Origin of the sequence: Pseudoalteromonas sp. CF6-2, from assembly GCF_021729425.1 — a bacterium.
Taxonomy (GTDB): domain Bacteria; phylum Pseudomonadota; class Gammaproteobacteria; order Enterobacterales; family Alteromonadaceae; genus Pseudoalteromonas; species Pseudoalteromonas arabiensis.
In genome coordinates this window covers 1557672-1673014 of record NZ_CP091442.1, presented here as the reverse complement: position 1 = coordinate 1673014, position 115343 = coordinate 1557672, and the positions used below count along the sequence as shown (strand labels likewise).

The following is a 115343-nucleotide window of genomic DNA, read 5'->3' as shown; positions in this document are numbered from 1 at the left end:
AAATATTGCAAACGAACTTTAGTCCCTTTAGGGCCTTTGATTAAGTCAACCACGTCATCAAGACGCCAACCAATCACATCAACAAACTCTTCGCCATCTTGAGCTACACCAATAATTCGGTCATCGGCTTTGATTTGTTCTGATTTATCCGCAGGGCCTCCTGGCACTAAACTACGAATAACCGTGTAATCTTCATCATAGCTAAGAACGGCACCTATACCTTCCAGTTCAAGGTCCATATCCATCTTAAACTGTTCAGCACGACGTGGAGATAAGTAAGAAGTATGTGCTTCGATGCTACGTGCAAATGAATTCATCACGATTTGGAAAGCATCTTCACTATTTGTTTGCACTAAGCGTTTTTGCGCATTGTGGTAACGCTTGGTAAGAACGTCTTTAATTCCTTGCCAATCTTTACCCGTCATTTTTAAACGTAACGCATCATATTTAACGCGTTGACGCCAAAGTTCATCAAGTTCAGCTTGGCTTGTAGCCCAATTAGCATCTTCACGGTCAAACACGTACTCATCTTCTTTATCAAACTTCATTTCCTTTTCTAGAAGCGATAAAGAATAGTCGTAACGTTCAAAACGACGTTTGAGGCTCAGGTTAAAAATATCAAATGCAAAACCAAGTTTGCCTGTCGACAATGCATTATCAAACTGATCTTTGTATTGCTCAAAAGAAGCAATATCTGAGGCTAAAAAGACACTCTTATTATAGTCAAGAGACTCAATATAACGTTCGAAAACTTTTTCAGATAAGCTATCGTTAAAACGTATTGGTTTATAGTGTGCACGAGTAAATAAGTTTGTCACCCGTTTGCTTGCTGTACTATGCTGACTTTCTTGCTTGAGTACTGGCAAATCATCTTCAGTTAAATTATCTGCAGCGGCCAATAATGAGCCTGAAAACAGGGCAGCGACTAACGGAATGAGCGTAAACTTTTTACTCATACACAACTCCTTTCTTTTTACAGCTATTAAATGATATACAGGCTGTCTGCTTTGGTCTTAACTTGCATCCCTGTTACTAACTCAACATGAACTTCATCTTTGTTCACTTCTGTTATAACAGCATTTACAAGGGCTTGGCCAAGTTTAACTTTCACTTTGCTATTAACCTTGACCTCAGAGGCAGGTAAAGGTTCAACTTTTCCTGAACGTTTAGCAGGTGCAGCTTTTGCAGGCTTATTACCTACTCTAGCGCCTTTATCAGCAGATTTGGCATTTTGAGCAGCGTTCTTTTTGTAAGATTTTGTGTCAGAATCTTTACGAGGGCGTTGCTGCTTTTTACGCTTAGCCATTTTGGCGCGGCTTTCTTCAAGTGCTTTTTGGGCGTGCTCAATGTGTTCTTGTTCCACTTTTTCATCTTGATTACCATCAAGATCGATACGAAACTCAGACTTAGTCACTGCCTCTAAATAGCGCCAATTTGAGGTATACTTTCTAAGTGCTTGACGAACCTGAGTTTTACTTACTTTCTCAGAACCTTCAATGCGCTCAGCGATATCTTTAAAGATACCGACTTTAAGCGGCTGAATGCCGTCTTTTTGTTTAAAACATTGCGGAAATTCTTGGTATAAGAAATCCAGTACTTCATTAATATCTTTTAGCTTGTTTGTGGTTTCCATGTTAGAACCTTTTATTACATCTTTTCATCAAGTGATGAATCGACATAGTGTGTTACCCAGTCGGTCAACTCTTCGAATTCGGCCTCTAAAAGTGCAAGCTCCCCTCGAAGGTGTTCCCAAATACCATTTATAATTTCATCAATCGATTCGCAGTCGAGGTCGTCAGGGAGACGATCCCAAGCAATATGAATCAACTCATTGAGCCTTTCGGCTACAACTTCTTCTTCTCCTTCCCAATCACCAACATCTTGAATGGAAAAAAGGTAATCTTGCACGTTTAGCAGATCTTTCATTACAGGTTTGCCTCAAAGCATTTTACAAGTGCTTCTAGGCCTGTGCGGTCTTCTATATCGAAACGCCCAACACTTGGACTATCAATATCAAGTACAGCAAAAACTTTACCATCTTTGAAAATGGGCACCACAATTTCAGAGTTAGATGCAGCATCACAAGCTATATGACCGGCAAATGCATGAACATCTTCCACTAATTGTGTTTCTTGTGTCTTAGCAGCCGTACCACATACCCCTTTGCCTACAGGAATACGAATACAGGCTGGATTGCCTTGAAACGGACCAAGTACTAACTCATCTGGCGAATCCATTAAATAGAAACCCGCCCAGTTTATATCCTCTAACGAGGTAAATAAAAGCGCACTAATATTTGCCATATTCGCTATAACATTTGACTCACCATTAATTAGCGATTCAGTTTGTTTAACTAACGACTGGTAAAATTTTTGCTTCGACATACCAAACTACTTCTTATTAAACATACAGTAGCTAAAGGTACTCTTTGTGGGCAATAAATGAAACCTTTTAAAGGCAAAAAAAAACATTTTGCCCTCAATTTCAGTCAGCTTGATTAAATATTCTGCTATTGATGGGGAGTTTGAACTGCTAAGCCCTGTCTTAATCCAAATAAGAATAAACCTGCAGCTAATGCAGACATAAGAGCATTCACAATAAATGCCGTGCCAGCGGTGGCACTAAGCAAGTAACTAAAAATAGCACCTCCCAATAAACCCAGAGTTAAAACACCTGAATAGTTCACTTTCGCGTACTTATACATAAGTAAGTAACCGGGTACGACAAAAGCCGCCATTGTTAAGCCAACAATGTGGGCATTGGAGATGGCGCTCACTAAAAGGTTCAGGAAAATACTCAAGCCATTTCCTTCTAAGGTAAACGCATAATACAGGCCTAAGATACAACCAATGATCACAGGCGATAATAAAGATAGTCCTACACTCTTTGCTATACGATGTTTCATTAAATTTCCTACTTTAACAAAGATAATACGAGAAGTAATAAGCATGGACTAACTAGAGAAAATCCGAAATATCGACAATAGTCGTACTAAAGATGAGAAAGGATTAGACACAAAAAAGCCGCTGAAATATTCAGCGGCTTTAATGATGGTGGAGAGATAGGGATTTGAACCCTAGAGGGGCTACAAACCCCTGCCGGTTTTCAAGACCGGTGCATTCGACCACTCTGCCATCTCTCCGAATGCGAAATAGCTACTCGCTAATGCAAGTAACTTAGTAATAATGGTGGAGAGATAGGGATTTGAACCCTAGAGGGGCTACAAACCCCTGCCGGTTTTCAAGACCGGTGCATTCGACCACTCTGCCATCTCTCCGACGGCGTGCATAATAGATAAGCCAATGCGCTTTGTGAAGCTTTTTTTCAAAAAAAATGCTCAAGTGATTAAAAAACAATTAATTTGCTCAGCATTAGTACAGCAACGTTTAGATTATGCACAACATTGAACTTTTCAATTATTTATCGTGTCTATTGAACTACAAAGGTTTGCCCAAATATATAACTCTTGGTAGTCTTAGTTTTAGTTTAATAATTGGAACTAACGAACTAAATAGTTCATTTAAAGGAGCTCTACAATGGCGTTTAATCACTCGTACAATACCGCTAAACCGGTTATGTCGACCATTGAAACTAACAAAGTACTTAAAAATACTTATTTCTTACTGGCCATGACATTAGCATTCAGTGCAGTGACAGCCGGTATTTCAATGGCGATGAATTTACCTTACTTCATGGGTCTGGTATTCAGCCTTATTGCATTTGGTGTACTTTTTGTAGTCAACAAAAAAGCTGACTCAGCCTCTGGTGTCGCTTGGGTATTCGTATTTACAGGGCTTATGGGCGCAGGCCTTGGTCCTATTTTAAATTACTATGCAGCAATGCCAAACGGCCCATTACTTATTATGCAGGCTCTTGGTTCAACCGCGTTGATTTTCTTTGGTCTATCAGCCTATGCACTGACGACTAAAAAAGACTTCTCATTCATGGGTGGCTTTTTAACAGTTGGTCTAATCGTTGTTATCATTGCCAGTTTAGTAAACCTATTCATCGGTAGCTCTGTTACCTTTATGGTTATCAATGCTGCTGTGGTATTAATTATGTCTGGCTTAATCCTCTTTGACACAAGCCGCATTATTAACGGTGGCGAAACTAACTACATTCGCGCAACTGTTGCCCTTTACTTGAATGTATATAACTTATTTACATCACTTCTACACCTACTTGGCGCAAGTGATGACTAAATAGATATTTATCTGATAAAATAGCCCCTTTCTAGGGGCTTTTTTATTGGATGCGTTTTGGCACAATTTGTACTATCTCTTCATACCGCACCGACTGATCATGATACAACACAGCGCTTAATTAAGTTTGCTGAAGCTTGTATTGCAGGCGGCCACACCATTTCAGCTATTTTCTTATATCAAGCAGGGATTTTCCATGCGAGCAATCATTTAGAGCTTGCCAGCGATGAACTACCTGTAAAGCAACTTTGGCAAGAGTTATCGGCAAAAGAAATTCCTCTATTGTTATGCGTTACAGCAGCCGAAAAACGCGGTTTAGACACACAAGACACGGGTGTTTTTACCGTTGCGGGGCTTGCTGAGTTTGCAATGCTAGCCAGTGAAGCAGATAAATGGGTGCAATTTAAATGAAAAATGTTTTAGTTATAAGTCAACATGCTCCATTTGACGACCAACACATTCGGGAATCGCTCGACATGGCACTTATCTTCGCTGCTATTGATCAGAATATCAGTTGGCTATTGAGTGCGGATGCTGTGCTGGCACTTAAAAAAAACCAACAACCTGAACTGTTAGGTATTAAAAATTATTTTAAAATGGTAAAAACGCTTGAATTATATGATGTTGAAAACATATATGTGTGCGAGAAGTCGCTTATGGATTTTAATTTAACTAAGGAAAATCTCATTATTGACGTTAAAGTTGCTAACTTTGAACAGCAGCGTGCTCTAATAACTCAACAGCATCAAGTGGTGACTCTATGAGTACCTTACATATTTTTTCAAAACCTTTATCGCATTACTGCATTAATACACTTGAGAATTTGATTGATAGCAACCACGCTGTACTTTTGGTTGGTGATGCTTGTTATAACATCAACCAATTTAAACAATTTTCTGCTACCCTGCACTTATTGGAAGAAGATGCCATTGCACGCGCCATCTCACTAAACGAAAGTGATATTCACATTAGCTATGCTGAATTTGTAGAACTCACATTATCAGCTCAAAACACGATTACTTGGTAAATCATGCTTGAATTTAATAACAAACAAATAGAAACGGATAAACAAGGTTATTTGCTTGATTCAAATGATTGGAGCGAAGAACTTGCGCCTATTATTGCCGAGCAAGAAAACATTACTTTAAGTGAACAGCACTGGGAAGTGGTGCATTTTGTGCGTGATTTTTATCTGGAATACAACACCAGCCCCGCTATTCGTATGCTGGTAAAAGCAATGGCTCAAAAGCTAGGTGAAGAAAAAGGTAACAGTATGTATTTATACAAACTGTTTCCAAAAGGCCCTGCAAAGCAAGCAACTAAAATTGCAGGTTTACCTAAACCGGCTAGGTGCATTTAATGGTAAATAAACCAAAAAATAAACCGCGTCGCAGCAGTGGCCGAACATACTCTAGATCTACACAAAAACGAGAAGTAAAAAAAGCAATTAGCCCAGAACAACGCAAAGTGGTGCTGTTTAACAAACCATTTGATGTACTTTGTCAATTTACTGATGACCAAAACCGCAAAACACTTGCCGACTTTATTAATATTAAAGACGTGTATGCAGCAGGACGCCTAGACAGAGACAGCGAAGGACTCTTACTTCTTACAAACTGCGGTAAGTTACAACACACACTTACTGAACCCAATAAAAAAACAGCTAAAACATATTGGGTGCAAGTAGAAGGTGATGTGAGTGATGAGGCACTCTTTGCCCTTAACAAAGGCGTAGAACTTAAAGATGGCATGACCAAGCCCGCCAAGGTCAAACGTATTGACGAGCCGTCAATTTGGCCGCGTACACCACCCGTTCGCGAGCGCAAAAATATTCCAACCAGTTGGTTAGAAATCTCTATCACTGAAGGACGTAATCGCCAAGTTCGCCGGATGACTGCGCATGTTGGCTTCCCCACTTTGCGATTAATTCGTTACAGCATAGGTAAATATACCCTTGATAATTTAGATACGGGCCAGTTTAAAGTAGTGAACAACCCTGATGCATAAACCAAATGTCACTGTTGCGGCTATCGTGACTTACCAAGACAAATTTTTACTTGTTAAAGAACGTGATAAATACACCGGCCAAATTTGTTATAACCAACCTGCTGGTCATTTAGAGGCTAATGAAACCCTAGCTGAAGCTGCTCGTCGTGAACTTATTGAAGAAACGGGCATTAACCTTAATGCCAACCATCTTGTTGGCATTTATAATTTGCATGCCGCTAATGGCGTTCACTATATGCGTTTTAGCTTTGCTTTTATTTGCCCAGAGCTATTTGTACCCTCCCCCCAAGATGATGACATCATCAGCGCAGATTGGTTTAGCATTGAACAAATTAAAAGCCTACCGCTTAGAAGCCCGCTTGTTTTAAAATGCATAGAAGATCATTTAGCTGGCAACGCCTACCCACTGAGTTTGATTTACCAATAACGACTGTGATTTTGGCTGGTTTGGGCGTCTAAAAGCATGCTATAATGCCGGCCTTTCCATAGCAGTTAAAAAATGACAGCGAATATTATGAGCGAAAATAGTCACATTAAAGTCATCGTGGGTATGTCCGGCGGTGTGGATTCTTCTGTATCAGCATATTTATTAAAGCAACAAGGCTATCAAGTTGAAGGCCTGTTCATGAAAAACTGGGAAGAAGACGATAATGATGAATATTGCGCTGCGGCTGAAGACCTTAAAGACGCACAAGCTGTGTGCGACAAGCTTGATATTGAGCTTCACACTGTAAATTTTGCAGCCGAATACTGGGACAATGTATTTGAGTACTTTTTAGCAGAGTATAAAGCAGGCCGTACGCCAAACCCAGACATCATGTGTAATAAAGAAATCAAATTCAAAGCTTTCTTAGAATTTGCAGCAGAGGCTTTGGGTGCTGATTACATTGCCACAGGTCACTATGTACGCCGCGAAAAACGTGACGATAAATATGTCATGTGTCGTGGTCTTGATGACAACAAAGATCAAAGTTATTTCTTATACACGTTAAGCCATGAACATATTGCGCAAACACTGTTCCCTGTTGGCGATATTGCCAAACCTGAAGTTCGCCGCATAGCTGAAGAACAAGATTTAATTACGCACGATAAAAAAGACAGTACCGGTATTTGTTTTATTGGTGAGCGTAAGTTTAAAGACTTCTTACAAAAATTCTTACCAGCACAGCCAGGTAAAATTGAAGATACCGATGGCAATGAAGTGGGTGATCACGAAGGCTTGATGTACCACACCCTTGGTCAACGTAAAGGTCTATTAATTGGCGGCATGAAAGAAGGTTCGGGTGAACCTTGGTACGTGGTTGATAAAGACGTTGATCGTAACGTATTAGTGGTTGGTCAAGGTAAAGACCACCCTCGCCTATACAGCAATGGCTTAAATGCAAATCAACTTCACTGGGTCGACCGCGAAGGCCCTAAAGGCACCACACGCTGTACTGTTAAAACCCGTTATCGCCAAGAAGACATCAACTGTACTTTACTCGTTGGTGAAGATGGTATGGCACGCGTATTATTTGATGAGCCACAAAAAGCAGTTACACCAGGTCAATCAGCCGTATTTTACGCTGACGAGGTCTGTTTAGGTGGTGGTATCATTGATTCGGTGATCAAATAATGACAGAACACCAAGTCATGGCTTTAGCCGCCATGTGCCAAGTTGCCAAACAAGTACAAAAAGTTGCGCAATATGGCCAAGGCAGTGATCACGAATTAGAAAAATTACTAAACTGTATTGTTGAGACATCACCTAATAGCCCTGAAGATGTATATCAGGGTAAACATAATTTACGTGACGGTTACCGTGTTTTAATCGCCCAGCTTTCAGCTGGCTCTGACAAAGACGTTGAAATCGTAAAATATGTAGGTGGCTTAATGCAGTTAGAGCGCGCATTAAGTTCAAAACAAAACAGTTTAAATGAATTAGGTCGTCGCATTGATGATGTTAAGCGTCGCCTCGACCATTTTGCTATCACAGATGATACTGTGGTCGCAGCGCTTGCCGATATTTACTCATCGGTGCTAAGCCCCCTTGGGCATCGTATTCAAGTGTACGGCAAGCCAGAGTTATTAAAGCAGCAACTCACGCAAAACAAAATCCGCGCTTTACTTTTAGCCGGAATTCGTAGTGCCGTGTTATGGCGACAAATGGGCGGTAAACGCCGTCACTTTTTCTTTTCGAAGAGAAAAATTCTCGCTATTGCTAAACAGTATATTTAATTATCGTTCAAACTAAACAATTTAGGAGTCATTATGGAGCTTTCAGCGTTAACCGCTATCTCTCCGGTAGATGGTCGCTACGGCAGCAAGACCACGGAACTACGCAGCATTTTCAGCGAATTTGGTTTAATCAAATACCGTGTAACTGTTGAAGTTCGTTGGTTACAAGCTTTATCTGCAGCTAGCGCAATCAAAGAAGTACCGGCATTTAGCGACGAGGCTAATGCTTTACTTAATGCCATTGTTGATAACTTTAGTGAAGCTGATGCAGCACGCGTTAAAGAGATCGAGCGCACAACGAACCATGACGTAAAAGCGGTTGAATACCTACTTAAAGAAAAAGTAGCAGACAACGCAGAGCTTAACGCAGTAAACGAATTCATTCACTTTGCATGTACTTCAGAAGATATCAATAACCTGTCTCACGGTTTAATGCTGACAGAAGCGCGTGACAAAGTATTACTTCCATACTGTGACCAACTTCTAAATGCACTAAAAGAAAAAGCGGTTGAATACAAGTCAGTTGCAATGATGACTCGCACACATGGTCAGCCAGCTACTCCTTCTACAATGGGTAAAGAGTTTGCAAACGTCTACATGCGCTTAAAGCGTCAACGTGACCAAATTGCTAATGTAGAAATGTTAGGTAAAATCAACGGTGCTGTAGGTAACTACAACGCTCACCTTAGCGCGTACCCAGATTACGATTGGCACAGCCACGCTGAGCAATTCGTAACAAGCCTAGGTTTAACATTTAACCCGTTCACAACACAAATCGAGCCACACGATTACATTGCAGAGTTATTCGATGCAGTTGCACGTTTTAATACTGTATTACTTGATTTTGACCGTGACGTTTGGGGCTATATTGCACTTAACCACTTCAAACAAAAAACAATCGCAGGTGAGATTGGTTCATCAACCATGCCTCACAAAGTAAACCCGATTGATTTTGAAAACTCTGAAGGTAACTTAGGTATTGCTAACGCTATCTTTACTCATCTTGCGCAAAAACTACCGGTATCTCGCTGGCAGCGTGACTTAACTGACTCAACAGTGTTACGTAACCTAGGTGTGGGTATGGGCTACACACTTATCGCTTACCAAGCGACATTAAAAGGTGTGAGCAAGCTTGAAGTAAACGAAGCGCGTTTACTAGAAGAGCTAGATCAAAACTGGGAATTACTCGCAGAGCCTATCCAAACGGTAATGCGTAAATATGGTATCGAAAAGCCATATGAAAAACTTAAAGACCTTACTCGTGGTAAACGCGTAAACCAAGAAATCATGGCTGATTTCATCGATGGTCTTGAGTTACCTGAAGAAGCAAAAGTAGAAATGAAAAAATTAACACCGGCTAATTACATTGGTCGTGCTGTTGAGTTCATCGACAACTTAGCTTAAATTCAAATTAAGAGTTAAAAAAGCGAAAGGCCTTCCTTTCGCTTTTTTTATATCAATTCGCTTAGGTCATGTTATGTATCAATTAACCATCAATTCATTAACCCAAGAGCAATTTTTAGCTGAGTATTGGCAAAAAAAACCATTACTTATTAAGCAAGGCTTCAAAGATTTTGCTGATCCTATAGAGCCCGAAGAATTGGCCGGTCTAGCCATGGAAGAAAGCATTGAATCACGTATTGTGACCAATCACTCAGATGATTGGCAAGCATATCATGGCCCATTCGAAGACTTTAGCTTGCTAACTGAAAAGCACTCAACATTACTCGTGCAAGCAGTTGACCATTGGCATAACGATGCTGCGCAGCTACTGGAACCATTTCGCTTTATTCCAAATTGGCGTATCGATGACTTGATGATCAGCTACTCAACCCCAGGTGGTGGTGTAGGCCCGCATTTAGATCAATACGATGTGTTTATTATACAGGGTGAAGGTAAACGCCACTGGCGAGTTGGTATGCCTGATGCGAATTTAAAACAATTTGCGCAAAATAAAAGTCTGTTGCAAGTTGAGCAATTTCCTGCGGTTATCGATTGCGTGTTAGAGCCCGGTGATATTCTGTATATCCCGCCGGGTTGCCCACATGAAGGCTATGCAGTTGAGAATGCACTTAATTACTCTGTTGGTTTTAGAGCACCTAATCAGCGTGATTTATTATCACAATTTGCTGATCACTTGATTGACACTGAACTTGGCAATCAACGATACAGTGATGCAGAGCTTAAATTACGCTCATCAAAAGGTGAACTTGACCAAACTGAAGCTGAAAAAGTAAAGCAATTAATGATTGCTGCGATTAATGATGACGCAGTATTTAAGACCTGGCTTGGCAACAGTATGAGCCAGCCAAAGCATGAAATGGATTTAGCACCATTAGAGGAGCCTTATACATTAGATGATGTACTTACGCTTCTAAGTGATGACGACGTTATTTTTGAGCGTTTAGGCGGCACTCGGGCAATTTACCAAATAATTGATGAACAAGTTCTATTAAGCATCAATGGTGTTAACTATATGCATGATATAGAAGAACTTGAACTTATCAAAAAGCTTACCGATCACACATGCTTGACAGCTACTGACATAAATAGTTCAAAAAATAATCACATTTTCTTGAAAACCTTTACTACACTTTTAAATGAGGGTATTTGGTTTTGTTAGGAGCGTGTGTTTATGGGCTATCATATCGATGAAGTTGAATGGAGTATCGACAAGGAACTCTTACAAAAAATCAGGGAACGTGTGTTTGTATATGAATTACACATTCCGAAACACATAGAGTTTGATCATCTTGATCAAACAGCACACCACGTATTGGTTACAAAAGATGGTAAATGCCCTGTTGCTACAGGGCGTTTATGTAACGATGGTCTCATAGGCCGTATTGCTGTCTTGCCTGAGCATCGTAATCGTTCTGTCTATAAATCACTATTAACTTATTTAGTTAAAATGGCTGAAAAACAAGGGTGCGACTGTGTCAGTATCAATTGCATTTTGAACGAAGTAGACAGGTTTAAACAAAATGGTTTTGCTGCAGATGGCTTAGTGTTCATGGAAGCTGGTATTCCAAGACAGCGAATGCTTTGCCCTATCAAACAATTTGATACGCGGCCATTCACCTTGGTGCATTAACGATACAAAATAAAAAGCTGAATAATTATATTCAGCTTTTTACAGTAAACTCAGTTTATGCTGGCTCATTTTGCCACATATCATCTTTTTCAAATAATTCATACAAACCGTGTGCACGATTTATCAACAGGTTTGCAAAATCAACTTTTGTTTTATCAACTGCGCCTGATTGCATAAGTTGGTCTGCTTTAAGCTGCCATTGCATCGAAAAAAAGCGTAAAGCTTCACGTGCATCTTTCGCTGCGCTCGCTTCGGCGTGATCCGTTGGTAAACGACCCGTCACCACCCAGTAGCTTTTACCATTTTGAGCTTTGAATTTCCAAACAGCAACTAGTGGCGCAATAAAGCGGCTTTCTTTTTCAATGACTGTTTGCGGGATCACACCTTTTTCAGCTAAATGCTTTTGCGCGTTCTGGAAACATTCTCGTTGCCACATAATACTTTGCTTGTGTGCTTGTGCTTGCTCTTCTTCTGTCAGTGGCTTAGCTTGTTTTTGTTCCATATTGGTTACTCTTTTACTACATTTAGGACACTTTAAGGCTTAATATACTAGGGTGCAAGTGTTTGCGAGCATTTAAGCTTTATTCACACTTTTAGTTACCTAACACCTTTGCAGGGTCAATTCTTGTTGCCTGCCATGCTGGGTAAAGTGTTGCTAGTATAGCCAAAATAAAAGTAACAAAAACTGTAACAACAATATCTTGCCAAACTAACTTACTCGGTAGAAACTCAACAAAATAAACACCTTGCAACGGGTTATCACCAGCTAGGTTGCTTAACCAAGTAAACAGCTCACTTATATTAAGTGCCACCATAACACCAATAACAGTACCTAACAGCACACCAATTAGGGCTTGAGTAAAGCCTTGCATAACAAAAGTTGCCAAAATTGTACTATCTTGTGCACCCATGGTTTTTAAGATAGCAATGTTTGCCTGTTTCTCGCGCACTTCCATCACCAAGGATGAAACAATATTAAAGCTGGCAACAGCAATAATTAAAAACACCACGATATAAACAATCGTGCGAACCATTTGAATATCCTGATACAAACTGCCTTGTGTTCTAAACCAACTAGACACATACACATAGTCGGGGATAACTTGCCCGACCCGCATCGCCGTTTGATGTGCTGCAAAAACATCATCCACTTTTAACCTAAGCCCTGTTACTTGGTTTTTAGTAAAACCCAGCACAGCTTGTGCTTTATCTAATCTTATATAAGCAGCTGTTTCATCAATAGGCCCGCCCATATTAACAATACCCACGAGCTTTAAACTCACCCGCTTTGGTGAGAGTAACTTACTCGTTTGTTGATTAATCTGTGGGATCAATAACGTAACAGGGTCGCCAATTTCTAGGCCAAGCTTATTGACGATTTGTTGACCTAAGATGACATCTTCTTGCTGTAGTTGGCTTACTAAACGGCCCTGAGTAAACTGATTAAGCGCAGAAACTTGGTTCTCTAAATCGGCTTCAACTCCGCGTACCTCAACCGCCTTCAGTTCATTTTTAAACTGTGCCATACCACTTACACTAATAAAAGGCGCTGCACCAGCAACGCCATTTTGCTCATGAAGTAATTTGACTTTATTTTGCCAATCATTTATCGGTTTATTAGGGGCTACATATTCAACTTGTGGCACAACAGACAATAATCTATGCACCAATTGCTGCTCAAAGCCATTAATAACCGATAGCGCAACAATAAGCACAGCAACACCTAATAGAATACCTATGGTCGAAGCCTTTGCTATAAAACTCACAAAACCATTTTGACCATCTTTATGACCACTGTGTGCGCGAAAACGTTTTGAAATAAAGGCACTAAGCAACATTTTGAGACTCTTTAATTGCAAGCTTACCATCATCTAAATAAGCAATTTTTCCCAGCTTATCTGCAAGCTCTAAATCATGCGTGACCACAACAAAGCTTGTTTTGAGACTGCTATTTAACTCTTTAATTAAGTCATAAATTTTTATTGCATTTTGTTTGTCTAAATTACCTGTTGGTTCGTCTGCAAGTACTAACGCAGGCTCAGTAACTAAGGCCCTTGCAATGGCAACACGTTGACGCTCACCGCCTGATAACGCTGAAGGTTTATGCTCACTGCGATGAGAAAGACCTACTTTATCAAGCATAATTAATGCTTTTTTGTTCGCTTCAATTGCACTTAAGCCTTTTATAAGCAATGGCATAGCAACATTTTCAATCGCAGTGAATTCCATTAACAAATGATGGAATTGGTAAATAAAACCAAGATTTTCGTTGCGAAAGTTAGCTTGTTGTTTGCGGTTTAGCTTTCCAACTTGCTTTCCTTTAATTTCGACTGTGCCGTTTGTTGCATTATCGAGGGTTCCTAAAATGTGCAATAAAGTACTTTTACCAGAGCCAGAGCTGCCAACAATGGCCAACATTTCACCCTGTTTAAGTGTCAGCTCAACCCCTTTTAATACCTCGACTTGGTTATCGCCATCTTGATAAACTTTGTTCAGCTGCTGACAATTGATGACTAAATCACTCATAACGTAATACCTCTGCTGGATTCACTTTTGCAGCTTTTCGGGCAGGATACAAAGTGGCTAAAAAGCTCATCGCAATACTCCCTGCGGCAATTAGGCTCAAACTCATAACATCAAATTTAACGGGTAAGCTTACACCTGCTAATAAATTGATGCCTAACATATTCAATAACTCATTGATATTGCTACTTAACAACACCCCAAGTAAAGCACCGATACTGGTACCGATAAAACCGTTATACAAGCCTTGTATCATAAATACATGTTGTACTTGCTTGGGCGTTAAACCGAGTGTTTGTAAAATTGCGACTTCACTTTGCTTTTCGCTCACCATCATGGTCAACGCTGAGACAATATTAAATACGGCAACTAAAACAATCAGTCCCAATAGCATTGACATGATTCTTTTTTCCATTGCAACAGCGGCAAAAAGGGTTCCTTGCGTGTCTCGCCAATCTGAATACTTAAACCCAGCTAACATCTGACTGTGTGATTGTAAAACATCCTCAACAGCAAAAGGCTCATACAAGGATACACTTAAATTAGGTGCTGCTGATGATGCTATTTTTAAAACTCGTTGTAATGAGTAACCACTGGTGAAGGCTAAAGAGGTATCTATTTCAGATTGCGTTTCGTATAAAGCTGCGACCGTAAATAAGCGTTGACTTGGCACCCTGCCCAAGGGGGTATACGCGCTTGCATTTGGCATAATAACTCGTACTTTATCACCAATGGAGATACCCAGCTTGCGACTTAAATAACGACTTATAGCAATATGGTACTGTTTATCCATAACCAATGACCAATCACCCACGACAATTTTATCTTTAATCTGATAAAGTGAGTTTCCATCATCATAAAGCCCTTGTAACAACACACCATGTAAGTCTTTATTTGTTTGTAAAATGGCTTCACCATGACGGTATAGGTTGACTTGTTTTACATCTTGAGAGTTTGTAAGCTGAGTTTTAAGGGTCGCCATTGCCTCTTTTGAATGAGAATCCCCTTCTACTTCAATATGAGGAATTAGCCCTAGCATATTGGTTTTTAGATTATTCTCGAAACCATTCATTACCGAGCTAACGGTAAAAAGAGCCATCAGGCCAATAGCGATGCCTGCAATAGAAAAAAATGAAATAAATGAGATAAAGGCATTACCCTTTGAAGAGCGACTATATCTCAGCCCTATAAAAAGGCTAACAGGTTGAAACATAATAATTTATGGGTAATCCAAGGGCTAAATATGCGCTCATGTTAGCATATATTTAGCCATGATGGGATGCGAGAAATTGTAAAAAATAATTATAAATCCGATACTTGAACACTCTCAACAAGATGATCAAGTAATGCTTTTACATTCGTTGCAATAAACTGTCTTGGTGGATACACCCCCCATACACCTTCAGGTGCAGGCGCAACATTCGATAACACAGCAACTAGGTTCCCCGTATTTAAGTGCTCATTTACATAATAGTCTGGCAGTTGCACAATACCTAACCCTTTAATTGCAGCATCGACCAATGCCCAACCACTGTTACATTGTAAGCGCCCTGCTACTTTTATGTGTTTATCTTGGTTTTGTTCTTTTACCCGCCAATAGCTGTTATTACCAATTAAACAATGATGATGATGTAACTCACTCACACTGTGTGGTTGCCCAAAATTGTTTATATATTCAGGGCTACAACAAATAACTAGCCTGCGCTGATTAATGCGCCTTGCTTTTAGTGATGAATCTTTTAAATGACCAAGCCGAATAGCGAGATCATACCCCTCTTCGAGTAGATTCACTTGCTCATTACTTAAATGGCTGATAACTTCAATCTCAGGGTGCTTTTGCATAAACGAATGCACCGCAGGCATAATATAGCTTTCTCCATACATTACAGGAGCAGTGAGCTTTATAGTGCCTTTAGGTGTCAATTGCTGCTCAGCAAGCAGTGCCGTCGCATCATCCATTGCATGCTGAAGTTGTTTTGTTTGGTGAGCAAATATTTCACCTTCTTTGGTTAACACAACTTTGCGGGTCGTTCTCGTCAACAGCTGTGTATTTAAACGCTCCTCTAATTGACTTACATACCGACTCACGTGTGCTACCGACATACCGAGCATTTTACTTGCCCTAGTAAAACTACCCGTTTCTGCTACCGCTAAAAACTCATCGATTCCATGCCAACGATTCATTATTACCATATTGTAAAAGTGTTTTAATAAAACTGAGATTATCATTCATTTAGAAATAAATAAAATAGACTAGGTTTATTACTTACTTCCAACAACTATAAGGGAACGTTATGACTGATTTTATTAAATCAAAAGCGGCTATCGCTTGGGGTCCAAATCAACCACTATCAATCGAAGAAGTGGATGTAATGATGCCAAAAAAAGGCGAAGTGCTTGTAAAGATTGTTGCTACTGGTGTTTGCCATACAGATGCATTTACTTTATCTGGTGAAGACCCTGAAGGTATTTTCCCAGCAATCCTTGGCCATGAAGGTGGCGGTATTGTTGAAGCTGTGGGTGAAGGTGTGACACATGTAGAAGTAGGCGATCACGTAATTCCTCTTTACACTGCCGAGTGTGGTGAATGTAAGATGTGTAAATCAGGTAAAACCAACCTATGCTCTGCAGTGCGTGAAACACAAGGTAAAGGTTTAATGCCAGACGGCACCACTCGTTTCTATAAAGATGGTCAACCGATTTATCATTATATGGGTTGTTCTACCTTCTCTGAGTACACAGTATTACCTGAGATTTCACTTGCTAAAGTAAGCAAAGAAGCGCCACTTGAAGAGATTTGTTTACTTGGCTGTGGTGTTACCACAGGCATGGGTGCTGTCACGAAAACAGCTAAAGTACAAAAAGGCGACACTGTGGCTATTTTTGGCCTAGGTGGTATTGGTTTATCAGCGATTATTGGTGCGAAAATGGCTGGCGCAAGCCGTATTATTGGTATCGATATCAATACTAGCAAATTTGATTTGGCAACAAAACTGGGGGCAACAGACCTAGTAAACCCGAAAGATTTCGACAAACCAATTCAAGAAGTCATTGTTGAAATGACTGACGGTGGTGTTGATTTCTCATTTGAGTGTATTGGTAACGTTGATGTTATGCGTTCTGCACTTGAATGTTGTCACAAAGGCTGGGGCGAATCAGTCATCATTGGTGTAGCTGGTGCTGGCCAAGAAATCTCAACGCGTCCATTCCAACTTGTAACAGGCCGTGTATGGCGTGGTAGCGCATTTGGGGGCGTTAAAGGCCGTTCTGAGTTACCTGAAATTGTTGAGCGTTATATGAATGGTGAGTTTGCGTTAAACGACTTCATCACTCACACCATGAAACTTGAAGATATCAATGAAGCCTTTGACTTAATGCACGAAGGTAAGAGCATCCGCTCAGTCATTCATTATTAATCTATAAACCTGACGCTTGGTTAACCTCAAGCGTCTTCGTTTCAAGGATGTGGTTATGCTAGAAAACATAAGCTCAACAAAAGTCAGCGGTGGCTGGCATAAACAATACACACACCAAGCAAGCAGTACCCATTGTGCTATGCGTTTTGCAATATTTTTACCGCCTGGTGCCAGTGAAACTAACAAAGTACCCGTCATGTATTGGTTATCAGGTTTAACCTGTACTGATGAAAACTTTATGCAAAAAGCAGGTGCCTTCAAAAAAGCGGCTGAGCTAGGTATTGCAATCGTTGCACCAGATACGAGCCCTCGTGGTGATAATGTGCCTGATGATGAAAACTACGACTTTGGCCAAGGCGCAGGTTTTTATGTGAACGCTACAGAGGCCCCTTATAACGTGCATTACAATATGTACGATTATGTTGTTTCTGAGTTACCAGCACTTATTGAGGCGCACTTCCCCGTCAGTGATAAAAAAGCCATTGCAGGTCACTCAATGGGTGGTCACGGCGCATTGATGATTGCCCTTAGAAACCCTGAGCAATATGTGAGTGCCAGTGCCTTTAGCCCTATTGTAAACCCTATTAACTGCCTATGGGGTGAAAAGGCGTTTACTAACTATTTAGGTAGTAACAAAAGCAGTTGGCTTAAATACGATACCTGTGAACTAATGAAGCAGGCAGAAGCTGATAATTACCTGCCAATACGCGTTGATCAAGGCGAAGCTGATAACTTTTTAACAGAGCAGCTTAAAACAGAAAACTTATTTGCAGTAGTAAATGAAAAAGATTACCCCGCTGAGATAAATATGCACGCAGGCTATGATCACAGTTACTTTTTTATTAGTAGCTTTATCGATGAGCACTTAGTGTTCCATAAGCAATATCTTTAATTGCTCTTTGGTGAGTGTGGGGATTCAATTTCCCCACACTCATAATGATGCTTTAAGTATATTGCTCTGCTTATATTTTACTGTAAAAAATGTTCGTATTATGCACACAAGTCACGAACAAACTCTTTTAAAAACCCTGCTAATTGCAAAATAAATACAGCTAAAAATGGCAAAGCCCCTAAAATCGCTATACTTCGATTTAAAGGCTCATCTTGTTGTAAAAGCAATGCAAAACTGCACATAAATAACGCCAAACACCATGCATATAGTGTGCTCTCATTTTTAAACTGATTTTGAACAAGCTGCCTAATCACTAAAATAGCGGAGTCCGCCGAGGTCGCAACAAACACCAAAAGCAATAACAAGCTACTCCATATCAAAACGCCGCCTTGCCAGCCTAACTGATTAAAAAAAACAAACAGCCCTTGAGTGTAGTCATACTTAATCGCTGATAAAATGCCGGCTTGGTTTAGTTTGTCCCACTCAATTGCAGCACCAGAGAATACAGAAAACCATATAATCGTGACACATGTAGGAATACCGACAACCGCCAAAATAAATTGCCATACCTTTCTACCTTGACTAATGTTGGCTAGAAATACGCCTACAAATGGCCCCCAAGCTAACCACCAAAAATAATAGTTATATGTCCAGTGCGTTGCCCAAGTGGATGTGTTTAATTGACTATCAAACTGCCATGTTCCTGTAGCTAGTAATTGTAAATAATAACCAGTTCCATCTAGTGCAATCTTCACAATAGGTGCAACAGGCACGATAAATAACAGCCAAATCAATAATGAAAATGCTAAAAGGACATTAAAGATACTTAACGATTGCACCCCTCTTCTGAGGCCTAGCCTCGCTGATAAAGTATAAATAACAAATAATACACTTACGATTACTGTGCCTATCAATAAAGGTGATGTAATACCCAGTTCAACCTCAACGCCCTTACTAATAAGTAACGTTGAGTTTGCTATTGTTCCAACAACGCCGAAGAACACAGCAAAAACAGCAATTAGTTTAATCGCAAAGGCCATTGCTCGTTTTTTATGCAGGCTAAGTTTATTTCCGAACGCACTCATAACAGGTGCACATATATCTCCAGAGTTACCACTGTATTGCGTCAACCCACCTAGCACTAAGCCAAAAACGGCATACAAGGCCCAAGCATGAGCTCCCCAATTAACAAGGGTTAATGCAAGGCTACTTGCTAACCTGTCAGGGTATAGACTTTGCTTTAAAGGAGGGTTCATAAAATGCATTGCAGGCTCTGCAACTCCCCAAAAGATCAGCCCTGACCCCATTCCGGCTGCGAATAACATGGCAAACCAGCCAAAGTTGGAATATTCAATTTTTGCATGCTCACCGCCTATTTTTCGGCCCCCCAAGGGGCTAAATGAAAGAATGATAACGGCAAATAATAAGAAGTTCACGAACAGGAAAAAGCCACTTCCTAGAACGCAGAGGACGTCTTGAACCATAGGCTGTATATGTAACGTCATCAGCTCAGGCTGTGCCGCAGCAATGAGTGCGATAAAAATACAAATAGTCAGTGCTGTTTTTTCTAGCATGGTGATTGAATGTTTCAAATTATAGCCTACATAGTGAACACTTTTAAAAAGTGCATGACGGTGTGCAAATAAACTCAGTCTGAAAATTTGACACGTTACTGGGTAAAATTCGCAAAATTATAGCAATTAAGATCCGCTAAAACTCGGCTAGATGTCCTAATTACCTTATTTTTCTATAAATATTGACTAGGTATTAAACTTGCTATGTAAACAGAGTGTATATTTAAGGAATTGATAAATGGACTTTAATTTAGACTGGCAAGAAGTCATTGATAATTTAATTCACCTAGGTATTGCCTATTTACTTGCCTTACCTATGGCCTTTGATCGAGAAAAGACCAGTAACGGAGCTGGCTTAAGAACTTTTCCACTGGTTGCAGTGGCATCCTGTGGCTATGCATTAGTTGGCATGTCAGTTTTAACAAGCTCAGAGGCTGAATCAAAAGTACTTGAAGGAATTATCACCGGTATAGGCTTTATTGGTGGTGGCGCAATTCTAAAGAATAAAAATTCAACCTATGGTACGGCTACTGCAGCCAGTATTTGGAACATGGGTTTAATTGGCATTGCCGTTGCGTTTAGCCGCTATGAAATAGCTTTTTTAATGGCGTTGATCAATTTTGTAACCTTACGATATGTTAAACGCTTTAAATAAGAAAAAAGGCGCTATAGAAGCGCCTTGCTGTCAAGAATGTGCTTAAACATGTCTTGATCTTAAAACATATCCTGATACGGGTTCGATTTTGATAACGCAATTGATTTATCAAAACCTGGGATTGTCATTGAGTCAGCACTCATTACAATCTCGTTTTCATCAATCAAACCATCACCAAAACGGTAAATTAGCTCATAATCACCTAAATCAGCTTGTTGTTGATAGTCAGCTTGTGCTTGTGCAACCTGAGTATGACGGTCTTGATATTGCGCCATGGCCGCAACACCATGACGCTTTGCTAACATCTTTAATGTAACCGCAGGTGAAAGCACTGTCGCTGTCGCATTATTACCACCAAACCCTTTTGAGTTAATAAAGGCGACATCCATTGCACCACACTGGTAATGCTCAGTGCGGATATCTAAATGATCGCTATACACATCATCAGCGACTTTATCAATTGTCGTGATACCTGGCATAATATTGTGACTAAACACGCCCAATGCCATAGCCAACTGGTCACCACTAGCAGGAGCAATCGTATGGCCAACATAGGCTTTAGGCGCAGCAACCTTCCAGTTATCTATTGCGAAAGTCTCTGCGACCTTATGATAGATAAGTGATTCTGTAACTCGGTTTTGTGGCGTACTTGAGCCATGCGCCAAAATAAAGCTACGTTTTTGCACCGCTTCTTGGCCAACAATACTACTAGCCAGCGCGACGGATTTAGCCATCGTAATATAATTACCAGGACCTGGTGCGGTGATTGATTTTTTAATACCATCTGCATTAACAAATACATCAGCAACGGAACCTTGAATGTCTGCACCGAGTTCTAAAGCAAGGGCATCATCCATCAAAATAACAACCTGTGCTCCCTCACCAATTGTGAAGCCACAGTTCTCACCAAATGGACGGCTTGTACGGCGATGATCAACCACCTCTGTGTTATCTAAACGCTTGAGCCCTTCTTCATTAGCAAGCGCACTCATATTGCCAAAACCTTCAACAATTTCAGGTGTAATTGCACACTCAACCGATGCCACAATCGCGACACGAGTACGACCCGCTTGAATATCATTTACCGCAGCACGTAGGTTATATAAAAATGTCGCACACGCACCTGATGTGGTAAACGTTGTACCGACATTACCCGTCACATACGCGTTAATGAAGTCAGTCGACATAGTATTTAAGCCAAGTGCTAATTGCTTAGTACTTACACGGTCGCCCTGCTGACGTGAGCGGATTAAACCACCTAACCCTTCGTCATCTACTTGTCCAACAACAGAGGCTGAATAAGTGCCAATTTGATCAGGTTCAACGCTATTCATAACATGCCGCCAATCAAGCCCTGTTGAGCGAATTGCATCTGTTGCGGCAAAAATAGTTGCTTGAAGGCCTCTAGGTTGATAACGACTGTTGTACATATTTGCAGGTTCAAAACCTGTTGGTAACTGACCAGCTGCTTTAATAGGATTATCACGAGTGCTGTCATGTTTAACTGCAATATCAGCACTAATAGTTACTTTTACTTTTTTATCGCTAAGGTCTTCAACTAACCAACTTTCAGGTACTGGCGTTGGTAAATCACGACGACGCGTTTCAAATACAATCTGTTGCTCATCTGATGCGGTTAGCGTCATTTTTTGTTGCCAAGGTGTGGCGTCAACGTCAAAATGATTTTTTTCAATTTTACGAATAAGCGTACCAGCTAAAACCTGCTCACCGAATCGAGCTTCAATATCAGCTTCATTAACAGTGTTTCCATCTACATCTTTTAAAACACCGTCAGTCAGCGTGACTAAATTCATGAGTGTCGCTAAACCTAAAAATGTTTCTTGGCGGGCTTTAGCGTCCAAGCTGTCTAACACGATACGACGATAACCTTGATGAAAAGAAGTGCGGCCAGCGGCATTAATACCACCCATACCAACAATAACGGGTAATGCTGTCATAATTAACCTTGAGAAAACGTGTTACGAGAATTAAGTCAAGTTTAAATGGATTAACCCGCACAGTTTATGCTTAAATAGCCAAATAACCTGCATAATGAGCCAAAATCAACTGGTCGGAGCAATTTGAGTGACGAGTCTTCAACAAGCAAAAGCGATAGAAATTAGTATATTGGTTTATCCTCACTTGCTAATAACCAGTTTAACTCTGCCTATCGAAATGCTCAGAGCGGGCGAAGCTTTTGCTAAAAGCCATTCGCAATCAGAAGAATTCAGGCCGTTAAACATTAACTTGGTAGCAAGTAACTTAAATGCCATCCCCAATCGTACAGGCCTTGCTATTGTGCCTGACTGCGAAGCTGTCACAGCCCCCACCAGTGACTTGATTATTGTGCCTGGTATTTGGCGTAACCCGCGTCCAGTAGTGAGCAAACAACAGAAATTAATACACTGGCTTAGTGATTCTTGGCAGCAAGGAAGCCATATTGTTGGTGTGGGGACCGGCAACTGCTTAGTTGCTGAGGCTGGGTTATTGGACGGTCATCCTGCGACGACTCATTGGCATTATGCAGAGCAATTTAAGCGGGATTACCCAAATGTGCAGCTTAAACCTGACTTTTTCATCACACAATCTGAGCGCATGTATACAGTTGCTAGTTTAAATGCCCTTGCAGACGTGATAGTTCATATTATCAGCCAATATTATGGCCGAGAAGCGGCACAACATGTTGAGCGCAACTTTTCCCATGAAATTCGTAAGCCCTATGAAGATCAACGTTATCTAGAAGGCGCAGTTGATAAACACCCTGATGAACTTATCGCGCAGATCCAGTTTTGGTTAAAAAACAATTTAACCTCTGAGCTAACTCTGCATGAAGTTGCGGCACAATTTAGCTTAAGTTATCGCACCTTCACTCGGCGATTTCGCCAAGCCACCAGCCAAACGCCCGTTGAGTATTGGCAGCAGCTACGCGTACAAGCAGCTAAAGAATTACTTGCTTCATCAAACTTATCGATTCAAGAAGTGGCACTGGAAGTTGGCTATAATGACCAAGGTCATTTAACCCGAGTTTTTAAAAAAGTGTTATCACAAACGCCCAGTGAGTACCGTACTGTGGTGAGACGAAAACTCTTTGGCTAAAGTGCCTGTGTTAATTAATTGAAAAATTAACACCAATACTGCCTTTTTAAGTTGCTGATTTAGAAATTATTACTAAGCTTTTAAATAGTTGTATCTCACTATTTTGAGCCAATAAATGTATCAACCTGATTATGATGAGTTAGTGCAGAGTTGGAATAAAACGCTTGAAGTTTTAGCCCTGTTTGCCAATGTTCCTGTTGCGTTAGTAATGAAAGTCGAAAACAACATTATTAGCGTATTTTCGAAAAATGACTATCAAGATAATCCCTATAAGATTGGTGACAGCGAAGAATTAGAAGATTCAGGCCTTTATTGCGAACATGTTATAAAGACCCAAACACTGCTTAATATTCCAAATGCACTGATTGATGATGACTGGAAGGAAAATCCTGACATAAAACTTAATATGATTTCGTATTTAGGCTTGCCAATTAGTGCTGGAGATACGACTCCATTTGGCACTATTTGTATTCTCGATAGCAAACCACACGAATATAACGAGTCTGTGATCAAGCTTCTTGAAACAATAAAGCAAAGTTTTGAAACACAGCTCAAGTTGCTGTATCAGCAAAAACAAGCGTTTGCACAACAGCAATTTGCAGAACTTGCTACCTTAATTAGAGGGATTGCTCATGAAGTTAATACCCCACTTGGTAATTGCATCACTGCAGTAGACGTAACAGAGCTGGCTGTAAGAGAGACTCAAACCAAACTGCTGCATAAAAGATTAAGTGAACTCGCATTACAAAACACATTAAGCACAATAATAAACACCAGTGAATTGTTAAATCGAAACTTATCAACGTGTGCGTACAAAATCCGCATTTTGCAGGACTTGCTTTACCCTAATCCACAATCAAACAAAGCGATTATGTCCTTAGCTGAACTTGCTGAATCACTCACTGAGCATTTAGAAGAAAAAATAAAGCATCAGAATATTAAACTTACAGTGAAATATCAGGATCCACATAGCGAATGTGAAGTAGCGACTGATTTACTTAAACAAATACTGTTTATATTGCTGCAAAACTCCATTGAACATGCATTTAGCACAATCGATAACCCAGCAATTGAGATTGATATTTTTGATTTTGATGAAGTATTAAAAATTCACTATATAGATAACGGCATCGGCATTAACAGCAGCGAAAAACACTCCATTTTTACCCCGTTTTATAAAGGCAAAAATAATCAATCGGGTATGGGACTTGGTCTGAGTATCGCGAAAAAAATAGTGAGCCAACAATTGCAAGGTGATATTTGTGTACAAGAAAGTGATGTAGGTGCACATTTTGTAATTAGCTTGCCAAAATAACTTAATTAGATGCAATCTCTTTGCTAAATAAAGTTTTACTAATGTGCGGGTTACCCTTCTGTTCATAACCCGCAATGATATAGCCGTTTTTTATCAGCATACTCAGCATTGCAGGAAAACGGTTCATTAATTTCACATTAATAGCATCATAATCATGTTCTTTACCTCACGCTTCTTGCGCTTTCAATAATGCCTGTGCAATCCCCTTCCCTAGCAATTTTGGCACCACTGCACCAAGCCAGCTATAGAAATTTTATTCTCTAATCTGTAACCAAGCTTATAGGCCTCAGGCTTATTATTTGTAGGCACCTAACTAAGGTGTTCACAATTAACTAACTGTGCTTGTAATTTATCGAAGCTATTCCGGCTATCAAACTCAGGAATTTGGTAATCAACCAGCAATAAACCTTGTAAACTTTATTGCGTAACAAGGTGCCATTAATTTTATTTCCCATTTAGTGTTGTTTTATGGCTAACTTTTGATCATTTTTCTTTACGATAATACAACTTTGAATAGCGTTTTACCTGTGCGTGCACGCCACGCCCTAAGCTTTTAAACTTGGCTTCAAGCACATCAACACCATATAAAATAACAACGACTAACACTGAGAGCTTTATCGCGGCGAGTAAGTTATCAGTGGCAATCACAACGCCAATAGATGCCAGTACCCAAATGGTCGCCGCAGACGTAACACCAACCACTGCGCCATCTTTCGCTAACATAACACCGGCACCTAGAAAGCCAATGCCGGTAATTATTTGCCCAACCACACGGGAATGATCAATCACATCACCATGTAACATAAAAGCCGTTGCTAAAAACAAATAAGTCCCTAATACAATTAATGCGGAGGTTCGAATACCCACCGGCTTACCGCGTAATTGACGCTCCATACCAATAATTGCGCCGCAAAATGCGGTACTACCAATTGCTGACCAAGAATAAGGGGCAATATCAAATAAACTACTCAGTGTCACTGTATTTCCAAATCAAATTAACAATTCAAATTATAAATAAAAGGCCATCGCAGTGCTGAGTCTTGATGAACCAAAGCTGGCCATTTTAATAAAATCAGCTTTCGCTATCGGTACATGCTGACAATCAATTGCCAATTGCTTTTCATTTTCACAAAACGGGTCGTGCACATATAAACAATGCTCATCAATATGGGTTACACACACCCAATGCGGTGACTTTTTACCATCAAATCGATAGGTGCTGATCAATAACACCACCGCTTTACCCTCAGCAAGCCAATCTTCAATAGATGCCAAGGTTAACTCTTGATACCGCACCGGCAGTTTTGCAGCTATTGCTTCAGCCACGAACTGATTGTGTACTGTATGCAAAATTGCTTTCTTCTTTTCGCTTCTTACGCCATCGATAAACAACGAATCTCGAGTATTTAAAACAACATCAGCTTTAAAACCACGTTTCATTGCCGCTAGTGCCAGACCTAATGGATGGCAGCCACCATGCCCTGATGTCATAAAAATAGTGGTCGCTTCCCGCCAAATATCCAGCTCTTTTAGTTGGCTCATAGGTGTGTCGTTTAATGACGACATCGCCATTAATAATGCCGCGGGGCCACAGGTAAACTCGGTTGTTTGCTGGTACCAAGGTGTGTGCTTATCGGCATTAAATTCGGTATTACGACGAATATTTTTTTGCATTCGATGTGCATCACTATGGTCGTCATAATAGTCACTGTAATGACCAAACACCTGGTAACCTTGCTTCTCATACAAGCGAATTGCCGATTGGTTATTCACCGCAACTTCTAATCGCATGTATAAACGGCCGCGTTTCGCCGTTTCATTTTCAAGCGCAAGCAGTAGCTTTGAAGCAATACCTTTGCCTTGCAGAGATTGCAAAACTGCCAGTGAATATAGCCGAGCAAGGCGTGTACCTTTGTGACACCACACTAAACCATAACCCACTAGTTGATTATCTACCTCAGCCACCATCAGTAAGCCGTGCGCTGCGCTGATCCAACGCTTTAAACTACGGCTACTTAACCTATCTTGGCTAAAGCTTTGCTCTTCAATGGCAACAAGGGCCGCCAAATCCGAGACCTTAGCAAAACGGATTTGACAAACAGATGCATTCATTAACCACGGCCTCGCGCTTCAAGGCGTTGTTTGAACTCATCCATAATGATCATATAAAGCTCATCACCTAAATAGGCATCTTCGACTTTATGGTCAATACTAGGGTTGTCATTCACTTCTAACACGTATGCCTTGCCTTGGTGTTCTTTAACATCAACACCATACAAACCTTTACCCACCGTCTTACAGGCTTTTAACGCGGCATCAAGTACCACTTTTGGTAGTTCAAATGTTGGCAAGGTTTCAAAGCCACCTGAGAAGAAACGTTTTGCATCATGGTTGTAAATTTGCCAGTGATTACGCGCCATTAAATAACGACACGCGTAAATTGCACGGCCATTCAACACCCCTACTCGCCAATCGTATTCGGTGTACATGTACTCTTGTGCAAGCACAAGCGCACTGAACTCAAACAGCTCAGTTAACTTAGCAACTAATTCATCTCGGTTAGCGACTTTAAATACGCCTTTCGAAAAAGACCCTTCTGGCATTTTTAATACCAGTGGGTAGCTGAAGTTTGCTTCTAAACTTTCAATTGTCTCTTCACTTGTATCAGCCACAACGTGAGTTTTTAAACTCGGCACTTTTTGATAATTAAAGGCATCGTGCAAATACACTTTATTACAACAGCGCAGTATTGATTCTGCATCATCAATTACCACTAAGCCTAAACTTTGTGCTTTACTTGCTAAGCGATAGGTTGGATGGTCGATAGCCGTTGTTTGGCGAATAAATAACGCATCAAACTGTGCGATGCTGGTAATTTCATCAAATGTCAGTGCTTGGGCATAAATACCATGTTTAGCAGCTGCTTTAATAAATTTAGCAATAGCATCTTTATCACTTGGCGGCACTTTTTCTTGGTGATCAACCAAAATAGCCATATCCCAACGATAACGACGTTTTTTATCGTTTATACGCCACACGGATTCTGTAAAGCTACTGAGTTGTTCCACAAACTCTGTAAAGGCGGTGTCGTTTAATGAGGCAATCGTACCTTGCTTTACAACCCCTTGCTCATCGCACACTAAAATAGGCGCAGGGTATTGCGAGAATAGCGCTTTGGTTGCTTTGCTTTGCTGCTCTTGATCTGTGTGACCAAAAAATACTGTGCCACCAGCAAGCTCTTTATGACGCGTGCTGTGCTCATCGCTACGCAGCGCATTAATTGTTTTTACACTCGGTAATACCTGATGCTTTCTTGCTTCAGCAAGTAAAGAGCAATAATAACCTTTACTTAAATACTGCCCTGTATCACACAAGTTTAAAATGCGTGTTTTTGGCTCATTATGTTTTGGGTAATCACGTAAGTAAGTGTCAAAGGTAATGACATTTTCGAAATTTTGAGCAATACGTTGCTCATTGTTATCAACCACAATCAAGGTTTTAAACACGACTTTTCCTAAATTAAGCCATAGATAAAATGAAAAACACCCAACCAATTAAGTGAACGCATGAGGCTAAACTTCACTTAACTAGATGGGTGCTTATAAGCATTATGCTTGAAGTGATTTATAGAGGTTTTTTTGCTTTGTTACCAACGAGATATTTTTTACCTTAAGATGAAATTTATTGATTAATAAATTTTCTACATCAAACTATTTCTGTAATGCTGTAACACTGTGTATTTCCTGCAATAGTCAGTGTTACTTCATCATCAATTTGTTTGCCAATCAGTTGTTTACCTAACGGCGCTTCTCGGGTTACAACATATATAGGTTGCTCTTTTATGGTCACAACTAAGCCACCTGCACTTGGGCCCATAAAAAACCACTTTGAATTATTTTGCTCATCGATAAGACACACTAATGCACCTTCACGAACCTTATTAAATTCGCTTTCTTTAAACACCGTATTGAATGCTTGAATATCACGGTAGCACTCGTTAACTCGCTCAGCTTGCCCTTGAGCTAAGTACGCTGCTTCTAAACCCAACGTATCGTATTGGGTTTCAGCAACACTCTCTTCGTGAGTTGCCGCATCATGGGCCGCTTTTGCCGCTTCTTTGGCATTTTGCAGTTGTGCCTCGAGCGCAAAGCGTAAATGTTCAATTACATGTGTTTTATTCATAGTTTAATAGCAGCAAGAAAAATATGCATTTTACCCTGATTTGCTATGTTTGTAACTGAACTGGCGATAGTGATTCATAGATTGTCCCTGCTGCTTCACAAAAGCTTTGCGAAGAGCGCTTTCATCTACAAATTGTAATTGACTACTTATTTCAATGATTGATAAATCTGTATGTACTAATAACCAACAAGCCTTTTCTATACGAACTAAATTAATATATTGCTTCGGTGAGAGGCCAAGTGAATGTTTGAACCGTCGATTAAGGGTTCTTTCAGTTACAGCGCACTCATCAGCCAATAACTTTACGGTAAAAACGGGATTTTTCTGCTGAGTAACTAACAATTTGGCTTTATCGACGACTCTATCTGGCTGAGAAATCATTTCTGAAGAGTGCATAAAGCGCCCTTGAGAGTTCTGTTGATAATCAACAGTCATACAACGAGCAATACGCGCAGCAAATTCATAACTAAATATGTTTTCAATAATTGTCAGTGCCACCAGCAGGCTTGAGTTTGTAGCAGCGCTAGTGATGAACTTACTTGACTGACATAACAGCCGATTTACTTGGACATTGACTTCCAGAAAGTGAGTTTTCATAAATCGGTTAAGCCACCAACTTGTGGTCGCAATATGGCCATCAAGTTGCCCCGTACTCGCTAGCAAACTGACGCCTGTACACTGCGCCCCCACATATTTGGCGTGGTTGCATAGTTCATTAAGTACATCATTTTGCTTATTTTTATTAAGTGTTACCAACAGTTTTTTATCATTTTGATAATGCTGTGCAGCAAAATATAAGCAATCGAGAGACTCCATTATTTGATTGAGTTTTTGAGTCTCAAAACTCACTCCTTGACTACTTACTTGTGGGCCGCCTTCCAATGACACAAGCTGCCAGTCAAAATGCAATGCTTCATCCACGCCTTGATAAGTCAAAAATTGGTTTGCTATAGCTAAAGTGTCTAAAAAGCCTGTAACACTACTTGCTAACGGATTCTCTGGAACGAAGACCATCACATGAATCATGTCTTGTTTTTACTCTTATTTGTCTTTTAAGACACTCTAACAAGCTCCTTAAATAAAATAAACTGCTTGTTATGCAAACAATATAACGAAGGATTACCATGACACCATTCATTTATAGCCTACCAAGTGCTGTACTTATTGTGCTGATCTTTATTTTGTTATTCAGTACATTTTATTGCCGTTTTAAGCTTGTTAGAACCCGTCAAATCACTATTGCACAGCTTGTGAATAAGGATTTTAGCAATGCTTCACATTATGTAACTTTACTTGGCTATAGCTACGATAACCAATTTCAACAACCTGTTTTGTTTATGCTTCTCAATGCATTGGTTTTAATGTTTGGTTTAGAAAGTTACGCTTCATTGATATTGAGTTGGATGTTTGTTGCTGCTCGTTATTGGCATAGCTATGAGCATGTAATCAACAAAAGTATATTACGGCGTACTATTGCGTTTGGCCTAGGCTCTATAACTCACTTGATGATTTGGGGATTGTTTTTTAATGAACTAGCTCAATTTTAGGCTGGTGCAGGGTTAAGCTTATTAACCCTGCACCATTCATTTACGGCATATCCATATAAGCTTTAGTTTTATCATCCAGTGTTTGGGTGTAATTTTCTGAACTTAACCCCAATAACTGCGGCAAGGTGGCGGCGATACAAATCGATGAGAAGGTTCCCACCACAATGCCAGCAAATAACGCGATGGCAAAGCCCGTTAATGCAGCCCCTGCAAGTAGCCAAATACAGGCAATAGTGGCAAGTGTTGTGCCCGAGGTGATCAATGTACGCGTTAAGGTAGAACCAATTGCATCGTTAATCACAACATGGGTGTTAATGCGTTGATTGTCTGGCTGAATACGTAAAAGCTCTCTGACTCTGTCGCCAACAATAATTGAGTCATTTAATGAATAACCAATAATCGCCAATAAACTTGCCAGCACGGTTAAATTAAATTCAAGCCCTAATAAAGAAAACAAGCCAAGCACTAAAATTAAATCATGTAATAGTGCAACCACTGAACCTACTGCGAGTCGCCATTCAAAGCGCACAGCTAAATAAACCATAATGGCAATCAGCGCCGAAAATAATGCTAAACAACCTTGTTCAAAAAGCTCATCACCCACTTGTGAGCCTAAAAATGAGCTCGAAAGTACTGTATATTCTACGCCTTGCTCATTCAGCTCTGCTTGCCAAGTACTGGCTTTGCTCACCTCTGGCGCTTCTCTTAAAACAAAGTGATATTCGCCCGCTTTACTGATGGTTAATTTGCTTGCAACCTCAGGGCTTAACTTTGCTTTTAAATCAGAGATTGCCGTGACTGACGTTGTGTTAATTTCAGTGATGTAGCCACCTGTAAAATCAAGGCCAAAGTTTAGCCCTTTGACAGATAAAACAGCTAAGCTTGCAATGACTAACACACAACTTAGCAATAACCCTAAAACGCGCGCTTTACTCGCCGCAGTTAATGTTGACCAACTCATGCTTTAGCCCCCGTTAGATTGGTTAGTTTAATGTAGAGTGTTTGGCTAAGCGCTTTTGAAATATAAACGCCAGTAAAGACACTGGTTAATAGCCCAAGCGCTAACGTGATTGCAAAGCCTTTCACCGGCCCATAACCAATGGCGTATAAAATAATTGCCGTGATCATCGTAGTCACATTAGCATCAAAAATGGTCGTAAATGCTTGGTTATAACCTTGTTCAATTGCTTGATAAGTAGGCCGTCCTTTACGCTTCTCTTCTTTTATTCGCTCAAAGATAATCACATTTGTATCAACGGCCATACCTATTGTCAGTACTAACCCTGCAATACCCGGTAAGGTCAGCACAACACCCGGTAATAGCGACATTAAACCAACTAAAGCCGTTAAATTAAGCAGTAAAGCAATATTGGCAATCAGTCCTACGCGACGATACCAAAGCGCCATAAAGGCAAGGGTAATACCGATACCCAGCATTAACGCAGCTAAGCCATGTTCAATATTTTCACTGCCTAAGCTTGGGCCTATGGTTTGTTCTTGAACGATTGTCACTGGCGCTGTGAGCGACCCTGCGCGCAGTAAAAGCGCTAAATCGTAGGCTGCTTGTGGGCTTTTCATATTAGTAATGCTAAAACGTGAGCTTAAGTGCTGTGCAATGTTTGCAACATTGATAACTTCGCTTTTTTTCACAACTTCGCCATTTGCATCCCGTGAGTATTCAGAATACACCGTGGCCATTGGCTTACCTATGTTGTGCTTCGAAAAAGCAGACATCGCATCACCACCTTGCGAATCTAAACTAAGCTGAACTAAAGGCTTGCCCCATTCATCTTTACCAACACTGGCGTTATTAATGTGATCACCTGAAAAAATCGCAACAGGGTTTAAATTAACAACGCCACCGCCTTGCACATTAAACGCTTTACCACCTACTTCGACAACTTGATAAAAATCGAGGGTCGCAGTTGCACCAATAATGCGTTTAGCTTCTGATGGGTCTTGCACACCAGGTAACTCGATGCGAATGCGCTGTTTACCTTGTCTTTGCGTTACCGCTTCTGTAATACCAAGCTCTTCAATACGACCGCGCAGGGTTGTTAAGCTTTGCGCCATGACTTGTTTATTGAATTCGCTTTGGCTTTGCTCATTAAAATGCAGTAATACCGTGGTTAGGTTATTAGTCGTTGATTTAGTTTGCATCAGGCCTTTGAATTGACCTTGTAACGTTGTGACGAGGCCTGCGAGTTGCCCTTCACCGCTTGGTAATATTTGTAGCTCAACCCCTTCTTTTACAACACTTACCCGAATACCACGAATTTTGTCTTTACGAAGCGTCAATTTAGTTTGTTGATACACACTGTTTAAGTGCTCTTGCATTGCTTTATCTAGGTCAACATCAAGCACAAATAGCACCCCACCATTTAAGTCGAGTCCCAACTTAATCGGTGAAAGCCCAAGCTGCTGAAGCCACTGCGGGCTTGTTGCATGCTCAACAATTTTAGCTTCCAGCTGTGGGTATTGAGTTTTTATAAAACTCAGTGCATTGGCACTTTGAGTCGGCTCAGTTAATAAAATAGCCAGTTGATCTTGGCTATCTTTGGCTTCAGTCACTTCAAAACCATGTTGATTTAGTGAAGTTGTTACACTTTGCAGCGTCACAGTTTGATCTGGCAAGCTAATGTGCAACCAAGACTTATTAGGGTAAAGGTTAGGTAGTGCGCTAACCGCTAATAAAATACACGCCGCTATCATAGCGACATAACTCATTTTTAGACGACGCCATAGCGCCGGCTTAGATTTATGTGACATACATGACTTCCTTCCGGCATTGTCAGCCGGTAAAAATTAATTCCAAATATAAAAAAGTAACGAAGGAAGTCGTTTAGCTATGGTAGGTCGTATTCGCTTTGTACAAGAGATTAGCGTCTTTCCAGCCACTAATGCGGGATTTACGTTGAGTGGCTAACGCAAACCATGGGATCTCACGCACAGCACCTGGCGGCGCTAAAAAGTGCTCTTTACCCCAATCTTCAGCAAAGAATTCAATTAATAGCTCGTAATCAGGATCAACCTGACTATGATAAAGAAACAATGATGAATTACTGGCAGTTAAACGCGGCACTAGGGTATCAAACCCCGATGGTTCTACCGGCTTAGGATGTTCGACTGCATGAGTTTGGGAAATAACTGGGGGTTTAGTCAACTCAACTTGGAACAATTTAGTCGCAGCAAAGTGTGACTGAGTGTCAGGCATAGCCATGCTCTGTGCACTAAAAAACACAGTAAATAGCAAGATAATGACTGAGAAAAACCGTAACAAAAACTGACCAATAAATTAAGCGGATAACATGACTATAATGAGGGTAAAAAAATAAAACACAAGGCATTACTTAAACAAATAGTGACAAAATAAAAGTAACTAAAATAAAGCGAGCCTAATTAGACCCGCTGATTAATTTAACTTTGTTAGACGAGTTAAACTTCTAATGATGACATGTCGATAACAAAGCGTGAGGCCATATCACCTTGCTTTAATTTATCGAAAGCGTCATTAATCTCTTCCATTTTGATCATTTCAACTTCAGGCAAAATATTATGTAACGCACAGAAATCGAGAATCTCTTGGGTTTGCGCAATACCGCCAATCAATGAGCCAGCAACACGGCGACGCCCCATTAATAACGGCACTGAGTTAGACTCAGCAAGCTCACCTACTTGACCAACTAATACTTGAGTTCCATCAATATCTAAAAGCGGAATATACGGCGTAAAGTCGTGTTTTACCGGAATAGTGTTAATGATCACATCAAATTGATTAGCATTCGCTTGCATGGCTGCTTCATCGCTCGATACCAATAAATCTTTTGCGCCATAAGATAAAACCTGCTGCTTTTTCTTATCACTACGGCTAATTGCCGTAACATGTGCGCCCATTGCAGCTGCGATTTTAATCGCCATATGACCTAAACCACCTAAACCAATCACACCAACACGGCTACCAGGCCCCACATTCCATGTCCGTAATGGCGAATATGTTGTGATACCCGCACATAGAATTGGCGCACATTTAGCAAGGTCTAAACCTTCTGGTACGCTTAATACAAACTCTTCACGCACCACAATGTGTTTTGAATAACCACCTTGAGTGAGTTCACCACTGATACGGTCTTGGCCTGAATAGGTCCCTACCATGCCTTCGCGACAAAACTGTTCTTCACCGTGATGACATTGGTCACAGCTTAAACAGCTATCAACCATACACCCTACTGCAACATTATCGCCCACTTTGTATTTAGTAACGCCGCTGCCGACTTCAAGAACGCGGCCGACAATTTCATGACCAGGCACCACTGGGTATTGAGTCCAGCCCCAATCGTTTTCTGCTGTGTGTAAGTCTGAATGGCACACACCGCAATAAAGAATTTCAATGGATACATCTTCATCACGAAGTGCACGGCGTTCAAAATGATACGGCTCTAATGGTTTTTCAGAATCATGTGCTGCATAACCGACAGTTTTCATGCTTACTCCTTAATTTTCTTCGTGTTTAACTCATGCATTAACTAATTTGCTAATGCATTGGTGTATAATGCATTCAGTATAGAGGTAAATCTGCAAACTACACTTGCCTAAAACACGAAAGCTTTTGCCTATTTTTATCAAATTGATTTTAAGAGACCCCCATGCGTGGAATGAGCCGCAAAGAACAGGTGACGAAGTCGCCTGATGCAATGAACCTATCACAAAGCATCAAAACACTCTGGCCCTATTTAATGACCTTTAAAGGCCGCGTTATTTTAGCCGTACTGGCGCTTATTGCAGCAAAAGGCGCCACATTGCTGATGCCTTGGGCATTAAAGGAAATAATTGACGCGGTTGATGCGAGTATCAACCCGCTATTAAGCGTTCCTATTGCCTTGCTCATCGCGTATGGTTTACTGCGCTTTGCCAGTGTGTTTTTTGGTGAAGTTCGCGATGCATTATTTGGCCGCGTCACAGAGCATGCGATGCGCCATATTGGCTTAAAAGTATTTAAACACTTACATAGTTTAGAACTTGCCTTTCACCTTGATAGGCAAACAGGTGGAATTAGTCGCGATATAGAGCGTGGTACAAGTGGTCTTAGTTTTTTAATGCGCTTTTTGATGTTTAACATCGTGCCAACTCTATTTGAAATAATCACAGTAGCTATTATTTTTGCGACCTTGTTTTCACCTTGGTTTGCACTCGTCACCGTTATCGCGGTCGCTATTTACATTGTTTTTACTGTAATTGTAACTCAGTGGCGTAACCGATTTATTCGTGAAGCAAATGCTGCCGATAACAACTCTAACACCCGTGCTATCGACAGCTTACTAAATTACGAAACCGTTAAATACTTTAATAATGAACACTATGAAGCGAGCACTTACGACGGCTTTTTAGCTAAGTGGGAACAAGCGAGGCTAAAAAACCGTTTATCATTACTGGCGCTTAATTCTGGGCAAGCACTTATTATCGCCGCGGCTATTACAGCACTAATGTGGCTAGGTGCCAGTTCCGTGGTCAATAAAGAGCTGACCATAGGTGAGCTTGTGATGATCAATGCTTACATGATCCAGCTATTTTTGCCGCTTAACTTTTTAGGCTTTGTTTATCGTGAGATACGCCGTGCACTGACTGATCTTGAAAATATGCTGGGGCTGTTAAATCGAAAAGCCGCCATTAGTGATGACAAAGATGCAAAACTATTAAATACAACAAAAGCAGCCATTCGATTTGGAAATGTGTCGTTTAGTTACGACAAACAAAGGCCAGTTATAAATAACTTAAGCTTTGAGGTTACTTCAGGCAGCAAAGTGGCGATTGTGGGTGCCAGTGGTGCAGGTAAAAGCACCCTTAGCCGCCTGCTCTACCGATTTTATGATGTCGATGCGGGTAAAATTTATATCGATGAGCAAGCAATCAACACTGTGACACTTGAAAGTTTGCGCCAAGCAATTGCCATCGTACCGCAAGATACCGTGCTATTTAATACCAGCATTCGCGAAAACATAGCCTACGGAAACCCAAATGCAAGCGAAGAGGAAATTGATAAAGCCATAAGCCTTGCCCACTTAGATGGATTTATTGCAAGCCTAGATAAAGGCGATAAAACCCTTGTTGGTGAGCGCGGTTTAAAAGTATCGGGTGGTGAAAAACAGCGCATTGCGATTGCCAGAGCCATTTTAAAAGATTCACCGATTTTATTATTTGATGAGGCAACGTCTGCGCTAGATTCGCATTCAGAGCAAGCTATTTTAAGTGCGATGCGTGAAGTCGCACAAAAGCACACCAGCATAGTCATTGCCCATCGTTTATCAACAATAACCGACGCAGACAAAATTATTGTTATGAAACAAGGCCGGGTTGTTGAACAAGGTCAGCACCATCAACTACTTGCAGCAAATGGTGAATACGCACGAATGTGGCAGTTACAGCAAAGCGATGAATAAACACTGTTAACTACTAGGTTAAATGATTAGAATAACCGCTTTATTTTTATCTATAACAAAAAGGCAACACGCAGATGGGCAGAGCTTATCAAAACAAAAAAGACTCAATGGCAAAAACTGCGGGTGCAAAAACCAAAGTTTATTCAAAGTACGGAAAAGAAATTTATATCTGCGCTAAGAATGGTGGTGTTGATCCCGATGGCAACTTAGCGCTTCGTCGCTTAATTGAGCGTGCTAAAAAAGACCAAGTACCTACGCACGTAATCGAGCGTGCAATCGATAAAGCCAAAGGCGGTGGCGGCGAAGATTACGTAGCAACACGCTACGAAGGTTACGGCCCGGGCAACTGTATGATTATTGTTGACTGCTTAACCGACAACAACAAACGTACCTTCGCTGACGTACGTGTTTGTTTTACTAAAGCAAATGCAAAAATTGGTGCGCAAAACTCAGTATCACACTTATTTGATCACCTCGCTATCTTTGTATTTGATGGTGATGATGACGAAGCTGTTTTAGAAGCACTAATGATGGCCGATGTTGATGTAACAGATGTAGAAGTTGAAGACGGTAAAGTCACCGTATTCGCGCCACACACAGAATACAACAACACCCGCACAGCACTTGAAGAAATGGGAATAACTGATTTCCACGAAGATCTAATTGCTTTTGTGCCGCAAGTAGAAGCACCGATTGAAGGTGAAGACGTTGAAGTCATGGAGCGCTTTTTAGCCATGCTAGAAGATTGTGACGACGTACAAAACGTTTATCACAACGCACAATTTTAATGTCATATTATTTAACGGCTAATAATTTAGCCGTTAAATAGCCTAGCGATTACTTTTGTTTTTTAAAAGGAAATAGCTGCTGCCTAAGCATGCCTTCAGGCATGTAGTCACCAACCACCCCGTATTTATCAGGCCATTCAGCTTGGCCTTTTACAGCGGTACCTAACAAATAATCTAAAAACGAAAAGTGCGCGGCATAGTTTCTGTCGATGGCTGCTTTATCTGAAGAATGGTGCCAATGATGAAATTGTGGTGTAACAATCACATACCTTAACCAGCCAAACTTCACTCTTACGTTAGCATGGTTAAACACAGCCTGAAAACCGACAATAATCACATAAAGGCTAATCACTTCAGATGGAAAACCTAACACAAAAATCGGTGTGAGCACTAAACTTCGGGTGACTAAAATTTCTAAAATATGCTGTCGAGAGCCTGCCAACCAATCCATTTCTTTTGCACTGTGATGTACAGCATGAAAACGCCAAAGCAGTGGTACTTCATGATAAGCACGATGCACAAAATACTGCATTAAATCGGCTACTAAAATAATCAAAAACAGTTGTAAAAGAAACGGCATTTGTACAATAAAGCCTTGCACAGTCTCTGATACCGCCCAACCAAATGCATGATGCACAAACTGGTTAGTAGCAAGCAGTACAAAACCGATAATTAAATGATTTACAAAGAAATGGTTCAAATCACCTTGCCACTCAGCGCGGAGGATCTTTTGCTCCTTACGATGCGGTAAAAGCTTTTCTATTAAGATAAAAATGAGTGTAGAGCCAAGTAAATCAAGAATAAACCAATCAAGCCCTAAATACGGCGTGTTATCTCTGAAGTCGCCCACTTCAACATTCGGCCCGCCAAACGCAATTGCCACAACTATAAAAAACCAAGCCGTTGCACCTAGCCGTTTATTAGTATTACGAACAAAATTCAAGAGCCCTAAACTGCCCGAAATAATTAATGCCACAAACATTAGCTGACGTAAAAACTCAACACTGTAATTTTGTCTGAGCTCTGGCGTCGTTAAGTACTCTGGAAAATGAAAGGCTAATACCCCCAAACAAGATAAAATAGCCAAAAAGCACGCAATATAGCCACTAATATTGCCTTCACCAATCTGAAATTGTTCGGCGCGAAACACTCGTTGCGAAAGACGAGACATAACACAAAAATCCATTTTAAAATTTATCGCAGCATAATAGCACAGAAGCTTTTAGGAAAAAAATATCAGCTAAGCAAGCGTAATTATGTGCATACAACTCATTGATATTAATATCATAAAGCCTAAAAAGTTGGCTTTTGAGTAAGACAATACTTAATCAATTAACCTAATTTAAAATCTAACTGCACTTGAAGATTTTTTTGCATTACTGCAACACCGTTTTCAACTTTAGGCGCATATTTCCAGTTAGATAGGGCCTTAATCGCAGCTTTGTCAAAGATGTGTTCAGGCACAGATTTTAAAACGTGAATATTAACTGGTTCACCATGTTCACTAATATCGAAACTCATTTGAACATAGCCTTCAATTCTATTGCGAACAGCATGAATTGGATAAGTTGGGTTTGCTGTTTCTTGCAGAACTGCATGAGGCCTTTCTGGCTGTGGTGTTGAAGAACACCCCATAAATAAAACGAATGATATTGACGTTAAAATTGAATATTTCATTAAAATCCTTTTATATAGCTGACGCCTGCGCTAATCAATAACCTTGATTTAATACTATCCCCCAGAGCAAACTTGATTTCAACTTAAAAGTGCCATAGCAGAATGACTTTTAAACAACTTTTTATGGTGAATCTTCACCTGACCTTTTTTCTTTTTAAAGCTGTTTGGTGAAAGGCCTTCTTTGCTTATTTTATCTAACTCAGCTCTTTTATTTGAGTCATCACCGTTCTCATGTAGATCCAACCTTCTTTCTTCAGCCTTCGCTAGGTTTTTTAGCGAAGGCTGAAACATTGACATTATTTCTATGCCCACAATATACCTCCATGTATTAATCGCAGTTGTAATTATTACTATAGATATAAGGGCAATGGGATAAATTCCAAGTTACTCAAACGTTAACCATTGCTAATCTGCTTGAGTTGTTTGTTATGTGCACTTGTTTATTTCAGCGAGCTCGAAAACAATATAACCATACTCTTTTTTAGATATATATTTGGATGGGAAATGTTGCTTTGCTAGCTCATGAGTCCAAGCCTCACCACAAGGCGCAGCAGGAATCGTAGTATCAATTTTTAAAAGGTGACTTTCCTTAATCCTGCCACCTTTTTTGACAATACTTTTAGCGCAAAGGCTTAAAGCATATTCAACGGCAAATTTATCGACACTTGGCATACCAATAAATTCAACGTCACAACCAAGCCTTTCATTACCCTCTGTATCAACATAATAAAGCTGACCAGACGTTGTACACGCTGAACAAATAACGATTAAACTGAACAAAAAGATATGCCTAATGTTCAACGGAACTCCCTGTAGACAAAACATTTTAATATTTATGCGACATAGCTTGTGTTGCATTATCGCTTATTGGACTGAGCCGCTACCTGCTCGGTTTGTCAGAGTTGATGCTCTGCTTGGGGTTTACTTATAAAAAGCTTTTTTCGATTCATCCCAAACCATATGTTATATGGCATTACTCAACGAACTCAATTGTTGCATTTGCCAATTTAAGGTCACTAAGCAAGCCAATTACGTTATTAGCATTACATAAGTCGAACTCAACAACTCCATTTTTTAAAAGCTCATCAGTAATTAACTTTGAGGCTTTTAAATCAAGTGAGGTGTTTAAGTTAAAGGCTCTGTCCATAGAAATTTTTTTAAGGTTTTCGAAGCCTGTAATTCTTATTTTTAACATATACACTTTCTCAATAACATACCAACGCCATAAAAAGAGAAGTATTAATGTTAGCTAAAATCGATTAGCAACGAACATCTATCCAACATTTAGACGCCCTTATCTTTTATCATCTTGATAGGTAAACATTAGCCGTGATGTCGGCGAATGTGTTTAATTAAGCCTAATTGATCAAACTCAAGTGAAACAATATTGGTTTTATTGTACTCGATAATTTTGTCTAAATGAGCAGGCTTAACTTTACCTGATTCAGTCATTTTTACAAAAACGACATTAGCGCCAACCATTACCTCATTTATTTCTATTGAATTAAAGATAACTTCATCATTTAACTTACTAATCATATCCTCTCGGAGTTTTGATTTATCTGTATAAACAAATTTGAATTTGACGTGTTCATCAATAAAATCATCGGCTAGCAACGAGATAAAGTAGTCTATTTCTTTAATTGTCGTGTTGGGCTGTTGACGCGCATTTTTTGCTGCTACAAATGTTTTAGCTTTCTCAATTAATTGCTCTGAGGTGAATTTATCTTTTGCACTACCAGAAAATGACAGAAGAAAACAAATTAACACCAATATAGATTTTTTCACGAAACTCTCCTTGTATGTTTAGACAAAATAGCTCTCAGATGGTGTTAGCCTCAGCTTTTTTATACATTAGCTTAGTACGAAGCCAGGCACAAAATTATCAAAATACGACTTTAAAAAATTAAATTACACATAACTAGAAGGAATCACAATTTTTTAGACTACACAAGAACTGAGAGTATATAAGTAGGAAGTATCGCCGCGGTAATGAGTAAAGCTACTCACAAGATATTCTTCATTGTATTTCCTTTGCCATTGAAATTAGCCATAAAATTCCACTTCAGTTTGTACACCGAATGGTAAGATAAATTCTCTAAATTCTGGGTCGCCTTTTTGTGCCTTTGGATATTTAAGCTGGTACATATTCTTTTTAAACATATTTAAGAATTGCTTGTTTTGTAATTTGTTATCCAACACGCTGACTTTCACAACATCACCCGCTTGATTAACCATCATCATGAATAAGATTTTATTATCTGACCGTCTAAATTCGTCTTTTGCTTGTGATATCACATCTTTGGGAATAGTAAAGTTTGGTAAGTTACTTTGTTCTGTTGATGAGCAGGCCACTAAAAATAAGCATACGAGTATTAAAAATTTATTCATTATCTGTCCCTAAAAAATTTAAGAGACAAGATACTGTGAATAAATGCTTTTATCCAGTAAAAACCAAAAAAGCCACGATGAACGTGGCTTTGTTGGATAAAGCTTAAACTTTTACTGATCTATATAAGAACCTAATCTTATAAGAACTGACCTAGCGCTTTAACTTGGTCTAACATGCGGTTTGAGAAACCCCACTCGTTATCGTACCAAGCCATCACTTTAACTAGCTTACCATCTACTTTAGTTTGTGTAGAATCGAAGATTGAAGACGCTGGGTTATGGTTAAAGTCGATAGAAACAAGCGGTAGTTCGTTGTATTCAAGAATACCTTGCATTGCACCTTCTGATGCTGCTTTAACGACTTCGTTGATTTCTGCTGCGGTTGTTTCACGCTTAGCAACGAACGTTAAGTCTACTAAAGAAACGTTGATTGTTGGTACACGTACTGCCATGCCGTCAAGTTTACCCGCAAGTTCAGGAAGCACTAGGCCAACTGCTTTAGCAGCACCTGTTTTGGTTGGGATCATTGACTGAGTTGCGCTACGTGCACGGTATAAGTCTGGGTGATAAACGTCAGATAAGTTTTGATCGTTTGTATAAGCATGAATTGTCGTCATGCTACCTTGCTCAATACCCACTGTGTCGTTGATTGCTTTTGCAATCGGCGCTAAACAGTTTGTTGTACACGATGCGTTTGAAATGATGTTGCTATCAGCGTTTAATACGTCGCTGTTAACACCATGAACAACGGTTGCATCCATGTCAGTACCAGGCGCAGAAACGATTACTTTTTTAGCACCTGCTTCAATGTGTTTAGCCGCTGCGTCACGTGAAGTGAATAAACCTGTACATTCTAAAACGATATCTACGTTTAGTGCTTTCCAAGGTAGGTTTGCAGGATCACGCTCTTGCGTAAGCGTAATTTCATCATTACCAATTAGCATGGTGTTTTCAGCAAGTGTTACTTTTTGAGAAAATTGACCGTGTACTGAGTCAAATTGAGTTAAATGCGCGTTAACATTTGCTGGTGCTAAATCGTTGATTGCAACGATTTTGATTTCGTTGTTTTGGGCTGACTCGTAAAGAGCACGTAATACGTTACGACCGATACGTCCATAGCCATTAATTGCAACATTAATCATTCTAATATCTCCCGTTAATTATTTTACTTCACTTGCTTGGCGAGCAAGCGCTTCAATGGCTTGCCAGTCTTTGTTTTCAATAAGTTGTTTATCTAGCATCCAAGTACCACCTACGCAGATAACGTTTTTAAGTGCGAGGTAGTTAGGTGCGGTTTCAAGGCTAATGCCACCTGTTGGGCAAAAAGTCACCTGTGGTAAAGGACCACCAATTGATTTAAGCATTGCCGTGCCACCTGCCGCTTCTGCAGGGAAGAACTTTAAGAACTTAAAGCCGTGGCTTGCTAATTTCATTACTTCACTTGGTGTAGCTGCACCTGGTAAAAATGGAATATCAGTGTCTTTAGCCAGTGCTAATAATTCGTCGTTTACACCTGGGCTAACCATGAAGTCAGCGCCGGCTTCAACAGATGCATTAAATGTCGCTTTATCAACAACGGTACCTGTGCCAACGTATGCTTCTGGTACGGCTTCTTTCATCAGCTTTACAGCTTCTGCCGCAATCGGCGTACGTAAAGTAATTTCTAATGCTTTTAAGCCACCGTTATAAAGCGCACGTGCAAGGGGTGCTGCATCTTCAAGTTTTTCGATAACAACAACCGGTACCACAGGTGCCGATGATAAAATTTTCTCAATGCTCATTGTATGTTCCTCATAGCCCAGTAACGGCGTATTATTATTCTAAACCAAAGGCGCTCGCGCCAAGGTCTGCACTACTTACTATATTTCTGAAACCTGCAAATAACTCTCGGCCTGTACCGTATGTTTGGCTTGGCTGGCTAAGTTGTAATTCACGTTTTGCTAATTCTTCATCGCTTACATGTACTTTTAATACACCCGCTGGTGCATCAAGGGTCACTAAATCACCTTCGTGGATTTTTGCGATTACACCACCTTCAACCGCTTCTGGTGCTAAGTGGATAGCAGCAGGCACTTTACCTGATGCGCCCGACATACGACCGTCTGTGACAATCGCCACTTTGTAGCCTTGGTCTTGCAGTGTTGCCATTACTGGCGTCAACTTATGAAGCTCAGGCATGCCTTTCGCTTTTGGACCTTGCTCTTTAATTACAGCAATAAAGTCTGTGTTTAATTCACCGCGGCTATACGCTTCTTGTAACTCACCTTGTGAGCTAAATACTTTAGCCGGTGCAGATACAATTTGATGTGACTCAGCCACTGCAGAAACTTTAATAACGGCTTTACCAAAGTTACCTGTTAGAAGCTGTAAACCACCCTGCTTGCTGAACGGGTTATCAATTGGGCGTAATACATCTTCGTCGTGAGACTTTTCAGGGCACGCCACCCATTTGACTTTGCTCGGGCCTGTGCTGTTTGTCATGATCACTGATGAATCTTTATCTAGCATTGGCTCTGTGGTGTATGCTTCTAGGCCATCACCCACAATGGTTTTCACATCGTTATGTAAATAACCTTTGCTAAGTAGTTGCTTCATTAAGAAGCCCATACCGCCGGCAGCTTGGAAGTGGTTCACATCTGCTGAGCCATTCGGGTAGATACGTGTAAGAAGTGGCACAACTTCTGATAAGTCAGCCATGTCTTTCCAAGTAAGGATTACACCCGCTGCTTTCGCGATTGCGACTAAGTGGATTGCGTGATTCGTTGAGCCGCCTGTTGATAACAAGCCAACTAAGCCATTAATAATTGTTTTCTCACTCACTACATCAGCAAGGCAATTAGCATCTTTTGTATCAATTAACTGCTTTAACATGGTTTCGACAGCATGACCTGTTAAACCATCACGTAGTTCTGTGTATGGGTTAATGAAAGAGCTACCTGGTAAATGTAGACCCATGATTTCCATTAACATTTGATTCGAGTTTGCCGTGCCGTAGAAAGTACAAGTACCAGCACTGTGGTAAGAGGCGCTTTCAGCTTCTAATAACTCTTCACGACTTACTAAGCCTTGTGCAAACTTTTGACGAACACGGGCTTTTTCTTTATTTGGGATACCCGATTGCATTGGACCTGCTGGTAAGAAATACGTTGGTAAATGACCAAATGATAAGGCACCAATTAACAGTCCAGGGACAATCTTGTCACACACACCTAAACAAAAAACACCGTCGAACACGTCGTGTGATAAAGAAACCGCAGTAGACATTGCAATCACATCTCGTGAGAACAACGAAAGCTCCATACCGTCACGGCCTTGAGTAACACCGTCACACATAGCTGGCACGCCACCAGCAACTTGTGCTGTTGCATCGTACTTGGTAGCAATAGTTTTTATTAAATCAGGATATTCTTTGTAAGGCACATGCGCAGAAAGCATGTCGTTATAAGCATTAATAATCGCTAAATTTGGTTGCTCATCTGCTTTTAAACGAGCTTTGTCATCGCTGCTACAAGCAGCCATAACGTGTGCAATATTACCGCAACCTAAGCCGGCACGTACTCTTGTTTGTTTTTTTGCGTGCGCGATACGATCTAAATAAGCTTGGCGGGTCTCTTTACTACGTTCAATAACGCGTTCGGTGACTTCTTGGATACGAGGATGCAACATATAAATTCGACTCATCTCTATAGTTAGAGGATAAAGGCTCAGTGACAATTACAGACTCCACGAAAATAATTGCACTGAGCATCTTTGATTTACCCGTTCAAAGGTACGCTGACAGGCTGTCTCTCACAACCAACCTGACACCGGTGTCACTGTATTAACTCATGACTGTGACACCGGTGTCAACCTTATCTGTTAAATTTAGTTTAATTTTTTTAAATGACCAAATAATGAACAACATTATTTTAGCTAACTATGAGTAAAATTCATGCTCAAGTTATGTTTAAAGTTCCACTTTAACTTTGAATACCAAGAATATAACTCTTTAAGTTCAGGTGGTTATATAAAAAAATCGAGGAAGGAATTTACATAAAAAAAGCCCGAGAAAGCGTCACTCAATCTCGGGCTACTGTGAAAAAAACAAATTGAATTTTATTTAATTGCAGCTGTTGACTCGCGAGTAATTAGTTTTGCTTCAAGCGTTACCTGATAAGGTGTTTCTTGTGGATCACTAATATGACTGATTAGTTGTGTAACCGCTTGGTGGGTCATTTCTTCAACTGGCTGCGCAATAGTTGTTAGTCCAGGCCAAATATGACGTGCAATGGGTGCGTTATCAAAACCGGCAATTGAGATATCATCAGGCACTTTTAGTTGCATTTGTGTTGCTAGTTTAAGTACTGCAGCCGCCATATAGTCGTTTGATGCAAAGACTGCCGTTGGGCGCGGCTCTAAATCAAGAATTGTACGAGCACTATCAACACCTGAGTGATAACTAAAGTTACCCTCTTCTACTAAACGTTCATTAAATTCAATACCATTAGAAGCAAGCGCACGGCGATAACCTTTAAAGCGCTGCTCTGTAGCACTGTGATCTGGGTGACCTTTAATGAAAGCGATTTCTTTGTGACCTAATTTAATTAAATGCTCTGTTATTTCAAACGCACCTTGCTCATCATTACTGCGAACAGAAATAGAATCATCTTCAAGAACTGCAGATGCAACGCGCGCATATGGGATTTTTTTCGATTTTAAGAAAGTGACAAGCTCTGGAAAATCAGAAAATGGCGGCGTTAATACAATGCCATCTAAGCGCGATGTTTGAAGAAGTTGTTCAATATTGTTAATTAGGTCTTGCCCACGAAGTTCACATGGGTGGATCAATAAATTGTAATTATGGTCATGGCATGCTGCCAGCGCACCAGTTTGTACGCGAGTGATATAGCTTTTACTTGGGTTATCATACAAACAACCAATAATAAAACTGCGGTTTTGCGCTAAGCCACGGGCGATTGGGTTTGGTGTGTAATCTAGCTCTTTAAATACTTTTAGTACTTTTTCTCGGGTAGCATCACTCACGTTAGGCTCATTGTTGAGCACGCGAGACACTGTTTTTTTAGATACACCGGCGTAGCTTGCGACGCTATTAATGGTTACTTTTTTCATACCATAATCATCCAGTCCGCTCCAATTAAGCTCGACTACTAACGTGTAAACACGCAGCAGCACCTACCAGCGGAATATTATCTTGTGTTACCAAGGTTACAGGTATCTGTGAAGTATATTGCGACATAATGCCTTTGTCTGCAAAGCGTTCAACAAATCGGCTAGATAGTAAACGTTGTTGCATACGAGGTAAAATACCACCGCCAATAAATACACCACCTAGAGCACCAAATGTTAGGGATAAATCACCAGCTACACTACCAATCCAATCACAAAATTGATTAAGGGTTGCATCGCAGATATCACATTGTCCTGTCGTTGCAAGCTCACTGATTTGTGCTGCATCAAGGTTTTTTGCTGCAACGCCTTTAACGGCTGCCATCGCTTTATATAAATGCGCTATACCTGGGCCAGAAAAAACAGTTTCTACTGACACATGATTTAATTGCTTTTTAAGCTCGGTGATTAACTGGCGATCTAACTCTGTAACCGCTGCAAGGGTAATATGCCCCGCTTCGCAGCTAAGCACTGCACTGCCTTGCGAAGTACGCACCAAGCATGCAGCACCAAAGCCTGTGCCAGGCCCCATCACGGCAATATTGGCATTGTTGTCTGCTTGCCCTGCTTTAACAGCTACGTTTTGTGAATCATCTAAATAAGGCGCTGCATAGGCAAATGCAGCAAAATCATTAATAACTTCTAGCTGTGTGAATGCAAATTTAGCTTTTAGATTTTCAACGCTAAAATGCCAACCTAAATTAGTTAAATGAACTTGGCCTGCTTTAATTGGGCCTGCAACAGCTAAACACGCTCTGTTTGGCTTTGCATATGATATTTGACTGAAATAGTGCTCAATGGCACTTTCTAGGGAACCAAAATCTGCACTTGGAAATTTAAGGTTATGCTCAATGACAAATTGATTTGTATGTTCGTTAAAATCAGTGATTAAAGCAAAGCGCGCATTTGTGCCGCCAATATCGGCAACAAGGATAGGATCAAAATCGGTGTTAGACTGTGTGTTCATTATGTTTTCTCTATGTGTCTAAGCTGTTTGCCGCTTATTTTTATAGTTTTCAATGGCAAAGCCACTGTTCAAGATAACCTTTGAGTTATTAACTCAAAGCAACTATCTTTAGTATTAAAAAAGTGCTGCCCAAATAAATGGGCAGCCAAATACGTTTTGACAACAAAATGATAAAACATCGACATTATGACACCGGTGTCAGCATTGAATCAATAAAAATTTTAAATATTTGCCTTTGCATACGTATTTTACGACGAAGTACTTGCTTATTGAGCCCGTTTAGGGTTGTGATGCTACATCAAAAATGACTCTGTAACTTTACCATTTATAGATAAAAACGACTTATCATAAATAGCTTGAAAAAAATATTAAATAGCCGAAAATGGCCGTTACAAATCATCACTATTGCTTTGGAATTAATACCCTATGAAAGGTAAAGCGACATCTTTTGACATCGCACATTATGCAGGTGTTTCTCAGTCAACTGTGTCACGAGCACTTCGAAATAGCCCTTTGGTTAATGAAGAAACGCGCCGACGTGTTCATGAAGTCGCCAAACAACTTAATTACAAAGTAGATAAAAACGCTAGTAACCTCAGAACACAGCAAAGTAGTACCCTCGCGCTTTTGTTATTTGAAGACCCCACATCAGACGAATCACAAATAAACCCATTCTTTTTAGCAATGCTTGGTAGTATTACCCGGGCCTGTGCAAAAGAAGGCTATGATTTGCTTGTATCTTTTCAATCAAGTAGCTCAGATTGGCAAGCTGACTACGAAGATAGCCACCGTGCAGATGGTCTGATCTTATTAGGCTATGGTGACTACTTAGATTACCAGCCTAAGTTCAGAACCCTTATTGAACAAAATACTAAGTTCGTATGCTGGGGTGCCAGTGTTGATAACCGCCCAGACTTAACTGTGAGCTGTGATAATTATGGTGGCGGTAAACTTGCCGCAGAGCATCTGCTTGCAACAGGCAGAACTGATTGTGCGTTTATCGGTGATGCCTCTGATCACAGCCCTGAATTTTTTGCTCGCTACCAAGGTTTCAAAGATGCTTTTATGGATAAAGGTATCAAGCTAAACGAACGAAAAATGGCGAATGCTATTTCTACAGAAGAATCTGGCTATCATGCTACCCGTTCACTTATAGCAAATAACATTCGCTTTAACTCACTATTTGCCGCCAGTGACCTGATTGCCATTGGTGCTATTCGCGCTTTAAAAGAAGCAAAAATTAAAGTGCCTGATGATGTTCACGTGGTTGGCTTTGATAACATTTCCATCGCTAATTTCGTCAATCCTCCGTTGACCACAATTCAGCAAGATACGACCTTAGCAGGGCAAATGTTAGTTGATAACTTGCTTAAATTAATTCGCGGAGAACAAGTGGAGAGTACCCTACTCCCACCAAGATTAATCATTCGTGGCTCGAGTGTATAAGTTAGTATGTAGCGATAGCTCCTCTGCATTTACACCCTAAATTGCAGCTTTTAAAAGCAATAAACTAATAAAATGGCTTTTTTTTCGATTTACCCAAGACTATTACTTCGAAAAAGCAGATAATTGCACCTATTATGATGAAAACGCAGTGCAAGGCCGTTTACGGCTTTTGCCTGCAACGCGCACAAAGGTGGAATTTTTTAATGGAAATTAAAGTTAATTTTCTCGACAACCTCAGACTTGAAGCCAAGTTTGATGACTTCTCTGTCATTGCAGACCAACCTATTCGCTACAAAGGTGATGGCTCAGCGCCAAGCCCATTTGATTATTTCTTAGCGTCTTCTGCGTTGTGTGCGGCTTACTTTATTAAAGTGTATTGTAATTCACGTGATATCCCGACTGATGGTATTCGCGTTGCACAAAATAACATTGTTGACCCTGAAGACCGCTATAACCAAATTTTTCAAATTCAGGTTGAATTACCAGAAAGCTTATCGGAGAAAGATCGTACGGGTATTTTACGCTCAGTAGAACGCTGTACAGTAAAACGCGTAATTCAAACAGGCCCTGAGTTTAAGATCGATACCGTTGAAAGCATTGAAGCTGACGCGCAAGCGATGCTGATGGCAAAACCAGATGATGAAAACAATACCTTTATTTTAGGTAAAGATTTACCACTTGAAAAAACCATCGCTAATATGACGGCTATCCTTGAAGAGTTAGGGATGAAAATCGAGATCTCTTCTTGGCGAAATATTGTACCAAATGTATGGTCATTACATATTCGTGATGCAGCGTCACCAATGTGTTTTACCAATGGTAAAGGTGCAACGAAAGAAAGCGCGCTATGTTCGGCTTTAGGCGAGTTTATTGAGCGCTTAAACTGTAACTTCTTCTATAACGACCAGTTCTTAGGCGAAGACATTGCTAAGAGCGAGTTTGTTCATTACCCAAATGAAAAATGGTTTGCACTCACCGACGATGACTCACTACCTGAGGGTATTTTAGATGACTATACCCGTGAAATTTACAATCCAGATGGTGAGCTTTGTGGCTCGCACCTAATCGATACCAACTCTGGTAATAAAGAGCGTGGTATTTGTTCGATTCCTTATGTACGCCAGTCAGACGGTGAAACGGTTTATTTCCCTTCAAACCTTATCGAAAACTTATTCTTAAGTAATGGGATGAGTGCAGGTAACAACTTTGCCGAGGCAAAAGTACAATGTTTATCTGAAATTTTTGAACGTGCCGTTAAGCGCCAAATTATCGAGCAAGAAATTGTTTTACCAGATGTACCTGAAGCGGTATTAAACAAGTACCCAAGCATTGTAGCGGGTATTAGAGGGCTTGAAGAGCAAGGCTTCCCTATTGTTGTAAAAGATGCCTCGCTAGGTGGTCAGTTCCCTGTGATGTGCGTAACACTCATGAACCCTAAAACAGGCGGTGTATTTGCCTCTTTTGGTGCGCACCCAAGTTTTGAAGTTGCCTTAGAGCGCAGCCTAACTGAACTGTTGCAAGGCAGAAGCTTTGAAGGTTTAAACGATGTACCTAAGCCAACGTTCAATAGCATGGCGGTCTCTGAGCCTGAAAACTTTGTAGAGCACTTTATTGATTCAACAGGTGTTATCTCATGGCGCTTTTTCAGCGCTAAACACGATTATGATTTTGTTGAATGGGATTTCTCTGGCAGCAATGAAGAAGAAACAGCTAGCTTATTCGGTATCTTAGAAAGCTTAGGCAAAGAAGCTTACATTGCTGAGTTCTCAGATCTTGGTACAGCGTGTCGCATTTTAGTGCCTGATTACTCAGAAGTGTACCCTGTAGAAGACTTAATCTGGGACAATACCAATAAAGCGCTAAACTTCCGCGAAGATATCTTAAATCTGCATCGCTTATCAGAAGATCAACTTGCTGATCTCGTTGAGCGTCTAGAACAAAGTGAGCTTGATAACTACATAGATATCATCACTTTAATCGGCATTGAGTTTGATGAAAACACAGTGTGGGGCCAATTAACAATCCTTGAGCTAAAACTGCTTATTTACTTAGCACTTGGTGATTTAGAAGCAGCGATGGAGCTAGTTGAAGCCTTCTTACAATACAACGACAACACCATTGTTGAACGTGGTTTATTCTATCAAGCAATGCACGCCACGTTAGAAGTAGCACTAAGCGATGATCTAGAGATTGAAGATTACATTCATAGCTTCACCCGTATGTTTAGTCAAGACACCATGGATGCTGTCGTTGGCTCAATCAACGGCGATGTAATGTTTTATGGTTTAACAGAAACCAGCATGAAGCTTGAAGGCTTGGATAGGCATCAGCGTTTAATTGATAGTTATAAAAAGCTACACGCTGCTCGCGCTAAAAAAGCGGGGCTGTAAGTAAATATCAAAGCCGCACGTTTTCGTAACCTGCGGCTTTTCTGCTTTACTTAAAAACGTTACTTAACGAAAATGCACACCTGTAATATCATACTCAGCAATAAAGCGACCACCATAAGTATCCACAAACATAAACTCCATCTCTATTTTTTCTCGTCGGCCTTTATGTTCAAGCAATTCAATAATAAAGTATTTATTCGAATTAAGATCAAAAGAACGGCCTTGTGTTTCTCGTGTAATATTAAACTTTGTAGGATTACCAATACTATCAAAGTACTCAAACAGCACGTTTAAACCACGCGCATAAATTCCCGAGTCTCGCTGTGAAGAATTAGGTCTTTGTTGAGCCAACAACCAGGTTTTGTCCTTTTGATTTACAGCTTTAATAAACTCAGTCATTAATTGTTGATGTTCAACCAAAGGCGGCATTTTTACTTCTTTGAGTGCTTGTGTGAGTTTATCTCCCGCTATACCTGTTCTTGCTATGTAATTATCAAAACCTGCCTCTATCGACATATAATTGAGATAGTCAGCAAGGCCACCTTTGTACACCTGTTCAAATGTGCCATATTCTTGCGACAGAATACGTTCAAGGCGATTATAAAAAGAAAAAGCATGCGCTGAGTCTAATTTTTTCAGTTTCGACGTATCTATCAATTGACCAAAAAGTAGTGCATTTAAGTCAATTACATTCGTTTTATCATCAAACGTAACGATTTCTTTAGCCCACTCTCTATCGGCTGTGGCAAGTTGCAAATAGTAACGTTGAAAAGGCGCACCATGCTCATCAGCGATTGTTATTTTATTTGTCGAAAAGTCATAAATTTTGGCGTTTTTTGTAGGGCCAGTTCTAACACTTACCTTAAAGCCGTTTGACAGTTCAGTAAATTTATCAGACTTCTCAATCACAACTCCCTGTGAAGCAAAAACAGTCGTCGTAAAAAGCACTAAAAAGCTGGCAATGAATATAGTAACAGTTTTCATATAAATCCCTTTGAAGTTAAAATTAGGCTTACCTATTACAGGTTCAAACAGTTACCTTAAATGTATATTAAAATTGTAAGTAATTGAAGCTCAGTGTAAATGTTAGGGTTTAAGATTTATTACGGTTAAGGTTTATAGCGATAATGCCCTGTTATTTTATAGCTAAATAACATATCTTCGAGTACAGGCCCTGCCCCTATGTTGTGCACAATCAGTGGCCTTTTTTTATCTCTTGATAGTTCATCAGTCACTATTCCAATATGAGGTAAGTTGCCAGGCAGCATCCAAGTGACAATATCTCCCCCCCCTATAATTGCTCGCGTCTTCACTTATATTCAAACTATGCCCATGTCGTTTAAAGAAATGCTGTAAGTTAGGAACACGACGGTGATCAATATTTGAATCAGGCTTTGTTAGACCCCATATTCTGTTTGATTGATATAAGGTAAAGTTATCACGCATATCCTCATGAACGAGTACTTGTAAATCGGTTCCGAGTGCCCTATAACTGCGAATTATGACATCAGTACACACACCAATAGTGGCAGGTACATCACCATTTGGATAAGCAATTCTTTTATAGCTTCCGTCATAAATAACGGAGTGATTTGTTCGCTCCTTAGCGGCTTGAACAAGTTGACTATAAAAGTCATCTGCTTTGACGTTAAATACAAGTAATGTAGATAATAACAATGCTGTTCTAATCATTTATTTAATCCCTTAAAAGTTCGAGCATAGTTAATTTGGGAGTTCTTTAGCTAAATCAATACTAGACAGAGTAGTAATAATCAAGTTACCAAGAATATATAATGCCCCCCTTAGAGGTTAACAATGTTAAAAAAAAAAGCCACGGCGAGTGCCGTGGCTTTTGTGTTACTGCGTTAGTAAAACTTACTTCAATGCGTCTTCAACAACTGGGTAATGATCCCATACTTGTTTGTCGCTCACTGAGCGAAGTAACTTGATGTATTCAGCATGAGTCCAAGCAAGCGGTGTGGCTGAGTTTGTACCCTCACCTAGCTGATAGCCTGCTTTATTGTTACCTACCCCATCCCAAACTTGTTCAGGTAACATCATCCCTTCATTAGCAAATGCTTCCATGCCTTTTACATAGGTGTCTTTAATTGCTTGTTGTTTCATTGCATCAAGGCTATTAGTTGCGTTTGCCGCAGCGATTTCATAGTGACCACGCTCACCTGTGAAAAACGGCCATACACGACCACGTTGACCAGGGGTGTTGTTACCACCTTCGGCATAGTTGTTACCTGTCACTTCATCTTCACCGTAACCATCGTTACCATAGCGGCGGTAGCCTGGGAATGAACCTGACCCATCAGCAAAATTAAAGGTGTAACGTACTTGCAGGTTATCAACTAAGGTTTCGTCATCATACTCTGGTAATGTTTTTACAATACTTGGCGCAAGTGCATCACGAACACCATAACGTACAAGCTCTAAGAAACCACCATCAAGGATTTGCTTTTTATCAAAGCCTTCACGACCATTATTAGCGTTAAGTGTAGTTGATGAGTTTGGATCTTTGTCTTGACCAATACGAATGAAATATTCGCCATCGCTGTTTTCAGACTTAAGGTTACCTTGAGTCGTAAACATCGTGCTTTCAATTTCACTGTTGTAGGTTTTAGCCGTTGCTAGGTAACGCTCTGCATTTTTGGTGTCGCCTGCTTTTTTAGCAATATCAGCAGCTGTCACTAAGCCTGCAACAACCGCAGCAGTTGTTGAAGGTGAGAAGCCATTTTGTTCTTCCCAACGCTCTTGTTGTGTTGCGGGTGGTGTAACTTGCGTGTCGTTCCAAAGAATTTTCGCAAGGCCACCATCAACCAAGAAATCAGCAGCTGGCTTTAACATTTTGCCATACCAATCTGTCAGCTCTTGATCGTTAAGTACGCCTGCTTGATGTAGTTTCCATGCAAGCATAATTGGCATTGCTGTTTGGTCAAGCTGTACACCTACCCACTCAAGCTCACCATCAACGTGCGTCTTTTGTAAGAACCACCCAGTGTCACCACCATTACCTGGTGTATTATCTGTTACTTGTACTTTTTCTAGATATTCAAACGCTGTCTTGGCGGTACGTGTATCACCCATGGCCATAAATGCCATTGCTACTTGATAGAAATCACGAACCCAAACCGCTTTATAACCGGTAGAACCTGTTTTAGCTGATACTGTTTCACCCCAAGGGTTAGAAAGTGACGCAATTAAAGCACCGGCATGGGTTTTATCTTCTTGCGCTTTTAACACCATGGCACTGGTGTAGAGCAACTTACCATTATCAGCGGTGCTATTAGATAATGTGCTCAAAGGCTCAAGGCTTGCTAAGTAGTCTTGCCAACCAATTGCAGCACCCTCACCGTTATAGGCAGCAAGCACTTTTTGGTAGCCTTGGTTTAAACTTGCTTGACCTTCTTTTAAACTTGCAGCTTCAGAGTTACCAAAACTTAAAGCTAAATCAAAAGTGGTGTTCTTTGATACTTCGCCAAGCTCTGCAAGTAAGCTTACATTGCCCGACTTATCACCCGTATTTTGGTAAGTCGTTGATAATGATTGCGATGCTTTTAACTCTTTTAAGCCATCACTTACACCCGTAAAGCCAACGCTTGCTTGCTTAAATGGTTGAGCTGCTTGTAAAGATAAAAAGTTATCATCCTGCCAAGCAACCAGACCCTTGTCGGTCACTTTTGCAAAGTCATCTAAGCCATTGTTATCAATATAAGGGTTTACATTAACGTAGGCTTTCACACCATCAAGATCTGTATTAAATACGCTACGAACAAACAATGTTTGACCGTTAGGATCAGTGAAGATATGTTTTTCTAGGGTGAAACGGCCTTGTTTATCTTTACTGACTACTTTATAAGCAAGCGATAATGGGCGACCCGCGTCGTCTTTGTATAAATAATCAATGCTTACATCCAGATCATCACTTTCTGTTACGGTAAAGTCTTTACCGACTACAACAAACTGCATATCTTTGATTTGTGCTTGGTGAATTAAACCAAACATGGTTTCTGTGATCATGCCTTTCGCGATTGAAAACCAAACTTTTGATACTTTGCCTGTAGCGGCAGAGTCGCTGTAATGGCCGTCTTGGTATTGCTCATACGATGTACCAATACCTGTTTTACCAGAGTATGCCCAAAAAGGCTCAACACCTGGCGCACCAGGCGCAGAAACCTGCTTTACTGCTGTATTAACTGATTGCTCTGAACTACAAGCTGTTAAACCTAACGCTAACAAGCTTGCTGTAATGAGATTAATTTTTTTCATTGTGTGTCCTTAGTATTGTTGCTTAACGCGCAGTACAGCAATTGCTGCTAGTACGAATGACACTGCACCTAGCACTAACGCATAAATCGGTTGATTATCAAAAAAGTGGCGTAAAATTAGGCCTAATACGCTTGCCGCCAAAAGCTGCGGGATAACAATAAAGAAGTTAAAGATACCCATGTACACACCCATTTTCTTACTCGGTACTGAGGTACTTAACATTGCGTACGGTAAAGAGAGAATTGATGCCCAAGCGAAACCGACACCAATCATCGGCCAGATAAGTAAACTCGGATCTTTGATAATAATAAAGCTCACCAGCCCTAATGCACCTAACACAAGATTGATAGCATGGGCCATTTTAAGCCCCACTTTTTTTACGATGATCGGGATACACATTGCAGCAATGGCAGCAAAACCATTGTAAGCGGCAAATAATACGCCAACCCAGTCCGCACCGTTATTGTAAGCAAGTGAGCTTGTATCACTGCTGCCGTAGTGGAAACTGGTTACCGCTGAGGTGGTATAAATCCACATTGCAAACAATGAGAACCAGCTAAAAAATTGCACCCAAGCCAATTGCTTCATTGCCTCAGGCATTGTGAATACATCATTCACAACTTGATAAAAGCCACCACTGGTTGCGTTTTTAGCTTTTAAAGCACCAGCAATAAATTGAATAACACCAAAGCTAATCAAACCACCAGCAAGCAAATAAAGCTCTTTTTCAAGCGATAGGCCTGTAACAATACCCAGAACGACAAGGCCAAGAACCGTAAAAATTGCAGCGCCTTTGTTAAAGTTTACATCACTTTGAACATCGTTTGAGTCATCGCTCTGCTCTTGTTCATGAAAGCTTTCAAGCTCTTGGGGTGAATATTCTTTGGTGGTGAATACGGTCCAAAAAACGGCGACGAGTAACACAACGGCACCAAAGTAAAACGAAAATTTCACAGAGTCAGGAATTTGCCCTGCAGGTGCTGTATTGGCAATATCGAACCAGTTAGTCATCATCCAAGGTAGTGCAGAGGCTACAACCGCGCCAACACCAATGAAGAAGCTTTGCATCGCATACCCTGTTGCACGTTGTTTTTTTGGCAGGTTATCGCTCACAAGGGCACGGAAAGGCTCCATAGTCACGTTAATTGACGCATCCATGATCCATAACATACCCGCTGCAATCCAGAGGCTTGGTGAGTTAGGCATAATGAATAACGATAACGTCGTTAAAATAGCCCCATAGAAAAAGAATGGACGGCGGCGACCTAACTTATTCCATGTTTTATCGCTCCAATAACCGATGATCGGCTGCACAATAAGGCCTGTTAGTGGCGCAGCAACCCAGAGGATTGGAATGTCGTCAACATTCGCACCTAGGGTTTGAAAAATACGGCTCACATTACCATTTTGTAATGCAAAGCCAAATTGGATGCCAAGGAACCCAAAGCACATATTCCATATTTGCCAAAAGCTTAGCGTTGGTTTGTTATTATTCATTGTCAGCCTTTAAGGTAAATACTGCACTGCTCAAGCCATTCAGTTGTAATTGAATTGGCGCATTCGTTGTTGCCTCAGAAATCACAATGTCAGCATGATTTTCGAGGTTATCAGTTAACGTTAAACCACTGTGGTTAAGCTTAGGTAACAACGCTTGGTTAAGAGTAAGCTCAACATTTTGTGGGTTTTCTGAAAAGTTACTTACCACAAGCACCAGCTGTTGACCTAGCTTGCGCGTAAAGGCAATGACTTGTTCTGAGCCGGTCAATTCAACCGCTTGCATGTCACCGCCGACAATGGCAGGAAGTGAGTTTAATGACATTAACTTCGTGTAGTAAGCGCGAAGGTTAGCTTGCTCTTTTGAAAGTGCACCGCCATCGAATTTACCATTATTCATCCACGCTTGATGCGCAGGTACACCCATATAATCGAAAATGCTGGTACGCGTTGGGTCGCCAAAACCACCGTCCTCAGAGCCATCTTCACCGACAGCTTGACCAAAATAGAGTAAGGTCGGCGAGCGCGACATTAAGGTAGACACCACCATCGCTGGCTTGCCTTTTTCACTGCTACCCGCGAAATCTGGGCTAGCAATGCGTTGCTCATCATGGTTTTCTAAAAAGTGCAGCATGTGCTCTTCAATATCAGCCACTTGGCTTTGAATATCGAAAATAGTATCCGCTGGTTGCTTACCTTGCATCACAGCTTTAACCGTGTCGTAAAAACCGACTTTGTCGTACAGATAATCCATCTTACCTTGCTCGATATAAGGACGGTAAAGCGTTGGGTTATAAACCTCGGCTAGAATAAAGGCATCGCTTTTTTGCATCTTGATTGATGAGTTTAAAAAGCTCCAGAACTCAACAGGCACCATTTCAGCCATATCATAACGAAAACCATCGACACCTTTATCTAACCAATATAGTGCGATATCGCGAAACTTATACCAGCTATTTGGCAGGTCTTTATCTTGCCAAAATGCGTAGTGCGCACGGTAATCTTTATCAGCGTAATCAGCAGGTAGCATCGGGAAATCATAACTACCATCTGGTTTCACACCGTAATTGATTTTAACTGTTTCGTACCAATCATTGATGTCAGGTTTAGCGGCACGTGCCCCATTGCCCGTCCATTTTGCTGGTGTTTCAGCAAACTGATTATCAGCAAGTGGATGCGGATTACCACCTAAGACTTGATAGCTATCACTGCTGGGAACTTGAAATGACTGCCCTGTTACATAATAAAAATTATTATCGCGCGCATACGTTTTTGTCGTGTCATCATCAGCGCCAAAATCTTTAATGCCTGCTGGTTTGGCAACCGATTCGTAGTTACGCGCTACGTGGTTTGGCACAATATCAATAACAACTTTCATACCGTGCTCATGAGTGCGATTGATTAGCTCTACAAACTCTTCTAAGCGACGCTCAGGGTTAATTGCTAAATCAGGATTAACATCGTAATAATCTTTCACCGCATACGGCGAGCCTGCACGCCCTTTTACAACATCAGGGTCATCTTGTGACAAACCGTATTCGGTATAATCAGTTACTAAAGCATGACGCGGCACACCTGTATACCAAACATGCGTTGTACCTAGCTCTTTAATGCCTTGTAATGCTGCATCATTAAAATCAGCGAATTTGCCTACCCCATTTTCTTCTAATGTGCCCCAAGGTTTATTGGTGGTGTTTGTATTACCAAATAATCGAGTGAATACTTGGTATACCACAGGCTTGGAGATAGCGGCTTGGCTAGATTCAGATTGCGTTTTTTGTGTGTTCTGCTCTGCTGGTGCATCGCGACCACAGGCAGTTAAACCTAGTACCGATGCCACGACTAACGCGGTTATTTTATATGTTGTCATCATTACTTCATTTTTCTGTAAATATCAGTTCATACTAATGTTAAGGGCTGCATACGGACAGTAAATGCATACGTATTCAGCCTATTAGTTGCAATTATTCAAGCTCGATTAAGCGTGCTTGCATCGCTTTTAAGCGGATTGGCGTAGCAAGATCAACGCGCTTTTCGCTGATTAAATCGCGCCCTTTGTTAGTGCCTTTTAGCACTTCTTGCATGTAGCTTAAGTCCCAATCAATGGCTTGTTGGTTTTTGTTTAAAATTACCAATACAGATTGGCCATTGTGCTCTCTCACATAGCTGTAAACGCCTTGCTTTGGTGAAAAATGCATTAAACGACCTTCACTTAGCGCTGGTTTTTCCTGGCGCAGCTTAAGCAGTTTTTTAATGGTACTTAACATCTCTTGCTGATCAGCTGAAAGCCCTTTGCCTGTGAAAGCATTTGCTTTTTGACCTTTAAAGCCACCTGGGAAGTCAATACGAATATCACCGTGATCATTACTTGGCGTGTTATCAAGCAACAGCTCAGTGCCGTAATAAATTTGTGGAATACCGCGAGTTGTTAACAGTAGCGTCATGGCCAATTTCGTTTTTGCTAAGTCTTGCCCAAGCTCAGTGTAAACACGACTCATGTCATGGTTATCTGCAAACACTAAAATGTTATCGGTATCTGCATATAAAAAGTCATTCGCTAGCGATTGATACACTTTTATCCAACCTGTATTCCAACTTTCCTCTTCATTAAGTGCTTGGATCAGTGCTTCTTGTAATGAAAAATCCATCACACTTGGTAAATCAGAGGTATAGCCATCTTGATTGACTTTGCCGCGCTGCCAATAAGAAGCAATTGCTGGGTTGGTTGTCCACTCTTCGCCAACAATATTAAAGTTCGGATACTCACTCATAATCGCGTGAGTCCAATCAGCTAAAAAAGCTTTATCTGAGTATGAATAGGTATCAACACGAATGCCGCTTAAATTGGCATATTCAATCCACCATATGGCATTTTGAATCAAATAAGTAGAGAGTAGCGGCTGGCGCTGATTTAAATCAGGCATCGACTCAACAAACCACCCATCATTAAATTGACGTTTATCGTATTGGCTGGCATGAGGGTCTTGAATTGTTTGTCTGGCGTGGCTTGTGGCATTTTTACCGTTTTCAAACTTGCCATCAAAGTTAACCCAATCTGCTGTTGGCATATCAACCATCCACTGATGCGATGAACCAAAGTGGTTAAGTACCATGTCCATCACTAAGCCGATGCCATGCTCTTTCGCTTCTGCGGATAAGGTTTTGTAAAGTGCATTACTGCCCATACGCGGATCAACCTTGTAGAAGTCAGTAATGGCATAACCATGATAAGAATAACTTGGCATGTCATTTTCAAGCACAGGTGTTAACCAAAGTTGCGTTACACCTAAGTCCTCAAGATAATCTAGGCTATTAATAACACCTTGAATATCACCGCCATGACGACCTCCTTTGAAGCTCGGATTTGCAGCCTCCTGCATACCTGCAACGCTGTCGTTACTTGGGTCACCATTTACAAAGCGATCAGGATTGATTAAATACAGCGTATCTTTGTTTGTAAAGCCATCGCGGTTGGCACTTTGCTTATCTCGAGCATTTAATGGGTAAGTAAACGTTGTGCCATCTTCAGCTTTAAAAGTCAGTTTTCCCGGCTTTGTATTATCGCTGATGTTTAAATCTAAAAAAGCGTAGTTAGGGTTATTTGTTGTTGTCACCCCTTTAAACTCAACGCCTTTATAAGGCATCATTTGCCAGGTTTTGTTAGCAATATTGTTATCGTAAAGCATGACTTGCAGTGAGTTGTTTTGCATCCCTACCCACCAATTTTCTGGTGATGCGGTAATTGCATAACTTGCAGTCGAGTTGAAAAGCGTGAATGCGGTGGTTAACGCTAAAAATATCTGTGTTTTTTTCATAATTAATTTTGTACTTTTTCTAAAAATTGACGGTGGCTCGGCAGTTGCTCAACGGCACTATTAATCAAGGTTTTTAAACTACTAAATAGCTCATTTAATTGCTCATCGGATAATGCATCAGCCAATGGGTGATGATCCTCTGCAATGAGTCCTTGCCCTATCATCACTTGCTGCCATGCCACTTCGGCAAATAATTCATCGTCTTCTCTTACGAGCTTGCCGCTGGTTTTAAATAGCTCAATTTTCTTTTTAAGACTGCTTGGAATATCCATATTTTTACAAAAACGCCAAAATGCAGTGTCATCACGCTCAGTTAGTTTGTAATGAAGAATGATAAAGTCACGAATTCGCTCAAATTCTGTTTTACTTTGTTGATTAAATTCATCCACAAGGCATTGCTTAATACCTTGATGAGGAAAAAATTTAATTAAACGAATCGCTGCACTTTGAATTAAATGAATACTGGTCGATTCTAATGGCTCTAAAAAACCGCTCGATAAGCCAATCGATACCACATTTTTATGCCACTGTTTTAAGCGCCGCCCTGTTTTAAATTTAATAAATCGCGGCTCTGTGAGTTGTTTTGCAGGTAAGTTGTCCAACAGCTGTTGTTTTGCCGCTTCGTCTGATAAGAAACGAGAAGAATATACAAGGCCGTTGCCTACACGATGCTGTAATGGAATTTGCCATTGCCAGCCTGAGTCTTTTGCAATCGAGCGTGTATAAGGAATTGCATCCGTTGCTGATTCACTTTGTACTGCAACAGCACTATCGCAAGGCAACCAGTGCGACCAATCTTCAAAACCAGTATTTAGTGTCTGTTCTATCAATAAAGCGCGAAGGCCTGTGCAATCAATAAATAAATCGCCATCTATTTGCTCGCCATTTTTAAGCTGCAAAGAGCGAATAAGTCCGCTTTCATGGCATTGATTAACCGATTCAATTTTGCCTTCAATGCGTTTAACGCCCTGTGATTGCGCTAATTCTTTTAAGAATTCGCCATATCGAGTGGCATCAAAATGGTAAGCATAGTGTAAGCCCGCTAACTGGGTGTTAGGAATATGTTTAAGGTGGGCAAATTTATGAGCTTTGGCAGCTTGATAATTAAGTGAAAAATCCCAAAAATCAGGTACATTATTAGCGTGATGTGCTTTTAACCAAAAATGATAAAACTCACAAAACGGAAAATCTTTACCTATCTCACCAAAGGCGTGCATATAGCCGTGACCTTGGCTGCGCCAATTCTCAAACTCGATACCGAGCTTAATCGTTGCGCCAGTGGCCTCTATAAATTCTTTTTCTGAAATGCCAAGTGCACCATTAAGATGTAAAATAGGCGGAATACTTGCTTCACCTACCCCAACGGTGCCAATTTCAGCTGACTCAACAAGTGTAATTTCGAGCACTTTACCCAGTACTTTATTGAGTAATGCGGCAGTGATCCATCCTGCAGTACCACCACCGGCAATTACAACCTTCGTTATCTTTTTTGAACCCATAGTACACCTAACACCAATTTCAATTTATTGAGTGTAGCTCACTGATACAAAAAAGCCCTTGTAAAACAAATCACAAGGGCAATTTCTATCACTACATTAGCTTATTACAGCTTGTAGCTGAAGCCTAACAGGAATGTACGACCGTAGTCTTGGTAATCACGCACTTGTAGTGAGTTATCACCTTGTAGTGATGTAAACGGCTCTTCAGTGATGTTCTGAACTTGGAATGTTACAGATAAACCGTCAAGGCTCTCTACGCCGCCTTCACTAAAGTCGTAACCAATTTGCGCATCCCAAATTGTTTCGCCTTTAATATCAACTTGTGTAGTCGCAAAACCTAAACCGTATACATCACCTTTAAAATCGCTGCGCTTACGCATGCTAGTACGCGCTTGGAAACCGTTACGCTCAAAGTACACTGTTAAGCTATCGATTTGGTCAGATAAACCAGGTAGCTCATACTCATTACCGTTTTGGTCTGTAATATCTTGCTCAACACCTGTGTGACTTGCGATTAAACCAAAGCCATCAAGTGAATCACTAAACATGGTGAACGGCAGTGTTAATGAAAGCTCATAACCCCAAAGGTCACCAGAGCCACCATTTACTTTACCAGAACCAGTACCTGTTGAAGTTGCTGGAATCTCACCTGTTGATGGGTCAGCAACACCGCTCATATCAATTTCGTAAGTACCATCAAAGATCCACTGCGTAATATCTTTATAGAAAAATGCAGCGGCAAAATAACCTTCTTCATGGAAGTAGTTTTCGTAGCTTAAGTCAAAGCCAGTTGCTTCTTTAGGCTCCAGCTCAGGGTTACCACCTGATACACTCCAGTAATTACCGTTTTCATCTGGTTGTTGATTATAAGATGCATTAACTGATGAGTTCATTTCGTCTAAGCGGGCACGAGAAATTGTTTTCGCTGCGCCGAAACGTACGGTTTGCTCTTCATCGATTGCAAATGATAAGTTTAAGCTTGGTAAGAAATGGCTGTAATCGTGACTTACATCTGTTGGAGATACAACGACTAGACCGTCAACTGTGTTAGCAGCGAAGCCTTGTGAAGACTGTTCAGTTTTAACATAGCGAACACCAATGTTACCTGTTACTGGGATTGAACCTAGCTCTGCATTAATGTCTGCTTGAGCAAAGAACGCTGTCACTTCTTCTTGTACTGTCCACGATTGTGTCTTGTGCTTTGAATCAGTTAAGCTTTCTTGAAGTAAGCTGTAGTAGCCATCATTCACTAAAGCATTGGTATCATAAGCAACCATATTGCCCATACCAATGAAATCAAGGCTCGCCGTACCTAAGCGGTATTGCTCTGGGATTGATAACATACCAGGGTTTGAAAGTGAGAAGTCTTTTAACGTCATGAAGTAACCTTCAGACAGTTTACTCTTCTCACGGTCACGATATGACACACCGAATGACACGCGGCTGATATAAGCGTTATCAAGGACTTTGCTTGCAGCAAGCTTCAATGTGCTTAGTTCATCATTGATTTCTGGCGCATTGATAAAGCCATCTTGTGCGGTATTCTCGTATTCAGTACCAGTTAAACCATATTTATCATTCAGAGCAGCACTTGCACCCCAGGATAATGGACCACCTAGTTGAATTAAATCATAATCACTGTAATCAAGGTTATGGCTGAATTGTGCCCCTGTGTTACCACCGTCAAATACATAACCAATATCATCTGCAATGCCATTTGCATCGCCACGACCTGTACCTGAGTAGCTTTCGATACTCCAGATTTGACGTTCAACTTCAGAGCGACTAGCGTCAAACTCTACTGACCAGTCATCACTGATATCGTACTTAGTGTTAAAACCAAATTGAGTTAGCTCTGCATTACGCTCTTCATAGTCATTACGCACTACAACACGTTGACCTTGTGTAACAGCACTGGTTATAAAACCTGAGTCTGCATCAACAACGGCTGAACTAGGGTCGATTGAACCTTGACCCCATGCAAATGGAACTTCGATACCACGTAGGATTTTTTCATCTGAAAAATCCACATACAAAGCATCGAATGTCATATTTAAACGGTCATTCGGTGCTGCTTCTAACACGAACATGGCTGTATCACGTTCAAGTGTCGATGAGCGTACAAACGGCTTAGCGCCACCTAAGATAGAATAGGTATTACCATCTTCGCCGGTAAATTCTGGGTAGCCCCATGAGTTCCAACGCTTCTCTTGATTTGGAGAGCTCATCGTATTGTAGGCAAATGCAACGCCGATGGTGTCATCAGCAAACTGATCGATATAAGAAATTGTGCCACGAAACCCTTTATCGTCGCCGTCTGGGTTTAATTTATCAAAGCCTGTTTGCTCATATTGACCATTGAACATGATAACTTGCTCACCTTTGCTTAAAGGTTTTACAGTTTGCATGTCAATTACGCCAGCAATACCTTCGGCTTCAATACCTGCACTCGGTGTTTTATATACAGTTACACCGCTCATGATTTCTGATGGGTAAAGGTCAAATTCAACGCCACGGTTGTCACCAATTGACACCTGTTCACGACCATTGAAAGTTGTGGCACTTTCGTTTTCGCTAAAACCACGAACACTAACCCGACTTGCACGTCCATCTAGACGCTGGGCTGTTAAACCAGGAAGACGCGCGATCGATTCAGCGATTGATGAATCAGGTAATTTACCGATATCTTCTGCTGAGATTGACTCAACGACTTCAGGTGTGAAGCGTTTCGTATTAATAGACTCTACAACACTGCCACGAAAACCTTTTACTTCGATAACCTCAACGTTATCATTTTTTGCTTTTTGGTCTTCTTCAGCAGCATACGCTACAAAACTATTTAAACCTGCGGCTGTAAGAGCCAGAGTTAATATACTTGGTTTGAACATAGACATAATGTTTTCCCATTACCCAAATTGTAATGCCAACGTGATGCAGTTATCTGTTTCAGAAAAGCTGTTATTCGCTGACTGATTTTGTTGTCGAGATGAATATTAACGCTCAGCTTATTTTCTTAACAAATTTATGCATACGTATTCAGCCTAGTTCATGCAATTTAAATTTAACAAATATTTTACAGGTGAAATAGTTAAGTTGCTGATTATTATTTATTTATTTTCAAAGCCAAGTAAGGAAATGTGAATGAAACAAAATTGTCTTACTTTAAGCACCCAAACTGGGACCTGACTGTAAAAGCTAATACTTACTAGTGATCAAAGAGGATAGAAAAATTATTACTTCTAATTCAACACAGCGAATGTTAATTGGTCATACCAAAAAACTTGTTGCACCACTTTGTGACAAGCCAGCTATTTTATGCACCACAGTGGATTTTTAGTTGTGTTTTTTAGGACAGTAAAAAATTGGTAAAGAATTTCACATTAAAAATTAATTCAACACACACGACTAGCGTTAATAAATTATGCTTAGTTAAAACGTTAATTTAACGTGCATACGTATGCAGAGTTTTTACAGCCTACCCCCCTTCACGTATGCTTTTGACATTCTGGTAATCCTTGTGAGGTTACCTCTCAGTTTACAGACACTGAATGTCACGATGGAGAAAAACATGACTCAAAAGCAGTGGTATAAAGGTGCGGTTATTTACCAAGTTTATCCGCGTAGCTTCCAAGACACTAATGGCGATGGCATTGGCGATATCAAAGGCATCATTGATCGTATCGATTACATTAAGAGCCTTGGCGTGGATGCAATTTGGGTCTCACCTTTTTTTAAATCACCAATGAAAGATTTTGGTTACGACATCAGTGACTACCGTGACATAGACCCTATCTTTGGTAACCTCGATGACTTTGATGAGTTAATTGCACAAGCACACCAACGTGATATTAAAATTATTATTGATCAAGTATTAAGCCATACATCAGATCAACATCAATGGTTTCTTGATAGCCGTGAAGATAAGACTAACGACAAATCTGATTGGTATGTTTGGGCGGATGCAAAGCCTGATGGTACACAACCAAATAACTGGTTATCAATCTTTGGTGGTCCTGCATGGCAGTGGGAGCCTCGCCGTGGCCAATATTACTTGCATAACTTTTTTGCTGAGCAGCCAGATCTAAACTTCCATAATCCTGAAGTACGCAAAGCGGTATTAGACAATGTTGAGTTTTGGCTGAAAAAAGGCGTTGATGGCTTCCGTTTAGATGCCATAAACTTCTGTTACCACGACGCTCAATTACGTGATAACCCTGCAAAGCCACCTGAAAAACGTCAAGGCCGTGGTTTTAGCGAAGACAACCCGTATGCGTTTCAGTATCACTATTACAACAATACGCAACCCGAAAACCTGAGCTTTATGCAAGACATTCGTGCCCTTTTGAATAAATACCCAGGTACTGTTGCATTAGGTGAGATTTCATCTGAAGACTCATTAGCAACCATGGCTGAATACACATCAGGCGGTGACAAGCTGCATATGGGCTATAGTTTTGAGCTACTAACTAATGACTACAGCGCAGAATATATTCGCACAACCGTTAACACGTTAGAGCAACGCATGACAGAAGGCTGGCCTTGTTGGGCATTTAGCAACCATGACGTAGAGCGTGTCGCTAGTCGCTGGAGTCAAGGTGAAAAAATTGAGCCACAGCAATGTAAAATGTTAACTGCCCTACTTGCTTCGTTACGTGGTAGCGTATGTATGTATCAAGGTGAAGAGCTAGGTTTGGGTGAAGCCGAAGTCGCGTTTGAAGACTTACAAGACCCATATGGCATTACATTCTGGCCAAACTTTAAAGGTCGCGATGGCTGTCGTACGCCTATGCCATGGGATGCAAGTGATGCAGAACAAGCAGGCTTTTCTACAACAAAACCATGGTTGCCAGTGGGCGATGCCCATAAGGTCGCAGCGGTAAGTACACAAGACCAAGATAAAGATTCGATTTTAAACGCTTACCGTGAATTTATGGCATGGCGTAAAGATAAAAACGTACTATTAGAAGGTGATATTGAATTTATTAATACAGAAGAACCTGTACTTGCTTTCTATCGTGCTTTGGACGGCGTTAAAATACTTTGTGCATTCAACTTAGGTGCACAAAGTAGCGAGCTTGTTATCGCAGATACTATATCTTCACAGCATACTGAGCTCTCTCATCACACAGCTGAATTAAACAATAATAAAGTCACTCTGCCCGGGTTCGGTTGCTTTTATGCAACCCTGAATTAAACATCAGTTGTTAAAGCCAAGCCCTGCAATTGCAGGGCTTTTTCATGATTGTAGCGCTATCAATGATTCATCGTCTTACTGTTAATATAATCCGTTAAAGCAAATAACACCCCAGAGACCACAAATGTGACGTGAATTAATACTTTCCAAAGTAGTTCATCAGTGGAGTGATTATTCGAGCTGATAAACACCTTTAAGAGCTCAACAGCGGATATGGCCACGATAGCACTAATCAATTTCATTTTCAGGCCAGAGAAACCAACTTTGCCCATCCACACAGGGCGGTCTTCATGGTTTTCGATATTCAACTTTGAAACAAAGTTTTCATAACCACTGAAGATGATAATAAGTAGCAACCCTGCTAATAAAGCAGTGTCTACTAAGGTTAAAATACCAACTAGCAACTCTTGATTTGAGGCAGTAAACGTATTTAAGGCCATGCTGTACAAATATTTAAAGAACTTCAGTAGTAACAAAACAACAGCGACTAATAAGCCAATAAAGAACGGCGCTAATAACCAACGCGACCGAAAAATAAAACTCTCAACAACTTGCTCTACCTTGGTCGGTACTTTCTTTACTTTTGAATTTGTCACTTGCTCAGACATAACTAGATTCACTTTCCTTTTAAAATTAGGAAGATAATACGTGGAATTAGGGGCGTATAGCTAGTATTGCAGCCAAAAATATTGGTTGTTTCTTGTTTATCTTTACGATAAAAAAATTTCGTTATCTTTTTTAGAAATTTAGTTTATAACTTCATTCAAGCAAAGTGGGTTACACATTGCGCACCATTACTGTGTGATAAGCCAGTAATAATTAATTTTGTTGATTAGGAATAATTAAATGAAAAAAGCATTGCTAGCACTGATTTTGGCGCCGGTATTGACTATGTCTGCATCAAATGCAATCGCTAACGAAGCACCTGAAGCATCAGCTGAAATGATCAAAGAATACACTGAAATGTGTTTAAACTGGGCTAAAGATGATGACATCAGCAATGACGAGCTTAAACCTTACGTTTTAAAATGCGTGAATGATGAGCTTGAAGCTGAAGGCTACAAAAAAGTAAACGACGTACAAATCTAGCGTTTATAATTCAGATTAAAAAAACCGGAGCTGACACAAAGAGGTGCACTCCGGTTTTTTATTTTACTAATATTAATTCACTTAATTAAGCGAATTAATATAAAAAGACACGTTACTTTTTAGCTTTGCTGGCCGCTTTTTTCTTCGCGGGAGCTTTCTTTTTGCACTCTTCTACCCATTTGCCATTTTGGTAGTGTGCTGTCCAGCCTGTGGCTTTACCGTCGACTTCACTCATAACATACTGCTCTTTGTTTTTACGACTGTAACGTACTACAGCAAGGTTACCATCAGGGTCTTGCGTCGGTGCTTCAGCTAAATAATAAAACTTCTCTGAAATACGATCTTTAAAACGCTTAAGCTCTTCAACTTTTGGCGCTCGCGTTTCCCGTGATTTCGGAAAAGTATTTGCAGCTAAGAAAATACCGGATGCGCCGTCCCTTAGGACAAAATAAGCTTCTGACTTTTCACATTCAAGCTCAGGTAAATGAACCGGATCTTCTTTTGGTGGCGCGGCTTCGCCATTTTTAAGTAACTTACGCGTATTCTTACACTCTTCGTTACTACAGCCGAAGTATTTACCAAAACGACCTGACTTTAACTGCATGTCTGAACCACATTTATCACATTCGATAATTGGGCCGTCGTAACCTTTAATTTTAAAGGTGCCTTGCTCAACAATATAACCCTTACACGCAGGGTTGTTACCACACACATGCAACTTGCGTGTTTCATCAATTAAGTATGAATCCATCGCCGTTTCACAAATAGGACAACGCTTCATTTGCATTAATGTTTCTGTTTCAACATCTTCTACATCAGCAGCAATCGCTTCATCGCCTGGCACCAAATTCATGGTTGTTGTACAACGTTCTTTCGGTGGTAGGTTGTAACCTGTACAGCCCAAGAACACACCCGTTGATGCAGTACGAATACCCATCTTACGGCCACATGTTGGGCAATCAATATCTGTTTCAACCATCTGGTTTTGGCGCATTCCGCCTTGCTCTTCATCTCCAGAGGCTATTTCTAACTGCTTAGAAAAGTCCGCGTAGAATTTATCAAGCACCTGTGTCCAAACACGTTCGCCTTCAGCAATATCATCTAATCGACCCTCCATTTTAGCGGTGAAGTCGAAATTCATGAGATCTTCAAAGTTCTCTACTAAGCGGTCAGTAACAATCTCTCCCATTTTCTCGGCAAAGAAACGACGGTTTTCAACACGTACGTAACCACGGTCTTGAATCGTTGAGATAATGGATGCGTATGTTGATGGGCGACCAATACCACGCTTTTCAAGTTCTTTAACTAAACTTGCTTCGCTAAAGCGAGCTGGTGGTTTAGTGAAATGCTGTTTAGGATCAAGCTCAACAAGAGTGAGAACTTCACCCTCTTTCACCGCAGGTAAGGATTGATCTTCTTCATTTTTCTTGCGCACAGCAGGCTGAACTTTTGTCCAACCGTCAAAGCGAAGTACACGACCTTTCGCTTTCAATTGATAATCACCAGCAGCCACTGTCAGAGTTGTTAAATCGTACTCTGCAGGCACCATTTGACATGCCACAAATTGACGCCAGATTAACTCGTACAGCTTTTTAGCGTCTGCTTCAACACCATCTAAATGTCCAGACAGCACCGTTACACTTGAAGGACGAATTGCTTCGTGCGCTTCTTGTGCATTGCCCTTTGAGCTATAACTGATAGGTGCCTTTGGTAAGTATTTATCACCAAATTGCTCTGAAACGTAATCACGACACATTTCAACTGCATCTTTTGACAAGTTAGTTGAATCGGTACGCATATAGGTAATGTGACCCGCTTCATAAAGACGCTGTGCCAACATCATGGTCTTCTTAACACCATAACCTAAGCGTGTACTGGCAGCCTGTTGCATGGTTGAAGTAATAAACGGTGCGCTCGGTTTACTCTTACTTGGCTTTTCTTCAACGCTAATGACTTTGTAGTCAGCTTTTTCAAGTTCACTAACAGCAGACATCGCCTGCTCTTCATTAACGGGCTTAAATGCTTTATCAGCGTGTTTTGTAACTTCTAATCGTAATGCTGATTCGGTATTTTTGACATCAGCATGAATATCCCAGAACTCTTCAGGTACGAAGGCTTTGATTTCGCGCTCACGTTCAACCAGTAATCGAACTGCAACAGATTGCACGCGACCAGCTGATAACCCTCGGGCTACTTTCGCCCAAAGTAGTGGCGAAACCATAAAACCAACAACACGGTCTAAGAAACGGCGAGCTTGTTGTGCATACACCATGTCAGTGTTAAGTTCACCCGGTGTTTCGAAAGCTTGTTGAATTGCATTCTTGGTAATTTCGTTAAAAACAACACGCTTGTATTTTTCTGGCTCACCACCAATAATTTGCTCGAGGTGCCACGCAATGGCTTCCCCCTCTCTATCCAAATCGGTTGCGAGATAAATTTGGTCAGCGTTCTCTGCCAGTTTTTTTAATTCTTGAACGACCTTTTCTTTGCCTGGTAGCACTTCGTAGTGTGGTTCCCAACCCTTTTCAGGGTCGATTCCCATGCGGGCAACCAAGTTCTTATAATCGCGTTGCTTTTTATAGGCAGCTTTGTCTTCTGGTGACATTTTGCGAACTTCAGCAGGTGTTTTTGTTGCTGCCGTTTTTGCTTTGCCTGAACCTGAAGTCGGTAGATCACGTACATGCCCAACACTGGACTTAACGATAAAATCATTACCTAAGTATTTATTAATTGTTTTAGCCTTTGCTGGAGACTCTACAATTACAAGTGATTTTCCCATAGCTGCCTATTTCTGACCAAGAATTTTAAAGTTTTTTGCTCCTATAAATGTATATCCATCACATTATCTAAATAAGTATGATTTATTAACATTAGAGCACGAATATTTATAGGTATATCTACAAACACCAATTGTTACAAGCTTTTAATCGAAACTTTTCGATATTGACTGAATAATTAAACAATTTTTGTTGCTATTTTAGACAAATTAGCATTTTGCGGTATTTTTATGGGGAATATATAGAACAGCAACAAAAATGCCAACCTTATGGCTGGCATTTTTTAAAAATTATCTTAAAACGAAAGATTATCTGTCATCAAAAATTGCAATTGATTTACTGACAGTTTTGCTTCCACCAAGCTGGTTTTCAAACTCAAACGTTATCGTTAGAACGCCATCTTGATCTTGGTTACCATCCGTTTCTCGCGCAATTCTGACATCCGAATACATAGTTGTATCGCGATTAGTGCTAGGAATCGACTCTTGATGCTGAATAATAGAAAAGTCACCATTATTAGCAGAAATCGAAACGCGTGTGCCTGCAGGTAACGGATTGCCAAATTCATCACTATAATAGATACGAATATTAATACCAGCTAAGCCAATATCGAGCGTTTCAGGATCAGTTTCATTAGGGTCGTTCGCATCAAAGTCTGGATTCGGACGCGCAGCAACAGATAAATCAAGCTCTGCAACATCACACCACTGTGGTGCATCAGAGACTTCAAACTGACCAGCCAAAGAATCTGAACAGTCAGCAGGGACTAAAACTTCAAAAGGCGGTGACACAACATCATCCGATTTTAAAACTGCAAAACGTACGTACGGTTCATCACCTGACATGACAAGTTCGATTTGTCGGCGAACCTCTATTAACTCGCGCGTACACTGCCCTGCGTTAAATGCAGCTTCGCTACATAGCAAACCATTGTACTTACCGTCCGCATTGTCGTAAACACCATTGTTGTTAAGATCGCGCCATGTTTCGTTATGCCCACCGCGCGAGTTTTTCTCTGAACATGGGTCTGAATCAGCGTCATAGTCTTCACGATTAGCATCGCTACAATTGGCCTTATCGAAGCTGTTGTTTTCGTTATGGTCGTTGAAAGCTTCTGGTAAATCATATAAAGCGTAATATTCACCAATATCAAACAAACCATTACGACGAGTTACATCAGCTGTCGTTTCTTCGTCCTCAAAGTTTTCTTGCCCTTTTGCGACAGCAAGAATACTTGTTCGGCCTCCGCGCACAACCCCTTCAGGATCATTTTTAGCTCGCAATAAAGTACCGATACATGGCGCTGCATTACCAAAGTAAGGGTCGCAGTTAATTTCGTTTGTTTTCGGGTTAAAACCCTCTCTCGTTGCAGAGTTGCCGTCGATTTCACCAATGCGATTGCCCCATTTATAATCATAAAAAGGTCTTTCACCTTGCGAGCGCCATGTAATTTCACACAAAGCATTATTGGTGCGACAAACAGCTTCACGATTTTGCGGACCGATAACACCTGACTCTGTGAGTACCGTTGCTTCAACTCCGTCACTATTAAACTGATTAAATTGGTCACCAAAATACACGGTTAATGGAATTGTTATACCATTATAGTTAAGTGCGTTAGGGTTAAATACAGTCGGGCTAAGGTCAAAGCTATTTTGATCAGTCACCCCTGAGTACAATGCGAGTTGTGATGAAACAGCATTAATTTGCTCAGCCAGTGGAACTAAATGAAGCGTTCCATCAGGGCAGATTTCGTTACTAGGCTCTGTGCTACAAAGTTCTACTTCATCAGTCCAACATGATAAATCATCGCCTTCTGGTAAAGCGGCAACATCCTCTTTTGATACAAAACATGCTTTAACAACAAGCGGCCCTGGCACAATACCCGATGTAATCGTAGTTTGTACTACACCATTATTATCTGTGTTAGCACTGCGCTGTGTAAGCTTTGCTAAGCCAACTGAGTCAGTTAATTTAAAATCAATACGCTGCTGCGGTGATACAATGCCATCGGCATCAAGTAAGCGAAAACGCACCACAGATTGAGTTGGTAAACCGCCTTCACCCGGAGGAAGTGCAATGACGGGTTCAGATACATCAATAAATTGAATCGATTGCACAGCAGATACCTCAACAGGAATCGTCGTTGAGGCCGTAAAGTTTTTACCGCCTGTTTCAACGGTGATATTTACCACATCATCAATTGAACAACCATTCGCTCTATAAGTAGAACTAGCAATACCCCCAGATGATTTTACTGAAGCATCTATCGTTGAGTCGTTGCTCGCAACGCACGTAGAACTAAACTCTACATCTGTTGGTGTGGTGTATAAGTTTCCTTCTTCATCACGAAGAGTTACTTCTATAACAGTACTCCCCCCTGCTTTTAACGGTATTACGTTACCATTGCCATCAAAGTTTAAGCCGTTATCTACATCCAAAGTAAGATCAGCAATACCAACAGCAAAGTTAATATTCGCTGATTCATCCAAAGACGACACTGAAATAGTTCCTGCTCCGCCAGTATTACCCGGTTGTAATTTAAGCAGTGCAATACCAAAGTTATCTGTTAATGCTCTGCCAGATGAAGGAAGAACTGAACCTAGATCAGTCGTTACATCAACAAGTGCATTCGCAACGCCATCACCACTTTGCTCGTCCGTGACTGCAACGAATAAATCACCTAGCTCAGCAGAAGAAATAGAATTAGAGACAGTACAACCAGATGCTTGTGAAGTTGGGTCTAACCTAACGTTGTTTCTATTTTCATCCCATGAAGGGTTACAGCCGGTTAGCAATGAAACCGAGACTGAATACTGAGCCAATTCAGTTGATGCATCATCACCATTTGATATAAAACCAGCAACTTGCGTGATTGTTTCACCATTGTCATCCATATAGCTGGCAAGCACTTGTCCAGCCCCTTTTGAATCACCACTGCTCAATGTAACAGACGCTTCACCACTACTGTTTGTTAGAGCTGTACCAAGAACAGGCGTTATTCTGCCTGTAAAATTCGTTGTAAATGAAATTAGTTGACCATTTAGAGGTGTACCTGAGTCAAGTAAGGTTGCCGTTACAGTCCCTTTGTTTTCTTTACTAACAGGGTTGTCGGCTGTGAATTCCAAACCGTTAACATCACGGATTGATAAGCTCAAGGTTACGTTTTCTACAACCCCTGGCTCTACCGTTTCTGAACCATCTAAAGACCCGCCGTCTTTTTCTAGTGAACCACCACCGCCACAAGCGGCTAATAATGAGCTAAAAACTATAATACTCAGCCATCGCATTAAAGGCATCGACCTCTCCCTAGTTAGCTATTTCTATACTTAATTTGTTGTTTACCTAATATTAACCTAAAACCTGAACGAATATCATAATTTTTTTATTCAATTCAGGACGAATTAATTTCAATATTTAGCGATTTTTTCTGTATAAAAATTTACATGCTGGTAGGCTATGGCAAAATTTATAAAAATATAGATTAGGTGTATGTCAAAAGTCCGTTCATTGAGTCTCACATCTCGCATCATGATTGGTATGGTGCTAGGTGTAGTAGTAGGTTTTATTTTTCAGGCAATTTTAGCGGGTGAAGACGATTTCCTTATCCCATTAGGGTTATTCTCTTTGCCTATTAAAGCATTTTTTGTCGATGGTATTTTTCACGTTGGTGGGCAAATATTCATTGCTAGTTTAAAGATGCTCGTTGTGCCTTTAGTATTTGTCTCACTTGTATGTGGTACATGTAGCTTAAGTGACCCTAAAAAGCTTGGCCGCTTAGGTGGAAAATCAATCTTGCTGTATTTATTTACCACTGCTATCGCTATTACTGTCGCAATTACACTGGCATTGATATTTAACCCAGGTGAAGGTATTAACCTACCATCGGATGCTAATTACAGTGCAAAAGAAGCGCCAACACTGGCTCAAGTGATCATTGGTATGTTTCCGACTAACCCTATTGATGCGATGGCCAGTGGCAACATGCTCCAAGTTATTGTATTTGCATTATTATTTGGTATTGCAATGGCTCTTAGTGGGAAAGCAGGAAAACGTGTCGCGAGCGTATTTGAAGACTTAAATACCGTTATCTTGAAACTAGTGACTTTATTAATGAATATTGCACCGTATGGTGTTTTCTTCTTAATGGCGAAACTATTTACCACTATTGATTTGAAACTAATTAAAAGCCTCGCTCTTTACTTTAGTATTGTTGTGTTAGCCTTATTTATCCATGGCTTAGTTAACTACAGTATCCTTCTCAAAGTATTAACGGGCCTTAGCCCTGTAACTTTCTTGAAGAAAATGAAAAATGCATGTTTATTTGCTTTCAGTACCTCAAGTTCAAGTGCGACAATGCCTATCACTTTAGAGACAGCGAATAAAAAACTAGGCGCACATAACTCAGTTGCATCTTTCACAATCCCATTAGGTGCAACCATCAACATGGATGGTACGGCTATCATGCAAGGTGTTGCGACTGTGTTCATCTCTCAAGTTTTCGCTGTCGACTTATCTATTTCTGATTACTTAATGGTTATTCTAACGGCAACACTTGCGTCAGTGGGCACTGCAGGTGTACCAGGCGTTGGTTTGATTATGTTAGCCATGGTATTAAACCAAGTTGGACTTCCTGTTGAAGGGATTGCAATCATTATTGGTGTGGACCGTTTACTTGATATGACACGCACCGCGGTTAACGTGACAGGTGACTGTATGGTGACATGTGTTGTTGCAAAGTCTGAAGGGCAATTAGACGAAGATGTATTTAATGACCCTGATGCGGCTAAAGACTTAGAAGATTATCATAAGTCTATAAACTAGATTCACCATTGAAAAACCCGCATATTAATGCGGGTTTTTTATCGTTTTTCGTTAAGGGTTCATTCCTTTAAAACGCGATACTAAATTAACTCCAGCCTTACTGATACTTGTACTCAAACCGATCGCCAGCTTATCACTTAAGTTCTTTTTGATTGTGTATTTCACTTTGTAAATCTGACGCTCACTCGCCTGACTTAAGAGGATATCATCACTGGTATCTATTCTATCAACAAGCCCTTTATCAAAGGCTTGAGTAGCAAACCAATGTTCGCCTGTTGCAACTGTATCTATGTCAAGTGAAGGTCGTTGCTCGCTAACAAAAGTTTTGAATAAGCCATGAGTTTGCTCTATTTCCTCTTTAAACTTTTCGCGCCCTTTGTCTGTGTTTTCGCCAAATAATGTTAGTGTGCGCTTATATTCACCCGCAGTAATTTGTTCGAACTCAACATCATTCTTTTTCAGTATTTTATTAAAGTTAGGTATTTGGGCTATCACTCCAATAGAGCCAACAATAGCAAAAGGAGCTGCAACAATTTCATTCGCCACACATGCCATCATATAACCACCACTGGCAGCAACTTTATCTATGGCTATCGTTAGGTGAATTCCTGCATTACGAAGGCGTTGTAATTGCGACGCAGCCAAGCCATAACCATGAACAACCCCACCACCGCTTTCTAAGCGAACGAGTACTTTATCTTTTTCTTTGTCAGCAATAGTAAGAATTGCTGTAATTTCTTCACGTAAGCTGTCTACCTCATGGGCATCAACACTGCCATTGAAGTCGATGACATACAGCCGAGCTTTTTTCTCATCACTTGAGGTTTTTTTGCTCTTCGCTTTTTGCTGTTTTAAATGCGCTTTGAGCTCCTTTTTTGAAAGAGTGTTCTCAATAAAGCTCTGTTTTAGATCTTCAAGCTGCTCACTCAAGTCATCTATTTGTATTTCGCCCTTTTTCGATTTTGGCTTTGCTGCTGCGCCAACTGCAATTGCGACAATGATTGCTATGGCAATAACAAAGGTGATGGTTTTGGCGAAAAACAGCCCATATTCGTATAAAAATTCCAAACAAATTCTCCACTTAATGTTAGTTCGCCACAATTTAACATGCTTTTTCATAAAAAAAAGCCACATGATGTGGCTTTTTACTTAATTGGTTAATTTAGTTTTTAGTCAGTGACTACATCGGTATTAGTGACTTGCAAGTACTGACCACGGCTCGCTAAGAAAGTGGCTATTTGCAATTGCATTTCAGACGTTGCAGCTGCACTTTCCTGTGCAGTAGCGCCTGAATCAGGCGTAGCCACAGGCGTTAATACCGAACTGTGATGACCCTTAGTAAATTTCACAACATAGCTCATAGGCTCCGCTGTTGGCCCCTGAGATTGAGCCACTGTTGCTAAGCCCATCAAGTTAGCAAGTGGTAAACTGCCTGCGATAGGGTTAGAAGCTACCATAGGTGGAATAACTTGGTCAGGCTTATTGTTAGCGCCATCACCAACAACGACACTCATATATGTTGGCGTGCCAAGTGCCGCAACTGATGCTGCGTAATTAGAAGGATCACCACTATCAAGGGCTGTCTGTGCCGCAAAAGCAAACTGTGTTACTACCCCTTGAATATTTGCTAGTTTTGCTGTTTCCCCTGCCATTGTTAACGAGCCAATGTACTCTTTGTAACCACAACTGACATAAGCGGTTTGATCTGCTGCTAGCGTGCCACAGTTAGACACAGCTTCATTTTGTAAGTACGAGCTAAATTCTGCAGACTCACTAATGCCAGCAGCAAGTAACACCGAACCTTGCACGAATGGGCCAAACGTTGCCGAATCAATTAAGAAACTTGCAATACCACCACCGCCACTGGCAAGTGCAACACTCTTCACATTGAAAAGTGGGTCAACCTGAGGATCAAGAGGATTATTCGTCACTGCAACAAAAGCAGGCGCAACAACTGAACCTAGTGAATGTCCTACGAATGACACATCTTGAGTGTTTAAATCAGTCGCACCAGAAAAGTTTAAACCTAAGCGTAAACCCAATAAATCAGCAACTGATTGACGTAAGCTGTCACGTGCTACAAGTAAAGACTGCAAATTCATGTAACTGAGTACGGAACCCGTTGATGCGTTGAAGTCGTCAACACCATCTCCATTTACATCAACACCACGCTCACCATGCATTGGGTGGTCGATAGCAGCCGTTGCAAAACCTTGGATAGAAAGCTGAGCAGTGATTGCTAACATATCTTCTTTCTTAGACGTAATACCGTGCTGAAGAATCACTACCGGCCAGCCACCTTCAGGCATTACCAAAGCATCTAGACCAATTTGGCTTCGAACAAAGTTAATGACGGGTAAAATAGGCTTAGTAATTTGCACCGGTACATTCGCAATGCTTTGCGTTTTAGGGATTGTATTGTATTTAGTTAAGTGCTTAGTTTGGTCAAGGCCTAGGTCACGTAACTTACCGCCACTGAGCGCCATACATAATGCATCATTTTCACTAATTGGATCTGTCGGGAACGATGCACCTGCTGAAGAGGCGTAGCCAAGTACCGCTACACCGCTGTCACACATACCTTGCCAGTATGTCGCAGCTAAATCACTTACCTCAGTGCCTGTTGGTGTTGCAAGGTACATAGGTAGCATTACACTGCCTTTTTGATACTGAACCCCAGCAAAAGCAGGTGATAAACCTGTTACCCCTTGTGATGCAAATACTTGTTCAACAGTAATCACTGGTTGCTCAGGAATTTGTACCGTTGGTCTTGGTAAAGCCGCTTGCGTTAAACTTGCTGCTAGTAATTGTTTGACTGTACCAAGTACTTGACCTGCCGACTGCATGGTCATAGCCGCACTAAAAATGATTTCATCTTTAGAAATTGCACCACCTGATGTTACAGCGTTTTCATAACTATTGATGACCGCTTGTAACGATTTTTGTGCGTCTGTAATAAGGGTTGTTTCTTCACTAACCAACGCATAAGTAGATGATGGCTCAATTGAGCGACCTTCTGAGTCCATTAGCGAGGTTGTTAAAACATTGATGTAGCTACTACCTGCTTTAAACGGTTTCAATGGTATAACAGCCACAGCATCACCAGAGCCTTGGGTAATAAAATCGACACCAAATGTGAGCTCTGACACTAATTTACAGGCAATACCTGCAGGTACTTGTGAGCATGCTTCATCCGTTTGGCTGGCTCCCATAACGACTTCAAAAATGCGCACTGCGCCAGGTGAGGCAGCAGATGTAGCATCTAAGCTAACACCCGCAGGAAAAGTAAGATCGATTTTAAACGGAGTTTGTGTAGACCAACCATCTAGTGCACCTAATGCTAACTGTGGATCGGCATAGGCAGCACGCTCTACGCTCACATTATTCTCATCAAGTTCACCAGGAATATTAAGCGTGCCATCAAGTGTGCCACTCATGAGTAAATCGTTGGGTACAGAGATAACACCATTAGCAGGGTCAAACTTAACTGTCGCGGTTGGCACAATGGGGGGATTGTCATTTTTTACATCTTCTAATGTTTCTCCTCCACCGCAACCTGTAATGGCTGTTGCAACGGCCAGTGAAAGTAGCATTTTTTTCATAATATCGCTCCGCGAAAATCTTATTGTTATTGTGTGTTCATATTTAAAAGTAGCTAAAAAGATACCTTTAGTTAAGTTAATTTAATGTAATTAGGTTATTAATAAGACATTAGACCAGTTAAAGTTAACGTAAAGTTTTAATTTTCGCCACCTTAATTTGCAATAAATTCGATAACTTGGCTTTTTGCTATGGTAAAATATGGAAAAATTTAACCGATGGTACTTTTATGCACAATTACAAAGCCGCAGAAAACGCGCTAAAAGACAAAGTTATTTTAATTACTGGTGCTGGTGATGGCATTGGTCGCGTAGCAGCCTTAACCTATGCAAAACATGGTGCTACGATCATTTTGCTTGGTAAAACAACCAGCAAACTAGAAGCTGTTTACGATGAAATCGTTAATGCAGGCGGCCCTCAGCCAGCGATTGTTCCAATGGATCTTAAAGGTGCTACAAAACAAAACTATCGTGACCTTGCTGCAACAATCGAACAGCAATTCGGCAAACTTGATGGCTTAGTAAACAATGCAGGTATTCTAGGTTCGCTTGGTCCGCTTGAGCACTTCTGCGTGTCAACATTTGAAAACATCATGAAGGTTAATGTTACCGCACAGGCACTTATCACTAAGTACATGTTCCCTATTTTAAGAAAATCACCTAGCGCATCGGTTATTTTTACCTCTTCAGGTGTAGGTCGCCAAGGTCGCGAATTTTGGGGTGCATATGCTATTTCAAAGTTTGCAGTAGAAGGCATGATGCAAACATGGGCTTGTGAAGTAGAAAAAACAAATATCCGCATTAACTGCATTAACCCAGGCGCGACGCGTACGTCTATGCGTGCATCAGCATATCCAGGAGAAGATAAAGATAAGTTAGCAACCCCTGAGGATCTTATGCCTACTTACCTTTATCTAATGAGTGATGACTCAAAAGATATCAATGGTCAATCTTTAGATGCGCAACAAAAATAACTTTTGTGCTGTTGACGAATGATTAACCAATAAAAAACCTTACTCTCGAGTAAGGTTTTTTATTTTCTAGTATCTAACGACGCTTAGGCTGCTTAACGCGTTGATTATGCTTTTTAACAGCTTTACGAATTTGGTTTATCTTGGCCCGTTTTTCTTTACGCTTTTCAGGTATAACTGATAATTTTGTTTGCGTTTCACGACCCAATTGAACAGTTTTACGCAAATAGTTAACTGTATCCAAATCAAGCTCTGCCCACCCACCTTGAGGCAAGCGTTTATCTAGCTCTAACTTACCGTAACGAATACGAATAAGACGAGATACTTCCACATCTTGTGATTGCCATAAACGACGAACTTCGCGGTTGCGTCCCTCGGTTAAGGTAACATTAAACCAACGATTTATTCCTTCACCACCTAATGGTTTAATATTTAAAAATTTCGCAGGTCCATCATCCAGTTCAACCCCTTTGGTTAAGTTACGTAAGGTCTCATTCGTTACTTCACCAAATACCCGTGCAGAATATTCGCGCTCTACTTCATAGCTGGGATGCATAAGGCGATTAGCAAGCTCACCATCATTGGTAAACAACATTAATCCAGCGGTATTAATATCCAGTCGACCTACAGCAATCCAACGCTCACCATCTACTTTAGGGAGACGATCGAACACAGTACGGCGACCTTCAGGATCTTTGCGAGTACATAACTCGCCTTCTGGCTTGTTATACATAAGCACACGACAAATCCGGTCAGCTTTATCTTCAACTTTTACTACATGTCCATCAACACGAATTACATCAGTTGCTTCAACACGATCGCCCAAACGAGCCACTTTGCCATTGACACTTACTCGATTTGCATCAATGTATTTTTCCATCTCACGACGTGAGCCCACACCAGCACGGGCCAATACTTTTTGTAACTTTTCAGTTTCTACATTACTCATTCAGATAGTTCTCTCACAGAAGGATCGCTCAAAAGCTGGTTAATTTTACTTTCCTGTAATTCAGGTAAGGGTGGTAATTCATCTAAACCAGCTAATGAAAAATAGTCTAAGAAAGCGGATGTTGTAGCATACAAAGCCGGACGTCCTGGTACCTCTTTGTGGCCTACAACCCTTATCCACTCTCTTTCTAATAAGGTTTTAATAATCCCTGAGCCGACAGTAACCCCTCGTACTTGTTCGATTTCACCACGCGTAATGGGTTGCCTGTAGGCAATCAAAGATAATGTTTCTAATAGTGCTCTTGAGTATTTAGGTGCGCGCTCTTGCCAAAGATTTGCAAGCCATGGTGCTAAGCTTGCGCAGGCCTGAAATCGATAACCGCTGCCAACTTCAACCAATTTTATGCCGCGTGTTTGATAATGGGTTTGAATGTTTTCAATTGCATTATTAATGCGTGCCATAGAAACGCTTAAATCAGCCAATACTGTCTCTTTTAAATGACGTTTAGATAAAGGTTTACCTGCTACAAAAATCGCGGCTTCTATGATTTCGACTAACTGTTCATCATTAATACGTTTTGCGGCCATGGGTTACTATAGGTCATTTAAATCACTAACGCTCTATTATGACAGAAGTCTTGCTAGGTTGGAAAAATTATTACAAAAAAAGCCAGTGTAATACACTGGCTCCAAACAATGTTTATATTTGAGCTAAATTACGAGCTTTTTTTAACCATGTCTAATGCGTCATCTTCAGCAACATCACTACCATGTTCAGTGATGTAGCTAATAAACTCATTACGGCTTACGCGCTTGTCCTTATTAGTATCCATATACCCAAAATGGTTGGCAATATCGTCATCATCAGCCTCTTCAACCGAGATATAACCATTTTTATCGTTATCTAAGGATTTAAAATCATTTTCGATAGGATCAAATTGAGCTATTTCAGCTTTAAACGCCGACTCAGAGACTTCGCTATCTTCCGCAACTTTACCCGTATTAAGCTGCATGTAAGCATTAAACTCACTTCGGCTGATTTGTTCATCCATATTAGTATCGATATTTGAAAAATGTGCCCAAATTGCATCATCATCTGCTTCTGTTTTAGAGATGTAACCATCGTTATCATTATCTAAACTGCCAAAATCGCTGTCTATTTTTGCTAAAGAGTTGCTTGCAGAGCATGCTGAAAGACTAAGAGCCGCTAAAATTGTTGATGCTAGAGTTAACTTGTTCATAAGACATTTCCTTGTAGTCGATTAGATTCGCTTGGACTAATACAAGTTGAATGCCAAAACACCTTACAGCCTAAAATCAAGCACTTAGAAAGCAGTTAAGTTGTGGTTAAGACTATGATTTAGCAAGCTTTTCATACTTACTGTAATTTTTTCATAAAAAAAGCGCTCCAAAGAGCGCTTTTTACAAATAAGTTTAACATACCGATTAAATAGCCGCGTTTTGGTAACGCTTAACGAACTCTGTTACTGCTTCACCGTTACATTTTAAGGTATTTAAGTTACCAATTTTTTCACGTACAGGTGTCAAACCTTGCTTAAGTGCTGTGATGCAAAGTTGCGTTTCTTTTTGCTCATTTTTAGCAAAAACTTCAACTGATACTTTCGAAGTCGCTTTTTGTGACTCTGCTTTTTTAGCAATGTCACGAATGTCGACACCATTACACTCAATACTTTTAGAAAAACGCGACATCGCAATACCATGCTTTGTCGCTTCTTTACGTGCAGCGGTAAACCCTTCGTTTGCACTCAGACTACATAACTTAGATTCAATACGATTATCAGCTGAGAAATATTGTGGATTGCTTGCCAATGAGCCAAATGAGATACATGCAAGTGAAAGCATCACTAATTGTTTTTTCATGGTTTACCTTTTAAGTGTACATAATTTGAACGGTTAATCTGCGCGCATTATATAAACAAAAAAGAACAAATCAATTAAATATATTATTTAATATTTTAATTAATATCGAGTTAACAATGCGTTTAACTAAACCCTCAATTGATCAACATTTAAACAGTGCATTTTTCTTTCTTTGCTCATGAATAGCGCCACATTTGATGGTAGAATTACGTTACTTCCTTTAAAGAAAAATAAACTAAGGTGCATGATGAAGGTTATCTCGTTCAACATAAATGGACTTCGCGCTCGCTTACATCAACTACAAGCGGTGATAGATAAACATCAACCAGATATCATTGGCTTACAAGAAATCAAAGTTCATGATGAAGCTTTCCCACTCGAAGACGTGCAAAAAATGGGTTATCACGTTTATTTTCACGGTCAAAAAGCCCATTACGGCGTGGCAATGTTATGTAAACAAGAACCTAAATCGGTAATGAAAGGCTTTGCAACTGATACAGACGAGTCGCAACGTCGTATGATCAGCGTGACTGTAACCCAACAGAATGGCCGTGACTTAACTGTTATGAATGGTTACTTTCCACAGGGCGATAATATTGCTCACGAAATTAAATTCCCTTACAAACGTCAGTTCTATAAAGATTTAATGACCCACTTAGAAGTCAATCACACGCCTGAGGAAGATGTTATTGTGATGGGCGACATTAATATTTCACCTACTGATCTCGACATTGGTATTGGTGAACCAAACCGCAAACGCTGGTTAAAGACTGGTAAGTGCTCTTTTCAACCAGAAGAGCGTGAATGGTTAAGTACATTATTAAACTGGGGCTTTAAAGATACCTTCCGTGAACTTTACCCTGAAAAAGTTGAACAATACTCGTGGTTTGATTACCGCTCAAAAGGTTTTGATGACAACCGAGGCCTACGTATCGATGTAATTTTAGCAACTCCAGCCCTTGCTGAGCGTTGTGTTGAGTCTGGTATCGATTACGAATTACGTGGTATCGAAAAACCTTCTGATCATGCGCCAATATGGTCAACATTTAACGCATGATAGACACTATGCAATGGCAGCTCCCTTTATGGAGCTGTGTGGCTTTAATACTTTGGCTAAGTTTTGATAAACAAAGCGCATCGCAATTATTGGCAACGCCAATAAGACAAGTTGGTGTGCTCGCCTGTGCTTTGGTACTTGCAGTACTGTGGCGCATTAAAGCGGGGATATTGCCAGGCCTTGAATTGCATATTTTAGGGGTTACTGCTGTGACCCTGATTTTAGGTTGGCGATTAGCCATTTTTGCAAGTGCCCTTGCAAGTTTACTGTTGGTACTAGTTGCTCAGTTGCCTATGGCTTTATTGCCCGTGCATTTACTGTTTACTGCTTTTTTACCAATTACGTTGAGCTATTTGTGTTTTGTGCTTTGTTATACCTACTTACCAAGACATTTTTTTATTTATATCTTTTTATGCGCGTTTTTAACCGCTGCTGTTATCGCCTGTATTAAAATACTCACCAGTGGAGTGCTTTATTACTTGCTTGGTGATTACAGTTTTATTGAGATTTCAGAAAACTACCTCATTCTATGTGCGATAATTTGGTTTCCTGAAGCAATGCTCAATGGCATGGCTATTACCTTAATGATTACCTATCGCCCTCATTGGGTTAAAACCTTTTATGATAAGGACTATTTAGACTCATGAGTCTTCACTATCACTGCCCGCTTTGCAAACTTGAGCTTACACTCAAGGATAAAACTTACCGCTGTAACAATAACCACAGCTTTGATATCGCCAAAGAGGGTTATGTCAATTTACTGCCCGTACAAAATAAAAAGTCGAAACAACCGGGCGATAACCTTGAAATGGTGCAAGCGCGACGCGAGTTTTTAAATGCGGGGCATTATGGTTTTTTACAGCAAGCTTTAGCTGAACTCGTGGCATCACTGACACCAAATTCAGTGATTGATTTAGGCTGTGGTGAAGGCTTCTATACCCAAGCAATTGCAGCGCAATCGAGTGCCGAAGTGTATGGTGTTGATATTTCGAAACCTGCGGTAAAATACGCCGCTAAGTGGTATGAAAGTGCGCATTTTAGTGTCGCGTCGATTAGCCAAGCCCCTTTTGCAGATGCCAAAGCAGACGTGCTGGTTAGTGTGTTTGCCCCTTTATTTGCACAAGAACTTGCCCGCCTTGCCAAACCGCAAGCAAGCTTAATTGTTGCAAGCCCTGGCCCTTGGCACCTTAAAGAATTAAAAGCATTTATTTATGCTGATGTAAAACCACATACAGAGATAGAACCACCAGCTGGCTTCAGCAAAGAATCGACAACATTATTAGAGCAACAGGTGCTGTTGTCTGTCGAAGAGATTAAACATTTAATTATGATGACGCCGTTTGCCTGGAAATTTCGCCCAGAGCATTGGCAGCAAATAGAGCAACAAGGCCCACAAAAAATAACGTTATCTTTTTATGTGAGCCAGTATATTCGCGATTAGAAATGTTCTTTTGTGAAGGCTTTATCCATTTTTTCGAACATATCTTTTAATAGTTGAGCTAAATCTGAATAGCGTGGTTTTTCAGTCGTTAATTGTGACTGATAACCATGTGCTTTCATTTTACTGTGCAGCTCGGTGTACCAACTTAGCATCGCTGGCTCTAATCGGGTTTCTGCACGGCGGCCTAGCCACAATAAACCTTGAAACGGTAGTGACAAAAAGAATAGCGCGATAGTAATTGCTTGCGGGAAATAATCACTACCTAAATAGTTAACTTGCATAAAAACAGTCAGCATAGCCAAAATTGGCATCACTGTAATTGCCAGATCTGTGGCTTTGATCACTCTAAATTCAGCAAACATGGGGGCGAGCTCTTGTCGCATTGGCCATTTTTTAGCGTATTGACGACCTGTTTGCACTTGTGACATGACACTCTTTTGCATCATCACTCCTAGGGTTTTCATCTTGTTTCACAACCGAGTGTAACACACTCCCGGATACAATCCCTGCAAAACCTGTCCTCGTTTTTATACCAAATTAATGTTAATCGGACTAACGTTTAAAGTCTAAATGAGATAAAATGTTATCGGCTTAAGTCAACCAGACTTTAGTATAATTACAGCCTAGCTTTGTTAAGTGTAGCAACAAAATACTTATTTACTATACTGGCAAAGAATTCTAATTATCAAGCCTTAATACACACTGACTGATATCGTACTTTTAGGACCTAGCTATGCCAACGCCCCTTTGCTCACCACAACATGTTTTAGTACTGAACTGTGGTAGTTCAAGTTTAAAATTTGCCATTTTAGATGCCACCACTTCTGACGAAGTTATTTCAGGTTTAGCTGAACGCCTTGGTTCTGACACGCCTTCAATCAAATATAAATATAAAGGTGAAAAACAACATGTTGAATTGGCAAAGGGTCAAGCCCATGATGCTGCAATAAATAAACTTGTTAACTTAGTCAAAAGCTTGGGCCTTGAAGATAACTTAGTTGCCGTGGGGCATCGGGTTGTGCATGGCGGTGAACATTTTACTGAGTCAGTATTAATTGATGATAACGTATTAACAGAGATTGAAAAAACAGCGACCCTCGCGCCACTTCATAATCCAGCTAATTTATTAGGTATTCGTACTGCAATGCAAGCCTTTTCATCGCTGCCGCAAATTGCCGTATTTGATACGGCGTTTCATCAAACCATGCCAAATATTGCTTACTTATACGCCCTACCTTACGCGCTTTATAAAGAGCATGGCGTAAGGCGCTATGGTTTTCATGGTACAAGCCATTATTATGTTGCCGGCGAAGCAGCAAAATTACTTGGCAAAGAACGCGAGCAAACCAATGTGATCAGTGCGCATTTAGGTAATGGTTGTTCAGTGTGTGCGATTAAAGATGGTAAAAGCGTTGATACCAGTATGGGCCTTACACCGCTTGAAGGCTTAGTGATGGGTACCCGAAGCGGTAGCATCGACCCTGGCTTATTCACCTTCTTAACTCAGCAACTTAATTATTCAGTGCAAGAAATTGATGACTTACTTAATAAGCAAAGTGGCTTGTTAGGCATTAGTGAATTATCAAATGACTGTCGCACTATCGAAGAAGCCGCTGTTGAAGGCCATCCACAGGCAAATCTTGCCCTCGATATTTTCTGCTACCGCTTAGCAAAACAAATTGCTGCATTCTTGGTGCCTCTACAACGCCTTGATGCGCTTATTTTTACTGGTGGCATCGGTGAAAACTCAGATATCATTCGCGACAAAGTAATCACTCATTTAGGCTTTTTAGGTCTTGAGTGTGATGAAACTGCGAACTTAGCTGCGCGCTTTGGTAAAGAAGGCTTAATCTCAAAAGGACAAGCGCATGCTAAAGCGTTTGTGATCCCTACTAACGAAGAATGGGTAATTGCCAATGATGCGGCCCGTATTGCGAAGGAGGCTTAAGTAATGGCACGTAGAATTATGTTGATCCCTATTTCAACTGGGGTTGGTTTAACATCTGTTTCTGTTGGTTTAGTGCGTGCGCTTGAGCAAAAAGCACTTAAAGTAAACTTTTTCAAACCTATTGCGCAGCCGCGCTCTGGCGATACAGGCCCCGAGAAATCAACGCAAATTGTCACCCATGGCTCGCCAATTAATCCACCTACACCATTCGATCTTGGCTATGCTGAACAAATGATTGGTGACGGTAAAGGCGACGACTTACTAGAAGAAATCGTAGAGCGCTTTGAAAACACCATCAAAGAAGACGAAATTGCTATTATCGAAGGTATGGTGCCAACACGTCGCCAGCCTTATGCGGGACGTGTAAACCGTGAGATCGCGCAAACACTCGGTGCTGATATTGTTTTTGTTCTAACACCAAGTAACGATAGCAATGACCAAATTGAAGACCGTTTAGAAATTGCTGCAGGTAATTATGGCGGTGTTAATCACCCTCGTGTGTTAGGTTGTATTTTCAATAAAGTGAATGCACCTCTCGATGACGAAGGTCGAGCCCGTGCTGACCTTGTTGAAGCCCATGAGCCTGAACAACTTGAAAACGAATTAAACCGTTTAGCATCACTGCCTATTTTCAGAAAGCACCCATTTAAGTTATTAGGGTCAATCCCATGGGATTTCGATCTCGTTGCACCGCGTGTCCGTGATTTGTGTGAATACTTAAAGGCCGAAGTTATTAACGAAGGCGACATGGCTCACCGTCGTTTGCGCCGCGTGACTTTCTGCGCCCGTACAGTATCCAATATTTTAAGTCACTTTACCCCAGGAGCCTTGCTAGTAACTCCAGGGGATCGTTCTGATGTTCTAGTTGCCGCTTGTTTATCTGCTATGAATGGTACAAAAATTGGGGCTATTTTATTAACCGGTGGCTTTAAGCCTGAAGATCGCATCATGAAATTATGCGAACAAGCTATGGATACGGGCCTGCCTATTCTTGCAACAAAAGAAGATACGTGGCGCACATCATTATTACTGCATAATTTCAATATGGAAGTACCCTGTGATGATGATCAACGTATCGATAAAGTAAAAGATCACAACGCCAGTCACATTGATTCAGACTGGTTAGATAGCCTTGCACAAAGTGTTGGCCGTACTCGTAAAATGTCACCACCCGCGTTCCGTTATTTACTAACCGATAAAGCCCGTCAAGCGAATAAAACTGTAGTATTACCCGAAGGAAATGAGCCGCGCACGATTAAAGCTGCGGCAATTTGTGGTCAACGTGGTATTGCAAAAACAATTCTACTTGGTGACAAAGAAGAAATTTTACGTATTGCTGAACAACAAGGTGTTGAGCTTAACGATAATGTAACCATTGTTGAGCCTAGTGATGTCATCAACGATTACGTCGCGCCTATGGTCGAAATCCGTAAAAACAAAGGCTTAACTGAAGTGGTTGCCCAAGAACAACTGCTTGATAACGTTGTACTCGGCACCATGATGCTAGAACAAGGTAAAGTAGATGGGTTGGTATCAGGTGCTGTTAACACTACAGCAAATACGATTCGCCCACCGCTACAGTTAATTAAAACGGCACCGGGCTCGTCGTTAGTATCGTCAGTCTTCTTTATGCTGTTACCTGACCAAGTTTTAGTTTATGGTGACTGTGCTATCAATCCAGACCCAACAGCAGAGCAACTGGCCGATATTGCAATTCAATCAGCTGATTCAGCCGCCGCATTTGGTATAGAGCCTCGCGTAGCGATGATCAGCTATAGTACGGGTACTTCGGGCTCAGGTGCGGATGTGGAAAAAGTGCGTGAAGCCACGAAACTTGCCCAGCAAAAACGCCCTGACTTAGTGATTGACGGCCCACTTCAATACGACGCCGCTATCATGGAAAACGTAGCAATCAAAAAAGCACCTGACAGCCCAGTTGCAGGTAAAGCAACAGTGTTTGTATTCCCTGATTTAAATACCGGTAATACAACTTATAAAGCCGTTCAACGTAGTGCCGATTTAATTAGTATTGGCCCAATGCTGCAAGGTATGCGTAAGCCGGTAAATGACTTGAGCCGTGGTGCATTAGTAGACGATATCGTTTACACCATTGCTCTTACTGCGATTCAAGCTAAGCAAGTTGAAAGCATAGAAAACTAACCCATCAAAAATTAGGCTGATTTATAAAATCGTTATAAATTAGCCTATTACCTTCTTTATACTGACCTATTCCCATATTTATCCACAGATTCTGTGGACAAGATTAATGGAAATCTAAATGGCGTAATCCCGTGCTTCCTAATTACATTTAATCTCTTGTTGATAGCTCGTATTTTTAAGTGATTTGGGTATACTATTAATTATCGGCTTCATAGATAGGATCACAGATGTCAAAGCAAACGCTGCAACTTCATAGTACAGAGCTCACCATTCATAGCCTTGATGTCGATGCCACTATCCCTCCTGCATTGCTTAAAGAAAGCATATTTTTTATTGCAAAGACCGCTGATGAATTATCTATTGTCTGCCCTAGCAGCTTTACAATTGATAGCCTAGATGCTGAAACCGACTGGCAAGCACTGGAAGTCATTGGCCCGCTGGGCTTTTCTCTAACAGGTATAATGGCTAATATTTCTGGCGTACTTGCTAAAGCATCTATCTCTATTTTCGCTCTTTCAACTTATGATACAGATTATGTTTTAGTTAAAAAGCACAGCATTGAAAAAGCAATTTCGGCACTGAAAAAAGATGGTTATCATGTGTTAGGAAATACTAAATAGTCTTATGAATAAAGAAGTAACCTATCAGAGTCAACGCGCCTTGCGTAAAAACCAAGTGATGGCTATAAAAAGCCCATTCACGGGCCGAGTTAAACCTATAAGCGAACACCCTGAGGCTTTTTTTAGATTTTCGACTCTAGGGCCAAGTATCAGCGTTGAATTAACCAGCCATAATATAGTCGCTCCCTTTGATGGCACCCTACTGCAAGTAAAAAATGCCGGAAAAGAATATATATTACAGGCAAAAAATGGGCTGAAAATATTAATCAATTTACATTTTTCATCGTTGAGCGAACATATCAACCACACAAGAATTGCCAAGCTTAATGACAGCAAGATAAGCCAAGGTCAACGGCTCGCTTATTTCGATTTACGTGAGCTTTCATCACCTATGATTGCCACCTTATGCGTACTTAACAGCCAGCAGCTTGGCCCTTTATATTACTCTCTATCTCAGGTTAGTGCTGGGGTAGATACATTACTCACTGTGACAAAAAAGTAGATTTTATGACTATCATGTACGGTATCAGCAATTGCGATACAATTAAAAAAGCGAAAAAATATTTATCTGATAACAATCAGGAGTTCACTTTCCATGACTACCGTAAAGACGGTATCACTGCTGAGCTTATTAATGAATTTGCACAGCATATTGATTGGCAGGATTTAGTAAATAAACGTGGTACAACATACCGTCAATTATCTGATGAACAAAAACAAAATTTAGATAAAGAATCTGCGTTAGCATTGCTTGTGGAACAACCTGCGATGATCAAGCGACCTGTACTGGTTCATAACGGCCAATACCATTTAGGTTTTAAAGCAGCTCAATATGATGAGATTTTTGCCTAATGACTCACCCTGTTATTGAACTTGCTCAAGCACTTATTCAGCGTGAATCAGTGACGCCTGAAGATGCCGGTTGCCAAGCGTTAATGAACGAGCGCCTTGAAAAGCTGGGCTTTAATATTGAGTCGCTGTTTTTCACTGACACATTAAATACATGGGCACGTAAAGGTAAAGAATCACCACACTTTTGTTTTGCAGGTCACACAGATGTTGTCCCCACAGGCCCTGCAAAAAATTGGCAGCACCCGCCTTTTTCAGCACTGGTAAAAGACGGCATACTACATGGTCGTGGTGCCGCCGACATGAAAGGCTCTTTAGCCGCTATGGTTATTGCTACTGAACGCTTTGTGGCTAAGCACCCAGACCATAAAGGCTCAATTTCGTTTTTAATTACCTCTGATGAAGAAGGCCCATTTATCAACGGCACGACGCGTGTGATCGACACCCTAGAAGCACGTGGAGAAAAAATTGATATGTGCCTTGTTGGCGAGCCATCGTCACGAGATGAGCTGGGTGATGTGGTTAAAAATGGTCGTCGTGGTTCTTTAACTGGCTTTTTAACCGTTAAAGGTGTGCAAGGCCATGTTGCTTACCCGCACCTAGCGCAAAACCCAATTCACCTAGCTGCCCCTGCTTTAACTGAGTTGAGTCAAACCGAGTGGGATCAGGGGAATGAGTTTTTCCCTGCAACAAGCTTTCAGGTTTCAAATATTAATGGCGGCACAGGTGCTGGTAATGTGATCCCTGGTGAGCTTGAAATTCAATTTAACTTCCGCTTTAGCACTGAAGTTACCCATCAGCAACTTCAGCAACGAGTAGTTGATATTGTTGAAAAGCATGACCTTAATTGCGAACTCAATTGGATAGTAAATGGACTACCGTTTTTAACCGATCATGGTCCACTGGTTGATGCAACAGTAAGCGCTATTAAGCAGGTAACTGGGCGCGACACAGCGCTTGAAACCACAGGTGGAACATCTGACGGCCGCTTTATCGCCCAAACAGGTGCCAAAGTCATTGAGCTTGGCCCGCGTAACGAAACGATTCATAAAGTAGATGAGTGTGTCAGTACAGATGATTTAATTCAACTTGCAGATATCTACGAAGCGATTTTAGAGCAACTACTAACATGAACCAGGCTGAATTAGCACTTTGCGCAACTGGGTTAAGTAGTTCGCATTTAGTCGAGCTACAAAAACATCGTTTGCATGTTGATATTGTTGATGATTTTTTGGCGCTACAACAGGCAGCTAAAAAAGCAGGTATTGAACTTGCGATTGCCTCAAGCTTTCGCGATTTTCAGCGTCAAAGCGCTATTTGGAATGCGAAATTTCAAGCTTTGCGTCCTGTTTATACTCTTGATCAAAAAATTTTGGACTTACAGAGTCTTAGTGATACACAAAAGTGCCATGCAATCATGCTTTATTCAGCTCTACCAGGAGCAAGCAGACACCATTTTGGCACCGATCTCGATATTTACGACGCAAATGCGATTAATGATGACTACCAGCTTCAGCTTACACCTGATGAATACGCGTGTGATGGCCCATTTGCTGAGCTTAACGACTGGCTTGAGCAGAATCTCGAGCGCTATGGTTTTTATCGCCCTTATCAAGAATATAAAGGAGGTGTTGCACCAGAACCTTGGCATATTAGTCATATTACACAATCCCAAGTGATGATGCAGTACTTATCCTTAAACACATTAAAAGACAGAATTACAAACAGCGAAATTGCAGGTAAACATGCGGTGCTAGAAAACCTCAGCAGCCTGTATGAGCGCTTCGTAACAAATATTAACCAACCTAAACGTGCTTTTTAGTAAGTAAAAACACCAATACAGCGCCTAAAATAAGGGCGCTTGCTACCATTAATTGCAATGTAATTTGTTCGTTTAAAAAAACCATTCCTGCAACAATGGCAAGTACAGGCACTGTCAATTGCACAACAGCAGCTTGACTACTTTTTAGCTTTGGTAGGGCCAAATACCAAATACTATAACCCACACCAGATGCAAACGCCCCAGACGCAACTGCAAGCGCGATACCGCTGAAAGAGATAGAAGGCCATTGAAAAAAAGCGGCAAAAATAAGCGCGGGTACAAAAATAAGGCTTCTTAAAAAGTTAAACGTTGTGGCTTGTAAAGGAGCGCGACATTGTTTACCGCGAATACTATATACTCCCCATGCCGCACCACTTAATGTCATAAGGATGGCAGGTAATAAAGAAGGGACAGCTGCTGAAGGTAACATTAAGTAAATGAATCCAGCGAATGCAACAATTAAAGCAACCCACTGCAATAACGATAAGCGCTCTTTATTGAAAATACTGTAGCCTATCATCGTCAACTGTACTGCCGAGAACAAAATTAGTGCCCCCGTTCCAGTATCAAGTTCTACGTAAGCGACTGAAAAACAAACGGCATAGATGAACAAACTTACAGCACTTATATTATTTCCTTTATCGACAGACTCGTCGCTTGCCACTCTTTTTACTTGCCAGCTAAAAAGTAAGAGTAGCATGATGGCACCACTAAATAGCCTAATTGCTGTAAAGCTCCAAGGGTCAATGTCCCCGCTGTGCAATGCCATTCGACATAATAGTGAGTTTGCAGCAAAGGCACTGAGCGCTAAAAATGTATATAAGATAGTGGCAAACAAAATTCAGTTATCCTTATTCTATTTATTCGTATAAGAGACCCGTTTTATCGTCAATAACTTACGATTTTTTACATAATTTATCATAGAAGGTTAAGGCGCATATGCTAATCTAATCAAAGTGTTTAAAAGGAGTGCTCAGTGCGTCGATGTTTGTTTATAGGAGCGGTTAGCTTTTTATCAGGTTGCAGCACCATAGGTATTACTGATCTATTCCAAGATTATGCAACGCAGCTTAAGCCTGTACGACAAGCTGTCAGGCAAAATAATATTAGCAATGCTAAGCAATTATTACCTAGTGCGAGTTCATCGCACAGCAATTACTTACTGAATCAGTTAGAAAGTGCGCGACTGGATTTTTTAGCCCAGCAAAACGACGCATCGAATGAAACATTCGAGACAATTTACAAACGTGTAGAAGATAAGCGCCAAGCTGCTAAATTACAACTTAGCGCAGGGTTAGAACAAAGCAACTCGCTTTTAACAAATGATACTGTTATAAGCTATCAGCCCGCAGCCTATGAGATGACTATGCTGCACAGCTATAAAGCACTCAGCTATGTGTTTAATTCGCAATTGGAATCGGCACTTGTAGAAGTAAGACGAGCAAATAAAGTACAAGAGGACGCACTAAAAGAAAACCAAGCCATTTTTGATGAACAAGCAAAAAAAGCAGCGCAAGGTTATCCAAGTATGGATGCATTAATTGGTAATGTAAAAAATGGTTTTCAAAATGCCTTTACTTTCTACTTATCAGCAGTGCTTTATGAGGCAAATAAACAATTTGATGATGCTTATATTGATTACAAAAAGGCATTAGAAATAAATCCAGATAATCAATATCTTCAACAAGATGTTTTGCGACTCGCTAAAAAGCAAGGGTTTGCCCAAGAGTATGAGCGTTTCAGCCAACAATATGGTGAGCTAAGTGTTACGGATAAGAATCACGGACAGGTCATTATTATTGCAGAGCAAGGCCTCATTGCCCAAAAACATGCTTTCAATTTAAGGCTGCCTATTTACACCTCCAGAGGTGATGCCCGATTTTATAGTTTAGCACTGCCTATTTATGCAGATACGCCCTTCTCGGTAACTGAAAACACAGTGCAACTAGAAGACAAAAGCTTGGAGCTGAAACCGATAGTTCGTCTTGAAGCGTTAGCAGCCAAAACACTTGAAGATCAAAGCGCTGGTCGTATATCACGCCAGGTATTGCGACTTATTGCGAAAGAAAAAATGCGCGCTGAACTTGCAAGAAGTGGCGGAGATGTGGGCAATATTTTAGCAAATATTTACAACCTTGCCTCCGAGCAAGCGGATACGCGCAGTTGGTCAACTCTTCCAAGCCAACTAAGTATCGCTCGAACACGTTTAGCTTCAGGTTCACATACTTTGAAAATCAAAGGACATAACGACCTTGATTTTACTGTTAGTAAGCAAGGGTTAACCTTTATCTTTCTAACGTCTATTAATAACTATTTTGACTCTCATATAGTCCAACTCTAGGAGCAATAATGAAACACATACTGCCACTTTTAATGATTTTGCTTGTTACGGCATGCTCCTCACGCCCAACCACATCTGGTATCGGTGTTGAGCAAACAGGTCAACAGTATAACCAGCAATTAATTATCGATAACCCTGAATTAGCTAAGAAACTTGCCATAACAGACGTTAAAACCAGACAAACCAACGGCCTAACTGATGTTGTGGTAACACTGGCTAGTCAGTACAAAAAGTCACAGTATCTGCAATACCAATTCACTTGGTACGACGCTGATGGGTTTATGATTAGAGGCAACCACTCCCCTTGGCAAGCTATCAAGCTATTTGGTTTTGCAAAAACTCAATTACCGGGCTTAGCCCCGACAGCAAATGCTGTTACCTTCTCGCTTGCTGTGCGTGAAGTGTCAACAGAAGCACAAGAATTTGAAGATTAAGGATACTACCATGAAATTAATTTCTGTTAAGTCGGCTGCGGCCATCGCAATAACAAGCACTCTGATGCTTTCTGGTTGTGCTAATAAAGCGGTCGTTAGCTATGGTGACGCTCAGGCGGTTGAAACAGTTGATGTCAACTTTGGTTCAACAGACTTACAAAAAGTGGCGAGCCAAATGACTAATTCATTGCTTGCCTCGCCTGTGGTTGGTACGCTTACAGCGAATAGCCGCCCTATCGTGTTTGTAGAACGTATTAAAAACAAAACCAGTGAACATATTGATACAGAATCCATTACCGATTCCATCTCTACACAATTACTTCGCAGTGGTAAGTTCCGTTTTGTTGATATGACCCGCGTTGAAGCTGTTCGTGAGCAACTCAACTTTCAGAACGTTGACCCGCTAGTCAACCCAAATACAGCAATCGCGTTTGGGCAGCAAGTGGGCGCACAATACATGCTATATGGCAACCTATCGAGCATCGTAAAATCAAATGCTGATAAGTCTGATGTCTATTACAAATTTACAATGCGCTTAATGGACTTAAAAAGCGGCCTAGTTGAATGGGCAGATGAAACTGAAATTCGTAAAACACGTGAGAAATCAACTTTTGGCTGGTAGTCAGGAGGACATATGAAATACCTGATTAGTTTATTGACTGCGTGTGTATTACTAAGCGCGCCAAGTTACGCCGACTATCAACGCAACAAAGCTGTTCCTGTGCAGCAAGTGTTGTTTGGTTCTGTAGAGTCAGTGAGAATGATAACAGAACAAGAACTGGTCAAAGACAAAACTAACGGCTGGGAAACCTTTGGCGGTGCGCTTATTGGCGGTGTCATTGGTAATCAATTTGGCGGCGGCAGTGGCCGTACAGTAGCGACTATTTTGGGCTCAATGATTGGAGGCTCTGTTGCTCACAACCGTCAGCAAACAAGTCGTGTTGTGCAATATCAGCTAGTTGAGTTAATGATCAAAGTCGAAAATGGCGAACAGTACATGGTTGTACAAGACAAAGACAACCAAATGCTCTTTAATCAAGGAGATAAGGTCCGCTTAGTCTACCTAACTGACAATACTGTACGTGTTGATAAAGCTTATTGATCTGTAATGAAATTAAAAAGCGAGCCGAAGCTCGCTTTTTTAACTTTGCCTGTAGTCAGCAAAAAAACGCTGCATTTTACTCATCGCTTCGGTTAAATCATCTTTGTTTGGTAAAAATACCAATCTGAAATGATCAGGATCTGGCCAATTAAAGGCGCGCCCATGCACAAGCAAGATTTTCTCAGCTTTGAGTAAATCTAAAATCATACGTTCATCGTTTTTGATATTAAAGTGCGCCGTATCCACTTTCGCAAATGCATAGAGTGCCCCTTTTGGTTTTTTACAGCTAATGCCATCAATAGCATTTAAACCACGCCATGCTATATCACGTTGCACATACAATCGCCCACCTGGGTTAATCAGATTATCAATCGACTGCACACCCCCTAACGCCTGTTGAATGGCATATTGTGCAGGCACGTTTGCACATAAGCGCATAGATGCCAACATATCAAGACCACGACTTAAATCTTCCATCATACTGGTGCGGCCACTTAATACCATCCAGCCCATACGAAGACCCGCAGCACGGTATGTTTTAGCCAAACCATTAAAAGTAATAATGGGTACATCATCACACAGTGCACCAATGGAGCTATGGGTAACCCCATCGTATAAAATTTTCTCGTAAATTTCGTCACTTAATAATAATAGCTTATGCTCACGGGCGATATTGATAAGCTCCATCAAAAGATCATCACTGTACACCGCCCCAGTAGGGTTATTCGGGTTAATAAGCACCAATGCCTTTGTTTTTGACGTAATCTTACTTTTTATATCCGCAATATCAGGAAACCAATCTTGCTCTTCATCACAAAGATAATGCACAGGGTTGCCCCCTGCTAACTTAACTGATGCCGTCCATAGCGGATAATCCGGTGCCGGAATAAGCACTTCGTCGTCATTATCAAGTAATGCTTGTGTGGTCATTTGAATTAATTCGCTGACCCCATTGCCGATATAGATATTATCGACATCAAGATTAAACAAACCGCGTTGCTGGTAGTGTTGATAAACAGCCACACGGGCTGAGTAGAGGCCTTTAGAGTCACAGTAGCCTTGGGCCGAATACAAGTTACGGATGATATCTTTATGCATATCTTCAGGCATATCAAAGCCAAAGGCAGCAGGGTTGCCAATGTTAAGTTTTAATACTTTTTGCCCTTCTTCTTCCATTTTTCGAGCTTGTGCAAGCACAGGCCCACGGATGTCATAACAGACACCGTTTAGTTTGTGACTCTTTTTTATTTGTGACATGGTTACCTCTACTAATTAATCTTTAGACTAACCTAGTAAAGGGCAACCACGCTAGTGGATTTTTGAGGTTATAACTGAAATAAATTCAAGTTTTTAGCGAGCAGCAAGCCATGCTTGCAATTTTTCTTGCGAGCCTTCAACTTGCGCTTGTAAGTTTTGTGAATTTGCTTTTGCTTTGCTCACTTGCCCTTCATTGAGATCCTGCTCTATTTCACGGGCAAGTTCTGATAAACTCATAGCGCCAAATTGAGCAGCATTAGATTTTAAGCTATGTGCATGACGTGCCGCTGATTCATTATCAACATCAATACAAGTGAGTGCCTCATTGCTCAGTCGTTGAAACTCACTGCAGCAAAAGGTCAAGGTGTCGGCAAATTGATCACCTAAAAGCGATTCCATACCTTCAAGTGCACTTTCGTCTATTGTGATCGTCGTCATCTTTTTCCCTTAATTAAAAACATAATCCCCTCTAGTCGCAACTTTAGTTGCTTACATCAAAAAAGCAAACTACTTCTTACTGATGTATACTAGGCAAAAATTAGTAATTTACCTAAGTTTATATGGCTAGAGAACTCTGCCCACATTGTGGCTTTTCGATAAGAACATGTCTATGCGATGCGATAAACATAATTAATAATAAACTAAAAATCATTATATTACGTCATCCAAGTGAAGAAAAAGTCGCTAAAAACACAGCAAGACTTTTACAACTAGGGCTGAAGAACTGTGAAATTATTCAAGGTGAGTCTGAGAATGATTTCTCTGTGCTAGCCAGTCTCCCTAAAACAACAACAGCCGTTTTATACCCAAGTGATGACTCTTTAAAGCTTGATGATTCAGGTCAAGCTATGCACGACTTTAAAAGCTCATTGACCCATTTAATCGTGATTGACGGGACATGGAAAAAAGCATTTAAAATATTAAAACTCACCCCAACCCTAGAGTCATTTAAGGCCGTCAGCTTCAACCACTTACCTGCTAACAAGTACACAATACGTAAAGCACCTCGTGCTGATAGCTTATCGACTTTAGAGGCCGTGGCACATAGCTTGGCCTTAATTGAAAACTGTGATGTATCTCCTCTATATCAATTACTTAACGCACTTATAGATAAACAAACTCAACATATGCCAGAACATGTAAAGGCACGTTACTTGTAATGCGAGTGTCTAAACGATTGAGTGCAGGGTTTAACCGTCAAGGCCCTAATTATCGATTTGATGATCAAGTCGACTTTGATGAAATTCGTGATACGTTTGGTTTTAGAACCATGATTGTGGGTAACTGGGTTAACAAACAAGAGCGATTGTTGGCAGCTAATCTCATCTATGACGCACTTGCAGACCTTGCGCAAATTCTGCAATTACCGCCTGAAGCGATTGGGCTGCGCAAAAAACTAAATTTTGCATTTGGTCATGGTGGCCAAAAAGGCGTACAAGCTCACTATAATGCGCATAGTCAAACTCTCGCTCTTGCTAAAAATGCAGGCGGTGGAGCACTTGCCCATGAGTGGTTTCATGCATTTGACCACCATATTTGTCAGCACATGTTTCCACAACGGCAAAGCATGCAGTTTTGCTCTGCTCTATGGTTGCAACAAACCCCCAACTTATCTCATCAGTTAAATCGCTACTTAGATCAATTTTTCCAGCATATTTTTTTAGATATTGATGGAAAAAATCCAAATGACTATGTAAACCAATCCATTAAATTTGATAAAGCGATGCAGCAACTGTATATGAGCATGCCTGAAGAGCTAGCAGCACGTTGTTTTGAAAAATGTATTTCAACACACACAACAATTACTAATACCTTCTTAGTCAGTGGCTTAAATGATAGTGGTTTAATATACCCAAGTGATACCCATGCATTACAATGTACTGAGATGATGCACTTGTACTTTAATCAACTAGGTGCGCTTTTACATCGAGGCTGATATCAATTGATTTGAAATTTTGGATCCAACTCACATAGTCATCTGCAGACATTGGCTTTGCAAAATAGTATCCCTGACCAACTTGGCAGCCATAGCTTTTTAAAATAGCCAAACTCTGCTCATCCTCAATCCCTTCGGCAACCACCTCCGCACCTAGTGTCGTTGCAATATCGCAGGTTGCTTTACAGATACTTTTATCGTTGTTAGAAAACTGCAAATTAAGTACAAACTGCTTATCTATTTTTACTTCATCAAAGCCCAGTTGGCTTAAATAAGCCAAAGAAGAATAACCAGTGCCAAAATCATCAATAGCCAATTTAACACCGATGAGTCTGTAGTCATTGAGTAATACTTTAATTTTTTTACTCTCTTCCAACGTAGCTGATTCAGTCAGCTCGAGCATCACACTGCTTGGCTCAACACCTTGCTCATTCAACTTAGTGATAAATAGCACTGGTAAATCTTTATTGAGTAAGTCTTTAGCTGATATATTAATAGAGATAACATGATTTGGGATGTGCTTAGTAAATATTGCTTGCCACTCAATTCCCCGCGTTACCACCCACTCTGTTAACTGATTAATAACGCCTGATGATTCAGCAATAGGAATAAACACTTCTGGACTAATCGCTCCTAAGGCGGGATGCTGCCAACGCAGCAAGGCTTCACAACCGACAACATTCCCTGTTTTTAAGCAAACTTGTGGTTGAAAATACAGTGCTAGTTGGTCTTCTTCAATTGCACTCTTTAGTGAGGCTGCAATAAGTAAACGCTGCTCAGACAAGCGCGCATTTTCTAAGTCAAACATTCGCCAGCGCTCACCTTGAACCTGCTTTTCACTCATAGCTTGAATAGCACATTGCAAAATTTGTTTCGCGGTATTGCCATGCATTGGGTAGTACGCTACACCAATATCAACGGAATCCACTAACTTGATATTATTATGCGAAATCCCCTCTTCAAACACCCCATGTATAACACAAGCAAACTGTTCAATATGACTAAGCTCAAGCTCCCCTAAAATGACACACGCGAAAATGCTGTCGTCAATTCGTGCAATCCACACCCCTTGCTCCGAACGCGTTTCTAACTTTAGGGCATTAATTGACTGAAGCTGTTGAGTGAGGGCATTAAGCGTCGTATTTATACACTGATTAGCATGGTCATAACCAAATGTTGCCCGTGCATTGGTTAACACATGCGGCCTAAACAGCATAATTGCAAAATGCTGCTTCTGTGAGACTTTTTTTACCATTTCATCGAGTAACAATTGCTTGTTAGGTAATTGAGTATCAGCATCATGGGTGAGGCTATAGTTAAATGACGCTATGCGATGCCTGTCTTTGAGCAATAAAACCGTACAAATTGCCAATGAACCTATCAATAGCACAATATCTTGTATTACATGCTTTCCAAAACCAAAACCATTCCAAATAAGCAAACTCGCAAACTGACATGAGAGAATTATCAGCATACATTGACGCAGCAAGCTTGGATGATTTTCCTGCTTGTTTAATATAACTGCCGTCGTAACCGACAACACAATAAAGCAGCTACAGCTGACGATATAAACCCAGCTTAAATTAAATGCAGGTAAGAATGATGTCATCAAGGCAATAGCAAAAAACATGACTATTGCCACTAACCATGTTTGATTTAAACCGCTTCGGCTATTTTTAATATTTAAAAACTCGTATAAAAAGTAACTTACAAAACCAAGGGAAAATTCATAAAAAGGCCATTTGGTCGACCAGCCAAGACCCGAAACTAAATAACCACTTAAGCCGTTATCAATTAAAAAGCTCATACCTACCAAAGCAAAGTACGTACTTAAAAATAAATACTTTACTCTTTTAGAAACAGCATAGTAGACAAGGCAAACAAATATACAAATAAGTAATACACCAATAATTGCACCGTAACTCAGTATTGTTTTATGTAAATTAATTTCAAACCGTTCGGAATTTACGACCCCTAATTGCAAGTTGATATCCCTGTCGTGCTGAAAATTAACCAATGCCCAACGGTTTTCAGACCTATGCTCAATAAGCCAGTGAGGCCTTACATTTGATAAACTTGGTAAGGGTATTAACCGCGCATCATTTTTCGCTGTTGAGGCACTGTCTAAAATATAAAACTTCTTCCACATTAAATTAGGTTCAGCTAGATAGGCGACATAAGTTTGCGCATGTGGCAGTTGATGTAAATCGATAACCATCCAATATGATTGGTTGGCTTTAATACGAAGAGTATCGGTATTGTTCGCGGGTAATTTTCTTTGTGTAATCAGTTTTTCATCAAGTTTATCTGCCAAAACACTCAGTGGCTCATTTGACTGAAACAACCAAATAGGCAGTTGAGAGGAAAAACTTGAGAAGGATAAAACACACAGCAAGATAGCACATATCGCACAAGCGAGTTGTTTATAAAACCTTACTACGCGCATGTTATATGAATGCATCTTAGCTCCGTGCCACCAAACATAGATAAAAGTATGGGATCTAAGCGCTTAAATTGCCAATTTTATAGGAACTAATTATATAAATAAGGAGGGATTTGCGGCGGTCAAATAAACCACCGCATTAGACTTTACTTGCTATCGTCACTAATACGACTTGCTACAGCGGAGTTTTGATCTTTATATTTTGCATCTTTACGTGTGTTATATGGGTTCTCAGAAGGACTCGTCATTGTTTCAAAACTCATTGCCCCTATCTTCATCATTGGACGCAGTGCAAGTGGCAATTTTCCAGAGTTATAAAACTCCAGTACAATGTTGCCAGACCAACCTGGGTCAATACGGTGTGCTGTTACGTGCACCATCAAGCCAAGTCGCGCCAGAGATGAACGCCCATCAAGCCAACCCACTATATCAGCTGGTAGAGTCACTTTTTCGTAAGTAATTGCGAGTGCTAGTTCACCTGGGTGTAGGAAAAAAGCCTCATCTTCATTTAACACGATTTCATCACTCATTATTGATTCCATCGCTTTATTTAGCTGATCTTTTGGTCCACTCAAATCGACATAGGCGGCGGTGTGATCCTGAAAAACACGAAACTTATTACCCAAGCGTAAATCGACTGTGACTCCTGAAATCATTGCCTTACTTGGCGAGGGCTCAATAACAATACGGCCATCATTAATGTATTGTTGAATATGGGTATCTGATAATCTCATTTATTAATCATCCGTTATAACAATCTCAACAGCGCTTTGCGCTTGTTGGTAATATAAACTGCTCGCAAGTACGCGTGCTGCTGTCTTGTATGTTTCACTAATACTTTCTGCGTTATTTTGCGCAATTAAGTGACCTTGTTCAGAACTTTCACGAATCTCTGTTGCTAGTGGAATTGTCGCAAGTACAGGCACACCATGACGATGAGCTAAAGTAACTGCACCATCTTTCCCAAACACATGGTTTGGTTCTCCACAGTGACCACACAAAAAGTAACTCATGTTTTCGATAAGACCCAATACAGGCACATTTACTTTATTAAACATTGCGATACCTTTTTGTGCATCTGCTAATGCTAAATCTTGAGGTGTTGTGATGATCACAGTGCCGCTGGCTGGCACTTTTTGGCTCATAGTCAATTGAATATCGCCAGTGCCTGGGGGCATATCGACAATCAAATAATCTAGCTCTCCCCAATCGGTTTCATTTAACAGCTGATTAAGCGCCCCCGAAGCCATGGGGCCACGCCACACAGTCGCATCATCACTCGGAACTAAAAAACCTATTGATTGCGCTTTGAGGTTATGTGCTTCAAAAGGCAGTAGATGTTTATTGTCTGCTGTTTTTGGCTCAGCGCCCTGCAAGCCAAGCAACTGTGGAATAGATGGGCCATATATATCAGCATCCAATATCCCCACTTTAGCGCCTTCTTGTTGAAGTGCCGCTGCTAAATTAACTGCCGTAGTCGATTTACCAACTCCACCTTTACCGGAAGCTACGAGTATAATATGTTTAATCTGCTTAAACTTACTAGCTTCTGACAGTTTCACCTGGGCTTCAATCGTTACTTTACAAGCCAACTTTTGGTTGATGAATGCTTCAATATCATGAATTTCACCCAGCCCTGCAAAAGGCAGAACAAGCTTAACATGCCAACTTTTGCCATCAGTTTGCTGAATATCTTTCACCCAGCTTTGTTCTATGCCTATCGCAAAAGCACTACTTCGATAAGCAGCCAATGCCTCAAGCATCGGTGCTTTTTCAGTCGATTTTCCAGAGAATATTTTTGACAGTCCAAACATAGCAATAAAATAGCGTTTCTTTGATGAAAAGTGCCACGGAATTATGTAACATTCAAAGCATTAAAACCAGACAATTAATAAATATCACCTGCTTGTTAAGCATAGACTGACAAATAGGTGGTTAAAATATGATAATCGCGTATTTTAAAGGCGGTTATCCTCAATTCGGAATGATTATGGCACAGCGAAAGATCCTCATAACTAGCGCATTACCTTATGCCAATGGCCCGACTCACTTAGGTCATTTATTAGAATATATACAAACTGATATTTGGGCACGTTTTCAGAAGCAACAAGGTCATGAGACCTACTATGTTTGTGCAGACGATGCTCACGGCACTCCAATTATGCTTAATGCGCAGAAGCAAGGGATCACGCCTGAAGAGATGGTTAAAAATGTCAGCATTGAACGTCAACGCGACTTTGCTGATTTTAATATCGAATTTGATAATTATCACAGTACCCACAGTGACGAGAATAAAGCGCTTAGTGAACTTATCTATAACCGCTTAAATGACGCTGGTCACATCAAAAAGCACACTATTTCGCAACTTTTTGACCAAGAGAAAGGTATTTTCTTACCTGACCGATTCGTAACAGGCACATGCCCTACGTGTAAATCTGAAGACCAAAATGGCGACAGCTGTGATGCATGTGGCGCAACCTATAGTCCGACTGAGCTTATTAATCCGCGTTCAGTGATGTCGGGCGCAGAGCCTGTATTAAAAGACTCTGAACACTACTTCTTTGACCTACCGGCATTTGAAGGCATGTTAAAAGAATGGTTGCATTCAGGTTCTATCCAACAAGAAATGGCCAATAAATTGGATGAATGGTTTGCTGATGGCCTTCAACAATGGGACATTAGCCGTGATGCGCCTTACTTCGGTTTTGAAATTCCGGGTGCGCCTGGCAAGTACTTTTATGTTTGGTTAGATGCACCAATCGGTTACATGGCGAGTTTCAAAAATCTATGTGATAAAAAAGGCATCGATTTTGATGCATTTTGGGCTGAAGATTCCGATGCTGAGCTTTACCACTTTATTGGCAAAGACATCATTTATTTCCATAGCTTATTCTGGCCTGCAATGCTTGATGGCGCAAAATTTAGAAAACCTACAAACGTTTTCGCCCATGGTTTTGTGACTGTAAATGGCGCCAAGATGTCAAAATCTAAAGGCACTTTTGTTAAAGCTCGCACTTACCTTGATAACCTAGATCCAGAGTACTTACGTTACTACTATGCTGCAAAGCTTAACGGTGGCATTACTGATCTTGATTTAAACCTTGAAGACTTCGCACTGCGTGTAAACTCAGATTTAGTAGGTAAAGTTGTTAATATCGCGAGCCGTTGTGCCAGCTTTATCACTAAAAAGTTTGACGGAAAATTAAGCGACACAGTTATGGACGAAGCATTACTAGGTGAATTCCAAAATGCCGCAGACAGTATCGCTAATCACTACGAAAATCGTGAATACAGCCGTGCTATTCGTGAGATTATGGCGCTTGCAGATAAAGCCAACCAGTTTATTGATGCTAAAGCTCCATGGGTGTTAATTAAAGACGAAACTAAACAACAAGAAGCGCATGATGTGTGCTCACTTGGTTTAAATATGTTCCGTGTACTTATCACTTACTTAAAACCTGTTCTGCCAGGCATGGCAGCTAATGTTGAAACCTTCTTAAATGACGATTTAGCATGGCAAGGCGCTAAAACGGCACTTAAAGGTCACGCAATCAATAAATTCAAACCGTTAATGCAACGTGTAGAAATGGATAAAGTAAACAAAATGATTGAAGAATCTAAAGAAAGCCTTGTGGCTGAAAAAGATAAAATCGACCCAAACAGCCCATTGGCAAAAGAGCCAATTAGCCCAGAGATTGAGTTTGATGACTTTGCGAAAGTTGATTTACGCGTAGCGAAAATTGCCAAAGCAGAACACGTTGAAGGCGCAGATAAGTTATTAAAACTGACGTTAGATTTAGGTGGCGAAACTCGCCAAGTATTCGCAGGTATTAAATCTGCGTATGCACCAGAAGACATTGAAGGAAAGCTAACGGTAATGGTAGCAAACCTTAAGCCTCGTAAGATGCGTTTTGGTATGTCTGAGGGCATGGTATTAGCAGCAGGCCCTGGCGGTAAAGAAATTTATATTCTTAACCCTGACGAAGGCTCAGAGCCTGGCATGCGCGTAATGTAATCTTATCGCTCTTAAAAGAACCGTTGTGTTTTTAGACACAACGGTTTTATTTTGTCTGAAAATTTTGGCTGAAATTAAGGAGCTGAGTACAAATCCTTTAAAACACGTTCTTTGCGTGGAAAATAATTATTATCATAATCAAGTGACACGATGACTTTATTCGCTTTACCAAGTAGCTCATCTCGAGGCACAAAACCTATTACTCTGGAATCTGCACTGTTGTCACGATTATCGCCCATTACTAAATACATATCCTTAGGAATAGTCACTTTAGAAAAGTGCTGTACCAAAGAAGGCGTTTTTGAAACCTGAATAACATGTGCCGCGCTAGGCAAGTTCTCTATTAAAGTTTGCTCAATATCATTCTCTTTTAACTTTGTGTAGCTGATTGCTTGGTCATTAATGATCAGCTCATTATTAATCATACTGACGGTATCACCCGGTAAACCAATTACTCGCTTAATTAGACGATTATTAGCTGCTTTAGAGTCAAAAACAATGATATCTCCCACTTCAGGTTCAGCTGTTCTCATTAAGGAAGTATGAGTAAAAGGAAGCCGCAAATCATAAGCCATTTTATTTGTTAGAATCCGATCACCTTCAACAATTGTTGGGTTCATTGAAGCAGTAGGTACTTCATACCAATCAGCCACAGCACTTCTGAATACGCTCATTAAACAAATAAAGATAATGAGCGAGCGGTTATTTTTCCAAAGTTTATATAATCTTCTCATCTTCCCTCCTAGAACCCGTTAATTTAAATTTGATTCGTCAATTAAGACGTCGCTGGCCAACTGCAAGTTCAGTATAAAATGTAACAAAATAATAAGTATTAAAGTCAAAAATTAATTTCATCATTTTGTAGTAGTGATTTTATGTTCCGAATAACAGATACTAAAGAAAATAATAATCACAAAATACCCGTAAATGGATGTTACAAAAGAAAAAACAGCACCTCAGTTAGCAAACAAGTCACCCTTTTTCTTAGACCTCTTGCCTGGCAAGCTAATTGATTTACAGTTTAGTAACCCTATTTCTATTCGATTTAAGTTAACACTTGTTGGCTATGAAACCGGAAAGTACTTAATTTTGAAGTGCCCTGCACAAGTTGGTAAAAATGATTTCAAAGATGTGCTAGTTGAAGGCAATGGTGCTATTGTGCGCTACATCGTTGAAGATCAACGCGGTGAGTGTGTTGCTTTCACAACCAATATCATTGCATTAACCGTTCGCCCTGAACGTTTGATGTATTTAGCTTACCCAAAAAATATTGAAAGTCGCCAACTACGTGAAGCAAGCAGGTTACAAACTCATATCCCTGCAAAAATTAGCGTAACCGAAAACCCATCAGATGATGATAAAACATTGTTGCATGGGCTGATTATTGATATTTCGCCGACAGGTTGTCGCTTTGCTATCCATGTCAAAACCGGCTTTTTAGCTCTAAAACGTCGCCAAGTCTTTGTACATATCCTTTCGCCGCAAGATAGCTCTACGCAAGTTATTAGGGCATACATTAGAAACAATCAAATGAAAGGCGATCGATTAAATGTTGGTATTGAGTTTGCCGAAGATGAGCAATATAAATTGCACAAGCTACTGGAAGCTTATGCAATTGATATAGATTAAACTAATTTATTGATTTTTAAACTGTTGCTTAGCCTGCTCAACTTGCTCAGCATTAATACCGAGTGACTCAGCCGCCTCTTTAATTAGATTCGGCTGTGTCATTACTAAAGCCATTAACTGCTGCAGTTTTTCTGGCGGGATACCTAGTTGTTGTATTTGCGCCATCGCCATCATTGGGTTTTCTAAGAAAGCACTGAATAAGGCATGCACTTGTTCGTCACTAACATTATGTTCTTTTAGAGTTTCTATAATCGGGTTCATACTAACCTTTACTTAGACTTTGAATGTAAAGAAATTATATGGGCGTTTTGGTGTTATTCAACTAATAACACTACTTTGCCTGCGTTTTCGTTGTTATCCAAAATTCGATGCGCTTCACTTGCCTGTGCCCAATTGAGCGTTTTATAAATATTATAATCAAAGCCACCAGCAGCTAATGTGTCATAAAAACGTGAAATAAACTGGTCGCGCAAAGTACGCTTAAATTCATTGCTGCGATTCCTTAGCGTAGAAGCATGAAAAGAAATTCGTTTACTAAGCAATCGAGCGAAATCAACCTCTGCAAAGCGGTTATCCAAAAATGCCAGCATAACTATTTGGCAATCCATGGCTGCAACATGGGCGTTTTTGTTCAAGTAGCTACCAGAGACTGGATCAACAATGGTATTCGCTGTGAGCTCATTGTTTTTCATATACTCGACAAAATCGGTTGTTTTATAATTGATAGCATGATCAGCCCCCATTGCTTTTGCATGATGACACTTTTCTTCACTTCCTGCTGTCACCACGACATTCGCACCGATGCTTTTCGCCATTTGAATTGCTGCACCGCCTACCCCACTGGCTCCTGCATGAATAAGTGCAGTGTGTCCTTCTTTAAGACCACCAAATTGAAACAAGGCAGAATAAGCCGTCAAATAGACCTCACTTATCGCAGCCCCTTGTGCCATGGTCATTGACTCAGCTAAGGGCATTATTTGAGCCGCATCTACCGCTACATATTCGCTATAAGCCCCCCCTGCACACAAAGTAAAAATCCGCTGATTTAGCCAATCTTTAGTCACTTTGCTACCTTGTTCAACAACCACTCCTGCACATTCAAGTCCTAATATAGGGCTATCTCCTGCAGGGGCAGGATACTTTCCCTGTCGCTGCATGCAGTCAGCACGATTAACCCCAATAGCGGCGACCTTAACTAACACCTCGTGTGGTTTTATCTCTGGAGGGTTGATGTGTGCAAAGTGTAAGTTTGAATCTTCGTGCTTAATGTAGCGCATAGCAGCCCCTATTTTGTAATGCGTCGCCATGTTTCGGCTTCAATCAATTTGCCATTTTCGTACAAAGTATGGTGCCAAACATCGCCTTCAACTTTGTAATCAAATGCCATCGTTTTTCCTAATAATGAAGGTACATTACCATAGGAAAATGTTTCGATAAATTGTTGCTCTTTAAGAATATATTCACCACCACCAGCATAGTGAAATTGGCCATTTTTTTGTGTTATGTAACTAAAATGAGAGTCAGTGATTAATTTTACCGAGCTCAATTCGGGGGCTTTCGCTGTCACATAACCATCTTCAACAGCATACTTTCCTTCAATAAACTGCCAGCTGCCAAGTAATGGATTGGCATTCACATTGATACTAAGTAGCAAACTTGCAATAAGCGTTATTTTTTTCATTATCTCTGTCCTTGTTTTATCAACTCCTTAGCTTACGTTAGTTCTTTGTTCCAATTAAGGATTTAAGGTTGAGATTTTCTCATCTGTGAAAAACGCCAAGACTGTTTATAAGGATATACATCAAATAGTTGACCATTATTTATTGCTCTTTGAATATCTTGCCACATGGTTGCGGTAAAAATATCATGGTGGTGATGATTAAAGAACGCAAATGCGGCTTCATTAGCACTAAAGAATACATTGAATTGACTAGGAAAAATGTCGTTATCAGCAATATCAAAATAACTATCACTATTGAGCTCGTCTAACGCATCATCTGTTTGCGGTAATTCTCTAAAGTTGCAATCAGTCAATGGGCAAATTTCGTCATAATCATAAAACACCACTCTCCCCCATCGCGTCACACCAAAGTTCTTCATTAACATATCTCCTGGGAAGATATTCGCACCGGCAAGCTCCTTAATTGCTTTTCCGTAATCGTTCATCACCTGTTCGAGCTTTCGTTCATCGCATTGCTTAATATACAAATTTAGTGGTGTCATTTTGCGCTCTACGTAAACATGACGAAGGATGAGTGCATTGCCAGATATGACTAAACTATCACCGATTTGCTGCTGCATCGTTTGTAATAACTCATCACTAAAACGGCTCAAGTCAAAAGCAAGATAACGAAATTCATGTGTATCAACCAAGCGGCCCACACGATCTGCTTGTTTTACATAATCGTATTTCGCCATGACTTGCTTTTTAGTGGCTGTTTTTGGTGCGTTGAACCTATCTTTTATTACTTTGTAAACATAATCTGAGCAAGGTGTTGTGAACACTAACATCACCATCCCCGGTGTACCAGGGGCAATTACATATTTATCATCACTAGGACTGCTGCGAGTCGTATCTACTTTGTAACGATAGAACTCTGTTTTTGCGTGTTTAATAAATCCTATCGCATTGAATAGTTCAAAACGTTGCTTATGAGGCATTAACACACTTAAGTAATCAATGTAACGAGCTGGCTGGTCCGTATCCACCATAAAATAAGTGCGTGCAAAACCGAAAAGTAAGCTCAGTTGGTCAGCTCCCATCATCACAGCATCAATCTCGAGGCCTCGCTCTGTATTTAATAATGCAATGGCAAATGGCATGTTATCGCCATTTTTTGCAATGCATCGACCTATTATGTAGCACGCTTTATTTCTAAAAAATAAGGAGTTGGCATACTCAATGTAACCATCGTTAAGTGTAAGTAATTGATATACTTGTGGGCATTGATGTTTGGCACCTGCAATCAGTGTGCGCTGCAAAAGCACTACATCATCGTCAAAGTTTGCATAACCGACCCGAAATACATGGCGCTTAATTAATGACGAGACTGCCTCATCGAAACCATCTTTGAGTGAGATGCGACTCACTAAAGAATCAAATGGTCTAGGCCCTAATCGATAACGTGCCTTTAAAACAAATAAATGAACATTACGGATCTTTCGAGAGTCCCAAATAGCGCCAAATGTCGAATTAAAAAATGTGTGAGCAATAGGCTGATTTTCATGGTTTTGTACCATCTCACCATAAATCTGTTTCGCTAAAAGCCAAAGTGCAGGGTCATCCACTTCACTATATGCAATGATTTTTACAGCGTTGCTAACTTTACTCACTTGCCCTTCGTAGACTTGTAAGCGTAACTTCATCATCTGTTGAACTTGCTGCCATTGGCACTGCTCAAAACGACTTTGTGCACCTAAAGTAATATTTAAAAACTCCGCAAACATAGCTTCAAAGCCTGCGAAGACTGCACGTGCAAGCTTAGTGGCTATAACCTGTGTTAATTGCTCTGATTGCGTTTTTTGTTGTATAACTTCATTTGGCATTATTAATGTCGCTTATACTGATTATTTTAATGGTGCTGTTTACACACCATAGCAAGCACGCTTAAATTTAGATAATTAATAGCAAGAATAAATAAGATTGATCAGATGAATATTAGGCATGTTGACCTCAACCTTTTAGTGTATCTAAATGTGCTCATCGACGAGCAAAGTGTGTCTAAGGCTGCAAATAAACTTGCCCTAACACAACCGGCGATGAGTAACGCACTGAAGCGACTGCGTGATTTATTTGATGACCCACTCTTAGTAAGAGCCGCGGGCGCAATGACTCCTACAGCGAAAGCCTTAAGTCTTAAGCCTGAAATAGAATCGCTGTTAAAAATGGCAGAAGAAATTACTCAGCCAAGTGAACTATTCGACCCTAGCACGGCTAGTGTTACTTTTCGGATCATGGCAAACGACTACCTTGAATCAACACTTATTGCGCCATTTATCACACAGCAGCTAGAAAAAAATCCTGGTCTTAATTTTGATATTTTGAGCCCCAGTGACGTAACCCTACAAGACATGGAAAAAGGTACGATCGATTTGGCGATTAACCGCTTCAACGGCCTTCCTCGCTCTTTTCATCAGGCCAGTGTTTGGCGTGATAATTATTGCTGCTTAAGCCATCCCGACAACCCTTATCTACAAGCACAATCACTTGAGAGCTACCTAAAACAAGAGCATATATGGGTAAACCGTGCAGGCTGGGGTGCAGAAACGGCGCTAACAAATAAATCTGGCAGTCAAAAGTTAGGTTGGGTTGATGAAGCGTTATGGCAATTAGAACAAACTCGCAATATTCGTGTGTTTACCCGCCATTACATGGTTGCAAGTTTACTGTGCCAATCAAAAAATCTCATCGCAACCCTGCCTCGCCGACAAGCCATGTTATTAGTAAAGCATACTGATTTAGTCATAAGCCCTGTGCCATTTCAAATCGTACCGATTGAAGTGAAAATGCTGTGGAGTCCGTTATTGCATCATTCAAACCCACATCAATGGCTGCGCAGAGAACTTATTGCTTTTGCAAGCACAGTGGCAGATCGGTAAAACCACCACAATATTGATAAAATCAATATCAGTTATTGAAAACAACAATTTCATAAATAATGATTGAGGCGCTAGAGTGAAGTTAAGCACATAAACAAAGAGAAGATAATTATGGAAACTTCAGCGCAATTCACTCAACAGGACGGCCTTTACATTAATGGTCAATTACACGCATTCATCGAGCAGCAGCTTTGTAAAAAAAGTGACCTCGCTTGTGAAGATATTTATCAAACACTTGCCACTATGGTTGATGAGTTTGGTTGTCAATGCCGTAAAACTAAACATCAAGAAGATGATGTTTTACAAGCAGACACATTATTAACAGCGTATAGCACAGTGCGTACACATCCACATTGCCATGTTGATGCACAAACAACGACGGCGGTTCTTGACGAATATTGCTGCCAAGTGCCTGCTATTTTAGTTGTTGCTTTAATGGATACACTAACAGGCATAACAAGCAATGAGCCAGGTGCTGAGCGTATTTATCAACGTGCAGCTGAACTCACAGGAAAGCCTTGTGTCTACGCAGTTAAAAGCGCCAATGCAGCTTAATATGTCTATTTACTTGAATTCCTTATTCGAGCGATGATGCTTTTTGCAAAGTCACTGCAACTAAGCATCGTCGCACCGGCCGAATGAGTCGCCAAATCAAAAGTCATTTCATTCGCAGCCAAAGTTGATTCTAATGCCAGCTCTATTTTATCTGCCGCTTCATGCCATTTCATAAACCGTAGCATCATCACTGCACTTAAAATGCTACTTGTTGGGTTTGCAGTATTCTCGCCAGCAATACGATTAAAGGTACCATGAGTAGGTTCAAAAAATGCCACGTCGTTGTTTAAATTTGCCGCAGGCATAATGCCAACTCCACCTACTTGCGCTGTTAACATATCTGCTAAGTAATCGCCGTTTTGATTCGTTGTAACAACCACATCAAATTGCTCTGGGGTCAGTAGGGCTTGTTGCAACATATTATCAGCAATCACTTCTTTAATAGTTAAATCACTTAAGCCGTCGCGTTTGATAACTAACCAACGACCATTTTCGTGAGGAAGCGCATTAAATTCTTGCTCTGCAAGGGCAAACGCCCATCGTTTAAAGGCACCATCGGTAAATTTAAGCACATTACCTTTGTGCACCACCGTCAGTGAGTCGCTTTTTTGTTGAAGTGCATAATTAACAGCATAACGCATCAAACGCTCAGCCCCGTCTTTTGAACTATTCTTGATACCAATGCCACACTGTGTGTCAAACCTCAGTCGGGTTACTCCCATTTCTTGACACAAAAAATCAAGCATGCGTTCGTTATCAACGCTTCCTGCCTGCCATTCAATTCCCGAAT

General features: G+C 40.6%; 109 protein-coding genes, 2 tRNA genes and 1 pseudogene (2 of these 112 cut by a window edge). 46 read left to right on the top strand and 66 right to left on the bottom strand.

The genetic code is table 11. The annotated features are described in order from the left end of the window. The 7 genes from prc to L3Q70_RS07755 all read right to left on the bottom strand — a co-directional run. Positions 1-956, bottom strand: partial view of a carboxy terminal-processing peptidase gene (prc, locus tag L3Q70_RS07785; RefSeq protein WP_062568981.1) — the 5' portion only. Its footprint begins 1069 nt before the window's first position; 956 of the gene's 2025 nt are visible here — the first part of the coding sequence; it begins with the start codon at positions 954-956; its stop codon lies off the left edge, out of view. Between the two features lie 26 nt (positions 957-982). Then, on the bottom strand, positions 983-1633 hold the full coding sequence (gene proQ / locus L3Q70_RS07780; protein WP_062568980.1) for an RNA chaperone ProQ: 651 nt from the start codon (positions 1631-1633) through the stop codon (positions 983-985). A 14-nt stretch (positions 1634-1647) separates the two neighbouring features. Then, positions 1648-1926 carry a hypothetical protein gene (locus L3Q70_RS07775; RefSeq protein WP_062568979.1) on the bottom strand — a complete coding sequence of 93 codons (279 nt, stop codon included), beginning with the start codon at positions 1924-1926 and terminating at the stop codon, positions 1648-1650. Beyond that, on the bottom strand, positions 1926-2384 hold the full coding sequence (locus L3Q70_RS07770) for a GAF domain-containing protein (RefSeq protein WP_062568978.1): 459 nt from the start codon (positions 2382-2384) through the stop codon (positions 1926-1928). Before L3Q70_RS07770 ends, L3Q70_RS07775 begins: the two co-directional genes overlap by 1 nt. 125 nt (positions 2385-2509) lie before the next feature. Then, the gene (locus L3Q70_RS07765; RefSeq protein ID WP_062568977.1) at positions 2510-2905 is read right to left on the bottom strand and encodes a hypothetical protein; all 396 of its coding nucleotides are present in this window, start codon (positions 2903-2905) and stop codon (positions 2510-2512) included. Between the two features lie 146 nt (positions 2906-3051). Next, positions 3052-3142 (bottom strand) — tRNA-Ser (locus tag L3Q70_RS07760). Between the two features lie 44 nt (positions 3143-3186). Continuing rightward, positions 3187-3277, bottom strand: a tRNA-Ser gene (locus tag L3Q70_RS07755). 259 nt (positions 3278-3536) lie between these two features. Here L3Q70_RS07755 and L3Q70_RS07750 point away from each other — a divergent pair. The 12 genes from L3Q70_RS07750 to L3Q70_RS07695 all read left to right on the top strand — a co-directional run bounded on the left by L3Q70_RS07750 (position 3537) and on the right by L3Q70_RS07695 (position 11520). Further along, positions 3537-4202 carry a Bax inhibitor-1/YccA family protein gene (locus L3Q70_RS07750; RefSeq protein ID WP_062568976.1) on the top strand — a complete coding sequence of 222 codons (666 nt, stop codon included), beginning with the start codon at positions 3537-3539 and terminating at the stop codon, positions 4200-4202. A 57-nt stretch (positions 4203-4259) separates the two neighbouring features. Beyond that, positions 4260-4613 (top strand): sulfurtransferase complex subunit TusD, encoded by a 354-nt coding sequence (gene tusD, locus L3Q70_RS07745; RefSeq protein WP_062568975.1) that lies wholly within the window; start codon positions 4260-4262, stop codon positions 4611-4613. After that, a complete protein-coding gene (tusC, locus tag L3Q70_RS07740) occupies positions 4610-4966 on the top strand; it encodes a sulfurtransferase complex subunit TusC (RefSeq protein ID WP_237115182.1) in 357 nt (118 codons plus the stop codon). The genes tusD and tusC overlap by 4 nt, the downstream gene beginning before the upstream one ends. Continuing rightward, entirely contained in the window at positions 4963-5229 is a 267-nt protein-coding gene (locus L3Q70_RS07735) for a DsrH/TusB family sulfur metabolism protein (RefSeq protein ID WP_193988756.1), read from the top strand. Before tusC ends, L3Q70_RS07735 begins: the two co-directional genes overlap by 4 nt. A gap of 3 nt (positions 5230-5232) precedes the next feature. Next, a complete protein-coding gene (gene tusE / locus L3Q70_RS07730) occupies positions 5233-5562 on the top strand; it encodes a sulfurtransferase TusE (RefSeq protein WP_237115181.1) in 330 nt (109 codons plus the stop codon). Continuing rightward, on the top strand, positions 5562-6209 hold the full coding sequence (locus tag L3Q70_RS07725) for an rRNA large subunit pseudouridine synthase E (protein ID WP_193988754.1): 648 nt from the start codon (positions 5562-5564) through the stop codon (positions 6207-6209). The genes tusE and L3Q70_RS07725 overlap by 1 nt, the downstream gene beginning before the upstream one ends. Continuing rightward, on the top strand, positions 6202-6636 hold the full coding sequence (locus L3Q70_RS07720) for an NUDIX hydrolase (RefSeq protein ID WP_237115180.1): 435 nt from the start codon (positions 6202-6204) through the stop codon (positions 6634-6636). Before L3Q70_RS07725 ends, L3Q70_RS07720 begins: the two co-directional genes overlap by 8 nt. An 87-nt stretch (positions 6637-6723) precedes the next feature. After that, complete coding sequence (mnmA, locus tag L3Q70_RS07715; protein WP_062569399.1) at positions 6724-7824, top strand: tRNA 2-thiouridine(34) synthase MnmA; 1101 nt, start codon at positions 6724-6726, stop codon at positions 7822-7824. Next, positions 7824-8426 (top strand): high frequency lysogenization protein HflD, encoded by a 603-nt coding sequence (gene hflD / locus L3Q70_RS07710; RefSeq protein WP_062568969.1) that lies wholly within the window; start codon positions 7824-7826, stop codon positions 8424-8426. The genes mnmA and hflD overlap by 1 nt, the downstream gene beginning before the upstream one ends. A gap of 33 nt (positions 8427-8459) precedes the next feature. Next, positions 8460-9830: an adenylosuccinate lyase gene (purB, locus tag L3Q70_RS07705; protein ID WP_193988751.1), complete on the top strand. Its 1371-nt coding sequence runs from the start codon at positions 8460-8462 to the stop codon at positions 9828-9830. 73 nt (positions 9831-9903) lie between these two features. Then, a complete protein-coding gene (locus tag L3Q70_RS07700; RefSeq protein ID WP_237115179.1) occupies positions 9904-11049 on the top strand; it encodes a cupin domain-containing protein in 1146 nt (381 codons plus the stop codon). 12 nt (positions 11050-11061) lie between these two features. After that, complete coding sequence (locus tag L3Q70_RS07695; RefSeq protein WP_237115178.1) at positions 11062-11520, top strand: GNAT family N-acetyltransferase; 459 nt, start codon at positions 11062-11064, stop codon at positions 11518-11520. 55 nt (positions 11521-11575) lie between these two features. Here the strand turns inward: L3Q70_RS07695 and L3Q70_RS07690 are convergent, their stop codons facing one another. From L3Q70_RS07690 to L3Q70_RS07670, 5 genes are all read right to left on the bottom strand, one after another. Continuing rightward, positions 11576-12022 carry a DUF4826 family protein gene (locus L3Q70_RS07690; protein ID WP_062568965.1) on the bottom strand — a complete coding sequence of 149 codons (447 nt, stop codon included), beginning with the start codon at positions 12020-12022 and terminating at the stop codon, positions 11576-11578. 91 nt (positions 12023-12113) lie between these two features. Then, positions 12114-13358 carry a lipoprotein-releasing ABC transporter permease subunit gene (locus L3Q70_RS07685; RefSeq protein WP_237115177.1) on the bottom strand — a complete coding sequence of 415 codons (1245 nt, stop codon included), beginning with the start codon at positions 13356-13358 and terminating at the stop codon, positions 12114-12116. Next, positions 13348-14046 (bottom strand): lipoprotein-releasing ABC transporter ATP-binding protein LolD, encoded by a 699-nt coding sequence (gene lolD / locus L3Q70_RS07680; protein ID WP_237115176.1) that lies wholly within the window; start codon positions 14044-14046, stop codon positions 13348-13350. The genes L3Q70_RS07685 and lolD overlap by 11 nt, the downstream gene beginning before the upstream one ends. After that, a complete protein-coding gene (locus tag L3Q70_RS07675) occupies positions 14039-15256 on the bottom strand; it encodes a lipoprotein-releasing ABC transporter permease subunit (RefSeq protein ID WP_237115175.1) in 1218 nt (405 codons plus the stop codon). Before L3Q70_RS07675 ends, lolD begins: the two co-directional genes overlap by 8 nt. Before the next feature lie 89 nt (positions 15257-15345). Next, complete coding sequence (locus tag L3Q70_RS07670) at positions 15346-16227, bottom strand: LysR family transcriptional regulator (protein WP_237115174.1); 882 nt, start codon at positions 16225-16227, stop codon at positions 15346-15348. Positions 16228-16337: 110 nt separating this feature from the next. On the opposite strand from L3Q70_RS07670, the gene L3Q70_RS07665 reads away from it, so the two are divergent. Together L3Q70_RS07665 and fghA are read left to right on the top strand one after the other, a co-directional pair. Next, positions 16338-17459, top strand: a complete 1122-nt coding sequence (locus L3Q70_RS07665) for an S-(hydroxymethyl)glutathione dehydrogenase/class III alcohol dehydrogenase (RefSeq protein WP_062568960.1) — start codon at positions 16338-16340, stop codon at positions 17457-17459. 55 nt (positions 17460-17514) lie between these two features. Then, positions 17515-18351, top strand: a complete 837-nt coding sequence (gene fghA / locus L3Q70_RS07660; protein ID WP_237115173.1) for an S-formylglutathione hydrolase — start codon at positions 17515-17517, stop codon at positions 18349-18351. 98 nt (positions 18352-18449) lie between these two features. On the opposite strand, the gene L3Q70_RS07655 is transcribed toward fghA, so the two are convergent. After that, positions 18450-19943 (bottom strand): BCCT family transporter, encoded by a 1494-nt coding sequence (locus L3Q70_RS07655; protein ID WP_237115172.1) that lies wholly within the window; start codon positions 19941-19943, stop codon positions 18450-18452. Positions 19944-20163: 220 nt separating this feature from the next. Here L3Q70_RS07655 and L3Q70_RS07650 point away from each other — a divergent pair, with 220 nt between their 5' ends. Then, positions 20164-20580 (top strand): MgtC/SapB family protein, encoded by a 417-nt coding sequence (locus tag L3Q70_RS07650; protein ID WP_062568955.1) that lies wholly within the window; start codon positions 20164-20166, stop codon positions 20578-20580. Between the two features lie 59 nt (positions 20581-20639). Here the strand turns inward: L3Q70_RS07650 and L3Q70_RS07645 are convergent, their stop codons facing one another. Then, entirely contained in the window at positions 20640-22538 is a 1899-nt protein-coding gene (locus L3Q70_RS07645) for a beta-ketoacyl synthase (protein WP_237115171.1), read from the bottom strand. Between the two features lie 127 nt (positions 22539-22665). Between L3Q70_RS07645 and L3Q70_RS07640 the strand changes: the two genes are divergently transcribed. Both L3Q70_RS07640 and L3Q70_RS07635 read left to right on the top strand, forming a co-directional pair. Continuing rightward, a complete protein-coding gene (locus L3Q70_RS07640) occupies positions 22666-23676 on the top strand; it encodes a helix-turn-helix domain-containing protein (protein WP_062568953.1) in 1011 nt (336 codons plus the stop codon). 115 nt (positions 23677-23791) lie between these two features. Continuing rightward, entirely contained in the window at positions 23792-24991 is a 1200-nt protein-coding gene (locus tag L3Q70_RS07635; protein WP_237115170.1) for an ATP-binding protein, read from the top strand. A 1-nt stretch (position 24992) separates the two neighbouring features. Here L3Q70_RS07635 and L3Q70_RS20335 read toward each other — a convergent pair whose 3' ends face one another. The 6 genes from L3Q70_RS20335 to L3Q70_RS07610 all read right to left on the bottom strand — a co-directional run bounded on the left by L3Q70_RS20335 (position 24993) and on the right by L3Q70_RS07610 (position 30199). Continuing rightward, the gene (locus L3Q70_RS20335) at positions 24993-25118 is read right to left on the bottom strand and encodes a hypothetical protein (protein WP_267135624.1); all 126 of its coding nucleotides are present in this window, start codon (positions 25116-25118) and stop codon (positions 24993-24995) included. Positions 25119-25474: 356 nt separating this feature from the next. After that, positions 25475-25969 carry an MgtC/SapB family protein gene (locus L3Q70_RS07630; RefSeq protein ID WP_237115169.1) on the bottom strand — a complete coding sequence of 165 codons (495 nt, stop codon included), beginning with the start codon at positions 25967-25969 and terminating at the stop codon, positions 25475-25477. Positions 25970-25999: 30 nt separating this feature from the next. Continuing rightward, positions 26000-27103 carry a GNAT family N-acetyltransferase/peptidase C39 family protein gene (locus L3Q70_RS07625; RefSeq protein ID WP_237115168.1) on the bottom strand — a complete coding sequence of 368 codons (1104 nt, stop codon included), beginning with the start codon at positions 27101-27103 and terminating at the stop codon, positions 26000-26002. Next, positions 27103-28497: a RimK family protein gene (locus tag L3Q70_RS07620; RefSeq protein WP_062568949.1), complete on the bottom strand. Its 1395-nt coding sequence runs from the start codon at positions 28495-28497 to the stop codon at positions 27103-27105. The genes L3Q70_RS07625 and L3Q70_RS07620 overlap by 1 nt, the downstream gene beginning before the upstream one ends. Positions 28498-28696: 199 nt before the next feature. Further along, complete coding sequence (locus tag L3Q70_RS07615; protein ID WP_237115167.1) at positions 28697-29173, bottom strand: GreA/GreB family elongation factor; 477 nt, start codon at positions 29171-29173, stop codon at positions 28697-28699. A 30-nt stretch (positions 29174-29203) separates the two neighbouring features. Continuing rightward, positions 29204-30199, bottom strand: coding sequence for a helix-turn-helix domain-containing protein (locus tag L3Q70_RS07610; RefSeq protein WP_062568947.1), 996 nt, complete (start codon positions 30197-30199; stop codon positions 29204-29206). Between the two features lie 98 nt (positions 30200-30297). Here L3Q70_RS07610 and L3Q70_RS07605 point away from each other — a divergent pair, with 98 nt between their 5' ends. Then, a complete protein-coding gene (locus tag L3Q70_RS07605; protein ID WP_062568946.1) occupies positions 30298-30720 on the top strand; it encodes an MAPEG family protein in 423 nt (140 codons plus the stop codon). A 40-nt stretch (positions 30721-30760) separates the two neighbouring features. Here the strand turns inward: L3Q70_RS07605 and secF are convergent, their stop codons facing one another. The 4 genes from secF to L3Q70_RS07585 all read right to left on the bottom strand — a co-directional run bounded on the left by secF (position 30761) and on the right by L3Q70_RS07585 (position 35202). Then, the gene (gene secF / locus L3Q70_RS07600) at positions 30761-31681 is read right to left on the bottom strand and encodes a protein translocase subunit SecF (protein ID WP_237115166.1); all 921 of its coding nucleotides are present in this window, start codon (positions 31679-31681) and stop codon (positions 30761-30763) included. After that, complete coding sequence (secD, locus tag L3Q70_RS07595; protein WP_237115165.1) at positions 31678-33489, bottom strand: protein translocase subunit SecD; 1812 nt, start codon at positions 33487-33489, stop codon at positions 31678-31680. Before secD ends, secF begins: the two co-directional genes overlap by 4 nt. Before the next feature lie 73 nt (positions 33490-33562). Next, on the bottom strand, positions 33563-33940 hold the full coding sequence (locus L3Q70_RS07590; RefSeq protein ID WP_237115164.1) for a hypothetical protein: 378 nt from the start codon (positions 33938-33940) through the stop codon (positions 33563-33565). Positions 33941-34155: 215 nt separating this feature from the next. Further along, positions 34156-35202, bottom strand: a complete 1047-nt coding sequence (locus L3Q70_RS07585; RefSeq protein WP_237115163.1) for an NAD(P)-dependent alcohol dehydrogenase — start codon at positions 35200-35202, stop codon at positions 34156-34158. A 170-nt stretch (positions 35203-35372) separates the two neighbouring features. Here L3Q70_RS07585 and L3Q70_RS07580 point away from each other — a divergent pair, with 170 nt between their 5' ends. Beyond that, a complete protein-coding gene (locus L3Q70_RS07580) occupies positions 35373-37154 on the top strand; it encodes an ABC transporter ATP-binding protein/permease (protein WP_237115251.1) in 1782 nt (593 codons plus the stop codon). A 74-nt stretch (positions 37155-37228) separates the two neighbouring features. Further along, entirely contained in the window at positions 37229-37942 is a 714-nt protein-coding gene (locus L3Q70_RS07575) for a YebC/PmpR family DNA-binding transcriptional regulator (protein ID WP_054561631.1), read from the top strand. A gap of 49 nt (positions 37943-37991) precedes the next feature. Here the strand turns inward: L3Q70_RS07575 and L3Q70_RS07570 are convergent, their stop codons facing one another. The 12 genes from L3Q70_RS07570 to glk all read right to left on the bottom strand — a co-directional run bounded on the left by L3Q70_RS07570 (position 37992) and on the right by glk (position 48143). Then, positions 37992-39113, bottom strand: a complete 1122-nt coding sequence (locus L3Q70_RS07570; RefSeq protein WP_237115162.1) for a sterol desaturase family protein — start codon at positions 39111-39113, stop codon at positions 37992-37994. 161 nt (positions 39114-39274) lie between these two features. After that, positions 39275-39619 (bottom strand): energy transducer TonB, encoded by a 345-nt coding sequence (locus L3Q70_RS07565; RefSeq protein ID WP_237115161.1) that lies wholly within the window; start codon positions 39617-39619, stop codon positions 39275-39277. A gap of 78 nt (positions 39620-39697) precedes the next feature. Then, positions 39698-39931, bottom strand: coding sequence for a hypothetical protein (locus L3Q70_RS07560; RefSeq protein WP_237115160.1), 234 nt, complete (start codon positions 39929-39931; stop codon positions 39698-39700). A gap of 114 nt (positions 39932-40045) precedes the next feature. Then, positions 40046-40420, bottom strand: a complete 375-nt coding sequence (locus L3Q70_RS07555) for a hypothetical protein (protein ID WP_237115250.1) — start codon at positions 40418-40420, stop codon at positions 40046-40048. 172 nt (positions 40421-40592) lie between these two features. Further along, positions 40593-40814, bottom strand: coding sequence for a hypothetical protein (locus L3Q70_RS07550; protein WP_062568939.1), 222 nt, complete (start codon positions 40812-40814; stop codon positions 40593-40595). 128 nt (positions 40815-40942) lie between these two features. Continuing rightward, on the bottom strand, positions 40943-41407 hold the full coding sequence (locus tag L3Q70_RS07545) for a nuclear transport factor 2 family protein (protein ID WP_237115159.1): 465 nt from the start codon (positions 41405-41407) through the stop codon (positions 40943-40945). A gap of 258 nt (positions 41408-41665) precedes the next feature. Then, complete coding sequence (locus L3Q70_RS07540) at positions 41666-42010, bottom strand: hypothetical protein (RefSeq protein WP_062568937.1); 345 nt, start codon at positions 42008-42010, stop codon at positions 41666-41668. A 137-nt stretch (positions 42011-42147) separates the two neighbouring features. After that, positions 42148-43152, bottom strand: a complete 1005-nt coding sequence (gap, locus tag L3Q70_RS07535) for a type I glyceraldehyde-3-phosphate dehydrogenase (RefSeq protein WP_062568934.1) — start codon at positions 43150-43152, stop codon at positions 42148-42150. A gap of 18 nt (positions 43153-43170) precedes the next feature. Next, positions 43171-43791, bottom strand: a complete 621-nt coding sequence (locus L3Q70_RS07530) for a bifunctional 4-hydroxy-2-oxoglutarate aldolase/2-dehydro-3-deoxy-phosphogluconate aldolase (RefSeq protein ID WP_054551439.1) — start codon at positions 43789-43791, stop codon at positions 43171-43173. Positions 43792-43825: 34 nt separating this feature from the next. Beyond that, on the bottom strand, positions 43826-45676 hold the full coding sequence (gene edd / locus L3Q70_RS07525; protein WP_237115158.1) for a phosphogluconate dehydratase: 1851 nt from the start codon (positions 45674-45676) through the stop codon (positions 43826-43828). Positions 45677-46105: 429 nt separating this feature from the next. After that, positions 46106-47119, bottom strand: a complete 1014-nt coding sequence (locus L3Q70_RS07520) for a LacI family DNA-binding transcriptional regulator (RefSeq protein WP_193988727.1) — start codon at positions 47117-47119, stop codon at positions 46106-46108. 25 nt (positions 47120-47144) lie between these two features. Beyond that, positions 47145-48143 carry a glucokinase gene (gene glk, locus L3Q70_RS07515; protein ID WP_193988726.1) on the bottom strand — a complete coding sequence of 333 codons (999 nt, stop codon included), beginning with the start codon at positions 48141-48143 and terminating at the stop codon, positions 47145-47147. 426 nt (positions 48144-48569) lie between these two features. On the opposite strand from glk, the gene L3Q70_RS07510 reads away from it, so the two are divergent. Next, entirely contained in the window at positions 48570-49589 is a 1020-nt protein-coding gene (locus L3Q70_RS07510; RefSeq protein WP_062568930.1) for a LacI family DNA-binding transcriptional regulator, read from the top strand. 203 nt (positions 49590-49792) lie between these two features. Continuing rightward, entirely contained in the window at positions 49793-51979 is a 2187-nt protein-coding gene (locus L3Q70_RS07505) for an OsmC domain/YcaO domain-containing protein (RefSeq protein WP_193988725.1), read from the top strand. Between the two features lie 63 nt (positions 51980-52042). Here the strand turns inward: L3Q70_RS07505 and L3Q70_RS07500 are convergent, their stop codons facing one another. The 8 genes and pseudogenes from L3Q70_RS07500 to L3Q70_RS07465 form a co-directional block, all read right to left on the bottom strand. Then, entirely contained in the window at positions 52043-52963 is a 921-nt protein-coding gene (locus L3Q70_RS07500) for a hypothetical protein (RefSeq protein ID WP_237115157.1), read from the bottom strand. A gap of 125 nt (positions 52964-53088) precedes the next feature. Continuing rightward, positions 53089-53671: pseudogene (locus L3Q70_RS07495) on the bottom strand (DUF1287 domain-containing protein). Between the two features lie 183 nt (positions 53672-53854). After that, complete coding sequence (locus L3Q70_RS07490; protein ID WP_237115156.1) at positions 53855-56254, bottom strand: glucan 1,4-alpha-glucosidase; 2400 nt, start codon at positions 56252-56254, stop codon at positions 53855-53857. 9 nt (positions 56255-56263) lie between these two features. After that, positions 56264-57751 (bottom strand): MFS transporter, encoded by a 1488-nt coding sequence (locus L3Q70_RS07485; protein WP_237115155.1) that lies wholly within the window; start codon positions 57749-57751, stop codon positions 56264-56266. Beyond that, positions 57744-59621 carry an alpha-amylase family glycosyl hydrolase gene (locus L3Q70_RS07480; RefSeq protein WP_237115154.1) on the bottom strand — a complete coding sequence of 626 codons (1878 nt, stop codon included), beginning with the start codon at positions 59619-59621 and terminating at the stop codon, positions 57744-57746. Before L3Q70_RS07480 ends, L3Q70_RS07485 begins: the two co-directional genes overlap by 8 nt. Positions 59622-59712: 91 nt before the next feature. Then, positions 59713-61563: a glycoside hydrolase family 13 protein gene (locus L3Q70_RS07475; RefSeq protein ID WP_237115153.1), complete on the bottom strand. Its 1851-nt coding sequence runs from the start codon at positions 61561-61563 to the stop codon at positions 59713-59715. Between the two features lie 2 nt (positions 61564-61565). Next, positions 61566-63062 (bottom strand): tryptophan halogenase family protein, encoded by a 1497-nt coding sequence (locus tag L3Q70_RS07470; RefSeq protein ID WP_237115152.1) that lies wholly within the window; start codon positions 63060-63062, stop codon positions 61566-61568. Between the two features lie 104 nt (positions 63063-63166). After that, positions 63167-65956, bottom strand: coding sequence for a TonB-dependent receptor (locus L3Q70_RS07465; protein ID WP_062568921.1), 2790 nt, complete (start codon positions 65954-65956; stop codon positions 63167-63169). A gap of 674 nt (positions 65957-66630) precedes the next feature. Between L3Q70_RS07465 and L3Q70_RS07460 the strand changes: the two genes are divergently transcribed. Next, positions 66631-68256, top strand: a complete 1626-nt coding sequence (locus L3Q70_RS07460; protein WP_237115151.1) for an alpha-glucosidase — start codon at positions 66631-66633, stop codon at positions 68254-68256. A 59-nt stretch (positions 68257-68315) separates the two neighbouring features. Here L3Q70_RS07460 and L3Q70_RS07455 read toward each other — a convergent pair whose 3' ends face one another. Then, the gene (locus tag L3Q70_RS07455) at positions 68316-68864 is read right to left on the bottom strand and encodes a TIGR00645 family protein (protein WP_062568919.1); all 549 of its coding nucleotides are present in this window, start codon (positions 68862-68864) and stop codon (positions 68316-68318) included. A 238-nt stretch (positions 68865-69102) separates the two neighbouring features. On the opposite strand from L3Q70_RS07455, the gene L3Q70_RS07450 reads away from it, so the two are divergent. Then, complete coding sequence (locus L3Q70_RS07450) at positions 69103-69345, top strand: hypothetical protein (protein WP_062568918.1); 243 nt, start codon at positions 69103-69105, stop codon at positions 69343-69345. Between the two features lie 112 nt (positions 69346-69457). On the opposite strand, the gene topA is transcribed toward L3Q70_RS07450, so the two are convergent. Together topA and L3Q70_RS07440 are read right to left on the bottom strand one after the other, a co-directional pair. Then, positions 69458-72124 carry a type I DNA topoisomerase gene (topA, locus tag L3Q70_RS07445; protein WP_237115150.1) on the bottom strand — a complete coding sequence of 889 codons (2667 nt, stop codon included), beginning with the start codon at positions 72122-72124 and terminating at the stop codon, positions 69458-69460. 306 nt (positions 72125-72430) lie between these two features. Beyond that, entirely contained in the window at positions 72431-75421 is a 2991-nt protein-coding gene (locus L3Q70_RS07440; RefSeq protein ID WP_237115149.1) for a hypothetical protein, read from the bottom strand. 193 nt (positions 75422-75614) lie between these two features. On the opposite strand from L3Q70_RS07440, the gene L3Q70_RS07435 reads away from it, so the two are divergent. Next, positions 75615-76946 carry a dicarboxylate/amino acid:cation symporter gene (locus L3Q70_RS07435; RefSeq protein ID WP_062568915.1) on the top strand — a complete coding sequence of 444 codons (1332 nt, stop codon included), beginning with the start codon at positions 75615-75617 and terminating at the stop codon, positions 76944-76946. 51 nt (positions 76947-76997) lie between these two features. Here L3Q70_RS07435 and sohB read toward each other — a convergent pair whose 3' ends face one another. Together sohB and L3Q70_RS07425 are read right to left on the bottom strand one after the other, a co-directional pair. After that, on the bottom strand, positions 76998-78014 hold the full coding sequence (gene sohB / locus L3Q70_RS07430; RefSeq protein ID WP_062569396.1) for a protease SohB: 1017 nt from the start codon (positions 78012-78014) through the stop codon (positions 76998-77000). Positions 78015-78115: 101 nt separating this feature from the next. Beyond that, complete coding sequence (locus tag L3Q70_RS07425) at positions 78116-80548, bottom strand: VolA/Pla-1 family phospholipase (protein WP_237115148.1); 2433 nt, start codon at positions 80546-80548, stop codon at positions 78116-78118. Between the two features lie 227 nt (positions 80549-80775). On the opposite strand from L3Q70_RS07425, the gene L3Q70_RS07420 reads away from it, so the two are divergent. After that, positions 80776-81519 carry a YciK family oxidoreductase gene (locus L3Q70_RS07420; protein ID WP_062568913.1) on the top strand — a complete coding sequence of 248 codons (744 nt, stop codon included), beginning with the start codon at positions 80776-80778 and terminating at the stop codon, positions 81517-81519. A gap of 73 nt (positions 81520-81592) precedes the next feature. On the opposite strand, the gene rluB is transcribed toward L3Q70_RS07420, so the two are convergent. The 4 genes from rluB to L3Q70_RS07400 form a co-directional block, all read right to left on the bottom strand. Next, positions 81593-82465, bottom strand: a complete 873-nt coding sequence (gene rluB, locus L3Q70_RS07415) for a 23S rRNA pseudouridine(2605) synthase RluB (RefSeq protein ID WP_062568912.1) — start codon at positions 82463-82465, stop codon at positions 81593-81595. Then, positions 82462-83052 (bottom strand): SMC-Scp complex subunit ScpB, encoded by a 591-nt coding sequence (gene scpB, locus L3Q70_RS07410; RefSeq protein ID WP_237115147.1) that lies wholly within the window; start codon positions 83050-83052, stop codon positions 82462-82464. The genes rluB and scpB overlap by 4 nt, the downstream gene beginning before the upstream one ends. Positions 83053-83180: 128 nt before the next feature. After that, positions 83181-83705 carry an EF-hand domain-containing protein gene (locus L3Q70_RS07405; RefSeq protein ID WP_062568910.1) on the bottom strand — a complete coding sequence of 175 codons (525 nt, stop codon included), beginning with the start codon at positions 83703-83705 and terminating at the stop codon, positions 83181-83183. A 205-nt stretch (positions 83706-83910) separates the two neighbouring features. Next, on the bottom strand, positions 83911-84345 hold the full coding sequence (locus tag L3Q70_RS07400; RefSeq protein WP_193988711.1) for an exonuclease III: 435 nt from the start codon (positions 84343-84345) through the stop codon (positions 83911-83913). A 247-nt stretch (positions 84346-84592) separates the two neighbouring features. Here L3Q70_RS07400 and xthA point away from each other — a divergent pair, with 247 nt between their 5' ends. The 3 genes from xthA to L3Q70_RS07385 are packed head-to-tail and all read left to right on the top strand — an operon-like array spanning position 84593 to position 86843. Then, positions 84593-85402, top strand: a complete 810-nt coding sequence (gene xthA, locus L3Q70_RS07395; RefSeq protein WP_237115249.1) for an exodeoxyribonuclease III — start codon at positions 84593-84595, stop codon at positions 85400-85402. Continuing rightward, the gene (locus L3Q70_RS07390) at positions 85399-86049 is read left to right on the top strand and encodes an energy-coupling factor ABC transporter permease (RefSeq protein ID WP_193988710.1); all 651 of its coding nucleotides are present in this window, start codon (positions 85399-85401) and stop codon (positions 86047-86049) included. The genes xthA and L3Q70_RS07390 overlap by 4 nt, the downstream gene beginning before the upstream one ends. Continuing rightward, positions 86046-86843, top strand: coding sequence for a putative RNA methyltransferase (locus L3Q70_RS07385; RefSeq protein WP_237115146.1), 798 nt, complete (start codon positions 86046-86048; stop codon positions 86841-86843). The genes L3Q70_RS07390 and L3Q70_RS07385 overlap by 4 nt, the downstream gene beginning before the upstream one ends. Here L3Q70_RS07385 and yfbV read toward each other — a convergent pair. Next, the gene (yfbV, locus tag L3Q70_RS07380) at positions 86840-87286 is read right to left on the bottom strand and encodes a terminus macrodomain insulation protein YfbV (RefSeq protein WP_062568905.1); all 447 of its coding nucleotides are present in this window, start codon (positions 87284-87286) and stop codon (positions 86840-86842) included. The genes L3Q70_RS07385 and yfbV overlap by 4 nt on opposite strands. Before the next feature lie 290 nt (positions 87287-87576). Between yfbV and L3Q70_RS07375 the strand changes: the two genes are divergently transcribed. From L3Q70_RS07375 to L3Q70_RS07345, 7 genes are all read left to right on the top strand, one after another. Further along, positions 87577-88791 carry an acetate kinase gene (locus L3Q70_RS07375; protein WP_062568904.1) on the top strand — a complete coding sequence of 405 codons (1215 nt, stop codon included), beginning with the start codon at positions 87577-87579 and terminating at the stop codon, positions 88789-88791. A 3-nt stretch (positions 88792-88794) separates the two neighbouring features. Further along, positions 88795-90951, top strand: coding sequence for a phosphate acetyltransferase (pta, locus tag L3Q70_RS07370; RefSeq protein ID WP_062568903.1), 2157 nt, complete (start codon positions 88795-88797; stop codon positions 90949-90951). Positions 90952-91178: 227 nt separating this feature from the next. Beyond that, positions 91179-91571, top strand: coding sequence for an ACT domain-containing protein (locus L3Q70_RS07365; RefSeq protein WP_062568902.1), 393 nt, complete (start codon positions 91179-91181; stop codon positions 91569-91571). Between the two features lie 4 nt (positions 91572-91575). Next, positions 91576-92073 carry a PTS glucose transporter subunit IIA gene (locus L3Q70_RS07360; RefSeq protein WP_193988707.1) on the top strand — a complete coding sequence of 166 codons (498 nt, stop codon included), beginning with the start codon at positions 91576-91578 and terminating at the stop codon, positions 92071-92073. A 5-nt stretch (positions 92074-92078) separates the two neighbouring features. Beyond that, positions 92079-92423, top strand: coding sequence for an ArsC family reductase (locus tag L3Q70_RS07355; RefSeq protein ID WP_193988706.1), 345 nt, complete (start codon positions 92079-92081; stop codon positions 92421-92423). Further along, complete coding sequence (gene dapE, locus L3Q70_RS07350) at positions 92423-93553, top strand: succinyl-diaminopimelate desuccinylase (RefSeq protein WP_237115145.1); 1131 nt, start codon at positions 92423-92425, stop codon at positions 93551-93553. Before L3Q70_RS07355 ends, dapE begins: the two co-directional genes overlap by 1 nt. Continuing rightward, positions 93550-94242, top strand: a complete 693-nt coding sequence (locus L3Q70_RS07345) for a M15 family metallopeptidase (RefSeq protein WP_237115144.1) — start codon at positions 93550-93552, stop codon at positions 94240-94242. Before dapE ends, L3Q70_RS07345 begins: the two co-directional genes overlap by 4 nt. Here L3Q70_RS07345 and L3Q70_RS07340 read toward each other — a convergent pair. Further along, the gene (locus L3Q70_RS07340) at positions 94226-95080 is read right to left on the bottom strand and encodes a DMT family transporter (RefSeq protein WP_237115143.1); all 855 of its coding nucleotides are present in this window, start codon (positions 95078-95080) and stop codon (positions 94226-94228) included. The genes L3Q70_RS07345 and L3Q70_RS07340 overlap by 17 nt on opposite strands. Before the next feature lie 138 nt (positions 95081-95218). On the opposite strand from L3Q70_RS07340, the gene L3Q70_RS07335 reads away from it, so the two are divergent. Genes L3Q70_RS07335 through L3Q70_RS07320 form a run of 4 tightly spaced genes read left to right on the top strand, consistent with a single transcriptional unit; the run spans position 95219 to position 98119 of the window. Continuing rightward, positions 95219-96583 (top strand): adenine DNA methylase, encoded by a 1365-nt coding sequence (locus tag L3Q70_RS07335; RefSeq protein ID WP_237115142.1) that lies wholly within the window; start codon positions 95219-95221, stop codon positions 96581-96583. 8 nt (positions 96584-96591) lie between these two features. Continuing rightward, a complete protein-coding gene (locus L3Q70_RS07330; RefSeq protein WP_062568895.1) occupies positions 96592-97017 on the top strand; it encodes a YcfL family protein in 426 nt (141 codons plus the stop codon). 10 nt (positions 97018-97027) lie between these two features. Continuing rightward, positions 97028-97639 carry a penicillin-binding protein activator LpoB gene (gene lpoB / locus L3Q70_RS07325; protein WP_062568894.1) on the top strand — a complete coding sequence of 204 codons (612 nt, stop codon included), beginning with the start codon at positions 97028-97030 and terminating at the stop codon, positions 97637-97639. A 12-nt stretch (positions 97640-97651) separates the two neighbouring features. Further along, positions 97652-98119, top strand: a complete 468-nt coding sequence (locus tag L3Q70_RS07320) for a glycine zipper 2TM domain-containing protein (protein WP_062568893.1) — start codon at positions 97652-97654, stop codon at positions 98117-98119. Between the two features lie 39 nt (positions 98120-98158). On the opposite strand, the gene L3Q70_RS07315 is transcribed toward L3Q70_RS07320, so the two are convergent. Further along, on the bottom strand, positions 98159-99376 hold the full coding sequence (locus L3Q70_RS07315; protein ID WP_062568892.1) for a pyridoxal phosphate-dependent aminotransferase: 1218 nt from the start codon (positions 99374-99376) through the stop codon (positions 98159-98161). 93 nt (positions 99377-99469) lie between these two features. After that, on the bottom strand, positions 99470-99814 hold the full coding sequence (locus tag L3Q70_RS07310) for an Hpt domain-containing protein (RefSeq protein WP_062568891.1): 345 nt from the start codon (positions 99812-99814) through the stop codon (positions 99470-99472). A gap of 122 nt (positions 99815-99936) precedes the next feature. Between L3Q70_RS07310 and L3Q70_RS07305 the strand changes: the two genes are divergently transcribed. Both L3Q70_RS07305 and L3Q70_RS07300 read left to right on the top strand, forming a co-directional pair. After that, entirely contained in the window at positions 99937-100536 is a 600-nt protein-coding gene (locus tag L3Q70_RS07305) for a tRNA-uridine aminocarboxypropyltransferase (RefSeq protein ID WP_062568890.1), read from the top strand. Then, positions 100536-101312, top strand: a complete 777-nt coding sequence (locus L3Q70_RS07300; protein WP_062568889.1) for a CLCA_X family protein — start codon at positions 100536-100538, stop codon at positions 101310-101312. Before L3Q70_RS07305 ends, L3Q70_RS07300 begins: the two co-directional genes overlap by 1 nt. On the opposite strand, the gene L3Q70_RS07295 is transcribed toward L3Q70_RS07300, so the two are convergent. The 3 genes from L3Q70_RS07295 to apbC all read right to left on the bottom strand — a co-directional run bounded on the left by L3Q70_RS07295 (position 101278) and on the right by apbC (position 105569). After that, the gene (locus L3Q70_RS07295) at positions 101278-103773 is read right to left on the bottom strand and encodes an EAL domain-containing protein (RefSeq protein ID WP_237115141.1); all 2496 of its coding nucleotides are present in this window, start codon (positions 103771-103773) and stop codon (positions 101278-101280) included. The genes L3Q70_RS07300 and L3Q70_RS07295 overlap by 35 nt on opposite strands. Before the next feature lie 128 nt (positions 103774-103901). After that, entirely contained in the window at positions 103902-104489 is a 588-nt protein-coding gene (gene dcd, locus L3Q70_RS07290; protein ID WP_062568887.1) for a dCTP deaminase, read from the bottom strand. Positions 104490-104492: 3 nt separating this feature from the next. Continuing rightward, positions 104493-105569 carry an iron-sulfur cluster carrier protein ApbC gene (gene apbC, locus L3Q70_RS07285; protein ID WP_237115140.1) on the bottom strand — a complete coding sequence of 359 codons (1077 nt, stop codon included), beginning with the start codon at positions 105567-105569 and terminating at the stop codon, positions 104493-104495. Between the two features lie 176 nt (positions 105570-105745). Here apbC and metG point away from each other — a divergent pair, with 176 nt between their 5' ends. Next, positions 105746-107770: a methionine--tRNA ligase gene (gene metG / locus L3Q70_RS07280; RefSeq protein WP_062569395.1), complete on the top strand. Its 2025-nt coding sequence runs from the start codon at positions 105746-105748 to the stop codon at positions 107768-107770. A gap of 74 nt (positions 107771-107844) precedes the next feature. Here metG and lepB read toward each other — a convergent pair whose 3' ends face one another. Continuing rightward, the gene (gene lepB, locus L3Q70_RS07275) at positions 107845-108504 is read right to left on the bottom strand and encodes a signal peptidase I (protein ID WP_083515298.1); all 660 of its coding nucleotides are present in this window, start codon (positions 108502-108504) and stop codon (positions 107845-107847) included. Positions 108505-108697: 193 nt separating this feature from the next. Here lepB and L3Q70_RS07270 point away from each other — a divergent pair, with 193 nt between their 5' ends. Next, the gene (locus L3Q70_RS07270) at positions 108698-109399 is read left to right on the top strand and encodes a PilZ domain-containing protein (RefSeq protein WP_062568885.1); all 702 of its coding nucleotides are present in this window, start codon (positions 108698-108700) and stop codon (positions 109397-109399) included. A gap of 6 nt (positions 109400-109405) precedes the next feature. Here L3Q70_RS07270 and L3Q70_RS07265 read toward each other — a convergent pair whose 3' ends face one another. The 4 genes from L3Q70_RS07265 to aceK all read right to left on the bottom strand — a co-directional run bounded on the left by L3Q70_RS07265 (position 109406) and on the right by aceK (position 112945). Next, on the bottom strand, positions 109406-109660 hold the full coding sequence (locus L3Q70_RS07265; RefSeq protein ID WP_062568884.1) for a DUF2999 family protein: 255 nt from the start codon (positions 109658-109660) through the stop codon (positions 109406-109408). 53 nt (positions 109661-109713) lie between these two features. Further along, the gene (locus L3Q70_RS07260; RefSeq protein WP_062568883.1) at positions 109714-110676 is read right to left on the bottom strand and encodes a zinc-binding dehydrogenase; all 963 of its coding nucleotides are present in this window, start codon (positions 110674-110676) and stop codon (positions 109714-109716) included. 8 nt (positions 110677-110684) lie between these two features. Continuing rightward, positions 110685-111080, bottom strand: a complete 396-nt coding sequence (locus L3Q70_RS07255) for a hypothetical protein (protein ID WP_193988697.1) — start codon at positions 111078-111080, stop codon at positions 110685-110687. A 62-nt stretch (positions 111081-111142) separates the two neighbouring features. Continuing rightward, positions 111143-112945 (bottom strand): bifunctional isocitrate dehydrogenase kinase/phosphatase, encoded by a 1803-nt coding sequence (aceK, locus tag L3Q70_RS07250; RefSeq protein WP_062568881.1) that lies wholly within the window; start codon positions 112943-112945, stop codon positions 111143-111145. Between the two features lie 105 nt (positions 112946-113050). Between aceK and L3Q70_RS07245 the strand changes: the two genes are divergently transcribed. Both L3Q70_RS07245 and L3Q70_RS07240 read left to right on the top strand, forming a co-directional pair. Then, on the top strand, positions 113051-113998 hold the full coding sequence (locus tag L3Q70_RS07245; protein ID WP_193988695.1) for a LysR family transcriptional regulator: 948 nt from the start codon (positions 113051-113053) through the stop codon (positions 113996-113998). A gap of 111 nt (positions 113999-114109) precedes the next feature. Continuing rightward, on the top strand, positions 114110-114553 hold the full coding sequence (locus tag L3Q70_RS07240) for a hypothetical protein (RefSeq protein ID WP_193988694.1): 444 nt from the start codon (positions 114110-114112) through the stop codon (positions 114551-114553). Positions 114554-114558: 5 nt separating this feature from the next. On the opposite strand, the gene icd is transcribed toward L3Q70_RS07240, so the two are convergent. Further along, on the bottom strand, positions 114559-115343 hold the 3' portion of the coding sequence (gene icd, locus L3Q70_RS07235) for an NADP-dependent isocitrate dehydrogenase (RefSeq protein ID WP_193988693.1). Its footprint extends 481 nt past the window's final position; only the last 785 of its 1266 coding nucleotides appear in the window; its start codon lies beyond the right edge, outside the window; the stop codon is at positions 114559-114561.

What these genes read in the sequence shown, in the direction of transcription:
- L3Q70_RS07520 (WP_193988727.1), bottom strand. Translation starts at nt 47,119, where the DNA reads ATGAAAAAAGTAACCATTAATAGCGTCGCAAGCTACGCCGGTGTATCT.
- L3Q70_RS07550 (WP_062568939.1), bottom strand. Translation starts at nt 40,814, where the DNA reads ATGTTAAAAATAAGAATTACAGGCTTCGAAAACCTTAAAAAAATTTCT.
- L3Q70_RS07575 (WP_054561631.1), top strand. Translation starts at nt 37,229, where the DNA reads ATGGGCAGAGCTTATCAAAACAAAAAAGACTCAATGGCAAAAACTGCG.
- L3Q70_RS07405 (WP_062568910.1), bottom strand. Translation starts at nt 83,705, where the DNA reads ATGAACAAGTTAACTCTAGCATCAACAATTTTAGCGGCTCTTAGTCTT.
- L3Q70_RS07440 (WP_237115149.1), bottom strand. Translation starts at nt 75,421, where the DNA reads ATGCCTTTAATGCGATGGCTGAGTATTATAGTTTTTAGCTCATTATTA.
- L3Q70_RS07375 (WP_062568904.1), top strand. Translation starts at nt 87,577, where the DNA reads ATGCCAACGCCCCTTTGCTCACCACAACATGTTTTAGTACTGAACTGT.
- L3Q70_RS07685 (WP_237115177.1), bottom strand. Translation starts at nt 13,358, where the DNA reads ATGTTGCTTAGTGCCTTTATTTCAAAACGTTTTCGCGCACACAGTGGT.
- L3Q70_RS07580 (WP_237115251.1), top strand. Translation starts at nt 35,373, where the DNA reads ATGAGCCGCAAAGAACAGGTGACGAAGTCGCCTGATGCAATGAACCTA.
- L3Q70_RS07510 (WP_062568930.1), top strand. Translation starts at nt 48,570, where the DNA reads ATGAAAGGTAAAGCGACATCTTTTGACATCGCACATTATGCAGGTGTT.
- L3Q70_RS07455 (WP_062568919.1), bottom strand. Translation starts at nt 68,864, where the DNA reads ATGTCTGAGCAAGTGACAAATTCAAAAGTAAAGAAAGTACCGACCAAG.
- L3Q70_RS07670 (WP_237115174.1), bottom strand. Translation starts at nt 16,227, where the DNA reads ATGAATCGTTGGCATGGAATCGATGAGTTTTTAGCGGTAGCAGAAACG.
- L3Q70_RS07480 (WP_237115154.1), bottom strand. Translation starts at nt 59,621, where the DNA reads ATGATGACAACATATAAAATAACCGCGTTAGTCGTGGCATCGGTACTA.
- L3Q70_RS07505 (WP_193988725.1), top strand. Translation starts at nt 49,793, where the DNA reads ATGGAAATTAAAGTTAATTTTCTCGACAACCTCAGACTTGAAGCCAAG.
- L3Q70_RS07615 (WP_237115167.1), bottom strand. Translation starts at nt 29,173, where the DNA reads ATGAATAAAACACATGTAATTGAACATTTACGCTTTGCGCTCGAGGCA.
- L3Q70_RS07665 (WP_062568960.1), top strand. Translation starts at nt 16,338, where the DNA reads ATGACTGATTTTATTAAATCAAAAGCGGCTATCGCTTGGGGTCCAAAT.
- topA (WP_237115150.1), bottom strand. Translation starts at nt 72,124, where the DNA reads ATGGGAAAATCACTTGTAATTGTAGAGTCTCCAGCAAAGGCTAAAACA.
- L3Q70_RS07320 (WP_062568893.1), top strand. Translation starts at nt 97,652, where the DNA reads ATGAAATACCTGATTAGTTTATTGACTGCGTGTGTATTACTAAGCGCG.
- tusC (WP_237115182.1), top strand. Translation starts at nt 4,610, where the DNA reads ATGAAAAATGTTTTAGTTATAAGTCAACATGCTCCATTTGACGACCAA.
- L3Q70_RS07645 (WP_237115171.1), bottom strand. Translation starts at nt 22,538, where the DNA reads ATGACAGCATTACCCGTTATTGTTGGTATGGGTGGTATTAATGCCGCT.
- L3Q70_RS20335 (WP_267135624.1), bottom strand. Translation starts at nt 25,118, where the DNA reads ATGAACCGTTTTCCTGCAATGCTGAGTATGCTGATAAAAAACGGCTAT.
- L3Q70_RS07330 (WP_062568895.1), top strand. Translation starts at nt 96,592, where the DNA reads ATGAAACACATACTGCCACTTTTAATGATTTTGCTTGTTACGGCATGC.
- metG (WP_062569395.1), top strand. Translation starts at nt 105,746, where the DNA reads ATGGCACAGCGAAAGATCCTCATAACTAGCGCATTACCTTATGCCAAT.
- dcd (WP_062568887.1), bottom strand. Translation starts at nt 104,489, where the DNA reads ATGAGATTATCAGATACCCATATTCAACAATACATTAATGATGGCCGT.
- L3Q70_RS07610 (WP_062568947.1), bottom strand. Translation starts at nt 30,199, where the DNA reads ATGATTCATGTGATGGTCTTCGTTCCAGAGAATCCGTTAGCAAGTAGT.
- lpoB (WP_062568894.1), top strand. Translation starts at nt 97,028, where the DNA reads ATGAAATTAATTTCTGTTAAGTCGGCTGCGGCCATCGCAATAACAAGC.
- L3Q70_RS07650 (WP_062568955.1), top strand. Translation starts at nt 20,164, where the DNA reads ATGGACTTTAATTTAGACTGGCAAGAAGTCATTGATAATTTAATTCAC.
- L3Q70_RS07260 (WP_062568883.1), bottom strand. Translation starts at nt 110,676, where the DNA reads ATGCGCTACATTAAGCACGAAGATTCAAACTTACACTTTGCACACATC.
- purB (WP_193988751.1), top strand. Translation starts at nt 8,460, where the DNA reads ATGGAGCTTTCAGCGTTAACCGCTATCTCTCCGGTAGATGGTCGCTAC.
- L3Q70_RS07400 (WP_193988711.1), bottom strand. Translation starts at nt 84,345, where the DNA reads ATGAAAAAACAATTAGTGATGCTTTCACTTGCATGTATCTCATTTGGC.
- L3Q70_RS07270 (WP_062568885.1), top strand. Translation starts at nt 108,698, where the DNA reads ATGGATGTTACAAAAGAAAAAACAGCACCTCAGTTAGCAAACAAGTCA.
- L3Q70_RS07460 (WP_237115151.1), top strand. Translation starts at nt 66,631, where the DNA reads ATGACTCAAAAGCAGTGGTATAAAGGTGCGGTTATTTACCAAGTTTAT.
- L3Q70_RS07360 (WP_193988707.1), top strand. Translation starts at nt 91,576, where the DNA reads ATGAATAAAGAAGTAACCTATCAGAGTCAACGCGCCTTGCGTAAAAAC.
- L3Q70_RS07470 (WP_237115152.1), bottom strand. Translation starts at nt 63,062, where the DNA reads ATGGGTTCAAAAAAGATAACGAAGGTTGTAATTGCCGGTGGTGGTACT.
- secF (WP_237115166.1), bottom strand. Translation starts at nt 31,681, where the DNA reads ATGAGTTGGTCAACATTAACTGCGGCGAGTAAAGCGCGCGTTTTAGGG.
- L3Q70_RS07765 (WP_062568977.1), bottom strand. Translation starts at nt 2,905, where the DNA reads ATGAAACATCGTATAGCAAAGAGTGTAGGACTATCTTTATTATCGCCT.
- L3Q70_RS07315 (WP_062568892.1), bottom strand. Translation starts at nt 99,376, where the DNA reads ATGTCACAAATAAAAAAGAGTCACAAACTAAACGGTGTCTGTTATGAC.
- yfbV (WP_062568905.1), bottom strand. Translation starts at nt 87,286, where the DNA reads ATGCAAAAGAGTGTCATGTCACAAGTGCAAACAGGTCGTCAATACGCT.
- L3Q70_RS07605 (WP_062568946.1), top strand. Translation starts at nt 30,298, where the DNA reads ATGACACCATTCATTTATAGCCTACCAAGTGCTGTACTTATTGTGCTG.
- mnmA (WP_062569399.1), top strand. Translation starts at nt 6,724, where the DNA reads ATGAGCGAAAATAGTCACATTAAAGTCATCGTGGGTATGTCCGGCGGT.
- L3Q70_RS07490 (WP_237115156.1), bottom strand. Translation starts at nt 56,254, where the DNA reads ATGAAAAAAATTAATCTCATTACAGCAAGCTTGTTAGCGTTAGGTTTA.
- L3Q70_RS07265 (WP_062568884.1), bottom strand. Translation starts at nt 109,660, where the DNA reads ATGAACCCGATTATAGAAACTCTAAAAGAACATAATGTTAGTGACGAA.
- L3Q70_RS07590 (WP_237115164.1), bottom strand. Translation starts at nt 33,940, where the DNA reads ATGGCTATGCCTGACACTCAGTCACACTTTGCTGCGACTAAATTGTTC.
- L3Q70_RS07420 (WP_062568913.1), top strand. Translation starts at nt 80,776, where the DNA reads ATGCACAATTACAAAGCCGCAGAAAACGCGCTAAAAGACAAAGTTATT.
- L3Q70_RS07565 (WP_237115161.1), bottom strand. Translation starts at nt 39,619, where the DNA reads ATGAAATATTCAATTTTAACGTCAATATCATTCGTTTTATTTATGGGG.
- L3Q70_RS07570 (WP_237115162.1), bottom strand. Translation starts at nt 39,113, where the DNA reads ATGTCTCGTCTTTCGCAACGAGTGTTTCGCGCCGAACAATTTCAGATT.
- L3Q70_RS07425 (WP_237115148.1), bottom strand. Translation starts at nt 80,548, where the DNA reads ATGAAAAAAATGCTACTTTCACTGGCCGTTGCAACAGCCATTACAGGT.
- L3Q70_RS07540 (WP_062568937.1), bottom strand. Translation starts at nt 42,010, where the DNA reads ATGAATAAATTTTTAATACTCGTATGCTTATTTTTAGTGGCCTGCTCA.
- L3Q70_RS07295 (WP_237115141.1), bottom strand. Translation starts at nt 103,773, where the DNA reads ATGCATTCATATAACATGCGCGTAGTAAGGTTTTATAAACAACTCGCT.
- dapE (WP_237115145.1), top strand. Translation starts at nt 92,423, where the DNA reads ATGACTCACCCTGTTATTGAACTTGCTCAAGCACTTATTCAGCGTGAA.
- L3Q70_RS07750 (WP_062568976.1), top strand. Translation starts at nt 3,537, where the DNA reads ATGGCGTTTAATCACTCGTACAATACCGCTAAACCGGTTATGTCGACC.
- tusE (WP_237115181.1), top strand. Translation starts at nt 5,233, where the DNA reads ATGCTTGAATTTAATAACAAACAAATAGAAACGGATAAACAAGGTTAT.
- L3Q70_RS07700 (WP_237115179.1), top strand. Translation starts at nt 9,904, where the DNA reads ATGTATCAATTAACCATCAATTCATTAACCCAAGAGCAATTTTTAGCT.
- L3Q70_RS07390 (WP_193988710.1), top strand. Translation starts at nt 85,399, where the DNA reads ATGATAGACACTATGCAATGGCAGCTCCCTTTATGGAGCTGTGTGGCT.
- L3Q70_RS07345 (WP_237115144.1), top strand. Translation starts at nt 93,550, where the DNA reads ATGAACCAGGCTGAATTAGCACTTTGCGCAACTGGGTTAAGTAGTTCG.
- L3Q70_RS07365 (WP_062568902.1), top strand. Translation starts at nt 91,179, where the DNA reads ATGTCAAAGCAAACGCTGCAACTTCATAGTACAGAGCTCACCATTCAT.
- glk (WP_193988726.1), bottom strand. Translation starts at nt 48,143, where the DNA reads ATGAACACACAGTCTAACACCGATTTTGATCCTATCCTTGTTGCCGAT.
- L3Q70_RS07435 (WP_062568915.1), top strand. Translation starts at nt 75,615, where the DNA reads ATGTCAAAAGTCCGTTCATTGAGTCTCACATCTCGCATCATGATTGGT.
- L3Q70_RS07720 (WP_237115180.1), top strand. Translation starts at nt 6,202, where the DNA reads ATGCATAAACCAAATGTCACTGTTGCGGCTATCGTGACTTACCAAGAC.
- apbC (WP_237115140.1), bottom strand. Translation starts at nt 105,569, where the DNA reads ATGTTTGGACTGTCAAAAATATTCTCTGGAAAATCGACTGAAAAAGCA.
- L3Q70_RS07450 (WP_062568918.1), top strand. Translation starts at nt 69,103, where the DNA reads ATGAAAAAAGCATTGCTAGCACTGATTTTGGCGCCGGTATTGACTATG.
- L3Q70_RS07775 (WP_062568979.1), bottom strand. Translation starts at nt 1,926, where the DNA reads ATGAAAGATCTGCTAAACGTGCAAGATTACCTTTTTTCCATTCAAGAT.
- L3Q70_RS07690 (WP_062568965.1), bottom strand. Translation starts at nt 12,022, where the DNA reads ATGGAACAAAAACAAGCTAAGCCACTGACAGAAGAAGAGCAAGCACAA.
- L3Q70_RS07530 (WP_054551439.1), bottom strand. Translation starts at nt 43,791, where the DNA reads ATGAGCATTGAGAAAATTTTATCATCGGCACCTGTGGTACCGGTTGTT.
- rluB (WP_062568912.1), bottom strand. Translation starts at nt 82,465, where the DNA reads ATGAGTAATGTAGAAACTGAAAAGTTACAAAAAGTATTGGCCCGTGCT.
- L3Q70_RS07635 (WP_237115170.1), top strand. Translation starts at nt 23,792, where the DNA reads ATGTATCAACCTGATTATGATGAGTTAGTGCAGAGTTGGAATAAAACG.
- secD (WP_237115165.1), bottom strand. Translation starts at nt 33,489, where the DNA reads ATGTCACATAAATCTAAGCCGGCGCTATGGCGTCGTCTAAAAATGAGT.
- gap (WP_062568934.1), bottom strand. Translation starts at nt 43,152, where the DNA reads ATGATTAATGTTGCAATTAATGGCTATGGACGTATCGGTCGTAACGTA.
- L3Q70_RS07245 (WP_193988695.1), top strand. Translation starts at nt 113,051, where the DNA reads ATGAATATTAGGCATGTTGACCTCAACCTTTTAGTGTATCTAAATGTG.
- L3Q70_RS07255 (WP_193988697.1), bottom strand. Translation starts at nt 111,080, where the DNA reads ATGAAAAAAATAACGCTTATTGCAAGTTTGCTACTTAGTATCAATGTG.
- L3Q70_RS07625 (WP_237115168.1), bottom strand. Translation starts at nt 27,103, where the DNA reads ATGAATGCATCTGTTTGTCAAATCCGTTTTGCTAAGGTCTCGGATTTG.
- lolD (WP_237115176.1), bottom strand. Translation starts at nt 14,046, where the DNA reads ATGAGTGATTTAGTCATCAATTGTCAGCAGCTGAACAAAGTTTATCAA.
- edd (WP_237115158.1), bottom strand. Translation starts at nt 45,676, where the DNA reads ATGTTGCATCCTCGTATCCAAGAAGTCACCGAACGCGTTATTGAACGT.
- L3Q70_RS07355 (WP_193988706.1), top strand. Translation starts at nt 92,079, where the DNA reads ATGACTATCATGTACGGTATCAGCAATTGCGATACAATTAAAAAAGCG.
- L3Q70_RS07310 (WP_062568891.1), bottom strand. Translation starts at nt 99,814, where the DNA reads ATGACGACGATCACAATAGACGAAAGTGCACTTGAAGGTATGGAATCG.
- hflD (WP_062568969.1), top strand. Translation starts at nt 7,824, where the DNA reads ATGACAGAACACCAAGTCATGGCTTTAGCCGCCATGTGCCAAGTTGCC.
- proQ (WP_062568980.1), bottom strand. Translation starts at nt 1,633, where the DNA reads ATGGAAACCACAAACAAGCTAAAAGATATTAATGAAGTACTGGATTTC.
- pta (WP_062568903.1), top strand. Translation starts at nt 88,795, where the DNA reads ATGGCACGTAGAATTATGTTGATCCCTATTTCAACTGGGGTTGGTTTA.
- L3Q70_RS07770 (WP_062568978.1), bottom strand. Translation starts at nt 2,384, where the DNA reads ATGTCGAAGCAAAAATTTTACCAGTCGTTAGTTAAACAAACTGAATCG.
- L3Q70_RS07485 (WP_237115155.1), bottom strand. Translation starts at nt 57,751, where the DNA reads ATGAATAATAACAAACCAACGCTAAGCTTTTGGCAAATATGGAATATG.
- L3Q70_RS07735 (WP_193988756.1), top strand. Translation starts at nt 4,963, where the DNA reads ATGAGTACCTTACATATTTTTTCAAAACCTTTATCGCATTACTGCATT.
- fghA (WP_237115173.1), top strand. Translation starts at nt 17,515, where the DNA reads ATGCTAGAAAACATAAGCTCAACAAAAGTCAGCGGTGGCTGGCATAAA.
- L3Q70_RS07465 (WP_062568921.1), bottom strand. Translation starts at nt 65,956, where the DNA reads ATGTCTATGTTCAAACCAAGTATATTAACTCTGGCTCTTACAGCCGCA.
- L3Q70_RS07695 (WP_237115178.1), top strand. Translation starts at nt 11,062, where the DNA reads ATGGGCTATCATATCGATGAAGTTGAATGGAGTATCGACAAGGAACTC.
- lepB (WP_083515298.1), bottom strand. Translation starts at nt 108,504, where the DNA reads ATGAGAAGATTATATAAACTTTGGAAAAATAACCGCTCGCTCATTATC.
- L3Q70_RS07305 (WP_062568890.1), top strand. Translation starts at nt 99,937, where the DNA reads ATGGCTAGAGAACTCTGCCCACATTGTGGCTTTTCGATAAGAACATGT.
- L3Q70_RS07475 (WP_237115153.1), bottom strand. Translation starts at nt 61,563, where the DNA reads ATGAAAAAAACACAGATATTTTTAGCGTTAACCACCGCATTCACGCTT.
- xthA (WP_237115249.1), top strand. Translation starts at nt 84,593, where the DNA reads ATGAAGGTTATCTCGTTCAACATAAATGGACTTCGCGCTCGCTTACAT.
- aceK (WP_062568881.1), bottom strand. Translation starts at nt 112,945, where the DNA reads ATGCCAAATGAAGTTATACAACAAAAAACGCAATCAGAGCAATTAACA.
- L3Q70_RS07385 (WP_237115146.1), top strand. Translation starts at nt 86,046, where the DNA reads ATGAGTCTTCACTATCACTGCCCGCTTTGCAAACTTGAGCTTACACTC.
- L3Q70_RS07675 (WP_237115175.1), bottom strand. Translation starts at nt 15,256, where the DNA reads ATGTTTCAACCTGTTAGCCTTTTTATAGGGCTGAGATATAGTCGCTCT.
- L3Q70_RS07500 (WP_237115157.1), bottom strand. Translation starts at nt 52,963, where the DNA reads ATGAAAACTGTTACTATATTCATTGCCAGCTTTTTAGTGCTTTTTACG.
- L3Q70_RS07585 (WP_237115163.1), bottom strand. Translation starts at nt 35,202, where the DNA reads ATGAAAACTGTCGGTTATGCAGCACATGATTCTGAAAAACCATTAGAG.
- L3Q70_RS07300 (WP_062568889.1), top strand. Translation starts at nt 100,536, where the DNA reads ATGCGAGTGTCTAAACGATTGAGTGCAGGGTTTAACCGTCAAGGCCCT.
- L3Q70_RS07240 (WP_193988694.1), top strand. Translation starts at nt 114,110, where the DNA reads ATGGAAACTTCAGCGCAATTCACTCAACAGGACGGCCTTTACATTAAT.
- scpB (WP_237115147.1), bottom strand. Translation starts at nt 83,052, where the DNA reads ATGGCCGCAAAACGTATTAATGATGAACAGTTAGTCGAAATCATAGAA.
- L3Q70_RS07725 (WP_193988754.1), top strand. Translation starts at nt 5,562, where the DNA reads ATGGTAAATAAACCAAAAAATAAACCGCGTCGCAGCAGTGGCCGAACA.